Origin of the sequence: Nereida sp. NH-UV-3 (assembly GCF_042939535.1) — a bacterium.
Lineage (GTDB): Bacteria > Pseudomonadota > Alphaproteobacteria > Rhodobacterales > Rhodobacteraceae > Nereida > Nereida ignava.
Genome location: NZ_CP132157.1, coordinates 568415 through 681751 on the forward strand (window position 1 = coordinate 568415; position 113337 = coordinate 681751).

The 113337-nt window shown below is 54.7% G+C and carries 118 protein-coding genes (2 of these 118 only partly in view); 58 read left to right on the forward strand and 60 right to left on the reverse strand.

What is annotated here, in order from left to right; genetic code table 11:
• The 4 genes in view from NeNHUV3_RS02730 to rsmA are tightly spaced (at most 3 nt apart) and all read left to right on the forward strand, a layout consistent with a single transcriptional unit that may run on beyond the window.
• Positions 1–1616: the 3' portion of an LPS-assembly protein LptD gene (locus NeNHUV3_RS02730; protein WP_391482335.1), read on the forward strand. 520 nt of this gene lie to the left of the window's left edge; 1616 of the gene's 2136 nt are visible here — the last part of the coding sequence; its start codon lies beyond the left edge, outside the window; its stop codon occupies positions 1614–1616.
• A complete protein-coding gene (locus NeNHUV3_RS02735) occupies positions 1582–2865 on the forward strand; it encodes a peptidylprolyl isomerase (protein ID WP_391482336.1) in 1284 nt (427 codons plus the stop codon). Before NeNHUV3_RS02730 ends, NeNHUV3_RS02735 begins: the two co-directional genes overlap by 35 nt.
• Positions 2866–2868: 3 nt before the next feature.
• A complete protein-coding gene (pdxA, locus tag NeNHUV3_RS02740; RefSeq protein WP_391482337.1) occupies positions 2869–3885 on the forward strand; it encodes a 4-hydroxythreonine-4-phosphate dehydrogenase PdxA in 1017 nt (338 codons plus the stop codon).
• A gap of 3 nt (positions 3886–3888) precedes the next feature.
• The gene (gene rsmA, locus NeNHUV3_RS02745; RefSeq protein ID WP_048598103.1) at positions 3889–4731 is read left to right on the forward strand and encodes a 16S rRNA (adenine(1518)-N(6)/adenine(1519)-N(6))-dimethyltransferase RsmA; all 843 of its coding nucleotides are present in this window, start codon (positions 3889–3891) and stop codon (positions 4729–4731) included.
• A gap of 61 nt (positions 4732–4792) precedes the next feature.
• Here rsmA and NeNHUV3_RS02750 read toward each other — a convergent pair whose 3' ends face one another.
• The 4 genes from NeNHUV3_RS02750 to NeNHUV3_RS02765 form a co-directional block, all read right to left on the reverse strand.
• Complete coding sequence (locus NeNHUV3_RS02750; RefSeq protein ID WP_391482339.1) at positions 4793–5386, reverse strand: DUF4167 domain-containing protein; 594 nt, start codon at positions 5384–5386, stop codon at positions 4793–4795.
• Between the two features lie 215 nt (positions 5387–5601).
• A complete protein-coding gene (gene prmC, locus NeNHUV3_RS02755; protein WP_391482341.1) occupies positions 5602–6459 on the reverse strand; it encodes a peptide chain release factor N(5)-glutamine methyltransferase in 858 nt (285 codons plus the stop codon).
• On the reverse strand, positions 6456–7505 hold the full coding sequence (prfA, locus tag NeNHUV3_RS02760; protein ID WP_391482343.1) for a peptide chain release factor 1: 1050 nt from the start codon (positions 7503–7505) through the stop codon (positions 6456–6458). The genes prmC and prfA overlap by 4 nt, the downstream gene beginning before the upstream one ends.
• Before the next feature lie 39 nt (positions 7506–7544).
• A complete protein-coding gene (locus NeNHUV3_RS02765; protein ID WP_391482344.1) occupies positions 7545–7973 on the reverse strand; it encodes a DUF1499 domain-containing protein in 429 nt (142 codons plus the stop codon).
• A gap of 127 nt (positions 7974–8100) precedes the next feature.
• On the opposite strand from NeNHUV3_RS02765, the gene mazG reads away from it, so the two are divergent.
• The 4 genes from mazG to NeNHUV3_RS02785 are packed head-to-tail and all read left to right on the forward strand — an operon-like array spanning position 8101 to position 11742.
• Positions 8101–8934, forward strand: a complete 834-nt coding sequence (gene mazG, locus NeNHUV3_RS02770) for a nucleoside triphosphate pyrophosphohydrolase (RefSeq protein ID WP_391482346.1) — start codon at positions 8101–8103, stop codon at positions 8932–8934.
• A gap of 2 nt (positions 8935–8936) precedes the next feature.
• Positions 8937–9899, forward strand: a complete 963-nt coding sequence (locus tag NeNHUV3_RS02775) for a nucleoside hydrolase (RefSeq protein WP_391482347.1) — start codon at positions 8937–8939, stop codon at positions 9897–9899.
• Positions 9896–10345: a GNAT family N-acetyltransferase gene (locus tag NeNHUV3_RS02780; protein WP_391482348.1), complete on the forward strand. Its 450-nt coding sequence runs from the start codon at positions 9896–9898 to the stop codon at positions 10343–10345. Before NeNHUV3_RS02775 ends, NeNHUV3_RS02780 begins: the two co-directional genes overlap by 4 nt.
• Complete coding sequence (locus NeNHUV3_RS02785; RefSeq protein WP_391482350.1) at positions 10342–11742, forward strand: YdiU family protein; 1401 nt, start codon at positions 10342–10344, stop codon at positions 11740–11742. The genes NeNHUV3_RS02780 and NeNHUV3_RS02785 overlap by 4 nt, the downstream gene beginning before the upstream one ends.
• Positions 11743–11750: 8 nt before the next feature.
• Here NeNHUV3_RS02785 and NeNHUV3_RS02790 read toward each other — a convergent pair whose 3' ends face one another.
• The gene (locus tag NeNHUV3_RS02790; RefSeq protein WP_391482352.1) at positions 11751–12302 is read right to left on the reverse strand and encodes a CBS domain-containing protein; all 552 of its coding nucleotides are present in this window, start codon (positions 12300–12302) and stop codon (positions 11751–11753) included.
• Between the two features lie 195 nt (positions 12303–12497).
• Between NeNHUV3_RS02790 and NeNHUV3_RS02795 the strand changes: the two genes are divergently transcribed.
• From NeNHUV3_RS02795 to NeNHUV3_RS02810, 4 genes are all read left to right on the forward strand, one after another.
• Positions 12498–12908: a Fur family transcriptional regulator gene (locus NeNHUV3_RS02795; protein WP_391482353.1), complete on the forward strand. Its 411-nt coding sequence runs from the start codon at positions 12498–12500 to the stop codon at positions 12906–12908.
• A 67-nt stretch (positions 12909–12975) separates the two neighbouring features.
• Complete coding sequence (locus tag NeNHUV3_RS02800; RefSeq protein WP_391482355.1) at positions 12976–13893, forward strand: DMT family transporter; 918 nt, start codon at positions 12976–12978, stop codon at positions 13891–13893.
• 52 nt (positions 13894–13945) lie between these two features.
• The gene (gene eno / locus NeNHUV3_RS02805) at positions 13946–15223 is read left to right on the forward strand and encodes a phosphopyruvate hydratase (protein ID WP_391482356.1); all 1278 of its coding nucleotides are present in this window, start codon (positions 13946–13948) and stop codon (positions 15221–15223) included.
• A 96-nt stretch (positions 15224–15319) separates the two neighbouring features.
• A complete protein-coding gene (locus tag NeNHUV3_RS02810) occupies positions 15320–15751 on the forward strand; it encodes a cupin domain-containing protein (RefSeq protein WP_391482358.1) in 432 nt (143 codons plus the stop codon).
• Here the strand turns inward: NeNHUV3_RS02810 and NeNHUV3_RS02815 are convergent.
• The gene (locus NeNHUV3_RS02815; protein WP_391482360.1) at positions 15748–16818 is read right to left on the reverse strand and encodes an anhydro-N-acetylmuramic acid kinase; all 1071 of its coding nucleotides are present in this window, start codon (positions 16816–16818) and stop codon (positions 15748–15750) included. The two genes, NeNHUV3_RS02810 and NeNHUV3_RS02815, sit on opposite strands and share 4 nt — an antisense overlap.
• A gap of 109 nt (positions 16819–16927) precedes the next feature.
• Between NeNHUV3_RS02815 and tyrS the strand changes: the two genes are divergently transcribed.
• On the forward strand, positions 16928–18178 hold the full coding sequence (gene tyrS, locus NeNHUV3_RS02820; RefSeq protein ID WP_391482362.1) for a tyrosine--tRNA ligase: 1251 nt from the start codon (positions 16928–16930) through the stop codon (positions 18176–18178).
• A 67-nt stretch (positions 18179–18245) separates the two neighbouring features.
• Here the strand turns inward: tyrS and NeNHUV3_RS02825 are convergent, their stop codons facing one another.
• The 6 genes from NeNHUV3_RS02825 to NeNHUV3_RS02850 all read right to left on the reverse strand — a co-directional run bounded on the left by NeNHUV3_RS02825 (position 18246) and on the right by NeNHUV3_RS02850 (position 25058).
• Positions 18246–19358, reverse strand: coding sequence for a LysM peptidoglycan-binding domain-containing protein (locus tag NeNHUV3_RS02825; RefSeq protein ID WP_391482364.1), 1113 nt, complete (start codon positions 19356–19358; stop codon positions 18246–18248).
• Positions 19359–19444: 86 nt separating this feature from the next.
• Positions 19445–20320, reverse strand: a complete 876-nt coding sequence (gene rarD, locus NeNHUV3_RS02830; protein WP_391482366.1) for an EamA family transporter RarD — start codon at positions 20318–20320, stop codon at positions 19445–19447.
• A 99-nt stretch (positions 20321–20419) separates the two neighbouring features.
• Positions 20420–21019 (reverse strand): superoxide dismutase, encoded by a 600-nt coding sequence (locus tag NeNHUV3_RS02835; protein ID WP_048598070.1) that lies wholly within the window; start codon positions 21017–21019, stop codon positions 20420–20422.
• A 118-nt stretch (positions 21020–21137) separates the two neighbouring features.
• Positions 21138–21704, reverse strand: coding sequence for a sarcosine oxidase subunit gamma (locus NeNHUV3_RS02840; RefSeq protein ID WP_391482367.1), 567 nt, complete (start codon positions 21702–21704; stop codon positions 21138–21140).
• Positions 21697–24732 carry a sarcosine oxidase subunit alpha family protein gene (locus tag NeNHUV3_RS02845; protein WP_391482369.1) on the reverse strand — a complete coding sequence of 1012 codons (3036 nt, stop codon included), beginning with the start codon at positions 24730–24732 and terminating at the stop codon, positions 21697–21699. Before NeNHUV3_RS02845 ends, NeNHUV3_RS02840 begins: the two co-directional genes overlap by 8 nt.
• Positions 24729–25058 carry a sarcosine oxidase subunit delta gene (locus NeNHUV3_RS02850; protein ID WP_334066024.1) on the reverse strand — a complete coding sequence of 110 codons (330 nt, stop codon included), beginning with the start codon at positions 25056–25058 and terminating at the stop codon, positions 24729–24731. The genes NeNHUV3_RS02845 and NeNHUV3_RS02850 overlap by 4 nt, the downstream gene beginning before the upstream one ends.
• Positions 25059–25153: 95 nt before the next feature.
• Here NeNHUV3_RS02850 and NeNHUV3_RS02855 point away from each other — a divergent pair, with 95 nt between their 5' ends.
• Positions 25154–25345: a hypothetical protein gene (locus NeNHUV3_RS02855; protein ID WP_391482371.1), complete on the forward strand. Its 192-nt coding sequence runs from the start codon at positions 25154–25156 to the stop codon at positions 25343–25345.
• 11 nt (positions 25346–25356) lie between these two features.
• Here the strand turns inward: NeNHUV3_RS02855 and NeNHUV3_RS02860 are convergent, their stop codons facing one another.
• Positions 25357–26601, reverse strand: coding sequence for a sarcosine oxidase subunit beta family protein (locus NeNHUV3_RS02860; protein WP_391482372.1), 1245 nt, complete (start codon positions 26599–26601; stop codon positions 25357–25359).
• 193 nt (positions 26602–26794) lie between these two features.
• Here NeNHUV3_RS02860 and ccmI point away from each other — a divergent pair, with 193 nt between their 5' ends.
• Genes ccmI through NeNHUV3_RS02875 form a run of 3 tightly spaced genes read left to right on the forward strand, consistent with a single transcriptional unit; the run spans position 26795 to position 28753 of the window.
• Positions 26795–28036: a c-type cytochrome biogenesis protein CcmI gene (gene ccmI, locus NeNHUV3_RS02865; RefSeq protein WP_391482374.1), complete on the forward strand. Its 1242-nt coding sequence runs from the start codon at positions 26795–26797 to the stop codon at positions 28034–28036.
• Positions 28033–28512, forward strand: a complete 480-nt coding sequence (ruvX, locus tag NeNHUV3_RS02870; protein WP_391482375.1) for a Holliday junction resolvase RuvX — start codon at positions 28033–28035, stop codon at positions 28510–28512. The genes ccmI and ruvX overlap by 4 nt, the downstream gene beginning before the upstream one ends.
• 4 nt (positions 28513–28516) lie before the next feature.
• A complete protein-coding gene (locus tag NeNHUV3_RS02875) occupies positions 28517–28753 on the forward strand; it encodes a DUF1289 domain-containing protein (RefSeq protein ID WP_341247027.1) in 237 nt (78 codons plus the stop codon).
• A 71-nt stretch (positions 28754–28824) separates the two neighbouring features.
• Here the strand turns inward: NeNHUV3_RS02875 and NeNHUV3_RS02880 are convergent, their stop codons facing one another.
• The 5 genes from NeNHUV3_RS02880 to NeNHUV3_RS02900 all read right to left on the reverse strand — a co-directional run bounded on the left by NeNHUV3_RS02880 (position 28825) and on the right by NeNHUV3_RS02900 (position 33414).
• On the reverse strand, positions 28825–29583 hold the full coding sequence (locus NeNHUV3_RS02880; RefSeq protein WP_391482377.1) for a hypothetical protein: 759 nt from the start codon (positions 29581–29583) through the stop codon (positions 28825–28827).
• Positions 29584–29593: 10 nt separating this feature from the next.
• Entirely contained in the window at positions 29594–30418 is an 825-nt protein-coding gene (locus NeNHUV3_RS02885; protein ID WP_391482378.1) for a sulfite exporter TauE/SafE family protein, read from the reverse strand.
• 14 nt (positions 30419–30432) lie between these two features.
• Positions 30433–31488 (reverse strand): tRNA dihydrouridine(20/20a) synthase DusA, encoded by a 1056-nt coding sequence (dusA, locus tag NeNHUV3_RS02890; protein WP_391482380.1) that lies wholly within the window; start codon positions 31486–31488, stop codon positions 30433–30435.
• 72 nt (positions 31489–31560) lie between these two features.
• On the reverse strand, positions 31561–32649 hold the full coding sequence (locus NeNHUV3_RS02895) for a Gfo/Idh/MocA family protein (protein WP_391482382.1): 1089 nt from the start codon (positions 32647–32649) through the stop codon (positions 31561–31563).
• Positions 32650–32661: 12 nt separating this feature from the next.
• The gene (locus NeNHUV3_RS02900; protein WP_391482384.1) at positions 32662–33414 is read right to left on the reverse strand and encodes a GntR family transcriptional regulator; all 753 of its coding nucleotides are present in this window, start codon (positions 33412–33414) and stop codon (positions 32662–32664) included.
• A 124-nt stretch (positions 33415–33538) separates the two neighbouring features.
• On the opposite strand from NeNHUV3_RS02900, the gene NeNHUV3_RS02905 reads away from it, so the two are divergent.
• The 6 genes from NeNHUV3_RS02905 to dctP all read left to right on the forward strand — a co-directional run bounded on the left by NeNHUV3_RS02905 (position 33539) and on the right by dctP (position 39414).
• Positions 33539–34699, forward strand: a complete 1161-nt coding sequence (locus NeNHUV3_RS02905; RefSeq protein WP_391482386.1) for an LLM class flavin-dependent oxidoreductase — start codon at positions 33539–33541, stop codon at positions 34697–34699.
• Positions 34699–35586, forward strand: coding sequence for an aldo/keto reductase family oxidoreductase (locus NeNHUV3_RS02910; RefSeq protein ID WP_391482387.1), 888 nt, complete (start codon positions 34699–34701; stop codon positions 35584–35586). The genes NeNHUV3_RS02905 and NeNHUV3_RS02910 overlap by 1 nt, the downstream gene beginning before the upstream one ends.
• 6 nt (positions 35587–35592) lie before the next feature.
• On the forward strand, positions 35593–36096 hold the full coding sequence (locus NeNHUV3_RS02915; protein WP_391482388.1) for a flavin reductase family protein: 504 nt from the start codon (positions 35593–35595) through the stop codon (positions 36094–36096).
• 82 nt (positions 36097–36178) lie between these two features.
• Complete coding sequence (locus NeNHUV3_RS02920; RefSeq protein WP_341247036.1) at positions 36179–36763, forward strand: TRAP transporter small permease subunit; 585 nt, start codon at positions 36179–36181, stop codon at positions 36761–36763.
• Between the two features lie 73 nt (positions 36764–36836).
• Positions 36837–38312: a TRAP transporter large permease gene (locus NeNHUV3_RS02925; protein ID WP_391482390.1), complete on the forward strand. Its 1476-nt coding sequence runs from the start codon at positions 36837–36839 to the stop codon at positions 38310–38312.
• A gap of 34 nt (positions 38313–38346) precedes the next feature.
• Complete coding sequence (gene dctP / locus NeNHUV3_RS02930) at positions 38347–39414, forward strand: TRAP transporter substrate-binding protein DctP (RefSeq protein WP_391482392.1); 1068 nt, start codon at positions 38347–38349, stop codon at positions 39412–39414.
• A 90-nt stretch (positions 39415–39504) separates the two neighbouring features.
• Here the strand turns inward: dctP and tgt are convergent, their stop codons facing one another.
• Entirely contained in the window at positions 39505–40635 is a 1131-nt protein-coding gene (gene tgt / locus NeNHUV3_RS02935; RefSeq protein ID WP_391482394.1) for a tRNA guanosine(34) transglycosylase Tgt, read from the reverse strand.
• Between the two features lie 163 nt (positions 40636–40798).
• Here tgt and rimK point away from each other — a divergent pair, with 163 nt between their 5' ends.
• The 3 genes from rimK (at position 40799) to NeNHUV3_RS02950 (ending at position 43126) form a co-directional block, all read left to right on the forward strand.
• Positions 40799–42193, forward strand: coding sequence for a 30S ribosomal protein S6--L-glutamate ligase (rimK, locus tag NeNHUV3_RS02940; protein ID WP_391482396.1), 1395 nt, complete (start codon positions 40799–40801; stop codon positions 42191–42193).
• 179 nt (positions 42194–42372) lie between these two features.
• On the forward strand, positions 42373–42735 hold the full coding sequence (locus NeNHUV3_RS02945) for an SUF system Fe-S cluster assembly protein (protein ID WP_048598035.1): 363 nt from the start codon (positions 42373–42375) through the stop codon (positions 42733–42735).
• Positions 42736–42760: 25 nt separating this feature from the next.
• Positions 42761–43126 (forward strand): iron-sulfur cluster assembly accessory protein, encoded by a 366-nt coding sequence (locus NeNHUV3_RS02950; RefSeq protein ID WP_048598033.1) that lies wholly within the window; start codon positions 42761–42763, stop codon positions 43124–43126.
• Between the two features lie 18 nt (positions 43127–43144).
• Here the strand turns inward: NeNHUV3_RS02950 and NeNHUV3_RS02955 are convergent, their stop codons facing one another.
• Positions 43145–44077 carry an isopenicillin N synthase family dioxygenase gene (locus NeNHUV3_RS02955; protein ID WP_391482398.1) on the reverse strand — a complete coding sequence of 311 codons (933 nt, stop codon included), beginning with the start codon at positions 44075–44077 and terminating at the stop codon, positions 43145–43147.
• Positions 44078–44192: 115 nt separating this feature from the next.
• On the opposite strand from NeNHUV3_RS02955, the gene tpiA reads away from it, so the two are divergent.
• Positions 44193–44945: a triose-phosphate isomerase gene (tpiA, locus tag NeNHUV3_RS02960; RefSeq protein ID WP_391482400.1), complete on the forward strand. Its 753-nt coding sequence runs from the start codon at positions 44193–44195 to the stop codon at positions 44943–44945.
• Positions 44946–45035: 90 nt separating this feature from the next.
• Here the strand turns inward: tpiA and NeNHUV3_RS02965 are convergent, their stop codons facing one another.
• From NeNHUV3_RS02965 to NeNHUV3_RS02985, 5 genes are all read right to left on the reverse strand, one after another.
• Positions 45036–46412, reverse strand: coding sequence for a TRAP transporter large permease (locus tag NeNHUV3_RS02965; RefSeq protein ID WP_048598027.1), 1377 nt, complete (start codon positions 46410–46412; stop codon positions 45036–45038).
• A gap of 3 nt (positions 46413–46415) precedes the next feature.
• Entirely contained in the window at positions 46416–47102 is a 687-nt protein-coding gene (locus NeNHUV3_RS02970; protein ID WP_048598025.1) for a TRAP transporter small permease, read from the reverse strand.
• Positions 47103–47236: 134 nt separating this feature from the next.
• On the reverse strand, positions 47237–48238 hold the full coding sequence (locus tag NeNHUV3_RS02975; RefSeq protein WP_391482402.1) for a DctP family TRAP transporter solute-binding subunit: 1002 nt from the start codon (positions 48236–48238) through the stop codon (positions 47237–47239).
• Positions 48239–48461: 223 nt separating this feature from the next.
• Positions 48462–49682, reverse strand: a complete 1221-nt coding sequence (locus NeNHUV3_RS02980; RefSeq protein WP_391482403.1) for a sigma-54-dependent transcriptional regulator — start codon at positions 49680–49682, stop codon at positions 48462–48464.
• Positions 49679–51481 (reverse strand): ATP-binding protein, encoded by a 1803-nt coding sequence (locus tag NeNHUV3_RS02985; RefSeq protein WP_391482404.1) that lies wholly within the window; start codon positions 51479–51481, stop codon positions 49679–49681. The genes NeNHUV3_RS02980 and NeNHUV3_RS02985 overlap by 4 nt, the downstream gene beginning before the upstream one ends.
• A 61-nt stretch (positions 51482–51542) precedes the next feature.
• Here NeNHUV3_RS02985 and NeNHUV3_RS02990 point away from each other — a divergent pair, with 61 nt between their 5' ends.
• A complete protein-coding gene (locus NeNHUV3_RS02990) occupies positions 51543–52712 on the forward strand; it encodes a cytochrome P450 (RefSeq protein WP_391482405.1) in 1170 nt (389 codons plus the stop codon).
• Between the two features lie 17 nt (positions 52713–52729).
• Here NeNHUV3_RS02990 and NeNHUV3_RS02995 read toward each other — a convergent pair whose 3' ends face one another.
• The gene (locus NeNHUV3_RS02995) at positions 52730–53191 is read right to left on the reverse strand and encodes an Lrp/AsnC family transcriptional regulator (protein WP_391482406.1); all 462 of its coding nucleotides are present in this window, start codon (positions 53189–53191) and stop codon (positions 52730–52732) included.
• 142 nt (positions 53192–53333) lie between these two features.
• On the opposite strand from NeNHUV3_RS02995, the gene cysG reads away from it, so the two are divergent.
• From cysG to NeNHUV3_RS03020, 5 genes are all read left to right on the forward strand, one after another.
• Entirely contained in the window at positions 53334–54737 is a 1404-nt protein-coding gene (cysG, locus tag NeNHUV3_RS03000) for a siroheme synthase CysG (protein WP_391482408.1), read from the forward strand.
• Positions 54734–55036 carry a DUF2849 domain-containing protein gene (locus NeNHUV3_RS03005; protein WP_341247050.1) on the forward strand — a complete coding sequence of 101 codons (303 nt, stop codon included), beginning with the start codon at positions 54734–54736 and terminating at the stop codon, positions 55034–55036. The genes cysG and NeNHUV3_RS03005 overlap by 4 nt, the downstream gene beginning before the upstream one ends.
• A complete protein-coding gene (locus NeNHUV3_RS03010) occupies positions 55036–56700 on the forward strand; it encodes a nitrite/sulfite reductase (protein ID WP_391482411.1) in 1665 nt (554 codons plus the stop codon). The genes NeNHUV3_RS03005 and NeNHUV3_RS03010 overlap by 1 nt, the downstream gene beginning before the upstream one ends.
• Before the next feature lie 12 nt (positions 56701–56712).
• On the forward strand, positions 56713–57123 hold the full coding sequence (locus NeNHUV3_RS03015; protein WP_391482413.1) for a DUF934 domain-containing protein: 411 nt from the start codon (positions 56713–56715) through the stop codon (positions 57121–57123).
• 62 nt (positions 57124–57185) lie between these two features.
• The gene (locus NeNHUV3_RS03020) at positions 57186–58049 is read left to right on the forward strand and encodes a ferredoxin--NADP reductase (RefSeq protein ID WP_370726274.1); all 864 of its coding nucleotides are present in this window, start codon (positions 57186–57188) and stop codon (positions 58047–58049) included.
• An 84-nt stretch (positions 58050–58133) separates the two neighbouring features.
• Here the strand turns inward: NeNHUV3_RS03020 and NeNHUV3_RS03025 are convergent, their stop codons facing one another.
• Positions 58134–58979 (reverse strand): hypothetical protein, encoded by an 846-nt coding sequence (locus NeNHUV3_RS03025; RefSeq protein WP_391482415.1) that lies wholly within the window; start codon positions 58977–58979, stop codon positions 58134–58136.
• Positions 58980–59205: 226 nt separating this feature from the next.
• Between NeNHUV3_RS03025 and infC the strand changes: the two genes are divergently transcribed.
• From infC to NeNHUV3_RS03040, 3 genes are all read left to right on the forward strand, one after another.
• Positions 59206–59751, forward strand: coding sequence for a translation initiation factor IF-3 (infC, locus tag NeNHUV3_RS03030; protein ID WP_391483162.1), 546 nt, complete (start codon positions 59206–59208; stop codon positions 59749–59751).
• A gap of 185 nt (positions 59752–59936) precedes the next feature.
• Complete coding sequence (locus NeNHUV3_RS03035; protein ID WP_391482416.1) at positions 59937–61175, forward strand: acyl-CoA dehydrogenase; 1239 nt, start codon at positions 59937–59939, stop codon at positions 61173–61175.
• Positions 61176–61301: 126 nt separating this feature from the next.
• Entirely contained in the window at positions 61302–62258 is a 957-nt protein-coding gene (locus NeNHUV3_RS03040) for a phosphoadenosine phosphosulfate reductase (RefSeq protein ID WP_391482418.1), read from the forward strand.
• Positions 62259–62371: 113 nt separating this feature from the next.
• Here the strand turns inward: NeNHUV3_RS03040 and NeNHUV3_RS03045 are convergent, their stop codons facing one another.
• The 3 genes from NeNHUV3_RS03045 to NeNHUV3_RS03055 all read right to left on the reverse strand — a co-directional run bounded on the left by NeNHUV3_RS03045 (position 62372) and on the right by NeNHUV3_RS03055 (position 63459).
• A complete protein-coding gene (locus NeNHUV3_RS03045; protein WP_048597998.1) occupies positions 62372–62602 on the reverse strand; it encodes a hypothetical protein in 231 nt (76 codons plus the stop codon).
• Positions 62603–62780: 178 nt separating this feature from the next.
• Positions 62781–63227 carry a lysozyme inhibitor LprI family protein gene (locus NeNHUV3_RS03050; protein WP_391482420.1) on the reverse strand — a complete coding sequence of 149 codons (447 nt, stop codon included), beginning with the start codon at positions 63225–63227 and terminating at the stop codon, positions 62781–62783.
• A complete protein-coding gene (locus NeNHUV3_RS03055; RefSeq protein WP_391482421.1) occupies positions 63187–63459 on the reverse strand; it encodes a hypothetical protein in 273 nt (90 codons plus the stop codon). The genes NeNHUV3_RS03050 and NeNHUV3_RS03055 overlap by 41 nt, the downstream gene beginning before the upstream one ends.
• 179 nt (positions 63460–63638) lie before the next feature.
• Here NeNHUV3_RS03055 and pyrC point away from each other — a divergent pair, with 179 nt between their 5' ends.
• From pyrC to NeNHUV3_RS03070, 3 genes are all read left to right on the forward strand, one after another.
• On the forward strand, positions 63639–64682 hold the full coding sequence (pyrC, locus tag NeNHUV3_RS03060; protein WP_391482422.1) for a dihydroorotase: 1044 nt from the start codon (positions 63639–63641) through the stop codon (positions 64680–64682).
• Positions 64683–65366, forward strand: coding sequence for an orotate phosphoribosyltransferase (locus tag NeNHUV3_RS03065; protein WP_391482424.1), 684 nt, complete (start codon positions 64683–64685; stop codon positions 65364–65366).
• A gap of 218 nt (positions 65367–65584) precedes the next feature.
• On the forward strand, positions 65585–67099 hold the full coding sequence (locus tag NeNHUV3_RS03070) for a replicative DNA helicase (protein ID WP_391482426.1): 1515 nt from the start codon (positions 65585–65587) through the stop codon (positions 67097–67099).
• 8 nt (positions 67100–67107) lie between these two features.
• Here NeNHUV3_RS03070 and NeNHUV3_RS03075 read toward each other — a convergent pair whose 3' ends face one another.
• Positions 67108–67743: a TetR/AcrR family transcriptional regulator gene (locus NeNHUV3_RS03075; protein ID WP_391482428.1), complete on the reverse strand. Its 636-nt coding sequence runs from the start codon at positions 67741–67743 to the stop codon at positions 67108–67110.
• Between the two features lie 119 nt (positions 67744–67862).
• On the opposite strand from NeNHUV3_RS03075, the gene alr reads away from it, so the two are divergent.
• The 15 genes from alr to NeNHUV3_RS03150 all read left to right on the forward strand — a co-directional run bounded on the left by alr (position 67863) and on the right by NeNHUV3_RS03150 (position 81355).
• Positions 67863–68900, forward strand: coding sequence for an alanine racemase (alr, locus tag NeNHUV3_RS03080; RefSeq protein ID WP_391482429.1), 1038 nt, complete (start codon positions 67863–67865; stop codon positions 68898–68900).
• 20 nt (positions 68901–68920) lie between these two features.
• Entirely contained in the window at positions 68921–69685 is a 765-nt protein-coding gene (locus NeNHUV3_RS03085; protein ID WP_391483163.1) for an MlaE family ABC transporter permease, read from the forward strand.
• Complete coding sequence (locus tag NeNHUV3_RS03090) at positions 69682–70422, forward strand: ABC transporter ATP-binding protein (protein ID WP_391482431.1); 741 nt, start codon at positions 69682–69684, stop codon at positions 70420–70422. The genes NeNHUV3_RS03085 and NeNHUV3_RS03090 overlap by 4 nt, the downstream gene beginning before the upstream one ends.
• A 120-nt stretch (positions 70423–70542) precedes the next feature.
• A complete protein-coding gene (locus NeNHUV3_RS03095) occupies positions 70543–70983 on the forward strand; it encodes a paraquat-inducible protein A (RefSeq protein ID WP_391482433.1) in 441 nt (146 codons plus the stop codon).
• A gap of 30 nt (positions 70984–71013) precedes the next feature.
• A complete protein-coding gene (gene radA / locus NeNHUV3_RS03100; protein ID WP_391482435.1) occupies positions 71014–72378 on the forward strand; it encodes a DNA repair protein RadA in 1365 nt (454 codons plus the stop codon).
• A gap of 24 nt (positions 72379–72402) precedes the next feature.
• Entirely contained in the window at positions 72403–72963 is a 561-nt protein-coding gene (locus NeNHUV3_RS03105; RefSeq protein WP_391482436.1) for a CvpA family protein, read from the forward strand.
• A gap of 93 nt (positions 72964–73056) precedes the next feature.
• Positions 73057–73440 (forward strand): response regulator, encoded by a 384-nt coding sequence (locus NeNHUV3_RS03110; protein ID WP_391482438.1) that lies wholly within the window; start codon positions 73057–73059, stop codon positions 73438–73440.
• Position 73441: 1 nt separating this feature from the next.
• Complete coding sequence (locus tag NeNHUV3_RS03115) at positions 73442–75103, forward strand: ATP-binding protein (RefSeq protein ID WP_391482439.1); 1662 nt, start codon at positions 73442–73444, stop codon at positions 75101–75103.
• A complete protein-coding gene (locus NeNHUV3_RS03120) occupies positions 75069–75515 on the forward strand; it encodes a response regulator (protein WP_391482441.1) in 447 nt (148 codons plus the stop codon). The genes NeNHUV3_RS03115 and NeNHUV3_RS03120 overlap by 35 nt, the downstream gene beginning before the upstream one ends.
• Positions 75516–75699: 184 nt before the next feature.
• Positions 75700–77169 (forward strand): amidophosphoribosyltransferase, encoded by a 1470-nt coding sequence (gene purF, locus NeNHUV3_RS03125; RefSeq protein WP_048598189.1) that lies wholly within the window; start codon positions 75700–75702, stop codon positions 77167–77169.
• Between the two features lie 3 nt (positions 77170–77172).
• Positions 77173–77889 carry a hypothetical protein gene (locus NeNHUV3_RS03130; RefSeq protein ID WP_391482442.1) on the forward strand — a complete coding sequence of 239 codons (717 nt, stop codon included), beginning with the start codon at positions 77173–77175 and terminating at the stop codon, positions 77887–77889.
• A 31-nt stretch (positions 77890–77920) separates the two neighbouring features.
• Complete coding sequence (locus NeNHUV3_RS03135; RefSeq protein ID WP_391482444.1) at positions 77921–78568, forward strand: SDR family NAD(P)-dependent oxidoreductase; 648 nt, start codon at positions 77921–77923, stop codon at positions 78566–78568.
• Between the two features lie 54 nt (positions 78569–78622).
• Positions 78623–79420 (forward strand): 5'/3'-nucleotidase SurE, encoded by a 798-nt coding sequence (surE, locus tag NeNHUV3_RS03140; protein ID WP_391482445.1) that lies wholly within the window; start codon positions 78623–78625, stop codon positions 79418–79420.
• Positions 79417–80070 (forward strand): protein-L-isoaspartate(D-aspartate) O-methyltransferase, encoded by a 654-nt coding sequence (locus NeNHUV3_RS03145; RefSeq protein WP_391482447.1) that lies wholly within the window; start codon positions 79417–79419, stop codon positions 80068–80070. The genes surE and NeNHUV3_RS03145 overlap by 4 nt, the downstream gene beginning before the upstream one ends.
• Positions 80071–80140: 70 nt before the next feature.
• The gene (locus tag NeNHUV3_RS03150) at positions 80141–81355 is read left to right on the forward strand and encodes a peptidoglycan DD-metalloendopeptidase family protein (protein WP_391482448.1); all 1215 of its coding nucleotides are present in this window, start codon (positions 80141–80143) and stop codon (positions 81353–81355) included.
• A 32-nt stretch (positions 81356–81387) separates the two neighbouring features.
• Here NeNHUV3_RS03150 and NeNHUV3_RS03155 read toward each other — a convergent pair whose 3' ends face one another.
• The 4 genes from NeNHUV3_RS03155 to NeNHUV3_RS03170 are packed head-to-tail and all read right to left on the reverse strand — an operon-like array spanning position 81388 to position 83882.
• Complete coding sequence (locus tag NeNHUV3_RS03155; protein ID WP_391482450.1) at positions 81388–82248, reverse strand: ATP-binding protein; 861 nt, start codon at positions 82246–82248, stop codon at positions 81388–81390.
• Positions 82248–83144, reverse strand: coding sequence for a twin-arginine translocase subunit TatC (tatC, locus tag NeNHUV3_RS03160; protein ID WP_391482452.1), 897 nt, complete (start codon positions 83142–83144; stop codon positions 82248–82250). Before tatC ends, NeNHUV3_RS03155 begins: the two co-directional genes overlap by 1 nt.
• Positions 83141–83629 (reverse strand): Sec-independent protein translocase protein TatB, encoded by a 489-nt coding sequence (gene tatB / locus NeNHUV3_RS03165; RefSeq protein ID WP_341246511.1) that lies wholly within the window; start codon positions 83627–83629, stop codon positions 83141–83143. Before tatB ends, tatC begins: the two co-directional genes overlap by 4 nt.
• Positions 83630–83666: 37 nt before the next feature.
• Positions 83667–83882: a twin-arginine translocase TatA/TatE family subunit gene (locus NeNHUV3_RS03170; RefSeq protein WP_048597959.1), complete on the reverse strand. Its 216-nt coding sequence runs from the start codon at positions 83880–83882 to the stop codon at positions 83667–83669.
• Between the two features lie 206 nt (positions 83883–84088).
• Between NeNHUV3_RS03170 and NeNHUV3_RS03175 the strand changes: the two genes are divergently transcribed.
• A complete protein-coding gene (locus NeNHUV3_RS03175) occupies positions 84089–84754 on the forward strand; it encodes a helix-turn-helix transcriptional regulator (protein WP_391483164.1) in 666 nt (221 codons plus the stop codon).
• 15 nt (positions 84755–84769) lie between these two features.
• Here the strand turns inward: NeNHUV3_RS03175 and NeNHUV3_RS03180 are convergent, their stop codons facing one another.
• Both NeNHUV3_RS03180 and NeNHUV3_RS03185 read right to left on the reverse strand, forming a co-directional pair.
• Positions 84770–85861 carry an ABC transporter ATP-binding protein gene (locus tag NeNHUV3_RS03180; RefSeq protein ID WP_391482453.1) on the reverse strand — a complete coding sequence of 364 codons (1092 nt, stop codon included), beginning with the start codon at positions 85859–85861 and terminating at the stop codon, positions 84770–84772.
• A 195-nt stretch (positions 85862–86056) separates the two neighbouring features.
• Entirely contained in the window at positions 86057–86836 is a 780-nt protein-coding gene (locus NeNHUV3_RS03185; RefSeq protein ID WP_391482455.1) for an SDR family oxidoreductase, read from the reverse strand.
• Positions 86837–87093: 257 nt separating this feature from the next.
• On the opposite strand from NeNHUV3_RS03185, the gene NeNHUV3_RS03190 reads away from it, so the two are divergent.
• The 3 genes from NeNHUV3_RS03190 (at position 87094) to NeNHUV3_RS03200 (ending at position 91677) form a co-directional block, all read left to right on the forward strand.
• A complete protein-coding gene (locus NeNHUV3_RS03190) occupies positions 87094–88098 on the forward strand; it encodes a Hint domain-containing protein (protein WP_391482456.1) in 1005 nt (334 codons plus the stop codon).
• Positions 88099–88161: 63 nt separating this feature from the next.
• Positions 88162–89772 (forward strand): peptide chain release factor 3, encoded by a 1611-nt coding sequence (locus NeNHUV3_RS03195; RefSeq protein ID WP_391482458.1) that lies wholly within the window; start codon positions 88162–88164, stop codon positions 89770–89772.
• A 297-nt stretch (positions 89773–90069) separates the two neighbouring features.
• Positions 90070–91677: a DEAD/DEAH box helicase gene (locus NeNHUV3_RS03200; protein ID WP_391482459.1), complete on the forward strand. Its 1608-nt coding sequence runs from the start codon at positions 90070–90072 to the stop codon at positions 91675–91677.
• A 96-nt stretch (positions 91678–91773) separates the two neighbouring features.
• Here the strand turns inward: NeNHUV3_RS03200 and NeNHUV3_RS03205 are convergent, their stop codons facing one another.
• From NeNHUV3_RS03205 to NeNHUV3_RS03315, 23 genes are all read right to left on the reverse strand, one after another.
• Positions 91774–93435 (reverse strand): ribonuclease J, encoded by a 1662-nt coding sequence (locus NeNHUV3_RS03205; protein ID WP_391482461.1) that lies wholly within the window; start codon positions 93433–93435, stop codon positions 91774–91776.
• On the reverse strand, positions 93432–94211 hold the full coding sequence (locus NeNHUV3_RS03210; RefSeq protein WP_048597946.1) for a type III pantothenate kinase: 780 nt from the start codon (positions 94209–94211) through the stop codon (positions 93432–93434). Before NeNHUV3_RS03210 ends, NeNHUV3_RS03205 begins: the two co-directional genes overlap by 4 nt.
• Positions 94212–94223: 12 nt before the next feature.
• Positions 94224–94970, reverse strand: a complete 747-nt coding sequence (locus NeNHUV3_RS03215; protein WP_391482462.1) for a biotin--[acetyl-CoA-carboxylase] ligase — start codon at positions 94968–94970, stop codon at positions 94224–94226.
• Positions 94960–96396, reverse strand: a complete 1437-nt coding sequence (gene nuoN / locus NeNHUV3_RS03220; protein WP_391482464.1) for an NADH-quinone oxidoreductase subunit NuoN — start codon at positions 96394–96396, stop codon at positions 94960–94962. The genes NeNHUV3_RS03215 and nuoN overlap by 11 nt, the downstream gene beginning before the upstream one ends.
• 12 nt (positions 96397–96408) lie before the next feature.
• A complete protein-coding gene (locus NeNHUV3_RS03225; RefSeq protein ID WP_391482465.1) occupies positions 96409–97959 on the reverse strand; it encodes an NADH-quinone oxidoreductase subunit M in 1551 nt (516 codons plus the stop codon).
• A 6-nt stretch (positions 97960–97965) separates the two neighbouring features.
• On the reverse strand, positions 97966–100062 hold the full coding sequence (gene nuoL, locus NeNHUV3_RS03230; RefSeq protein WP_391482467.1) for an NADH-quinone oxidoreductase subunit L: 2097 nt from the start codon (positions 100060–100062) through the stop codon (positions 97966–97968).
• A gap of 4 nt (positions 100063–100066) precedes the next feature.
• Entirely contained in the window at positions 100067–100372 is a 306-nt protein-coding gene (nuoK, locus tag NeNHUV3_RS03235; RefSeq protein ID WP_048597936.1) for an NADH-quinone oxidoreductase subunit NuoK, read from the reverse strand.
• 3 nt (positions 100373–100375) lie between these two features.
• Complete coding sequence (locus tag NeNHUV3_RS03240) at positions 100376–100981, reverse strand: NADH-quinone oxidoreductase subunit J (protein ID WP_048597934.1); 606 nt, start codon at positions 100979–100981, stop codon at positions 100376–100378.
• Positions 100978–101412, reverse strand: coding sequence for a carboxymuconolactone decarboxylase family protein (locus NeNHUV3_RS03245; protein ID WP_391482470.1), 435 nt, complete (start codon positions 101410–101412; stop codon positions 100978–100980). Before NeNHUV3_RS03245 ends, NeNHUV3_RS03240 begins: the two co-directional genes overlap by 4 nt.
• A complete protein-coding gene (gene nuoI, locus NeNHUV3_RS03250) occupies positions 101409–101903 on the reverse strand; it encodes an NADH-quinone oxidoreductase subunit NuoI (protein ID WP_048597932.1) in 495 nt (164 codons plus the stop codon). The genes NeNHUV3_RS03245 and nuoI overlap by 4 nt, the downstream gene beginning before the upstream one ends.
• Before the next feature lie 10 nt (positions 101904–101913).
• On the reverse strand, positions 101914–102951 hold the full coding sequence (gene nuoH, locus NeNHUV3_RS03255; RefSeq protein WP_048597930.1) for an NADH-quinone oxidoreductase subunit NuoH: 1038 nt from the start codon (positions 102949–102951) through the stop codon (positions 101914–101916).
• Positions 102952–102957: 6 nt separating this feature from the next.
• Positions 102958–103341, reverse strand: a complete 384-nt coding sequence (locus tag NeNHUV3_RS03260) for a hypothetical protein (RefSeq protein WP_391482472.1) — start codon at positions 103339–103341, stop codon at positions 102958–102960.
• A gap of 7 nt (positions 103342–103348) precedes the next feature.
• Complete coding sequence (gene nuoG, locus NeNHUV3_RS03265; protein ID WP_391482474.1) at positions 103349–105367, reverse strand: NADH-quinone oxidoreductase subunit NuoG; 2019 nt, start codon at positions 105365–105367, stop codon at positions 103349–103351.
• A gap of 135 nt (positions 105368–105502) precedes the next feature.
• Positions 105503–105904: a DUF5333 domain-containing protein gene (locus NeNHUV3_RS03270; protein ID WP_391482476.1), complete on the reverse strand. Its 402-nt coding sequence runs from the start codon at positions 105902–105904 to the stop codon at positions 105503–105505.
• A 160-nt stretch (positions 105905–106064) separates the two neighbouring features.
• A complete protein-coding gene (nuoF, locus tag NeNHUV3_RS03275) occupies positions 106065–107360 on the reverse strand; it encodes an NADH-quinone oxidoreductase subunit NuoF (protein WP_391482477.1) in 1296 nt (431 codons plus the stop codon).
• Between the two features lie 44 nt (positions 107361–107404).
• Complete coding sequence (locus tag NeNHUV3_RS03280) at positions 107405–107614, reverse strand: DUF5337 family protein (RefSeq protein WP_048597923.1); 210 nt, start codon at positions 107612–107614, stop codon at positions 107405–107407.
• A 70-nt stretch (positions 107615–107684) separates the two neighbouring features.
• The gene (locus tag NeNHUV3_RS03285; RefSeq protein WP_391482479.1) at positions 107685–108467 is read right to left on the reverse strand and encodes a hypothetical protein; all 783 of its coding nucleotides are present in this window, start codon (positions 108465–108467) and stop codon (positions 107685–107687) included.
• Positions 108468–108544: 77 nt separating this feature from the next.
• A complete protein-coding gene (gene nuoE, locus NeNHUV3_RS03290) occupies positions 108545–109624 on the reverse strand; it encodes an NADH-quinone oxidoreductase subunit NuoE (protein ID WP_391482481.1) in 1080 nt (359 codons plus the stop codon).
• 75 nt (positions 109625–109699) lie between these two features.
• Positions 109700–110911, reverse strand: coding sequence for an NADH-quinone oxidoreductase subunit D (locus tag NeNHUV3_RS03295; protein WP_048597921.1), 1212 nt, complete (start codon positions 110909–110911; stop codon positions 109700–109702).
• On the reverse strand, positions 110911–111540 hold the full coding sequence (locus tag NeNHUV3_RS03300; protein WP_391482483.1) for an NADH-quinone oxidoreductase subunit C: 630 nt from the start codon (positions 111538–111540) through the stop codon (positions 110911–110913). Before NeNHUV3_RS03300 ends, NeNHUV3_RS03295 begins: the two co-directional genes overlap by 1 nt.
• A 43-nt stretch (positions 111541–111583) precedes the next feature.
• Positions 111584–112117: an NADH-quinone oxidoreductase subunit B family protein gene (locus NeNHUV3_RS03305; protein WP_334066104.1), complete on the reverse strand. Its 534-nt coding sequence runs from the start codon at positions 112115–112117 to the stop codon at positions 111584–111586.
• Positions 112108–112488 (reverse strand): NADH-quinone oxidoreductase subunit A, encoded by a 381-nt coding sequence (locus NeNHUV3_RS03310; protein WP_341246531.1) that lies wholly within the window; start codon positions 112486–112488, stop codon positions 112108–112110. The genes NeNHUV3_RS03305 and NeNHUV3_RS03310 overlap by 10 nt, the downstream gene beginning before the upstream one ends.
• Positions 112489–112716: 228 nt before the next feature.
• Positions 112717–113337: the 3' portion of a DegT/DnrJ/EryC1/StrS family aminotransferase gene (locus NeNHUV3_RS03315; protein ID WP_391482485.1), read on the reverse strand. 591 nt of this gene lie beyond the right edge of the window; 621 of the gene's 1212 nt are visible here — the last part of the coding sequence; its start codon lies off the right edge, out of view — the gene reads right to left on this strand; the stop codon is at positions 112717–112719.

Below are 113337 nucleotides of genomic sequence, written 5' to 3' on the forward strand. Positions count from 1 at the left end.
ATATCCCCGTGTTCTATCTGCCCAAACTTCGCCTGCCTGATCCAACGCTTGAGCGGGCTGCTGGCTTTTTGGTGCCAAGCCTGCGCACGAACAGCCAGCTTGGAACCGGCCTGAAGCTGCCGTATTTTATACCGATCGGGGACGACAAAGACCTGACGCTGACCCCCTATTTTTCGTCATCCACCGCAACAATCGAGTTTCGTTACCGACAAGCCTTTGCCAGTGGTAATCTGAACGTGCGCGGTGCGCTGACCGACGATGATCTTGTACCCGGGCAACGCAGCTATCTTTTTGCGGACGGATCATTTGACTTAGGTCGGGATTACACGCTCAGTTTTGATATCGAACAAACATCCGACGACACATATTTGATCGACTACGGCTATAATGCAAAAGACCGCCTCGACAGCGCCATCAGCCTTGAGCGGGTGCGCGCTAAAGATGCGTTTGATGCAACATTGACGTACTTCAAATCACTTCGCTCAGGCGAGCAAACCTCAACCCTTCCGCCCCTTGTTGGCGATCTGCGCTATACAAAGCGCCTAAATGTTCGCGGTGGCACGCTTGATCTCAGCGGCGACATTCACGCACATCAAAGATTTTCGGGCACCGACGCTGCGGTTCACTCAGGTGCAACGCCGTTTAGTTTTGCCCCCGCTGGCCGCGACGTCACACGTCTCAGCGCTGCTGCCCTCTATCAAAAAGGCTGGTTCATGGCCGGCCTTGCGATTGATTTTGATGCACGCATTGGCGCGGATGTCTACACCTCAGGAGACGATCTTGGTGAGGCTGACACCCTAAGCCGCGCAACACCTGCAAGTTCAATCACCCTGCGGTATCCGCTTGCGAAAAATACGGACCAAGCGACGCATATCCTTGAGCCAATTCTACAACTTTCATGGGCAGACACTTTGGGTGACACGCCGCGCAACGAAGACAGCACACGCTCAGAATTCGACGAAGGTAATCTGCTGTCTTTTAGCCGTTTCAGCGGGCACGACGCAGTTGAAACGGGTTTACGCACAACGGTTGGCTTGAATTACGCGCGCACAGGAAAGGATGGCTGGCATTACGCACTTAGTGCTGGCAAAAGTTTCCGTGCGGATACAGATGATGATTTCGCTGCGACAACAGGGCTGGTAAACCGTAGCTCAGACTGGCTGCTGGCAGCACAAGTCAAATTCAACGATGCGCTGACACTGACCAACCGCGCTGTCGTGCAAGACGATCTGACATTTCAAGGCAATGATCTGCGCCTGTCGTATCAAACCACGGATTGGCGTTTGGCCAGCAGTTATTACTGGTCCCAAGCGGACACAGACCTACCGAACACAGATTTTGCAGAACTGACATTAGACGGCAGCTACCACTTTGACCGCTATTGGTCAGCCCAGGGTGATCTGCGCTATGACTTCAACGAAGGTACCGCAGCGCGCGCCGGTTTTGGCGTGAGTTACGAAAATGAATGCATTGTTGTCGGTGCCGCAGTCTCACGGCGCTTTACCTCATCAACAAATTTAGATCCCACAACCGATTTCGACCTGACCGTGTCACTTAAAGGGTTCAGCACGGGCCGCTCTCGTGGCACAATGGAAAAATCGCACCGGTGTAATTGAGGCCAGCAGCACAATGATCAAATCGTTTTCCCGTTTCGCCAAGAGCGCCTCACAGGTGGCTTTTGCTTTTGTTATCTGTTCCTCAGCCGCACTGGCGCAAAATCAATTTGCGCCGGCGATCAAAGTGAATGACCGCGTCATCACCGGCTACGAGTTGGATCAACGGGCACGTTTTTTGCAGGTACTCAATGCGCCGGGCAACCCTGCAGACTTGGCACGCGAGCAACTCATTGATGACCGGCTCAAGCAAGACGCGCTTGCATCAGCGGGGATAACTCCAAACCGCGAGCAAGTTCTGGAAGGGATGGCAGAATTTGCAGGTCGCGGTGGGCTCACACTTGAACAATTCATCACCGCTATTGCCCAAGACGGCGTAGACCAGCAATCATTTCGCAGTTTCGTCGAAGTGGGCATCGGTTGGCGCGAGTTTGTTCGGGCACGCTTTGCGCCCCGCGCCGCAGTCAGCGACACCGAGATCGAGCGCCGCATCGCCCTGTCTTCAGCCAACCAAGCAGGTGGCGTACGGGTTCTGCTGTCCGAGATCGTGTTGGCGAATTTACCAGAAGTCGCCGATGAAACCCGCGCGCGGGCGGAAGAAATCGCACAAGTTCAATCAATCGCACAATTTGCAGCGCTTGCACGACAGTATTCGTTGTCCAACAGCCGCGAAAACAGTGGCCGGCTGAATTGGCGCGCCTTGTCGGACTTTCCTCCAGCCATCGCACAGCGCTTTTTGTCCCTGCAGCGTGGTGCGGTCACACAGCCCATTTCATCCGGTGAAGCAGTTGTGCTGTTTCAACTGCGCGGCATTGAAGAAACAAGCGCACCAAGCCCCGCCCCCGCAGCAATCGACTATGCGGCCTATTACATCGCTGGCGGGCGCTCTGAAGCGGGGCTCAAACGCGCCGCAGAAATCCGTGCCAGCGTCGATACATGCGATGATCTATACGGCGTTGCCCAAGGCCAACCTGCGCGCGTCTTGGACCGCGGTGCGCTGGCACCTTCAGATATCCCCAACGACATCGCGCTTGAGCTAGCCAAACTGGACGACAACGAAGTTTCAACTGCGCTAACGCGCGCTGGTGGCGATACCTTGGTGTTTTTGATGCTGTGTGGTCGCACACCCCAACTTGGCGAGGACATAGACCGTGGTGCCATCCGCACCTCACTTTTGAACGAACGTGTTGAGCGGTTGGCCGAGGGCTTCTTGGCCGAACTACGCGCAGATGCGATCATCACCGACCAATAGGCAATGACCCAAACCACACAGCAAAAAGCCCCAATCGCGCTTAGTTGCGGTGAACCCGCTGGCATTGGCCCCGAGATTGCCGCCAAGGCATGGGACCGCTTGCGGGGCCGACAGCCGTTTTTCTACCTAGGTGACCCACGACACATACCGGTCGGCACTCCCATCCGCGAGATACATACCCCCCAAGACGCAGTGCACGTAAGTGCCGAAGCGCTACCTGTTCTGCCGATTACTTTTCCGGCCGAAAACATCGCTGGACAGCCAGACCGCAGAAATGCAGCCGGCGTTATCGAAGCCATCGCGCGTGGTGTGTCCTTGGTGCAATCGGGTGAAGCCAGCGCGTTATGCACAGGGCCCATCAACAAAAAAGCGCTTAAAGACGGCGCAGATTTTGCCTACCCGGGTCACACAGAATATCTCGCAGCATTGGCGGGCGTCGATCAGGTCGTCATGATGCTGGCGTGCGACGCACTGCGCGTTGTGCCTGTCACCATTCATATCCCCCTTGAGGACGTCCCGACCCAGCTGACCGCAGCGCGGTTAACGGACACGTTGTTGATCACCCACCGCGCGCTAAGGCGTGACCTTGGCATAGACGCCCCGCGGATTGCGGTCGCAGGCCTTAACCCCCACGCGGGCGAAGGTGGTGCCATGGGGCGCGAGGAAATCGACATGATCACCCCTGTGCTAGATGCCTTGCGCCGTGAGGGTATGAACATCACGGGGCCTTTGTCGGCCGACACGATGTTTCACGCAGCCGCACGCAAAAACTATGATGTGGCGGTGTGCATGTATCACGACCAAGCACTTATCCCGATCAAGACGCTTGATTTTTCGGGCGGCGTCAACGTCACCCTTGGGTTGCCTTTCATCAGAACCTCACCTGATCATGGCACCGCTTTTGACATTGCGGGCCAAGGAGTTGCAGATGCCGATAGTCTTATCGCCGCCCTGAACATGGCACGCAAAATGGCCGACGCAAAAACGGGCAATGCCGCGCCCGCTACAACAGAAAAATAGCTAATGGCCCAGATAGATACCCTTCCCCCGCTTGCAGATGTGATTGCGGAAAACCAACTGTCTGCCAAGAAATCCCTTGGGCAGAACTTTTTGTTGGATTTGAACCTGACAGCAAAAATCGCGCGGCAGGCAGGCTCACTGACAGATTGCGACGTTCTTGAAATCGGACCTGGTCCCGGCGGCTTGACCCGTGGGTTGCTTGCCGAAGGGGCGCGCCGCGTTTTGGCAATTGAAAAAGATCCCCGCTGTGGTCCCGTACTGGATCAAATCAGCGCCGCCTACCCCGACCGGCTGTCCTATGTCATCGGTGACGCGCTTGACGTGAACCCGCTTGAGCACCTGACGCCGCCCATCAGAATTGCGGCAAATCTTCCTTATAACGTGGGTACAGAGTTGTTGGTTCGGTGGTTAACCCCACCTGAATGGCCACCGTTCTGGAGCAGCCTCACGTTGATGTTCCAGCGCGAAGTCGCCATGCGTATCGTTGCGGAACCGGGCAGCAAAGCCTACGGACGACTGGCCGTTTTGGCCCAGTGGCGCGCAGATACGCGCATCGCGATGTCACTTCCACCAGAGGCGTTCACACCCGCACCAAAAGTGCATTCAGCAGTGGTGCATTTGACAGCCCTTCCCAAACCACGGTTTGAGGCGGATGCCAAAGTGTTATCACGGGTTGTGGCGGCAGGATTTAACCAACGCCGCAAAATGCTGCGCGCATCACTCAAAGGCGTGGCGCCCGATATCGAGGACCGCCTTATTGCAGCAGGTATCAAACCAACCGAGCGCGCTGAAACAGTTGGGCTGGAACAATTCTGTGCTCTTGCCCGCGCCGTAGCTGCTGGTTGAGTGGACGTGATGCTAAGCGCAGCTTGGCCGCATTCAGCGCAGTCTCTAAACGCTTAAAAGCTTATTCAGCTGCGGATGTATCGGGCGTTTGCTCAGCCGCAGGGGCCTCTGACGGAGCTGAAGCAGTCTCTGAAGCTGCCTCTGCAGACCCATTTTCATCTGTTTTCGCAACACGAGGCTTGCGCGGACGGCGGATACGCTTAGGGCGCTCAGCCGGTGCATCTTCAGAAGTTGGCGCATCTGTATCCGTATTTTGCTCAGCGGGTGCCTCACTGGCATCTTCCGATGCCTCAACGGGGCCGCCTTCACGTTCCTGACGCTCGGCGCGCTCTTGGCGTTCACGGTCGCGTTGCTCTTGACGCTCACGGTTCAGGCGCTCTTGCTCTTCGCGCTTTGCCTCAACTTCACGCTGCGCTTCGCCAAGGATACGCAAGTAGTGTTCGGCGTGCTGCTGAAACGCTTCGACGGCAACGCGGTCACCGGAAAGCTGTGCATCGCGAGCAAGTTGCGTGTATTTATCAATGATTTGCTGAGGCGTGCCGCGCACTTTGCCTTCGGGACCAGAGCTGTCAAAAACACGGTTAATGACGTTGCCACCGGACGGGCGATTAGTGTTGCGGCTTTTGTTCCGCGAGCGGTTTTTAGATGATCTCATAAGGTATCGATGGCCCGTTTAGTGGCGCCTCACATCGGCGCAGTCCATTTTTATACGTGATACATGCGTAAAGAAGCGCGTCGCGGCTTCCAATACTCGCAGTGTCAGCTTAACAGCGATGATTGAACTGGTTCCAATCCCGTCGCTGGGTAGACAAAAGCACTTGGCGCAGGCAGTCGCAAGCCAAAAGACACAAATTTTATGTATTTAATGCCTTAAATCACCTGTGCTGGTGACTTTTGACCACACACAACACGGTCTTTGCCGTTAATATCCTTAAACAAGCCGACATTTGCCCATAACGCCTGTTCAAACAGCGCAACCACATCTGGCCCCTGCCCTGCGCCAATTTCGACAATGATACGCCCATCTGCTGTCAAAAATTGCGCCGCATCAGCCGCCAGAACGCGATAAACCTTCAGCCCATCGGCGCCAGGTGTCAGCGCCATATGCGGCTCCCACTCGCGCACATCACGGGCAAGTCCTGCCATTGCATCTTCGGCAATATAAGGCGGATTTGAAACGATCAGATCATACGGGCCGCTCGCCCCACCCAACCAGTCCGAGCGGTAAAATGCGGCACGGTCCGCCACACCGCAGGCGATGGCATTTTGCTCTGCAACAGCCAAAGCGGCCGCTGAAAGATCGGCCCCCTCGCCCGTCGCCGCCGGATTTTCAGCAAGCAAAGTGACAAGAATGCTCCCCGACCCTGTGCCAAGATCAAGAACTTTTGAATAAGGCGCAGATAACGCCCGCTCAATAAGCGTTTCAGTATCAGGGCGCGGGTCGAGCACATCTTTGGTCACAATAAACTCGCGGCCATAAAATGCACGTCGACCGATGATTTGTGCCACAGGTTGATGGCCCAATCGCGCATCGACGTAGGCTTCAAAAGTGACCGCCGCCTGCGCGGAAATTGTATCATGGCTGTGAAGTGTAAGGCGCGATGCAGCGATGCCCAGTGCGTGGGCCATTAGGCGGCGCGCATCAGGTGCAGGCTCAGCAACACCCGCTTCACGCAACCGCACAATTGCTGCCATCAAAGCAGATTGCACCGTTGCGGGCGTGCTCATCCGTTCATCTCGGCCAGAAGATTTGCCTGTGCTTCAGCAGTCAGCGCGTCAATGGTCTCGGTCAGATCGCCGCCCATAATTGCGTCCAACTTGTAAAGCGTCAGATTGATCCGGTGATCTGTCATACGACCTTGCGGGAAATTATAAGTACGAATGCGCTCGGACCGGTCACCACTGCCAACTTGGCTTTTGCGGTCAGCGGAGCGTGCATCATCGACCCGCTGGCGCTCCATATCATAGAGGCGTGTTTTCAAAACCTGCATCGCGATTTCGCGGTTACGGTGCTGCGATTTTTCCGAACTCACCACGATGATGCCCGTGGGAATGTGCAAAATCCGCACGGCAGAGTCGGTTGTGTTAACGTGCTGTCCGCCTGAGCCACTGGCCCGCATCGTATCAATGCGCAGATCGCCTGCATCAATTTGTACGTCTACATCCTCGGCCTCGGGCAATACGGCCACCGTTGCCGCAGAGGTATGAATACGCCCGCCGCTTTCAGTTGTCGGAACACGTTGCACGCGGTGCACGCCGCTTTCGTACTTCAATTTTGCAAAAACACCCGTGCCCTGCACGTGTGCAGTCACTTCCTTAATGCCGCCCAGTTCAGTTTCCTGATGCTCGATGATTTCGAATTTCCAGCCCTGTGCCTCGCTGTAGCGTTGATACATGCGCAACAAATCACCTGCGAAAAGTGCAGCCTCGTCGCCACCTGTTCCCGGACGGATTTCGATCATTGCTGGCCGCGCATCGGCCGCATCTTTAGGCAAGAGCGCAAGTTGTAAGTCACGCTCCGCATCTGGGACAGCCGCCCGCAGGTCCGGCAATTCCATCTCTGCAAGCTCACGCATTTCTGGGTCAGACATCATCTCTTCTGCGTCACTTAAGTTCTGCAAAAGCTGTTGGTAGGCGTTGATCTGTGCCACAACGGGACCAAGATCAGAGTATTCTTTGGACAAAGTCGCAATATCTGCGCCCGCCTCAGACATGGCGGCTTCAAGGTATTCGTGGCGTTGCAAAATTTGCGCGAGGGTATCAGCTGGGATCATGCGCCCTATGTGCCCAATGCCAGAACGGCGCGCAAGCTTTTAGAGGCCCGCGCGTTCCAAGACCGCCGTGATCCGCGCTTTATTCACGCCCAGATCAGATTTGCCGTAAATCAAATGCCCTGCGATATGCACTGTGTCGCCCTCAATCCAAACACGCGTCACATCCGGAAACGCCCAAAGCGCGCTTCGGGTCACAAATGTCGCCGGTGCATCCGCAACTTTGCGCGTGCGCGGGAGGGCCGACAGTGCAGACGTAATCTCAGCCAATGCGGCCTCGGCATTCGTGACTTTGCGCACGGCATAATGCCCCCCCGCGACGGGATATTCCCCCACCGTCAATGACGCAGGAACCGGCGCGCGGGCCACAGATACAGGCGCCAAACGAATGTAGGCGGCAGCAACCACGATGCTTGCCACAATGCCAATCACAATACTGGAGATCACTTTCGCTTTTCCTTTTCGCTTCATATCAGCCTCTCTTTGCCGAATGCGGGCCCTGCTAAGTCTGTTGATCAAACGTTGCGCCCCGAATGCATTGGAACTCTGGGCGCTGAATGCATATGTTGCCCCAAACAGGCGCTTGAGGAGGTGCATAATGCAAAATCATGAGCTGATCCACACGCCAAACGGCGGCATCAAACGCTTATTGCACATCATGGAATGTTTGCGCGATCCAGATACGGGCTGCCCGTGGGATATAGAGCAAACTTTTGACAGCATCGCCCCCTATACCATTGAGGAGGCTTATGAAGTTGCCGACGCCATCGCGCGCAATGACGTTGCTGATCTGAAGTCAGAGCTAGGCGATTTGCTGCTACAAACCGTCTATCACACGCAAATAGGCACGGAGGCTGGCCACTTTACGTTTGACGATGTGGCAGACGCGATTGCGCAAAAAATGCTGGACCGTCACCCCCATGTATTTGGCGATCAAAGCCGCGATAAATCAGCAGAGCAGCAAAAGAAAGACTGGGAAACCATCAAGGCCGCCGAGCGCGAAAAGCGTGGCGAAGCCGGTGTTCTGGACGGGGTCGCTTTGGGTCTGCCGGCCCTGCTACGCGCCCAAAAGCTGCAAAAACGCGCCGCGCGTGTAGGGTTTGACTGGCCAGAAACAACACAAGTGCTGGATAAACTGAAAGAAGAAGCGGCTGAACTGGTGGACGCCACAGCAAATAAAGATGCCGATGCAGTTGAAGATGAAATGGGCGATTTGCTGTTCGTAATGGCAAATCTGGCCCGCCATCTTGGCGTTGACCCAGAGGCGGCTCTTCGGCGCACCAACACCAAATTCACCACAAGATTTGCGTGGATCGAGGCAGAGCTGGCCAAAGCCGGCAAAAGCCCTGAGGACAGCACGTTGGACGAAATGGACAGCCTGTGGAACGCAGCCAAAGTGGCGCTGCGCGCACAAACGGCAAAAGGTGCTTAAATATGACCCGTAAAATCATCATCGATACGGACCCCGGCCAAGACGACGCAATCGCGATTTTACTGGCGCTGGCAAGCCCCGAAATTAACGTGCTGGGGATAACAGCCGTGGCTGGCAACGTCCCACTGCTCCTGACAGAACGAAATACGCGGGTGGTGTGTGAACTGGCTGGACGCGCTGACGTACCCGTTTATGCAGGGTGTGAAGCGCCACTATCGCGCCCGCTCATTACAGCCGAACATGTGCATGGCGGCACGGGGCTGGACGGCCCTGTGATGACAGAGCCGGCCATGACGCTTCGCCCTGAGCATGGCGTGGACTTTATCATTGAGACCTTGCGCGCCGAGCCTAGCAAAACCGTGACGCTCTGCCCGCTTGGGCCGCTGACCAACATCGCGAAAGCCATGCAGCAAGCACCAGATATCACGAAACGCATCCAAGAAATCGTGCTTATGGGCGGTGCCTATTTTGAAGTGGGTAACATCACGCCAGCGGCAGAGTTCAACATCTTCGTAGACCCTGAGGCCGCGGACATCGTGCTGCGTTCTGGCGTGCCGATTACGATGATGCCGCTGGATGTCACCCATAAAGCGCTTGCCACAAAACCGCGCATCGAGGCCTTTCGCGCCTTAGGCACAACCCTTGGCACAACAGTCGCCGAGTGGCTCGATTTTTTTGAACGCTTCGACACCCAAAAATACGGTACAGAAGGTGCGCCGCTGCATGACCCCTGCGTGATTGCCTATCTCATTGCGCCTCAGCTTTTTGAGGGCCGCCATGTGAACGTGACTGTTGAAACCGGCTCTGAGTTGACCCTTGGTATGACAGTTGTTGATTTTTGGCGGATTACCGAACGCGCAGCCAATGCAACCTTCATGCAAAACCTTGACGCTGATGGCTTCTTCGCGCTTTTGACCGAGCGATTGGCCACCCTGCCCCACACCCCATCAAAGGCCCCATCGTGAGCACATCTTTACATCTTGCGGGGCCTGAGGCTCTGCCCAAACTCATCACCATGGTGTCGGCGCTTCATCAAAGTGAAGGTATCACCACGGATGAAGCACAGATCGGCCAAACCATCGCACCGCTTCTTGATGGAAGTCCATTTGGCTGCGTGTATTTGATCGGGCCAAAAGTTGCACCCGTGGGTTATGTCATCGTGACTTTCACATGGTCAGTTGAATTTGGCGGCCTCATTGCCATGATCGATGAGTTTTTCATCCGCGAAAACATACGCGGACGTGGGATGGGCAGTGATGTGTTAGTCAGCCTGCCGCGTGCACTTGCCGATGCCGGAGTGACCGCCATTCATCTAGAGGTTGGCAAAACAAACATCCGTGCACGTGGCCTTTATGAGCGTTTGGGCTTTGCCGCACGCGACGGCTATCAAACAATGGTGCGCACCCTATGAAACCCGAAACTAACATCCCCTTCGACAACAGTTTTGCGCGCCTACCTGAGGCGCTCTATGCGCGGCAGACGCCTGAAAAAGCACCAGCGCCTGAGCTGTTGGCCTTCAATGAAACTCTCGCAAATGACCTTAACATTAAAGTTGAACCGTCTGATATTGCAGAGATTTTCAGTGGTAATGAAATTCCAGATGGCGCGGACCCGATTGCTCAGGCTTATGCAGGGCACCAGTTTGGTAATTGGGCCGGACGCTTGGGCGACGGCCGCGCAATCCTACTTGGCGAAGTCATTGACCGCGAAGGCCAGCGCCAAGATATCCAGTTAAAAGGCGCAGGCCGCACAATGTTTTCGCGCGGCGGCGACGGACGTGCATGGCTGGGGCCTGTGCTGCGCGAATATGTTGTCAGCGAGGCAATGCACGCTTTGGGTATCCCGACCACCCGTGCGCTCGCAGCGGTTGCAACCGGTGCGTCTGTTTTGCGCGAACAAGGGCCGTTGCCGGGCGCGGTGCTGAGCCGTGTTGCCAAAAGTCACATCCGAGTCGGCACATTTCAATATTTTGCAAGCACGGGTGATAATACGAACCTTCGGGTGCTGTTTGAACACACCGTCGCGCGTCATTACCCGCACGTCGGCACGCCGCTTGAATTGCTGCGCGCGGTCCTGAAGGCACAATCAGAACTGGTCGCAAAATGGATGGGCGTCGGCTTTATCCACGGGGTGATGAACACAGACAATTGCCACATCGCCGGACAAACAATTGATTACGGTCCGTGTGCATTTATGGATGATTTCCGCGGTATGCAGGTCTTTTCCAGCATCGATCAAACCGGCCGCTACGCCTATTCAAACCAACCCAATATGGCCGCATGGAATTGTGCGCAACTTGCCACCGCGTTGCTGAACCTCGAACCCAACCGCGATACCGCAATTGAGGCCTTCCAAGACGAGATCGGCACTTTTGGCGAAATATTTATGGCTGATTACCTAAAAGTGTTCGGCGCCAAACTTGGCCTGTCCACGCCCATGGCCGAGGATGCCGATCTGATTGAAACGGTCCTAAGCGCAATGCAATCAGAGGGCGCCGATTTCACAAACACCTTCCGCGCACTGACCGATGACAGTTTTGATGCGCGCCCTGAATGGCACAGCGCTTGGGCCGACCGTGTCGCGCGCGAACCTAACGCGCATGAGGTGATGGCGGCGGCGAACCCGGTCATTATTCCGCGCAACCATCAAATAGAGAACATGATCGCCTCTGCGGTAAGCAGTGACTTGAGCCCCATGAAATACCTCAATACCGCGCTGCAAATGCCTTTTGACCCGCAAAGCGACGACGCATTGCGCCGCCCCCCTGAGCCTTATGAAAAGGTCGCCGCAACATTTTGCGGCACCTAAACGCGACCTTAGATTGAGCGCACCACAATGATCATCAACAGCGAATAAAGCATGATGCCCCCGCCGATAAGGAACAGCGGCCAGTTTCTGAAAACAGATGCTTTCGCCAACTCTTTGGCTTGGCCCATCAGGTCCGGCCACGTGTAGCTGACGAAATCGCCTTGGGTGAAAACAGCCTTGATGCGCCCGTTCTCATCCACCACTGGCAAGCGGCGGAACCGCTCGTTCGACATAATTCGTAGCCAATCCACCAGATCATCAGTTTCTTTGGCCAAGCGCGGCTCACGGGTCATAATTTCTGACAGTTTCGTCTTGGACGGGTCCAACGCGCCGTTCACCAGCTTTTTCATGATGTCACGTTCGGTCACGACACCAATGACTTTGCGGTCATCGTCAATGACCATCACTGAGCCATAGTTCATCTCGGACATGGCCGCGACGGCAGGTTTCACCAATTCATCCGGCCCGAATGTTAGCGGTTTGGGTTTGCTCGCATATTCCGCCCGATCCATGATGCGCATACGGCGGTTGGAGGTGTTTGTCGTGTTACTTGCGGCCATGGTGCAATTCCCCTTGGTATTAAAAATTAACGTACCCTTAAGAGACTAGGGCGTTTTGACGCATGTCCAGTAACAGAGCTGATTTGAGCGACCGCTTGAACAGCATCTTAACGGCGCAAAAATGCGTTGCCCCCTTTTGCCTCAGACAAACAACAGCTAAGCATTGACCCGCACGAATAAAAGGACGACATGGCGATGGGCACCACCGTTTTGGAGCGCTGCGAGGCAAAAGGCCTACGCATGACCGACCAACGCCGCACCATCGCTGGCGTTTTGCAAGAGGCGAACGATCATCCAGACGTCGAAGAACTTTTCAACCGCGCTGTGACGGAAGACCCGAAGATTTCGCTGGCAACCGTTTACCGGACAGTGAAACTTTTTGAGGAAGCGGGGATTCTCGACAAACACGACTTTGGCGATGGCCGCGCCCGATATGAAACCGCGGACCGTAGTCACCACGACCATCTCATCGATATGAATTCTGGCGAAGTGATCGAGTTCATGGACCCCGATATTGAAGCTTTGCAGGAAAAGATCGCGGCAAAACTTGGATACGAGCTGCGCGGCCACCGCTTGGAGCTATACGGGGTTCCCAAAAAGGGCTAGGCTTTCAATCCTGAGGCCCGCGCACAACGCCACGCCTCAACCACACCACAACAAAACGGATGCGAGCATGTCCTTTTCCAGCCCCAAGGCCAGCGGCGCACCCGTCCGCCTGAACGATAACCTGCGCGGCGCCCTTTTGATGGTGGGCGCGATGTTTGGTTTCGCCCTTGAGGACGCACTGATCAAAACGCTGGCTGGGACCCTGCCTGTGGGGCAACTGCTTGTTATCTTCGGCTTTTTGGGCGGCGCAATGTTTGCTGTGATGACTTGGGCACAAGGTCAGCGCCTTTGGACCCAAGCGCTGCTGCATCCGGCCGTTATCATCCGCAATGTCGGCGAGTTGATCGGCACGGTTGGCTTTGTCACCGCGATCATCCTCACGCCGCTATCGACCGCATCTGCCATTCTGCAGGCCACCCCGCTTGTGGTCACGCTTGGGGCCGCGCTCTTTTTGCAAGAACAAGTGGGCTGGCGTCGGTGGGCGGCTATTTTTGTGGGCTTTTGCGGTGTGCTTTTGATCATTCGCCCTGGCGCAGAAAGCTTTGATGCTAAATCACTCTTTGCCGTGCAGGGCGTCATCGGCCTTGCCACCCGCGATATCGCTACCCGCCGCGTGCCAAAATCAATCACGTCACTCCAACTTAGCACCTATGCGTTTTTTATGCTCATCCCTGCAGGTGCGCTTATGTTGATCTTCAGCGATGGAATGATCCAGCCTGACGCTGTCCAGTGGGCAGTCTTGCTTGGCTCGACCGTGATTGGCGTTGCCGCCTATTATATGATCGTCGCCGCCATGCGTGTGGGCGATGTGGGCTATGTCACGCCATTTCGGTATACACGGCTAATCTTTGCATTGGTGATCGCTACAACGTTCTTTGGTGAGCGCCCTGACCTTCTGACCCTTATTGGTGCCGCAATTATTGTTACATCCGGCATTTACACTCTTCTACGTGAAGCGCGTTTGAAACGGACTTCCAAACCATAGTGGTGCTTGGTATAGGCACGCTAAACCCAGACATACTGAAAGGCGCCTTATTATGAGTGCAATTATCGACATCCACGCCCGCGAAATCATCGACAGCCGCGGCAACCCGACAGTGGAAGTGGACGTGATCTTGGAAGATGGCACGATGGGCCGCGCTGCAGTGCCTTCTGGTGCATCAACGGGTGTCCATGAAGCAGTTGAAAAGCGTGACGGTGATAAAGCTCGCTTCAAGGGAAAAGGCGTATTGCAGGCAGTTGCGGCCGTAAACGGCGAGATCGCCGAAGAACTGCTTGGGTTTGATGCGACAGAGCAAGTTGAAATCGACGCAGCGATGATCGAACTTGACGGAACACCCAACAAATCACGCCTTGGTGCCAACGCCATCTTGGGTGTGTCATTGGCAGTTGCCAAAGCCGCCGCAGACTACACGGGCCAGCCGCTGTATCGCTATGTGGGCGGGACATCAGCGCGCGTTTTACCTGTCCCAATGATGAACATCATCAACGGTGGTGAGCACGCAGACAACCCGATCGACATTCAAGAATTCATGATCATGCCCGTGTCTGCCACAAACATTCGCGACGCTGTGCGCATGGGCTCAGAAGTATTTCACACACTGAAGGGTGAGTTGTCTGCCGCGGGCCTTTCAACTGGTATCGGCGATGAAGGCGGCTTTGCCCCCAACATCAGCTCTACCCGTGATGCGCTTGATTTCATTCTGAAATCTATCGAAAAAGCTGGCTACAAAGCAGGCGATGACATCATGCTGGCGCTCGATTGTGCGGCAACTGAGTACTACAAAGACGGCAAATACGTGTTGGCTGGCGAAGGCAAAACACTGACGTCCGCAGAGAATGCCGCTTATCTTGCGTCATTGGTTGATGACTACCCGATTTTCTCGATCGAAGATGGTATGTCAGAGGATGATTGGGAAGGCTGGATTGCGCTCAACGAACTTCTTGGCGGTCGATGCCAACTTGTTGGGGATGATCTTTTCGTGACAAATCCTGCGCGCCTTGAAATGGGGATTGAGCGTAAGGCTGCCAACTCGATGCTTGTGAAAGTGAACCAGATCGGCACGCTGACAGAGACCCTCAAAGCAGTCGACATGGCGCACCGTGCGGGCATGACTAACGTGATGTCGCACCGTTCGGGCGAGACCGAAGATGCAACGATTGCCGATTTGGCAGTTGCCACCAACTGTGGTCAGATCAAAACCGGTAGCCTTGCACGGTCTGACCGGTTGGCCAAATACAACCAACTGATCCGCATCGAGGAACAGCTTGGTGAGGCCGCCGAATTTGCTGGCCGCTCAATCCTGAAATCTTGAAGGACCTGAGAAACCGTTCTGGTTTGGATATTTAAGAACAAAAGAAGTTAGGGCGCCCTTGATCTAGGGGCGCCTTTTTCATGACAGGAGACAGCCATGACAGCCGATCAAATTATCGACCACCTAAAGCTTCAGCCACATCCCGAGGGCGGATATTACCGCCAGACTTGGGCCGCTGAAAACACGGCTGCGTCTGGTGATCGACCTGAGGGCACATGCATCTACTTTCTGCTCAAAGAAGGCCAACGCAGCCACTGGCATAAAGTCGACGCGACCGAGATTTGGTTCTATCACGCGGGTGCGCCACTTGTGCTGAGCATTGCAGAGGCAGACGAAGGGCCAGCTAAAGATCACATTCTGGGCGGTGATGTTCTGGCAGGGCAGCACGGGCATTTCACAGTGCCCAAAGATGCTTGGCAAGCCGCACGCACCACAGGCGATTACACATTAGTCAGCTGCACTGTCATGCCGGGCTTCACCTTTGACGGCTTCACCCTTGCCACGCCGGAATTTGATATTCCACGCTAAGTGGCTGCGGATGACGGCCTACTGACAATCCCCCCGCCGACAGCGGCGGCCACACCTGTGGTGCCTGTACATGACGTGGGCATTCCGCGCGCGACACGTACCGCCAGATAGGCAAATGCCTGCGCCTCTAGCATATCGCCGTCAATGCCGATGTGATCCACGTCCACCACTTCTGCATCAAGGGATTGCGCCAGCAGTTCCATCACATAGGTGTTTCTCCGCCCGCCACCGCACACGTACACATGGCTCACCGGTTCAGGGAAAAACTGAACTCCACGCGTGACCGCCGCCGCAGCGCACACCGTCAGCGTCGCAACAGCATCTTGTGGGCGAAGCTGTTCAATGTCTGAAAGTTCGCCGCGAAAGCTGTCGCGATCAAGTGACTTCGGCGGCAGTTGGCTGAAATAAGGGTGGGTCATAAACGCATGCACCAGTTCATCATCAACTGTACCCGAACGTGCTGTTTCACCGTTTTCATCAAATGTCTTACCAAAGTGGCGCTGCATGACGTCGTTTATCGGCGCATTCGCCGGACCGGTATCAAATGCCAAAAGTGCACCGCTGTCCTCAGGCTTTGCGCGTAGCGGATCAACCCATGTGACATTTCCCACACCGCCAAGGTTCAGGAATGCCACTGGCCCCTGCGCGCCGATGTGTTTGGCCAGTGCAAAATGATAAAAAGGGGCGAGCGGCGCGCCCTGCCCGCCTAATTCTACATCTGCCGAGCGGAAGTCCCAGACGACCGGCGCGTTCAACACATCTGCCAACACCTGCCCATCGCCAATTTGAAATGTCCGGCGGTTAGCAGGATCGTGACTTAGGGTCTGACCATGAAACCCGAATAACTCCGCATCGCCATAATCGCTTAACGCTTGGGCATGAACAGTTTCGACCAGTTCAGCCACATCCGCCAGATCATCCTCTGGCCAGCACCCCAATCTAGAACGCAACACATCTTGCTCCGCTGCGGTATAGGCCCGAAAGCCGCTCTCGCCAAAGCCGGCTATTCGCACCCCATCCGTGAGCACCATGGCCGTGTCCACACCGTCCAAAGACGTGCCCGACATTGCACCAACCGATCTTATCATACCTGTTTTCAAACTGTGTGCCCCTCAGCCCCTTTACCGCCGTGGCGTTCCCCCCTTATACGGTTTGAAAATACGTGAAGGAAGCGCCATGACATACCACCCAAAATCGGAGTTCATCGCCATTATGATGGAGCGCGGCTATCTGGCCGATTGCACCGATTATCAAGGGCTGGACGAGGCGCTGAGCAACGGGATTGTTCCAGCCTATATCGGCTATGATGCGACTGCTTCGTCGCTTCACGTGGGGCATTTGCTCAATGTGATGATGCTGCGCTGGCTGCAAAAAACGGGTCACAAACCGATCACCCTTATGGGTGGCGGCACGACCAAAGTGGGAGATCCGTCATTCCGTTCAGACGAACGTCCACTTTTGGGACCTGAACAGATCGATGCAAATATTGCGGGCATGCAAAAAGTATTCGCCCAATATCTTGATTACGGTGATGGCGACACAGACGCGCTGATGCTGAACAACGCGGAATGGCTTGATACCCTAAACTACTTGGAATTTTTGCGTGACATCGGCCGCCACTTTTCAGTGAACCGGATGTTGTCCTTTGAGTCAGTCAAATCCCGTCTTGACCGCGAGCAAAGCCTGTCGTTCCTCGAATTCAATTACATGATCTTGCAGGCCTATGACTTCATGGAACTGAACCGCCGCTATGGCTGTACGCTTCAAATGGGTGGCTCAGATCAATGGGGCAATATTGTCAACGGAATCGATTTAACACGCCGCGTGATCGACAATGAAGTTTACGGCCTGACCTCGCCACTGCTGACCACTTCGGACGGCAAAAAGATGGGCAAAAGCCAAGATGGTGCCGTGTGGCTAAACGCAGATATGCTCAGCCCCTACCTTTTCTGGCAGTTCTGGCGCAACACAACAGACGCCGATACTGGACGGTTCCTCAAGCTCTATACCGAACTGCCCGTAGCTGAATGCGAGCGCCTTGGCGCTTTGCAAGGGTCGGAAATCAACGAGGCAAAAGTAATTCTTGCCAATGAAGTCACAACCCTTCTTCACGGTGCAGAAGCTGCCGCGGCGGCAGAGGCAACTGCGCGTGAGGTCTTTGAAAAGGGTGGCGTCGGGGATGATCTTCCCACCCTTACAATCAGTACATCGGACGTGGCAGAAGGCATCAGTATCGTCCAACTGATCGTAAAATCTGGACTTGCAAAATCTGGCAAAGACGCAAAACGCCTTATCTCAGAAGGCGGCGCAAAGATTGACGATGCACCGCTTGAAGATGCAGGCATGATGATCGATGCAGCAGCGCTTTCAAACACCATTAAACTAAGTGCGGGCAAAAAACGCCACGCGCTGATTAAGCTTGGCTAAGCCTACTTCTTTTGTTTGCAAATATCCCCGCCGGAGACCCTAGATCAAAATCTAAGCAGCCTCTAAGCTACTGGGGGATTGTGAATACCTGCCCAGGATAGATGAGGTCCGGATCGTCAATTGCAGCACGATTGGCCTCAAACACCTTCAGGTAGAAAACACCATTGCCATACCGCTCTTCGGCGATGGCCCAAAGGGTGGCACCGGGCTGTACTGTCTTACTTGTAAAGCTCGCTTGATTTTGCGCTACTTCGGCCAAAACTTCTGGTGTTTCACGCTTAAATGGTAGCTCTACGCGGCTTGTGACGTCTCCACCTGCGCTGACCTCGTCGATGCGCAAAGTGTAAGTTCCCGGATCCACATTGGGCAGATCACTACCCCATGCACCATCCGCAACAGGCGCGTCGCTTACAATAGCACCGTCTATGTAAATCCGCACATTTCCATCGTTGGGCGCACGACCCGCAAGTTGCACTTCGCCAGTGCTGTCATAGCCAATACTATCTACAAGCACTGTTGAGGGCGCAGGTGCGTTCTGTGTGCTTGGGCCTTGAATAACTTTCACTGTGTCTTCTTGTGCGGCGATCACCACTGGGGCCTCGCTGACTTGCTCATCTGTACTCTCGCCATCACTTTGGGGCGCGACAACTACGCCTGCAATGATGAACCGGTTTGGGTCTTCGGTCTGCGCACCATCGGGGTCGCTCATCACACTCAGAACGCGGTCATCCTCAGACGGTGGAATATCCGCAAAAATCGCAAAGTTGCCAAAAGCGTCGATTGAACCGCGCGTGACTTCCGCACCGTCCAGCATAACGGCCAACGTACTCCCCGCCTGCCCCGTGCCTGCGATTAACGCCATACCTTCGGGATCAACTCTGAACCCAACCCGCAGCGGCGTGGCTGCAGGGGCAACTTCCGGTGAGGCAGGCTCAATCACGACAATTTCCGGCGCTTCAATAGCTGGTGCGGGTGTCACAACCATCTCAGCTGGTGCATCTGCGATTTCAGCGCTCACAGCTGTTTCCGGCTGCTCCACAGCAGTCTGTGGCTGCGCTGCAATCTTGCTAAGCGGTTCGTTCAGACCACCAGGATAGAACGCGTATAGCACCCCAACAGTCACAATGCTCACACCAGCAATCGCAACTTTCTCTAAAGTGTTTAATGCAGTTCCAGCCATGACAGCCCTCTTCGTTGTCCTGTAGCACCCAACGCAGTGTGTGCCACATCTTCTTAGCCTACCCTACATATTGGGTCAAAACCCAACTACGCCGCGCGGTGAGCGCGACTTTTGGGCAACGATGCGGCCGAGTACAGCGCAAGAGCAGTCCAAATAAGGGCGAACGCAACCCCGTGCCAGACACCAAACGGTTCTTTGAAAATCAAAACCGCGCAGACGAACTGCAATGTGGGATTCAAATACTGGACCAAGCCAACGGTTCCAAGACGAACACGCTTGGTCGCATATGAGAAAAACATCAGTGGAATGGCCGTCATAGGCCCGCAAAGCGCCAAAAAGAGAAGCTCCGCCAGATTGCCAAAAACCGTCAGATCACCAAACCAGATCAACCAAACAGCAGCGAGCGGCGCAAATAACAGCACTTCGCACGCCACGGAAACGACAGGACCTGCCTCAAGCCGCTTTTTGATTAATCCGTAAATCCCGAAGGTCACAGCCAAAGCCAAAGCAATCCACGGTGGGGTTTGTGTCCCAATGGCCAGCACGCTTACTGCGACCACTGCAAGGCCAACCGCAAGGGCTTGGGCGCGGCTCAACTTTTCACCAAAAGCCAACATGCCCAGAACAACCGCCACAAGCGGGAAGATGTAATATCCAAGCGATGTTTCAGTGACACGGCCCACTTTTGTCGCCCAAATGAACAGGCCCCAATTAATTGCAATCATCACCGATGCGGTCGTAATGATCGCAATGTTCTTCGTGGTCGAAAGAGCCTTGGGGATTTGTGACAAGCGGCGCTGAAACATCAAAACACCCGCAAACAACAAAAGCGACCAAAGAGTCCGGTGCGCCAAAATATCAATGGTCGGGATATCGCTGAACTGTGCGTAGAAAAGCGGCGACAGCCCCCACACGACACAGGCGGCAATCATGGCCGCAACACCTTTGAAACTTTCAGTCATAACGCAGCAGTGCGCCCATTCAAGCGGCGGGTCAAATGAAAAAAGCCGCCGCTGATATCCTCAGGCGGCGGCTCAATTATTCGAGAAGCGTGCGCGCTATCACATGCGTGAAGCGACGTTCTCCCAGTTGACCAAGTTATCAAGGAAGTTGGTCAGATACGCGGGGCGCTTGTTGCGGAAATCAATGTAGTAGCTGTGCTCCCATACATCACAACCAAGCAGCGCAGTTTGACCAAAGCAAAGCGGGTTCACACCGTTTTCTGTCTTTGTCACTTTCAACGCACCGTCGGTGTCTTTCACCAACCATGCCCAACCAGAACCAAATTGGCCTGCGCCAGCAGCGCTGAATTGGGATTTGAATTCGTCGACTGAACCAAAGCTCTCCACGAGCGCCTTTTCAAGCTCAGACGGCATTGCAGACGCGTTCGGGCCCATCATTTCCCAAAACTGGTTGTGGTTCCAAAGCTGGCTGATGTTGTTGAAGATACCGTTTTGGGCAACGGACGTCGCGTCATATGTGCCGACGATGATCTCTTCCATGGATTTGCCGTCCCACTCGGTGCCAGCAATCAATTTGTTACCGTTGTCCACGTAAGCCTTGTGGTGCAGGTCGTGGTGGTACTCAAGTGTCTCAGCGGACATACCGTGCGCAGCAAGCGCATCATGTGCATAGGGAAGATCAGGAAGTTCAAAAGCCATCTGTGAGGCTCCTCTCTCGTCAATTGATATTACGGATCGCTACCGCATGAAATGAGGCGACACCGCCCCCACGTCAAGGGGCGCGTTCAAATGCGAGCCGGTTATTTTCGTGCGCTGGTTACTTTGGATAAACCTCTGCACCTTCGGCTGCGGCAGCGCTCAAGATACCAAAGACATACTCGGACACAGAGCGGAAGCAGATTACGTCGATTGTGCGCGCATCCCGCATCCAAAAAGCAGCAGCAACTTGGGCCATCCGCGTCCGGCGCATAGTACCAACAGCAAAACTGCTTGTGCGCATATCAGCGGGGCTCAATTTCGCAATAACGTCTCTCACGCCCGTGCCTTGTACGCGAATAATGCTGCGCGCGTCACTAACGTCCGCCAATAAGTGGTGCGTATCTTTCAGCGTTTTGCCCATCTTCGCGATCGCACCATCCACATCCGCATATTGCAGAACCACCAGCAATTCATCAGGCGACATCCAAGCAATGCCTTGATCTTTTGCGATCGTGCACATGCCGGCTTGGGGCATTTCTGCGCCACTGACACCTGTTGCAGCTTTTCTCACAGCGGCAGATGAAAGATCGCCGCGTAGTGTAATCATGCCGCGCGGGCCAAGGTCTTTGACCGTGACCGCCCCTTCAAAACGCTGCCCGTTCAGGGCCGAGATCGCCTTAGACATTTTGCTTAGCCCCCTCTTTATCGTAAAATACAGGATCAACGATTTCCGCGCGCACTTCGGTTCCGTCCGTCTTGGGGAAGGTCAACACTTCGCCCATACGGTCTGGACCGTCCTTAACCAGCGCCATGGCAATGCCCCGCTCCATTGTGGCGGAGTAGTAGCTTGATGTGATGCGTCCTTGAGTGTTGCGCTGACCGTTATCATTGACCCCGTCTGCAACCGCATATGCCCCATCAGGGATCACGCTGCGATCCGTGGTCAGCAAACCAACCAGTTTCCAGCGGGCAGGATCAGCCATAAAGCTACGCTCATGTGCGCGCTTGCCAAGGTAGTCTTCTTTTTTCTTCGATAGCGCCCATTGCAGGTTCAGATCCTGCGGTATGACCGTGCCATCAGTCTCGTCACCGATCATGATGAAGCCTTTTTCGGCACGAAGAACGTGAAGGGTTTCAGTACCGTAGGGCATCACGCCAAAGTCTTGGCCCGCTTTATAGATTGCGTCCCAAAGGGCGCGGGCTTGGCCTGCTTTCACGGCAATCTCGTAGGACAACTCACCCGAGAAACTGATGCGGAAAATGCGCACATCAATACCCGCAAGCGTACCATCAGCCCATCCCATAAATGACAGCGCGTCTTGGCGCACGTCCATCCCGCCAAGGGTTTCGAGAACTTTGCGCGCGTTCGGGCCAACAACAGCGATCTGACCATATTGCTCAGTGACGTTGGCAACGTAGACTTTCCAGTCCCACCATTCGGTTTGAAGCCACTCTTCCATGTGTTGATGAATGTGATCCGCCCCACCGGATGTGGTGTGGCACAGCCACGTGTCCTCATCGATGCGGGCAACAACACCGTCATCCATCAAAAAGCCGTTCTCTGAGCACATCAAACCATAGCGGCAGCGGCCGACTTTCAGGTTCGACATCATGTTCGTGTAGAGCATGTCAAGGAAACGACCTGCATCTGGACCTTTGACAATGATCTTACCCAAAGTTGAGGCATCCAGCAGACCAAGGTTTTCACGCGTGTTTTTCACTTCGCGGTTAACTGCATCTACGTGGCTCTCGCCGTCCCGCGTGTAGCAATATGGACGGCGCCAATGACCCACCGGCTCCCAGTACACGCCGTTGTCGTCATGCCAATCGTGCAGCGGGCTTCGGCGCATGGGTTGGAAAATATCACCCTTCGCCTCACCCGCGATCGATCCCATAGAAATTGGCGTGTAAGGCGGACGGAATGTGGTGGTGCCGACAGCCGGAATTGGCGCATTAAGCGCACCCGAAAGAACCGCCAGACCGTTGATATTGCTGAGCTTACCCTGATCTGTAGCCATGCCAAGCGTAGTGTAGCGCTTGGTGTGCTCAACACTCTCATAGCCCTCTTGGGCAGCCAGCTGAACATCGCTCACTTTCACGTCGTTCTGATAGTCCAGCCACATCTTCGCACGCAGCGAGATATTCGCGCCTTGGGGCATAATCCATACCGGTGCCATCGGCGCCTCAGTCACGTCAGTTGCAGACGGAACAGGATCTTTGGCCTTCACCTTTTTGCCGCACGCAGCGACGACTTTGGCTGCACAGCTTGCACCGTCAGCAAGGCCTGTGCCCAGCATCATATGTCCGTTCGCAGCACCAGCAACGCTTACAAACGCTTTGCCGTCGTGGCTTGTTGGCGCGCGATCTGGATCAGGGCGGAAAAACTGCCCTTCCTCATCCCACGTCAGCTTCCCACCGCAATGTGACCACATATGCACAACGGGGCTCCAGCCGCCTGACATTGCAACCACGTCACATTTAATTTCCTCAAGAACGGCACCTTCGCCTGCTTGCAAACAAAGCGCGACACCGGTCACACGTTTGGTGCCTTTGACTTTGGCGATGCCCATGCCCTGCTTTACTTCAATGCCCAAAGCGCGGGCCTCGGACACGAGCCCCTGATCGGCCATCGTGCGCGCATCAACAATGGCAGGCACGGACAAGCCCGCCTGAACCATGGCAATAGCCGTACGGTACGCATCGTCATTGTTGGTCACAACAACCGTGCGATCGCCTGCGCTAACGCCGTAGTTCACAGCATAGTCACGCACCGCGGACGCCAACATAACGCCCGGAATATCGTTACCGGCAAAAGACAAAGGCCGTTCAATCGCACCCGTTGCTGTGATGATCTGCTGCGCGCGGACTTTCCACAAACGGTGGCGCGGACCATCCAGTTCCGGCGCGTGATCGCGCAGACGCTCATAGCAAAGCACATAACCGTGGTCATACACCCCCGCGCCCATTGTACGGGTCCGCAGAGTGACATTCTTCATCTTTTCAAGGGCTTGAACGGCGTTATTGATCCATTCATCAACGGAAACACCGTCAATTTCAGAAGGCCCACCACAGGTTGCATCAACAGGTGCGCGGCCGCCCCACTCGCCATTTTGTTCCATCAAGGTCACATCAAGACCGGCACGCCCTGCGGTAAGAGCAGCACTCAAACCCGCCGTGCCGCCCCCAATGATCAAAACATCCGTGTGATGATAGAAATGCTCATAGGTATCGGGATCACGCGCTTCAGCGTCAGGTGCGCGGCCAAGGCCCGCAGAACGACGAATAAACGGCTCATAGACATGCTTCCACAAAGGCCGCGGGTGAATGAACATCTTGTAATAAAAACCCGCAGGCAAAAAACGTGACAGATGCTTGTTGATGGCACCGACATCAAATTCAAGGCTGGGCCAGTGGTTTTGGCTAGCGGCTTTCAAGCCCCCGAACAGCGGTGTAGTTGTGGCGCGCGCGTTGGGTTCGAACGTATTGCCTTCGCCCAAATTCATCAACGCGTTCGGCTCTTCCGCACCTGAGGCAACTACACCACGTGGACGGTGATATTTAAACGACCGGCCCATCAACATCTGATCTTCCCCCAAAAGGGCAGAAGCCAAAGTGTCACCTGCAAAACCGCTCAGGCGTTTGCCGTTAAATGTGAAATCTACTTTGGCGCTTCGGTCAATCAGACGGCCGCCATTTGCCAAACGTGTGCTCATGAAAAGTTTCTCCATGTCCAACCCGGCCGGGCGGCGCTAATCGCGTCAGTAATGTTTTTCGGAGGCTCAAGCGTTTGCGCGCTGTAAGTGCCAAACACTTCAAGCGTATTTGTGCAGCGCGCCGCGTGGAACCACTTGCCGCAACCGGCTGCGTGACGCCAGCGCTCAAAATGGATGCCTTTGGGGTTTTCGCGCTGGAACAAATACTGTTCAAACGCCGCGTCATCCGCGCCAACTGTCTCACGTTTAACGTGTGCTTCGCCGCCAGCAGACAGCTCTGTTTCATCTGCAGCGACGCCGCAATATGGGCATGTAAGGATCAGCATCGGGCAGCTCCGTTATTTAGGGCGAAATCGATGGGGTTTACTGTTAGGCTTGAAACAAGGGCGTTCAGTACACGCACCACGAAAGGAGTAAACTCTTGGATCAGAACACTATTTTGCTGTGTATCGGCGCAGCAGTTGTTGCTTTTGCCGTTATCATGTTTTTGCGCGAACAGGCCGCTATCAAGCGCCGCAAAGCCGCCAGAGGCGGACGCGAAGTTGACGTGAGCGACTTGATTGCTTTTGGCAGCGCTGCTGCAAAGGCCGAACGCGACGACGGAAAGACCTGATATCATCCGCATCAGTGCGCCACCCCTGCGGCAACACTTTCGTCGATGAAGCGGCCTTCGCGGAAACGGTCCAAGCCGAACTGATCAGTCAAAGGTGAATGTCCTTTGGCGATCAGCTCTGCCATACCCCAGCCAGATCCCGGAATTGCCTTGAACCCGCCTGTCCCCCAACCGCAGTTGATGAACATACCTTCAACTGGGGTCTTGGACAAAATCGGCGAGCGGTCACCCGTTACATCAACGATCCCGCCCCATTGGCGCAGCATCTTTAGCCGCGAGATCATTGGGAATGTCTCACAAAGCGCGCGCACAGTTTCTTCAACATGATGGAAAGAACCACGTTGTGTATAGGCGTTATGGCTGTCTGTACCACCACCGATGACCATCTCGCCTTTGTCAGATTGGCTCATGTAACCGTGGACAGTATTGGCCATCACAACCACGTCCATGCACGGCTTAATCGGCTCTGACACCAACGCCTGCAGCGGCACTGACTCGATAGGCAGACGGAAGCCCGCCATATCCGCAAGCACACCGGAATGTCCTGCAACGACAACACCTAGCTTGTTGCAGCTGATATCGCCTTGGGTCGTAGTGACGCCAGTCACTTTCCCGCCCGAACGTTTCACCGCTGTCACTTCGGTTTGCTGAATAATGTCCATACCCATGTCGGAGCACGCGCGGGCATAGCCCCACGCAACCGCATCGTGACGGGCCGTACCGCCACGCGCTTGCCACAGGCCACCCAGAACAGGGTATCGGGGGCCATCCAAGTTAATGATCGGCACCAGTTCTTTGACGCGCTTAGGCTCAATCCATTCTGTCGTAACGCCTTGCAAAGCATTTGCGTGGGCCGTGCGTTTATAGCCGCGCACCTCGTGATGGGTCTGCGCCAGCATGATCACACCGCGCGGGCTGAACATAATGTTGTAGTTCAGATCCTGCGACAGGGTCTCGTACAAACTGCGGGCTTTTTCATAAATCGCAGCGGACGGGTCTTGCAGATAGTTTGACCGGATAATCGTCGTGTTGCGGCCCGTATTACCGCCACCCAGCCAACCTTTCTCGATAATCGCTACGTTCGTGATGCCAAAGTTGCGTCCCAAGTAATACGCAGTGGCCAATCCATGACCACCAGCGCCAACGATGATCACATCATAATGACTTTTGGGCGCACGTTTTGCCCACGCACGGCCCCACCCTTTGTGATAAGTCAAAGCCTCTTTCGCGATTGCGAAGGCAGAATATTTCTTCATCGGGCAGCCTCATACATAAGTGGCGCAGAAAGGATCGATCGTGAGGTAGTGATGCCACGGGTCAACATGCGCTGAAAGCCGCGCGGCGTCGCTTCCCTGCGGTTTTGCGACAACTGCGCACAGATGATCAAGGCCTCTTTTTGTTTGGTTCCGCAGCCGCTAGATAGTGCAGCATGAAAAAGGCAGAAAAACCATGATTTGGCTAATATTTTGGACAATTTCCGGCATTCTTGCGCTGAGTGCGATGATTTGGATTGTCGCAGCGTTTTGGCGCACGGCCGATGCTGATGCAGATTCCAAAAGCTATGATGTCGATGTTTACAAAGCACAGCTCGCCGAAGTTGATCGCGACTTGGCACGCGGCATTGTCACTGAAGACCAAGCAGACGCCGTTCGCCTTGAAATCTCGCGCCGTCTTTTGGCCGCCGACGCATCTGCGCAGGCCCAAAACGGGACAGCCCCCGACGCACCAGCACCGGTTACCAAGGCTGCCGCAGTTTTGGGCGGTGCTGCAGTGATTGCAGGTGCGTTGGGGCTTTATGCAACGATCGGCGCGCCCGGCTACGGGGACCTGCCCCACGCGGAACGCCTACGCATCGCCGAACAGCTGCGCGCCGAGCGTCCCAGCCAAGAAATGGCCCAGAGCCAGGCAAGCCAAACACTCAGAAAGCCCACAGCTGAACAATTGCCCGAAGGCTATCTTGAGTTGGTTGAGACTTTGCGCACCACAGTCGCGGAACGGCCAGATGACGCACGTGGCCAAAGTCTGTTGGCAAACGCAGAAGCGCGGCTTGGCAATTACACCGCCGCGTACATGGCCCAACAAAATGTAATCCGGACCCAAGGTAATGACGCCACAGCCGAAGACTGGGCATTGGCGGGTGAGTTTATGGTTCTGGCGGCAGGCGGTTATGTCTCCCCCGAGGCCGAGAACGCCTTTGCCCAAGCGCTGCAAAAAGACGCCAACCAACCGCAGTCACGCTTTTACATCGGGCGCATGTTTGCCCAAACAGGTAGGCCAGATCGGGCGTTCCAGCTTTGGCGTCAACTCTTGGATGCCAGCAGCCCCGTGGACCCTTGGGTTGTTCCCATCCGCGCCGAGATCGAGGACCTAGCGGACCGTGCGGGCATCCGCTATCAGCTTCCACCTGATGCCGCTGGCCCCTCTGCCGAAGCCATCGCCGCTGCGCGCGATATGTCGGCTGAGGACCGCACAACAATGATTCGTGGCATGGTCAGCACGCTCAACACACGCCTTGCAACCGAAGGCGGTACCCCCGCCGATTGGGCACGCCTGATCAATGCATACAGCGTTTTGGGCGAGATCGACGCCGCCACGGCAATTTGGCAAAACGCCAAAGAAAGCTTTGCGGACGCGCCTGAAGCCCTTGCCATTATCAAACGCGCCGCAGTCGCGTCAGGGATACCCCAATGATTTTTGAAGACATCGCAGAGTTTGCAGAAATGCTGCCGAATTTCACGGCCCTTGCGGGTCTTGACCTGGGCACAGTTACCTTGGGCGTCGCCGTGAGTGATACATTAATGTCAGTGGCCACCCCATTGGAAACCATCAAGCGCAAGAAGTTCGGCGTGGACGCTGCCTCCTTGGCAAAAATCTGCGCCCACCGCGAAGTTGGGGGCATTGTGCTAGGCCTGCCACGCAACATGGACGGAACAGAAGGCCCCCGCGCGCAATCTACACGCGCGTTCGCCCGCAACCTTGAACGGCTTGAGGCCTTTGCCAAAGTCCCCATCACTTTTTGGGACGAACGCCTGTCGACCGTCGCGGCAGAACGCGCGCTGATTGAGGCGGACACATCACGCAAACGACGCGCAGAAGTCATTGACCACGTTGCCGCCGGATATATCTTGCAAGGCGCGCTGGATCGTCTGCGCCATTTAAAGGGATAAAAACATGCCGACAGATGCCCCCGTTTGGCAACGCGCCGAGATCGAAAGCCCTTGCGTAAATATTTGCGTTATCCACCCTGAAACGCGGCTGTGCACAGGCTGCTTGCGATCAATTGACGAGATCGGTGTATGGTCATCCCTGTCTGCCGACGCGCGAAAGAACGTAATGGATGACCTGCCAAACCGCGCATCCCTGCTAAAGCAACGCCGCGGCGGACGGGCCGCACGGTTAAAGCGCTAATCCCTTATTCTTTTGTTGATAAATATCCGCGCCGCAGGCTTTCGCTGCCGGTGCGAAACAAGCAACGCACTTTATAGCTCAATATCCAGCCAAGCACGCCCATCGCCCAAATCTGGACGAAAAAATGCTGTCATGCGACCGAGTCCGCCTGGATCACCGACCTCTGGATTCCAAGGATCCGTGCCGTGCAGCAAAAACGGATGCAACAAAGCCGCCTGCCCTTTTGTGATATTGAGCGGAACCTTTGGGCAGCAGTCAAATACCTCACGCCGAGCCGCTTGATAGGCGTCAGTGATATCGACCTGTGAGGGGTCCGCATCACCGATCGCTTCACGGAGGGCACGCTGCATGATGGTCTGACTTCCCTGCCACACGACCGTTGGCGCAGCAGCAACTTTACCCAGCGGGATCGCCAAAATATAGGCGTGATACTCCATTGCAAAGCGTCGTTTTTGCGGACCAACAGGCAGCAAGCCATCCACATGGGCGGCTGATCGGTTCAAACGGTAGCGGTGGTTGGCGTCACTCTCGCCCACGTCTTGTTTGGGGTAGCCGGGGTAAATGATCGAGACCTGAGCGCGGTGCAAAGCCAGCGTTGGAACAGCATCGCGCCACGCCCCCATCAACGGCACATCACCAATGGCACCGTCTGGCATATTTGGAAGCGCGTCCACACCCACAAACCACGTCTTGCCGTGCCGCAAATTAGCCGCTTGCACCGCGGGATCACGTGCGATCGGGCGCATGACCTCTGCTGCTTTGTCAGACCATTCAGCCACCCGCGGATCGTGCGGGTAAATCACAAAGCCAGATGATCCAAGCAGCCCCATAACCTACAAGTTATGCCAAAAACACGCCGCGCAACATATTGCCCGCAACGCAAATTAAGAAAAACGCAAACGCACGCTTTAATGGCTTGGGGTCCATCCAATGGGCAAGCTTCGCCCCAAGTGGCGCGGTCAGCAATGTCATCGAAATTGTAAGGCCGAAGGCGACCACGTTTATTGCCCCGAAAGTGAGCGGCGGCTTAGAGCTTGGCTCAATCTCAACGAACATAAACCCAATCGCAGACGGCACTGCGATCAGCGCACCCAAACCGGCCGCCGTCGCCACAGCGCGGTGGATCGGGACGTTGAACAAGGTTTGGTAAGGCACGCAGAACGCACCGCCGCCAATGCCCATAAGCACTGACAAAAACCCAACGACCAACGAAGTGACGTACCCCACAACGCCGCGCGGCAAAACATCACCCAATCGCCAATGCGGCCGACCAAACGCCATGTAGAGCCCCACCAAAAGCCCTAAACTGCCAAAAATGCCTTGCAAGGTGACTGATTTAAGTTCTGACGCAATCCAAACGCCGACAACTGCGCCAAGCGCAATTCCGGGCGTCCAAGCCCGCAGCATTTCCCAGTTTACAGAGCCCTTTTTATGGTGACTTTGGACCGAGCGCACAGATGTCACAACAATCGTCGCAAGTGACGTCGCAACACAGACCTGCATAAGCTGAGGGCCATCATAGCCAAGCGACGACAACAGGTAAAAATACCCTGGGACCAGTACGATGCCCCCACCAACCCCCAAAAGACCAGCAAGCACGCCCGCAAAAGCACTAAACGCCAAAAGGGTCGTCACCAACGGTATTAATTCAGCTACGTCAGGCATTTAGGCGCCCCTTCTCATATGTCTTTTGATATATCTTCTAAGGCTTTGTTTTCGCCGTTCTGTGCAGTTTCTGCCGCTTGTTTGATAAGACCATAAGCGTCGCGCAGGACGTGCGCGTCCGCTCCGGTTTTTGGGGCATGCTCAGACAGATAGCGCCGCCATGCACGCGCACCAGGTTGTCCAGAAAACAGCCCCAGCATATGACGCGTGACCTGGTGCAGCTTACCGCCGTCGGCGAGGTGCGCCTCGATATGGTTGACCATCGCCTCAATCACGTCATCCATCGGGCGCGGTCCGCGCTTGGCCCAGATGCGCTGATCCGCCTGCGACAAGATCGCGGCAGGATCATGATATGCAGCGCGCCCCACCATGACACCGTCCAAACCGCGTTCAAGCAGCGCTTCGGCTTCATCCAAGCTTCCCACCCCGCCATTGATAGAAAGATGCAGATGGGGGAACATTTCCTTCATCCGCACAACCAACTCATAATCCAACGGCGGAATATCGCGGTTTTCCTTGGGGCTTAGCCCTTGAAGCCAAGCTTTGCGCGCGTGGATAGTAAAGCGCCCCACACCAGCTGCACTTACCCGCGCAAGAAAATCAGGCAGCACTTCGGCGGGGTCTTGGTCGTCTACTCCGATGCGGCATTTGACTGTAACCTCGACGTCCTGCGCATCGATCATTGCAGCACAGCATTCAGCGACAATATCCGGGCGCTCCATCAATACGGCGCCAAAGCTGCCGGACTGGACACGGTCACTGGGACAACCACAATTCAAATTAATCTCAGCATAGCCCTCGTCCGCGCCCATGGCGGCCGCCTCAGTCAGCTCTTTTGGGTCAGACCCTCCAAGCTGCAAGGCCACTGGCTGCTCGGACTGATCAAAGCGAAGCAAATGCCGCGCCCCGCCCCGCACCAACGCCGGCGCCGTTACCATTTCAGTATAGAGCAACGCGTGGTCTGACAGCACGCGGTGAAACGTACGGCAATGGCGGTCCGTCCAGTCCATCATCGGGGCCACAGACAGGCGGGCTGATTTCAGCAAAGTCATTTGATCGGGTCGTGTCATACGCTGCGTTTACCCTGTGCGTTTGAGCAATGCATCCTGATTATTACCCAGCCGACAGATATGCCGGCAGCGTTATAGCAAGATCGCACGGCTCTCGCGCGCAGATTGCTGCGCAGCAAGCCCCATAGCAACAGCGCGCGCCCCATCATCAAGTGTCACTTCAACTGTTCCGTGCCCAAGGCATACGTCGAAAAACTTGCGATGTTGATAGAACGTAGAGCCATTATGATCCCCCGCATCCAGAATAGTCGGATCAACAGGCACGTCGATAACCGTCTCACCTGCGGGGTTACGCGGGCTGACCAACACCTGCGGGATCGGTGCCGGCCCCAAATGATCCGGCCAAAAACGGCGTGGTCCCGGAACAAGGCACTCAATTTTACCGTTCGGCCCCACGGCGCTTACGGCCTCTTGGTATTTGGAGCCTTCCGCAAACATACACAATTCAAGCATCGCCCGCGCGCCTTTGGCGAAATCCACAATCACGTAGCCGTTGTCCCAAATATCCGGCGTTTGACCATCGTAGGTTTCATCAAGGTGGTTCACTGACTGGCCTGCACTGGCCATAATCCGCACAGGCTCATCCTTCATGACAAGGCGCATCAGATCAAAGAAATGACAGCATTTTTCCACCAGCGTGCCGCCAGTGTTTGCATTAAACCGGTTCCAATCGCCCACTTTGGGCAGAAACGGAAAGCGGTGCTCGCGAATGGTCAGCATTTTCACACCACCCGTTACCGATGCCGCTTCTTGTAGCAGCGTCGCAATTGGCGGCATATAGCGGTACTCCATCGCGACCCAAACCGGCGCTGTGTAATTGGCCGCAAATGCCTGCACCTGTGTTGCCTGCGCAGGGTCGGTATAAAGCGGCTTTTCGCACAAGACTGGGCGATGCTTGTAGGCCGCGATTTGCTCAAGCTGGCCAATGTGCAAATGGTTGGGGCTGACGATAACAAGCGCGTCTACATCATCGCGGGCCAAAAGCGCGTCAAAACTTTCAGCTACCTCAGCCCCGCCTGCAAGGGCAGCCGCCTGCTCAGCCAACTCGCGCACTGGATCATAAGTGGCGGTCACAACCGCCCCTTCAATGAGCGCAATATTGCGGATGTGCTCTCCGGCCATCATGCCGCATCCGATGATGCCGTAACGAACTTTAGTCATAGTATCTTCCCGTTAGAAACGATTGATATAAGCGGCTTTTTTCGCATCAAACCACGTTTGTGAATATTCAACGGCGCGCCCCTCAAGATCGCGCGCCACCCGTGTGATATGGCTTACAGCATCACCAATTTGCGGTCCGAATTCGACGTGCCGCCACAAAGGGACGCGGTCCATCCCGACACTGTCTTGAGCACGCGCGATACGCACGCCGAAGCGCTGTTCATACATCAAATACAGGGCATCTTGCAGATCAGTAATCCCGAGGGCTGTGATTGCCTGCGCGTTGACCCAAATTTCCTCGATCGCGACGGCGGTGCCATCCAAAAGCCTAAGGCGGCGGATACGGTGCCCGTGATCAAAAGGCGCATCAGCGGGCGCGTCCATCGTGTCAACACTGATCGGCCTTGCCGTGGGTAAGCCGCCGCCTGTTAGCAACTCAAGACGCAACAACCCGTAGATGCTTTCGACGCCCCCGCGCGAGCGCACATAGTTACCCGAGCCTTGGATACGCTCCAACAGCCCCTTCTCTTCCAGAATGATCAGTGCTTTGCGCAACGTGCCAACACTCACGCCGCGCTCTGCGGCCATGTCACGTTCTGGCGGTAACTTATGTCCATCGGCCAGCCGCCCCGCCGCAATTTCACGGATCAGCAACTCGCTTAAGGCAATGTATTTGGGCAGCGCGGCATCATCCGCAGCACGCATCATGCTTGGCGATATATACGCTTCATTTTGCACCACACGGCCCTCCCGCTCCTTAATCATGTGCGTTCTCAGGCGTCCCAAAGGGTGCATCACAAGAACCGTCACACAAAAATTGATATACCATTGATACACATCAAAGACACTGCTAGCATTTTGTCAACTCAAAGCTTGGGAAGGGATTCGAATGACCTCAATTGTACCAGTCACATCCGCCGATCTGGATGCCGCTGAGGTCAGCTGGTTCTCTGCTCTGTGCTCGGATGACTACCAGTTTTTAGGCGTCCCCGACGGTGATTTACGCTCAAGCTGGGAACATTGCCGCGACATAGCCCTTGAGGCCGAGGCCCAAGGCTTTCGCAACATACTCGCACCGTCATCTTATCAGGTCGGCCAAGATACGTTGTCATTCGTGGCGGGCATGGCGCCCTTGACGAAGCGTATGAATTTTCTGGCCGCAATCCGGTGCGGCGAAATGCAACCCATCATGTTGGCGCGCACTGTGGCAACGCTGGATCATATGCTCAAAGGCCGGCTGACGCTGAACGTTATATCGTCTGACTTCCCTGGCGAAGTGGCGGACAGCGCATACCGCTACAAACGCAGTGACGAAGTTGTGCAGATTTTGCGCCAAGCGTGGACCCAAGATGAAATCACCTTCAAAGGTGACGTTTATAATTTTGAGAATGTGCCAACAGACCCCGCCCGCCCCTATCAAATCAACGGCGGGCCGCTGTTGTATTTTGGCGGCTACTCACCTGCGGCCCTTGAGTTGTGCGGCAAGCATTGCGACGTCTATTTGATGTGGCCCGAACCCAAAGAGCAGCTTGCACAGCGCATGCGTGATGTGCACGCAGTTGCGCAACGACAGGGGCGCACTCTGGATTACGGGCTGCGCGTTCACATGATTGTCCGCGACACTGAGGCCGAGGCCCGTGAATACGCAGATTACATCGTAAGCAAACTTGATGACGAATACGGCAAACTTATCCGCGACCGTGCCCATGACAGCATCTCGCTTGGGGTCGCCCATCAGGCAAAAGCCCGCGAACTGGCCGATAAATTCGGCTACGTTGAGCCAGGGTTGTGGACGGGCGTTGGACGCGCGCGCTCAGGCTGTGGCGCCGCTTTGGTTGGCAGCACCGATCAGGTCATGACAAAAATCGAAGAATACAAAAAAATGGGCATCCGAGCCTTTATTTTTTCAGGATACCCCCACATTGACGAGTGTAAGTCCTTTGGCAAACGTGTTTTGCCAAACTTGAAAACCGTATCGCTGCCAAACGCTTATGGCCGCGTACCCGCAACAACACCCCCAACCCCCCTTGGGACAGGAGAGCGCCGATAATGGACCGCATTCAAATCACCGACGATCTCAGCTTTAGCCAAATCATCTACGGAATGTGGCGCTTGGGCGATGACACCGACACCAGCCAGTCCCATGTGCAAGCCAAAGTCGAGGCTTGTTTGGCGCAAGGCATCACCACCATGGATCAAGCAGATATCTATGGCGGCTACACCGCCGAGGCACTTTTTGGTGAGACCCTGAAAGCGGCGCCTGCTTTGCGCGACCAGATCGAGATTGTCACAAAATGCGATATCGTCGCCCCCGTTGGACGTCACAGCGGCGCGCGTGTGAAGTATTACGACACGTCTGCTGCGCACATCACCGCAAGCGTTGAGGCGTCTTTGCGCGACATGAACATCGATGTCATTGATTGTTTGCTGATCCACCGCCCGGATCCGCTGATGGACGCAATGGAAACCGGTGAAGTCCTTGATGACCTAATCGCCTCGGGCAAAGTCCGCACCGTTGGCGTGTCAAACTTCAAGCCGTGGGATTTCTCGCTGTTGCAGTCTGCAATGGAGAATGAGTTGGTCGCCAATCAGATTGAGCTGTCAGCGACGAACCATACTCCGTTCACAGACGGTGACTTGGCCTTTTTGCAAGAGAACGACATCCCCGTCATGGCGTGGTCGCCACTTGGTGGCGGATCGATCTTTGACAACGCCGCCGTCATGAATGTGTTGAACCGCGTGGCAGGCGAGGCAGGCGTTGAGCCAAGCGCAGTTGCCGTGGCCTTTTTACTGCGTCATCCGGCCCGCATCGCTCCAGTGATGGGAACAAATAATATCAGCCGCATCAATGCGTTGTCCGATGCTCTTAAAGTAAAGCTTGACCGTCAGACATGGTTTGAGATTTACACCGCTGCTCTTGGCCGCGAGGTCGCTTAGATGGCAATGCGCCCCGTTCCCCTAACGGCTCAGCCGGACGCGCAGCGCGCTTTGCGCAGTGCGTTTGGGCAATTCGGCACAGGTGTCTGCGTGATCACCACCTGCACCCCCGAACAACAATTGGTGGGCATTACAGCAAACAGCTTTTCAAGCGTCAGCCTTGATCCACCGCTTGTGCTTTGGTGCCCCGCTAAATCCGCCCGCCGCTTTGAATGTTACAGCGAAGCTCAACACTACGCGGTGCATGTTCTGGCCTCCGATCAAGCGCATATTGCAAACGGTTTTGTGCGCGAAGCAAACGCCTTTGCGGATCTGGACTTTACCCAAAACGCACATGGGGTGCCGCTGCTTGAGGGGTCCTTGGCGCGTTTTGAATGCGAGATGGACGCCCTTCACGATGCGGGCGATCATGCAATTATTGTTGGCCGAGTGCATGCAGCGCACATCGGTGACGGCACACCGCTTATGTTTCAAAGCGGTGCTTATAAAGAGTTCGCATCAAAGCCCTGATCCAAGGGCTTTGACGCACCCCGCCTGATGTATCCCGCCACCAAACGAGCGGGACGCAGGCACCACGAAAGGGAGGAACGCCATGGCCCTGCTTCTTGCAGCCCTCTGGCCCGTAGAAAAGTTCAATGACATCGCTTTGGCGGTTGGCCGCGTGCTGGCCATCGCCGCCTTAGCACTGATGGTCATCTTCATTTTGGCGCAGGTATTCTTCCGCTACATTATGGGTGACGCGCTTAATTGGTCAGAAGAAGGGGCGCGTTTTTTGATGCTCTGGATGACTGGTTTGATCGCGCCGCTCGCCTACCGCCAAGGCGGGTTTGTGGCCATCGATATGTTCGAACGTGCGCTGCCCCGCGTACTGTCATCTATCCTGATTTTGGTCCTGTTGCTTATGGCGATGATCGTGTTGGTGATCTGTGCGCAGCTTGGATGGGACAACGTCGATAGTCTAACTGGCCGAGGGCGGTCTGCAACTTTGCGCATTCCAATGGACCTTTTTGACATGCGCGACATCAGGTTCCGCAACTCTTACGCCTATGCATCGCTATTTGTGGGTTTTGTGGGTCTTTGTGTTGTCAACGTTGAGTTGGTACTGCGCCAAGTGATCAAAATGTTTGGTGGCGGTGCAGCACTTAAGCAACTTGGTGATGTGGGGCCTGTGGAATGAGCAGCATGACCTATCAGCCAATATCACACCTCCAAACCACCGCGCTGCGCGCGTGCACACAAGGACGCCTGTCATGCTGATCTGGTTTTTGCCTGTGTTCTTGGTGCTCTTGATGATCGGCCTGCCCGTTGTCTTTGGCCTACTGCTTGCGCCCGGTGCGTTGCTGGTTATTGATGGATCGGCTCGCGATCTGCCCGTGCTTTACCGCAACCTTTATAACGGTATCGACAGCTTTCCGCTGATGGCGCTGCCGTTCTTCATGCTGGCCGGTGAAATCATGAACCGCGGTGGGATCACCACCCGTCTTGTGGAGTTTAGCCAAGCGTTCATGGGGCACCTGCGCGGTGGGCTGGCCCATGTGAATATTCTGTCATCAATCCTTTTTGCGGGGCTGTCAGGCTCTGCGGTGGCCGACACCTCAGCGCTTGGGTCAACGCTAATCCCCGCAATGGAAAAGAACGGCTACAGCCGGAAGTTCGCCGCAGCCATCACCGCCGCCTCCAGCGTAATCGGCCCAATCATCCCCCCCTCAGGCATCATGATCATCTATGCCTATGTCATGGGTGAAAGCGTAGCCGCACTTTTCTTGGCGGGCATCGTCCCGGGCATCATGGTTGGCGTGGGGCTCATGGTTATGGTTCGCCTCATGGCTGACCGCTATGACCTGCCCAAAGCCGAGCGTATCGTCAAAAAAGGCCAGACCATCACCACGCGTGAAGCCTATGTGGCGTGGGGGCTTATTCGGATCAACATCGCTGGCCTTCTTTATGGTCTGTCGGGGCTGTTTGGGGCCAGTGATCAGATCAATGGATGGATCATGTTTGCCGTGCTGCTGTTGGTTGCACATGGCATCTGTGCCTATATCAAATCTCAAGTCAGTGCCGATTTTCGCGTCGTGTGCAAAAAGGCCATGGCGCCACTCCAAACCCCGATTATCATCTTGGGCGGCATTCTGGCAGGCGTCATGACCCCCACGGAAGCCTCTGCGATTGCGGTGGCTTACGCATTGATCGTTAGCTTTTTCATTTTGAAATCAATGTCTTTGAAAGACTTGTGGCCCGTCATTGCACGCTCTGCGCTTGCGTCATCAGCGGTATTGCTTTTGGTGGGCGCAGCCGTGGCATTCAAAACAGTTGTCTCACTGTCGTACGCTCCGCAAATCCTGACCGAGGCCATTCTAAGCCTGTCGGAAAACCCGTTGGTGTTGCTCTTTTTGATCAACATGCTCTTGTTCATCGTGGGGATGTTTTTGGACGCAGGCCCCGCGATCATCATCCTTGGGCCGATCTTGGGGCCAATCTTTACAGAACTTGGCGTGCACCCCGTGCATTTCGCCATCATCATGTCCGTCAACCTGACCGTAGGGCTTGCCACACCGCCCATGGGGTTGGTTCTATTTGTGGCCTCCACCGTGAGCCGCGAAAAAGTTGAAACCATCTCAAAAGCAATTTTACCGTTTTTGGCTGTGGAGGTGATTGTGATTTTCTTGATTACCTACATTCCGGCCATTTCGATGACGATCCCGCGATTGACGGGCTTCGTTCAATAAACCAGCATCAATAATATTCCAGGGAGGAAACATCATGCTGAAACACCTTACCACCGCCGCGATGGGCGCAGCCATGCTCGCAGGTTCAAGCCTTGCAAGCTATGCGGCAGGTCACGCGGAGTACACAATCCGTGCAACCGCCAACTCTAACGAGAACGACGAAGACTATGACGGTCTGGTTGTGTTCAAAAACTACGTCGAAGCAGCCTCAAACGGTAAAATCGAAGTTGAATTGTTCATCGGCACACAGCTTTGCTCAAAAGGCGCGGAGTGTCTGCAAGGTGTGGCTGACGGCTCTATTGATGTCTACATCTCCACGTCCGGCGGTGCTGCAAGCATCTTCCCCTATGTGCAGGTGCTCGACCTTCCCTATCTGATGGCTGATGACCGTATCGCGGAAGACGTACTGTCTGGTGATTTTGTTCGCACAATGCGCGACATGGCCCTTGAGGACAGTGACGATAAAATCCGTCTGATGACCATTGGTAACACGGGCGGATGGCGCAACTTTGCCAACACAAAACGCCGTTTGGCTGAGCCCGCAGATTTTGACGGCCTCAAGATCCGCACAGTTGTTGCAGACCTTCCCCAAGAACTGGTTCGTGCACTTGGCGCGTCCCCCACGCCAATCCCGTGGCCAGAGCTGTTCACGTCATTCCAAACTGGTGTTGTGGACGGATCAAAGAACGGCATCACCGACATCATGGGCATGAAATTCCCCGATGCAGGCCTGCAATACGTCACGCTTGACGGTCACGCCTACATGGGTGCGCTGTGGTGGATGAGCAACGACAAGTTCATGGCGATGCCAGAAGACATGCGCCGCGTGGTTGTGGATGGCTTCTATGCGCTGCAGCAGGCAACATTTGCCTCACCAAAGCGTAAATCAATCGAGGCCTACGCGGCCTTTGTTGAAGGTGGCGGTGATCTGTATGTGCCGACGCCAGCCGAAAAAGCTACGTTCGCCGCAGCAGCCGAGCCTGTACAAGCATGGTTCACTGACAACGTTGACGGCGGTGAGCGCATCTTGAGCGCACTCAAAACAGCAGTTGCTGAAGCTGAGGCTGAAATCAACGCGGGCCGCGCAGCTGATATCCAATAAGCCCAGCGCAGGCGCTTAAAACACGAAACGGCGGCTTCTTTTGGGAGCCGCCGTTTTTCATTCTACAAAGGGTGTGTGGCCAACTTTTTCTTAAAGCGGCTCAATATCACCTTGGGCACGCCCTTCGTGAAACCCTTTTTCCCATGCATCAAAACGCTGCTCCGCGATGGCGTCACGCATTTCCTGCATGATCTGCTGGAAATAATGCAGGTTATGCCAGGTCAGCAGCATGCCCGAAATCATCTCTTGCGAGCGGTAGACATGGTGCAAATAGGCGCGCGAGTATTTCTGACAGGCGGGACAGCTACATTGTTCGTCCAACGGGCGCGGATCATCTGCGTGCCGTGCATTTTTGATGTTCACGACCCCGTGGCGGGTAAAGACCTGTCCGGTCCGCCCTGAGCGTGATGGCAAAACACAATCCATCATATCAATGCCGCGCTTCACAGCCCCCACAATATCATCAGGCTTACCAACGCCCATCAAATAACGCGGCTTATCCTTGGGCAGTTGCTCAGGTGCGAAATCAAGACAACCAAACATCGCCTCTTGTCCCTCTCCCACAGCAAGACCACCAACCGCATATCCTTCAAAGCCGATATCCCGCAGGGCCTCGGCACTTTGCGCGCGTAGATCCTCTTCAAGCCCACCTTGTTGGATACCAAAAAGCGCATACCCCGGACGATCGCCAAAAGCATCCCGCGAGCGTTTGGCCCAGCGCATCGATAATTCCATGCTTTGTGCAATCCGCGCCTTGTCTGCAGGCAGTGCAGGACATTCATCAAAGCACATCACAATATCGCTGCCCAACAGCTTTTGGATTTCCATAGAGCGTTCGGGACTAAGCATATGTTTGGAACCATCGATATGGCTTTTGAACGTCACGCCATCTTCTGTCAGCTTGCGCAGATCAGCTAGGCTCATCACCTGAAACCCACCGCTATCAGTAAGAATGGGCTTGTCCCAATTCATGAACTTATGCAGCCCACCAAGCGACGCAATTCGCTCAGCCGTGGGGCGCAGCATCAGGTGATACGTATTGCCGAGCAAAATATCCGCACCGGTCGCCGCAACACTTTCGGGCATCATCGCTTTTACTGTTGCAGCCGTGCCAACGGGCATAAAAGCAGGTGTGCGGATATCGCCCCGCGGCGTGCTGATACGCCCCGTGCGTGCGCGCCCATCTGTTGCCAGAAGATCAAACCCGAAAGTCTGTGCCATATCATTGCCCCTTACCATTTCTGCGCTTCTTTAGGCCAAAGCGGCCCGCAACCCAAGAGTGTTTGCAGATGATACACAGGTGATTGCCAAGCAAAGATTGTGAGAGTACGGGCTGACTGTTACCCTGTTACGGGTCACATTGAGTAATGAGGACGCGCTAAGCATGACCGACACCGACTACACCCAAATCCGCGTAGGCTGGGAAGAATGGCTCTCGCTACCTGAATTGGGCCTTCCTGCGCTAAAAGCAAAAGTAGACACAGGCGCAAAAACATCCGCGCTGCATGCCTTCGATATAGAGCCATTTGGCCGAACCCGCCCGCGTGTGCGCTTTATGGTGCAACCTATTCCTGCGCGGCCAGATCTGGTTATTGCGTGTTCCGCTGACATTGTGGATCAACGCGAGGTCACATCCTCGAATGGTGAAAGCGAAATGCGCTACGTCATCGAGACTAATGTCAAAATGGGTGATGAAATGTGGCCAATCGAGGTCACGCTCACCAACCGCACGAATATGTCCTATCATATGTTGCTGGGTCGTCAGGCCCTTGGGGACAGGTTGACCGTTGCGCCCTCAGACAGGTTTTGTCAGCCAGAGCTGTCGTATGATGTATACGCCTCTGCCAGAGTACGCGAAGCAGCGCCCAAGCGCGCGCTGCGCATTGCTGTTTTGTCCCGTGAAGATAACTACTCCACCCGACGTTTGGTGGAGGAAGGTGAAAAACGCGGCCACGGTGTTGAGATCATCGACACCACCCGTTGCTACATGGCCATCAACGCCACCTCGCCCGAGGTTTACTACGACGGCAAGCGTCTGCCGCGCTTTGATGTGGTAATTCCGCGTATTGGGGCCTCAATCACAAGTTACGGCACGGCGATTACCCGTCAGTTTGAGACACTTGGGACCTATTGCGTAAACGGCGCAGAGGGGATCGCCTCTTCGCGGGATAAGCTATACGCGCACCAACTTCTGGCCCGTGCCCGTATTGGGATGCCCACAACTGCCTTTGCGGCCTCCCCCAAGGACACCTCCAACCTTATTGGCCTTGTGGGAACCGCACCGCTTATTGTGAAGCTGCTTGAGTCGACCCAAGGCAAAGGAGTCGTACTTGCTGAAACCAAAAAAGCCGCTGAATCCGTGATTGATGCCTTCCGCGGCCTAAAGGCCAGTTTTCTGGTACAAGACTTTGTCAAAGAAGCTGCCGGTGAGGACATTCGGTGTCTTGTCATCGGTGGGCGTGTGGTTGCCGCAATGAAACGCACCGGTGCGGATGGAGATTTCCGTTCAAACCTGCACCGCGGTGGCTCTGCTAAAGTGGTGCGCATCACCAAACAAGAACGCGATGTTGCTGTACGCGCAGCACGTACTTTTGGCTTGGGGATTGCGGGTGTTGATCTGCTGCGCTCATCCGATGGGCCAAAAGTGCTTGAGGTGAACTCATCACCTGGCCTTGAAGGCATTGAGACAGCCACTGGCAAGAATATCGCAAGCTTGCTCTACGACTCTATTGAAAAGCGGGTCCGCCCTGTCCCCATCCGCAAACGTAAGACTGACTGATGCCTGCGGTGCACTGTGTTAAATCAACATGACGCCGCTTTTTGTGGGCTAATCCACGACCGTCCGTATCATCGCACAGCCTTTGTGCGGCAAAACCTGCCCTCAGCCCCTAGACGTGATGGATGCAAATCCCTATCTAAACCGTAAGATATCACCTCAGACAGCACGAACGGACCACTATGACCGACGCGACACCCCCGATGGAAGGTACTCCCCTCATCAAACCGTCAAGCACGGATCACCCTTTGTATGACAATGTCGTCGAAGCGTGCCGCAGCGTGTACGATCCAGAGATCCCCGTGAACATCTACGACCTCGGTCTTGTTTACACGATTGAGATCAACGATGAGAACGAAGTGAATGTTTTGATGTCTCTTACCGCACCAGGCTGCCCTGTTGCTGGCGAAATGCCTGGATGGGTTGCAGATGCCATTGAACCGCTGGCTGGCATCAAACAAGTTCAGGTCGATCTGATCTGGGAGCCACAGTGGGGCATGGACATGATGTCCGACGAAGCGCGCCTTGAACTGGGCTTTATGTAACCTTCATTAGCTTAGGAAAACTTTGATGTTTGGCATTCCTGGAAAACCTCCTGTCTCTTTGACACCCGCTGCGGTGGCTCACATTGTGAAGCTCATGGCAAAGGACGGCACAGAGGGCCTGCGCGTAGGCGTCAAGAAAGGCGGTTGTGCAGGAATGGAATACACCATGGAATACGTCAAAGAGATCAACGCAATGGATGAAGTCGTTGAGATCGACGGCGCGCGCGTCATGATCGCCCCTATGGCGCAGATGTTCCTTTTTGGCACCGAAATCGACTATGAAGTCAGCCTGCTTGAAGCTGGCTTTAAGTTCCGCAACCCCAACGTTGTGGATGCCTGCGGATGCGGTGAAAGTATCAAGTTTGATGAGACCCTAGCGGGCAAGGCTTGATACGCCCTCCGGACAGGCTTAACCGCGCGCAGTAGTTTGCTGTAAGTGCACGTAGGTCTCGTTATAGCGCGCGCTTAGATGCTCCCCCGCAAGGATGACCTGCCCTGATCCAATGGGAGCGACGTTGGTGTCATAGTTTGGATTAAAGAACAGCGGAATAGAAATACGCTCGTTCGTACCACCGACAACACGATGAGGTGTGGCTTTCACCCGTCCGTTTGTCCACATTTCAAACATCTCACCAAAGTTAATCACGAACGTGCCCGGTTCTGCGCGTACAGGGATCCACCCGCCACCACGCTGGCGCACCTCAAGCCCAGGACTGCCATCAAGCGCCAAGAACGTAAGGCAGCCATAATCCGTGTGTGTCGCGATCCCGAAGTCCTTTGCCCCCGCCCACGCGGGGCGTTCGGGGTAATAGTTACCCCGCAAAAGCGCCATCGGAGTGTCGAACTTATCCTCAAAAAAGGAGGCAGGCTCGCCAATCGCTCGTGCAAGTGCGCTGAGCAAATCCATAGATATTGCACGCGCCTTGGTGAAATACGCCAGAACGTCTGCCCTGAAATGTGCAACCTCTAAACCCGCTGGCTGCTCGGGCCATTTGTTGGGCGCATAAAACTGTTTGTCCGCCCAAGGATGGTCACTTGGCACAGACACACCGCAATCAAAGAACTGTTTATAATCAGGATTGGCGTTTGGATCGACCTGCTCTGATCCGGCACGCCCCCATCCCCGGTTTGATCCGGTTTGAGCCATATCAACTGGTTCTTTGGCAGCCTCCGACAGCTTAAAGAATTGACGATAGCTCTCAATTACAGCAGCAACCTCGGCACCTGATAGGGCCGTGTTGTGCAGCGTCATAAATCCCGTGGTCTCAGCGGCTCTGCGCACTGCATCAAGCGCCTCTTTATCTGCGGCGAACAATGCTTGGGCATCAATTTTGGGGATCATCACGCTACTCACTTCTGTCTGTTTGCGTTGCTACATCCAAGCGGCGCTTGACGCAACGCGGCGCACAGGCCACACCCGTTCGTATGGTTTAACGACGATGTAAGAAGGGTGCGACATGAGACGTAAATTGGCCGCAGGTAATTGGAAAATGAACGGGACGCGCGCGGATTTGGCGCAAGTCGATGCCCTTTTGAAAGCTCATCCTGATCCTTCTGTGGATATGGTTTTGTGCCCGCCTGCGACCCTTTTGGCCCCGATGGTAGAGCGTGCTGCGACAGGCGCGCTTGAGGTAGGTGGCCAATACTGCCACGCAAATCAAACCGGTGCGCACACCGGCGACATAAGCGCAAAAATGATCGCCGATGCGGGTGCGCAGTATGTCATCACGGGCCATTCGGAGCGCCGCACAGACCACGGCGAGACAAATGCTGATGTTCTGGGTCAAACACTGGCGGCATGGGACGCCTCGCTAACGGCGATTGTGTGCATTGGCGAGACACTTGAGCAACGCGAGACAGGACAGACCCTCACCGTGTTGGCCTCCCAAATGGCCGGATCAGTGCCCGAAGAAGCAACCGGCGCCAACCTTGTAATCGCCTATGAGCCAGTCTGGGCCATCGGAACTGGCAAAGTCGCGTCATTGGACCAAATCGCTGAGGTGCATGACTTCATGCGCGCTGAGCTTACAGACCGCTTTGGGACACAGACCGCCGGTGCGATCCGTCTTCTTTACGGCGGCTCCGTCAAAGCAGCCAACGCCGCGGAGATATTCGCAACATCAAATGTGGACGGGGCATTGGTTGGTGGCGCGTCGCTGACGGCTGCAGACTTTGCACCGATTGTAGCAGCTCTTGAGGCATCAGCTTAGTTAGCAACGCTCTGCATGCAAAATCGCATAAACAAAAAGGCCCGCTGAAACACTCAGCGGGCCTTTTCAATGGCCGACAAAGATTGATCGCTATTTGATGATCAACTCCGGCCCCATCACTGCATTTGGCAGGAATGTGGAAATTGCCGGAATATATGTGACCATGATCAAGAACACGAACAACACTGCAAGGAATGGCAGAGCAGCGCGCACCACAGCCATCATCGGCATCTTGGCCACACCTGAGGTCACAAAGAGGTTCAAACCAACAGGTGGTGTAATCATCCCGATCTCCATGTTGACGACCATGATGATCCCAAGGTGGATAGGGTCAATGCCCAACTCGATCGCGATGGGAAACACCAGTGGTGCCACAATGACGAGCAAGCCTGATGGCTCCATGAACTGACCGCCGATAAGCAGGATGATGTTCACAATCACCAAGAACATCACCGGTCCAAAACCCGCATCCAGCATAGCACCCGCGATTGTCTGCGGAACTTGTTCGTCCGTTAGCACGTGCTTCAAGATCAGCGCATTCGCAATCACGAACAAAAGCGTAACCGTCAGCTTGCCTGCATCGAACAAGGTCTGCTTGGTGTCCGGGTGGATCATCGCTGTGACCAAAGCCCATGGTTTGCGGAACAAAGATGTGTTCGCCTCAGGGCCCGTTGTCGCAAGTGGTCCCATGTCACGGTACACAAAACAAGCGATCACGAACGAGTAGATCGCTGCAACGGCCGCCGCTTCTGTGGGCGTAAAGACACCGCCGTAGATACCGCCCAAAATGATGACGATCAGGAACAAACCCCAGCCCGCTTCACGCGCCGCAGTAAACACCTCGCCCCAGCCTTGCCACTCACCTTGGGGCAGGTTTTTGACCTTTGCCATCACGTAAATGGTGACCATCAACATCAAGCCAGCCATCAAGCCCGGGATCACCCCCGCAAGGAACATCCGGCCTACTGAGACCTCAACGGCTGCAGCATATACAACCATAACGATGGATGGTGGGATCAAGATACCAAGCGTGCCCGCGTTACAAATAACACCGGCCGCAAATTCCTTGGTGTAGCCCACCTGACGCATACCCGCGATAACGATAGAGCCAATGGCCACAACCGTCGCCGGAGACGAGCCTGAGAGTGCTGCAAAAAGCATACACGCAAAAACACCCGCAATCGCTAAGCCGCCGGGCAAATGGCCCACACACGCAATCGAGAAGCGAATGATCCGCCGCGCAACGCCGCCTGTGGTCATGAATGACGAGGCAAGGATGAAAAACGGGATCGCCAACAGCGTGAAGTGACCTTCGAACGCCTCGAACAATGTGCCCGCCACAGAGGCCAAAGATGTGTCCGAGAACCACAGCAAAAAGAGCGTGGAGGACAGACCGAGAGACACCGCAATTGGCACACCGATCATCAGCAGGCCGATGACCATGCTAAATAGAAGAATGACGTCCATAATTTAGCCCTCTAGCTTATCGGCGCGTTCGGCCGCTTCGGAGATTTCGTCTTCATCAAGCTCGTGGCTTGCAACCAAACGGTCCTCTGTGCCCTGCCAAATCCGCAAGGTCACTTGTACGAACCGCAGCATCAAAAGTGACGCAGACAACGGCAGTACAAAATACGGGATCGCTTTGGGGATCTTCTCATAGGCTTCGTTGTAATTGATTGCCCCTTCGAGCCAACGGAACGGCGCAATCATGGGAATATCGTCGACTTCGTAAAAAGACTGGCTACGGAACTTTTCCTCAAACCCTGTTGGGAACCAGCGCCCAGTAGTTGGTGGCAAATCCGCAAACACCGCCCAGTAATCATAGCAGCCTTTCAGCAACAAAAGGCAAAAGAGCAAACACGCAGCAGCCGCAATCAGCCCGACGATCCGCCGCGCAGCTGGCGACAAAATGTTTACCAACGCGTCCACCCCAAGGTGTGCGCCTTTCTTTACGGCATAGCTTGCGCCCAGCAAAACCAGCCAACCGAACAGAAACACTGTAAGCTCCAGCGCCCACAAAATGTTAGAATTGAATACAAAACGAGCGATCACATTAGCAAAAGTCACAACTGTCATGGCTCCAAGCAGAGCCGCGATCAGCGTTTCTTCCAATGTATCAATGAACCCGCCCGACGTCTTTGATGCGCCTTGAGACACGCCGCGTCCCCCTTTTGAATTGTGACTTGATACACGACACATCCTGCGCCCGTTTGCGGACGACCAAGATTGATGTCGGGATAAATTAATGCCCCCGCCCGACACTCGTCAGGCGGGGGCACTTTGGGATCGTCTTACAGACCTGCGTTGATCGCCTGTGCTGCGTCGATGTTTTCCTGGCCTACGTCACCTGCGAATTGCGCCCAAACTGGCTTCATCGCATCGACCCATGCCTGACGCTGCTCTGCAGTCAGCTCACGAACGGTGCCACCGGCATCGATGATTGACTGACGTGCAGATTGGTTCACTGCAAACGACTCTTTGTTGCGTGCTTCTGTGACTTCTTCGAGGATCGTCAAGAATTGGTCACGTACGTCTGCATCGAGGCTGTCGAGCCAGTCAACACTTGCCACAACGAGGTAGTCGATGATGCCGTGGTTGGTTTCGGTGATACCGTCCTGTACCTCGAAGAACTTACGGCCAAAGATGTTTGACCATGTGTTTTCTTGACCGTCTACAACGCCCTGCTGCAGTGCGCCGTATACTTCAGAAAACGCCATTTTCTGGGGTGAGCCACCGATTGCTTCCATCTGTGCAACCAAAACGTCAGATGACTGAACACGGAACTTCAGGCCGTTCGCGTCTGTTGGCTGAACCAATGGTGTGTTGGCAGACATTTGCTTCATGCCGTTGTGCCAGAACGCAAGGCCCTGCAAACCGCGACGCTGCATGCTGTCTTTCATCGCTTGGCCAGTCGCCGAGCCTTGGAACGCATCAACTGCTTCGATGTTTGTGAACATGAACGGAAGATCAAAGATACGGAATTGCTTTGTGAACTTCTCGAACTTTGACAGCGACGGAGCGGCCAACTGAACATCACCCTGAAGCATTGCTTCGAGAACTTTATCATCGTTGTAGAGAGTTGAGGATGGGAACACTTCCATGCAGGCTGTGCCATTCATCTCGTCGTTGACGCGCTGCTCAAGCAGTGACGCGGCGATACCTTTGGGGTGTTTGTCAGTGTTGGTGACGTGGCTGAACTTGATAACGATCTCGCCGTCGTCACATGCAGCAAGGCCAGCAGTGGCACTAAAGCTTAGCGCGACAGCGGTCGCAGCAGCAGTAAGAAATTTCATGGTATCCTCCCTTGGAACCTTTAACGTTTAAGTCACAGCACAGGCCAAGCCGTACCGATCACCGATAGTTGAAAGGCAAACAAAAGGGCTCGCAAGCGCACTACATGAAATAAGATATATATTTATTTATCAAAAGCTTAACGGATGTATGTGATGTGCGTCGTGCAGCATTGTGCGATATTTCGCACAACGGTTACCGCTCACGTGCGAGAATCCGCACAGCCTAATCCGTGCGGTAATCCTCAGGCCTAAGCCCGTGTTTTGCTAATTTGTCATACAGAGTTTTTCGGGGCAGTTTCAGGGTTTCTGCGACATGAACCGCGCGCCCAGCATGACGCCGCAGCGCCTGATCCAACAAAGATCGCTCAACTTGTGCCATCTGATCGCTCAGCCCCATCACATCCCCCGCCGCCAGATCACTGACGCCAAGCGCATAGCGCATTGCTGCCGATTGAAGTGCACGCGCATTGCCTGCCCAGTCATCGGCCATCAAGCGCGCAATCACATGGGGTGGCACGTCTGGACGTGCCAAACCGCCTTGCTCACACGCTTGGTCGAGATAGTGCTGAAACAGGACCGGAATGTCATCTTTGCGCTCCCGCAGCGGCGGAATATGCACGCTCAGAAGTTCGGTGCGGTAAAATAGCTCGCTGTTGAAATGCCCGCCCGCCACTTCGGCTCGCAGATCACGCGAACTGGCAACAATCAAGCGCATCGGCGCCGTGGTTTCGGCAAAAATTGCCTGAGTAGAATGGCTTAGTGCCCAGACTTCATCCAAAAACAGGCTGCCTCCCTTTGCCGCCTCAATCGCTTTATGGGCATCTGCCTCACTTAATCCGCCACTGACGCGCTTTACAAACGGCGCGTCAGACCCTGCAGCCAGCAAGTGGATAACTTCCGCTACACGCGAGGTGCCGACCCCCAACTCACCTGTGATAAGCGCATCACCTTTAGTGGCTGCAACGCGGCGCACTTGATGACGCATCGCCATCGATTGCGCCGACGCCCCCGCCAACATCCGCGCCGCTGCGTCACCGGCTTCTTGGGCTGCTCTGTGTGCGCGCAAATTCAACGCAGCCGTTCGGTGCGCCACCGCCCTTGTGACTTCCGCGCAAAGGATATCTGCCGCGCAGGGTTTTTCCAAAAAGCCAAACGCGCCAAGCTGAATAGCCTGTACGGCTTTGGGCACATCGGCCTCACCGGTCAGCAAGATTACGGGCAAGTCAGGATCAATACTGCGCGTGTAGTCCAAAACGTGATAGCCATCACGCCCGGGCATCCGGATATCCGTCACGATGATGCCCGCAAAGCCACGCGCAATGTGATCTTTAGCCGCTACGAATGAGCTGCATGCGATCGGTGCGAAATCGCGCAAGGCCAATGTCTGGCCTAATGCGTCCCGCACGTCAGCATCATCATCAATAATCAAAACTGGGGTGTTCATGCAGCCTTAACCTGTTCAATCCGTGGAAGAGTGACAGTCAAAACAGCGCCCCCCGCTGGATGGTTGCTGCCTTTGATTTGCCCGCCGAAGGATTGAATTAACCCATATGAAATCGAAAGACCAAGCCCCATACCTTGGGCCTCACCAACTTTTTTGGTGGTATAGAAAGGCTCAAATATTCGGTCTGGCCCATCAAGACCCGGGCCACTGTCATGAAACGCAATGCTAATGCTGTCGGACGACGGCTCGGGGACACTGATCGAAATGTGTAGTTTGCGTTCGGCCTGATCGCTCATCGCATCCAGCGCATTGCCGATCAGGTTCACAAAAACCTGTTCAAGCCGCACGTCGCCTGCACGCACACTGGCCGATGGCACGGCGTCATCAATCTCAATCGCTACGGCATCGGTCGTGATACGCGGCCCCAATAGATCAAGCGCGGCATCCAACACGTCGCGCAGGACCACATCTGACAGCGGCTCGGATTCGTTGCGGACAAAAGCGCGAAGGTTTTTAATGATCCTTCCCGCACGGCGCGACAACTCCGCAATGCGGCTCAGGTTTTGCGCGGCGGTTTCCGCGTCCCCCTTGGCCAAAAACGCCTGTCCGTTTTCCGCGAAACTGCCAATTGCCATCAACGGTTGATTTAGCTCATGACTGATGCCCGCAGACATCTGCCCCAAAGCACTTAGCTTGCCCGCCTCGACCAAGTCCGCTTGTGCGCGGCGCAAAGCAGACTCTGCCTCTTCACGTTCCATGATTTGCGCGCGAAGGCTGCTGTTTACGCGCTGTAATTCCGCAGTACGGCGGTGCACGCGGTCTTCAAGGGCCGCATTCGCTTTGGCCAACGTGCGGCGGCGGTCTTGCAACGCCACCAACGCCAAGCCAGACAACAAAACAACCGCACAAGCAAAAGCCGCTTGTAGCCCCGCCACCCGAATGACCGGCGCAATATCAATCAACGCCTCTCCGGTCAGTCCGATCACCGGCAAGGGCTGCACCAAGTGAAGCGCGCGCTCGGGGATATACGGGCCAAGCGGCACCTCCCAGACCTCCTGCCCTGCAAGTTTTGCGATGTTGATCTGTGGAAACGGCGTCAAACGGTCACGGGAATATTCCGCAGTACCACTGCGCAGCCCCCCGCGCGCATCGAGCTGGCGTAACACCAACTCAGACCGGTTTGACACAAACGCCACGCCCAACTCATCGGTAAAAAATACCGCCGCCGTATCGCCGCGCCAGTCCCGTTCAATCACTTCGATATCAGCGGCGACCAAGACGACACCCTGCACCGGCCCCTGCGCTGAAAAAACAGGTGCTGCGTATAAAAACAAACGCCGGCCATCGTCACCAACCATATGATAGCTGCCCAAAGCACCACTCATCGCGCGTTTGAAATACGGCCGCTCAACGTGCTCAATACCCAGACCTTCAGCATCAGATCGCAAAATCGGTGTGCCGTTGCGATCCAGCACAGCAATACTGTCAGAGGCCGTTTTATCAGCGGTGGCGCGCAACACCTCGGCGGCGGTTTGGCCCGTCAGATCATTGCGCGGCAAGGGTTCCTCAAACGTAGCGCGTACAGCAGGATGGTCCGTCAAAAGCACCGCAAGTTGTCCGTAGCGTTGCAGCTGCGTCGTAAGACGGTCCGCCGCCAAAGACAAATCAGAGGTGCCGCGCTTGGACAGATCGACAATGCCCTGACGCAAGCCAAGCAAATAGACGGCCCCGCCAATGGCCGCCGTCAGCGCCAGCACCGCCAGCAGCAAAGTCAAACGTGAGGAAAGTAATCTGCTCATCTCTCAGGACATTAGAAAATGGTACTTGCAATGGCCAGACCCTTTGGGATTAGTCATCGCAATGAAACGTATCTCGCAGTCTCTTACTGACCCCGCCCTCAACGCAGCCCCTTACCCATTCTATGACCGCCTCCGCCAGATGGGTGAGTTGGTGTTTTGGGAGGAGTTTGATATGCCAGTGGCCAGTAGCCATGCGGCAGTATCGGCGTTGCTGCGCGACAAAAAATTTGGCCGCGAGGGGCCCAAGTTTGACGTACCAGATTATCTCGAGGCGTTTTACGCTGTGGAAGCCCACTCGATGTTGGAGCTGGAGCCACCCCGCCATACCCGTCTGCGTAAATTGGTCCTGCATGGGTTTACCTCGCGCAGGATCAAAACACTGGCACCGATGATCGAACAACTGGCAACGCAAAAGATCGATGCTTTCCCGCAAGGCAATTTTGACATCTTGGAACACTTCGCCACCCCAATTCCCGTTTTGGTCATCGCCCGCCTTTTGGGTGTGCCCGACAGCATGGCAGATCAACTTTTGCGGTGGTCACACGCCATGGTAGCCATGTATGTGGCAGGCCGGACCCGTGAAATCGAAGAGCAAGCGGCCCAAGCCGCAACAGAATTCACAGAGTTCATGCGCAGCTACATCAATGAGCGCCGCACAACGCCCGCAGATGATTTGATATCCGAACTGATTGCAGCAGAAGAAGACGGCGATAAACTCTCAACCGACGAGATGATAACCACGTGTATTTTGCTGTTAAACGCAGGGCACGAGGCAACAGTTCATTCGCTTGGGAATGGCATCAAGGCGTGTCTTGAAACGGGACATGTTCCGAATGAAAGCACTCCGATCGGCCCACTCGTGGAGGAAATCCTACGGTTTGATCCGCCTTTGCACATGTTCCAAAGATGGGCGAAATGTGACGTTGAGGTTTTTGGCCATGACTTCAAGAAAGGCGATGCCGTTGGACTGCTGTTAGGCGCCGCCAATCACGACCCGAACGTCTACAAAGACCCACATGTTTTTGAACCAAACCGGTCAGGCAAAGTGCACACATCTTTTGGAGGCGGCATTCATTTTTGCGTCGGTGCTCCGCTTGCGCGGTTAGAAATGGAAATAGCGCTTGGGACCTTGTTTCAACGGTGCCCTAAGCTGCGCATCGCGGAGCGGCCAGAATATAAACCGGCATATCATTTCCATGGGCTCAGCAAACTAATTGTCTGTGCTGACTAAGTGGCTTTGCGCAACAGTCACAGCGGCAGAGCGCTGGTTGATTTGATTTCCTCCATGCTCAAAAGCGCCGTGACATTAAATACGCGCACTTCGCTGATAAGTGCCTGATAGAACGCATCGTAGGCGCGCGCGTTTTGAACACGGACCTTCAAAATGTAATCGATATCCCCTGCAAGCCTGTGCGCTTCTTGCACCTCGGGACGCTCTTTGAGCGCCTTAAGAAACGCAGCTTGCCATTCGGCTTCATGCTCGGACGTGCGGATCAACACAAAAAAGCACGCCTCAAAACCAAGGGCATCCGCGTCAAGGCGCGCGGTCTGTGTGCCAATGACGCCCGCGTTGCGCATTTTGCGAATCCGGTTCCACACAGGTGTCTTGGAACTGCCCACTATTGCGGCAATTTCATCAAGTGACAGGCTCGCGTCCTGCTGCAACTGTATGAGAATTTTCCGGTCTAGGTCGTCTATCTGAACAGCCATCTGCTTTTTCCTGTCGAGCTACTAAATCTTTCCGCACAGGATAAATATACAGAACATACATTCTTAGTATAGCCACCATATAGCAAAATAGTGGGAAAATATACTATATTGGGAGGTAGTTGAGTAGCTGGAGCATCGCCCCATGAAGCATTTCCCCATATTCGTCGCCGTCGAAGGCCGTCGGATTGTCTTGTCCGGTGGCGGTGAAGAAGCCCTAGCCAAGCTGCGATTATTGCTGAAAACAGAGGCCAATTTAACAGTCGTGGCAGAAGACGCCGCACCAGAAATCTGCGCTTGGGCCCAAGAAGGGCGACTGACATTAATCAGCCGCGCGATGGAGCCCGGAGACGCCATGTGCGCGGTCCTGTTTTACGCGGCAAACGGTGACGACGCCGAAGATGCGCGGGTGGCCGCACTTGCCCACCGCGATGGAGCGCGGGTCAATATGGTCGATAATTTACATGGCAGCCAATTCATCACACCGGCGATCGTTGACCGTGATCCGGTTACCATCGCCATCGGTACCGAAGGCGCAGCACCGGTTTTGGCCCGCGCGATCAAAGCGGATCTGGAAGCAAAACTCCCTGCGTCTTTGGGTGTGCTTGCGCGGATCGGTAAGTCTTTCCGCAGCGCTGTTGAGGCACTTCCGATGGGTCGTAAACGGCGCGATTTCTGGTCTGAGTATTACTTCAATAAAGGCCCTCAAGCCATTGAAGAATATGGTGAAAGCGGTGTTCAGCCGGCACTTAACAATCTACTAGACACCTACCTGACGGATACGCGCGAAAAAGCGGGTCATGTTGACCTTGTCGGCGCTGGTCCTGGCGATCCTGATCTGCTGACGCTCAAAGCGCGCAAGGCTTTGGATAAAGCGGACGTCGTGATTTATGACCGCCTCGTAAGCGCAGAAATTCTTGAGCTCGCACGCCGTGAAGCGGTTATGATTGACGCCGGAAAAGAAGGTTTCGGCAAGGCGATGAGCCAATCTGAAATCAACGAACTTATTATCAGCCACGCCAAGGACGGTCACCAAGTTGTACGCCTCAAGTCCGGTGATCCGACAGTTTTTGGGCGGCTGGACGAAGAAATTGACGCGTGTGACGCTTCGGACGTGTCTTGGCGTATCGTGCCCGGTATTACGGCCGCGTCTGCTGCCGTTGCTGGCATCGGCCAAAGCTTGACCAAGCGTGATCGAAATGGGTCCGTGCGATTCATCACAGGTCACGACATGAAAGGTTATGCGGATCACGATTGGCGTGCGTTGTCACGTGCAGGCGAAGTTGCCGCGATCTATATGGGCAAACGCGCCGCGCGGTTCGTGCAGGGCCGCCTTTTGATGCATGGCGCGCACCCTGAAACGCCCATCACCGTCGTCGAGAACGTCAGCCGCGTGGAACAACGCACACTGACCTGCAGCCTCGGGACGCTTTCCGATGACCTTGAGACAGCCAACTTAACAGGCCCCGCGCTTATGTTGCTTGGCCTCGCACCACGCGCCGCTTTGCAAGTGGCACAAGATATTTCCATACAGGAGGTGGCCCAATGAGCCGCAGCTTCACCCCAAAAGTTATTACCGCCAACGCGCTTCTGGAAGGCGATGTCATCTATTGGTCACCTGAAGGCACTTGGGTTCGCACATTATCAAGCGCCGAAGTGTTTGAAGATGAAGCCGTTGCGCAAGAACAGCTTTTGACCGCAAGCAGCCAGCCCGCAGTCGCGGTGGGTGTGTACCTCGCGGATGTTGCCATTACGGACGATGGCCCTGCCCCAACTCATTTCCGAGAAGAATTCCGCACACGCGGCCCATCCAATTACGCACACGGCAAGCAAGTGGAGTTGTCATAATGTATCAGTACAACGATTTTGACGCGGCTTTCGTCGCAGAACGGAATGCCCAGTTTCGCGCACAGGTTGAACGCCGTATTTCTGGCGCCCTCACAGAGGATGAGTTCAAACCACTTCGCCTTATGAACGGTCTCTACCTGCAACTTCACGCCTACATGCTGCGCGTTGCGATTCCCTACGGTACGCTAAACGGTGCCCAAATGCGCCAACTTGCGATGATCGCCGACACGTTCGACAAAGGGTATGGTCACTTCACTACACGCCAAAATATCCAGTACAATTGGCCAAAACTGAAGGACGTTCCTGACATCCTTGACCGTTTGGCCGAGGTGGAGATGCACGCACTACAAACAAGCGGCAACACCATTCGTAACGTTACCGCAGACCACTTTGCAGGCGCTGCGGCGGATGAGATAGAAGATCCGCGCCCAACAGCGGAACTGCTGCGTCAGTGGTCAACAGATCACCCCGAATTTCAGTTTTTGCCGCGTAAGTTCAAGCTTGCAGTGACGGGCTCTTCAGCGGACCGCGCTGTCATTCGCGCCCATGATATTGGCATTCAGATCGTCGAAAAAGATGGCGAAATCGGCTACAAAATTATTGTTGGCGGCGGCTTGGGCCGCACCCCGATGATTGGCAAAACACTTGCAGAATTTTTGCCAAAGGCGGATTTGCTGCCGTTTGTTGAAGCCACGGTCAATGTTTGGAACCGTCTTGGACGCCGCGATAATAAATATAAATCACGCATCAAAATCACAGTTCACGAGCATGGTATCGATGATATCCGTGCACGCGTCCTTACACGTTTCGAACAAATCAAACCTACGTTCAAAGGTGTTGATCGCGATCTATTTGCACAAATTCAACAAAACTTCGGCGCGCCAGCTTATCGCAATGCGCCCGTTGACGCGCACACAGCCATGCGTCTGGCCAACCCCGCTTACGCAAGCTGGTTGGACACAAATATCACCGCGCACAAAAACGACAGCTACGCAATTGTCTCGATCAGTTTGAAAAAGCACGGCGCGACACCGGGTGACGCATCCGCGGATCAGATGCGCGTCATGGCAGAGTTGGCAGAAACTTATGGCCATGACGAGTTGCGCATCAGCCATGAGCAGAATGTTATCCTGCCCCACGTGCGCCAATCAGACCTGCCCGCCCTCTATGCGGCCTTGCGTGAGGCAGATTTGGCGACAGCAAACATTGGCCTGATCAGTGACATCATCGCGTGCCCCGGCATGGATTATTGCGCGCTAGCTACTGCGCGTTCGATCCCTGTCGCGCAAGAAATTGCTGAGCGTTTTGACGAGTTGAAGCTTGAGCATGAAATTGGTGCGCTAAAGATCAAAATCTCTGGCTGCATCAACGCCTGTGGTCACCACCACGTGGGCCATATCGGCATTCTGGGTTTAGACCGCGCCGGCGTCGAAAACTACCAGATCACCTTGGGTGGTGACGGGTCCGAAGATGCGGCCATTGGTGAGCGCGCAGGTCCGGGCTTTAGCGCCGAGGCGCTGGTGCCAGCAATCGAGCGGATCATCGAGACATACCTCGATGTGCGCAGCGAAAAAGCAGAGACATTTTTACAAACATACCGCCGTGTTGGCATGGGGCCGTTCAAAGCGGCGCTTTATCCCGACAGCAAAGCATCAGCGGCATAAGGACCGGATATTATGACAGTAATTGTAACCGATAGCGGCTTTGCCGCAGACGACTGGGACGGCGGATTTTGCACCCTCGATAGCCTGCCAGCAAATGATTGCGCGGGCGTCGACCTGCCGTCAGACGCAGAGCCAGAAGACCTGCGCGCGCGTCTTGAGGGGCTAAGCCTAATCCGCGTAGACTTTCCCAGTTTTGCGGACGGGCGTGGCTTTTCCATTGCCGCCGAATTGCGCCGGATGGGCTACAAAGGTCATTTGCGCGCCAAAGGTCATGTGATCTCGGATCAATACGCCATGGCCCGCCGCGTTGGTTTTGACGAGGTCGAAATTGATGACGCCCTCGCCGCCCGCCAACCCGAAGCAGAGTGGCTTTTTCGCGCAAATTGGACCGAGCACGACTACCAAGCCCGCCTACGCGGCTAAACAGCGCCTTTAACTGATCCAAATCAACGACTATGACAGGACGCGTGGGCATGACCCGCGCAATGACACTTATGAATGATCAAACACCCATGACCGACGCACCCGCCGCAAAGGCCACACCAACCCTTCCCGACGCGCAAGTCGTGACAGCCGTTAAGCATTACACCGACCGGCTGTTTTCGTTCCGTGTCACACGCCCTGCGTCGCTTCGGTTCCGCTCTGGCGAGTTTGTCATGATCGGCTTGATGGGCGATCCGGACCCAAAAACCGGCAAACAGCGCCCGCTCTTGCGTGCTTACTCCATCGCATCACCCAGCTGGGACGAGGAGTTGGAGTTCTACTCGATCAAAGTTCAGGACGGACCACTGACGTCGAAACTTCAGCACGTTCAGGTAGGCGATGAAATCATTTTGCGCCCCAAACCTGTAGGTACGCTCGTTCACGACGCCCTGCTGCCAGGTAAGCGTCTTTGGTTCTTTTCAACAGGGACAGGCTTTGCGCCTTTCGCATCTTTGCTGCGCGATCCGGAGACGTATGAGCTGTATGACCAAGTCATCGTCACGCACACCTGCCGCGATGTAGCCGAGCTTACCTATGGCGCAGATCTGATTGAGAGCATCAAAACAGACGAGCTACTGGTCGAGTTGATTGGTGAAGAGAACCTTGCCAAGCTGGTTTACTACCCAACCACAACCCGTGAGCAGAGCCCAAAGATGGGCCGCATCACCGACCTTTTGAAGGACGGGACGGTTTTCAAAGACCTCGGCATTGAAGATGGTCTGTCGGCCGAAACGGACCGCGCCATGGTATGTGGGTCTATGGGGCTTAATGTGGATATCAAAGAAATCCTCGAAAGCCACGGGCTTGAGGAAGGTGCTAATTCTGATCCGAAACACTACGTGGTCGAAAAAGCGTTTGTTGGCTGATCAACATTAAAAACTATCAGTAAGTCATTGTTAAAAAAGGCCGCAGAGTTCTGCGGCCTTTTCTATTTCACCAATCAAAACAGCCTATCCACCGATCTGCGCTTTGATGGCATCGATAACTTGGTTGGCCATTTCAGGATTATTCTCCGCCTGCTCAATCAGAGTTTTCAACGCTGTTTTCGCAAATCCAGAAATCTCTGAACCCTCAACAAGTTGCAGCGCCGCGTCCGTATTCAGCCCTTCAGCCGTTAGCAGATCACCCAGTCCGACAGGATCAACTTCTGCAGTCGGGCTTGCCTCGGCGATCGTTTCAGGAGCCGCGTCAGTTGCTGTCTCTACCGCTTCACTGGTCTCTTCCACAGTTTGCGACACCGCGTCCTCTGTGCCCTCTACAACATCAGTGGCCGTGTCAGAAACTGCATCCACGGATTCTGCAGCCACATCCGCCACGGTGTTGCTCGCGTCAGACGCGGCCTCGGTCGCGCCTTCCAAAAGATTTGCAGCACCTTCGGTTGCGTCTGTCACTGCACCAGAAACAGCGTCAGTCGCTGCTTCGGTCAGATCAGCCGCCGCATCTGTACCGTCACCCGCAAGCCCCAACGCATCGGACACCGCATTTTCCGCAGCTTCTTTTGCAGCTTCAACGGCCTCTTCTGCTTTGGCTTTTGCCGTGTCCACAGCATCATCCACAGCCGTTTTGGCTTCCTCAACAACACTTTCAACCGCAGCGGTCGCACTGTCTGTTGCAGAAGTTACCGTTTCAGTGGCAGCTGTTGCGCCCTCGCTTACGGTTTCGGTTGTGGTTTCAACAGCAGTCTCAGCAGCGCCAGTCGCACTATCCGCAACCTCTTCCACGTTTGAGCCAGACACCCAAACATAGCCCGCCACCGCAATCACCACCGCGCCGGCACCCAATACTAATTTATTCATTTGCGTCACGTCCCCATTCACAAAACACTCGTTAACTCCGCAGAGCAGTGCTCCACATATCACACGCTCACGCCAGCTTGAAAAGGACACAAGCCACAAAACGCCACAACAGCCGGAAATACGCTAAACACCCTTTGCAAACACGCATTTGCCGCTTGAAGCGCGCGACTTTAACGCCTAGTTTGCGCAACTAGAAATTACGACCAACCATTTAAGGAATGAACCCATAGCCCGCAGACCACATAATGCGCCTCCACAGCGCGACACCGGCCCCCGCGTCAATGACCGCATCAAAGCACTCGAAATTCGCCTGATTGGCGCTGATGGTGAAAACGGCGGCGTTGTTTCACCCGCGAAAGCCATGGCATTGGCCGAAGAAGCTGGTCTCGATCTGGTTGAGATTTCGCCAAACGCGAACCCACCCGTCTGCAAGATTATGGATTTCGGCAAGTATAAATACGAGCTGCAAAAACGTGAATCCGAAGCGCGAAAGAAACAAAAGACGATTGAGATCAAAGAGGTCAAGTTCCGTCCGAATACTGACACCAATGATTACAGCGTCAAAATGCGTAATGTTTTCAAGTTTTTGGAAAACGGCGACAAAGTAAAAATCACGCTGCGTTTCCGTGGCCGCGAAATGGCGCACCAAAACCTTGGACGTGAATTGCTTGAGCGCGTTGCAGAAGACACAAAAGAGCACGGCAAAGTAGAAAACTTCCCAAAAATGGAAGGCCGTCAGATGGTCATGCTTATCGGACCTTTGCCGAAATAAGCGACGACCTTATTTGCGGTTCAACAGACTGCAACACCGATCAAAAAGCCCCCAACGCCAACCGCGTGGGGGCTTTTTCTTTGTCCAGCATTTGCCCCATTCTTGGTCCATTCGTTGCGCTTGCTGTCCGCTGGCTGCCACACTAGGCTACCGCCAAAGAACATATCTGATCTGTGGAGGCCCCAATGAACGCGCAACACCCCGTCGATCCAATCCAGTCACATCCCGCAGGTCACGGCCCCGAACTTAGCCGTTTTGACTGGGCAGATCCGTTTTTGTTGAATGCGCAGCTGACCGAAGAAGAGCGTATGCTAGCAGAAGCGGCAGAAACATTCAGCCAGAACGCCCTCGCCCCGCTCGTAACGGACAGTTACCGCGACGAAAGCTTTGACCGTTCACTCTTTGAGAAGATGGGCAGCGCGGGCCTTCTTGGTGCGACCATCCCTGAAAGCTACGGCGGGCTTGGTGCTGGCTACGTCAGCTACGGACTGATCGCACGCGCCGTTGAACGGGTCGACAGCGGCTATCGGTCCATGATGTCCGTGCAGTCATCCTTAGTGATGTATCCGATTTTTGCCTACGGAACCGAAGAACAGCGACAAAAATACCTGCCCGGCCTTGCGGCAGGCACAAGCATCGGGTGTTTTGGCCTGACCGAGCCGGACGCAGGAAGTGATCCCGCCGGGATGAAAACCACGGCCGTAAAAACCCCGACAGGCTACCGCCTTAATGGTGCAAAGATGTGGATTTCAAATGCCCCCGCCGCTGATGTTTTTGTTGTTTGGGCAAAATCTGAAGCCCACGGCGGCAAAATTCGTGGCTTTGTATTGGATAAGGGAACCAAGGGGCTCAGCGCGCCTGTGATTAACGGTAAGCTGTCGCTTCGGGCCTCTATCACAGGTGAAATCGTGATGAGCGATGTCGATGTGGGCGAAGATGCGTTGCTGCCGAATGTTGAAGGTCTCAAAGGACCGTTTGGCTGTTTGAACCGCGCGCGCTACGGCATTTCTTGGGGTGTGATGGGCGCTGCCGAGGCATGCTGGCACGCAGCACGGCAATATGGTTTGGACCGCCATCAGTTCGGTAAACCACTGGCTCAGACACAACTTTTCCAGAAAAAGCTGGCTGACATGCAAACAGAAATCGCGCTTGGACTGCAAGGTTCGTTGCAATTGGGACGCATGATGGATGGCGGCAGCGCAAGCCCCGAATTGATCAGCATGATGAAGCGAAACAACTGCGGCAAAGCCTTGGATGTGGCACGCCACGCCCGCGACATGCACGGGGGCAACGGCATTTCAGACGCGTTCCCCGTTATGCGCCACATGGTTAACTTGGAAACGGTGAACACCTATGAAGGTACGCACGACATCCATGCGCTTATCTTGGGGCGTGCCCAAACGGGGCTTCAGGCGTTCTTCTAGGCGCGGTTAACGCAAGCTAAACCCTCTCAAAAAGCGCACGGTAGCTCCGCATTTTCGCCCTATTCGACAGGTAGCTGTGTCCCAACACCGCCTTTCGCCGAAGGGCAAGACTGGCCGGAGCACACCATGCAGGACGACGCGAACCTTTTTCGTCCCCCGCTAAGCGATTTGTCCCTGAAGGACTGGACCCAAGCGATGCGAAAGCTGGGCCGACAATATGGGATGTATGAAGAACTGGGCCAGCAGCATGCGGCCCTGTTCGTCGATGATGGTCCCACGTTGCTTGTCACTTTTGAAGCCGTCGAGCACATCCGCAACACCTACGAGTCCGGTGAGCCCGTTGGCTTTGAGTTGGTCCGCGAAGCGGGTTGGTCACATCTATGCTTGCTTACATCGGCTGATACATGGTTTCGCGATGCCGCCGTTTACGAGTTTTTTGACAAATTAAGTGACGACGGCTTTTTTGACGCCTACGACCGCGTGATCTTTTACGGCGCTGACATGTGCGGTTATGCGGCCGCTGCCTTTAGCGTCGCCTCTCCCGGCGCCACTGTCATCTGCTTGCAGCCGCAGGCCACGCTTAATCCACGCATCACTGGCTGGGACAAGCGCTTTGCACCCCACAGGCGGCTAAGTTTTGAAGACCGCTACGGCTATGCGCCCGATATGATTGATGCCGCCGAAGATGTATTTGTTCTTTATGACCCGTCGGTCAGGGATGAATTTGCGCAGGCGTCACTTTTTCACAAAGCGCACACGACCATGGTGCCTTTGCGCCACATGAGCAGTGATCTAGAGGCTGATTTGATCGAGATGCAGGTTCTCTACCGCATGCTTGCGCAAGCGGGCACCGGCAAACTAAACAGACAATCTTTGCATAAACTGATGCGCCTACGCCGCAAGCATGTGCCCTTCTTGCGCCGCGCAGTGCTGGCCGTTGAAGCGCAAGAAAAACCCATGCGCCTTGCAAAACTCTGCCGCGCCATCGGCCAACACTACCGCATGCCGATCGCCCGCCGCAGGCTGAGCGCGTTGATGGACAAGGGCATTGCCCTGCCCGATCCCTTGCGACCGCCGCGCTAACAGCAGGTCACGCGCTCTAAGTTTAACGTTCCTCATAGGGACCGCTGAAAAGAGAAAGGCCCCGCACAGAATGCAGGGCCATCAAAACTCATAGTCAGGGAACGAGTTGGTAATCAGATGTAGTAAAGATCGCGGAAAACATGCAGCGCGATGGTGTCGCGTGTCATGCCAAGTGCGGCAAGTTCTTCGTCAGTTTTGGCACGCAACTCATCCATTTTGGCCACACGACCTTGCACATTCAAAGACGCCTCACGTGCAACTGCGATGGAGGTAAAAAACGAACCGATTGCGGCAAAAAAGCCAGTGCGAGGAGCGGATGCGACGGTGTCAGTGTAAAAAGCCATTTCGATATTCCTACTGTGAGCTGCGTTTGTCTGTTGAGTTAGATTTAGACAAATGCTGCAGCGCAGAGTAGCCGGTAAATCCGCAATCCCGCCATGCACCTGACGCAGGGCTAATACTTACCTCTTTGATTTTACTTCACTTTAGAGAAAAAGGTTTCAGTTACCGAATGCGCCTAACCTACATCACTTCAAGAAAAACAGCTAAATCATCGGCGCGCTGGCGGGTCAAATACGTTTTGCAGCCAAGATAAAGCTGTCCAGAAATACTACCGCCTTGGGCCGTTGCCGCCTCGGAAGCGCAAGCCAGATCGCGGTATTTGATCCACGCGCGCTGTGCCTGACGCAAAAGGCGCGCTGTCTCATCACTCTCAAGGTTTTGTGCGCGCTCCATCGCGCCTTGATACGCCAAGTTGAGGCGCGCATCCTCACGTGCCAAGGCCTCTCCCTCGCAATACGTCATTTCCAATTGGTTTTGCGGATCGTCACAGTTTACATCAGCGCCGTAACCTTGATCCGCTTTAGCATCATGTGGAGCCAAACAAAGGCCACCAACAACGAGCGCCAGAGCACATGCGCGCACGGCATTATTCACCCGAACGAAATCCCGCGACGATGCGTTGCCCATAAAGGCCGATCAGCGTGCCGAGCGCCAGCAAAAACGCAGACGACGAGATATCGAGCAGTCCGCAAATTAGCGATGCCCCAATCATCAAGACCAGTACAGAGATCACATCCATTTCCGCCGGCTCAAGTTTCAGTTTGATCAGGCTAATTTTCTCAATCGCTGTCCGAAGCGGCTGCTCTACACGCGGCACCGCAAGTCCGCAGCCAATTCCAAGCAAAAATGTTAACAGCATATTCTCAACCTCACGCGTAACTCATTAACTCAGCACCAAAATGACCGACACAGGCCCACGGGTCCAGATCATGCCGCCCGCAATAAGCGTATTATCACCGATTGCGTACAGCCGCTTTGCTGCATCGACCTATTCAATTCTGCTGGCCCTTTGGTGGGGTTTTGATGTATCGCGCCTGCATGAGCACTTCATTGACCATCCGCCGCCCCGACGATTGGCACCTGCACCTGCGCGACGGCGCAATGCTTGAAGCCGTCTTGCCCGAAACAGCCCGCCATTTCGGACGTGCGATCATTATGCCGAACTTGGTTCCGCCAGTGGTGACGGCAGATGACGCAAACGCATATCGCGCGCGCATCATGAACGCCTTGCCAGCAGGCATGCAGTTCGATCCGCTGATGATGCTCTATTTGACCGAACAAACTGATCCTGCAGATGTTGTTGCAGCCCACAAAGCAGGGCTTATCACGGGCGTGAAGCTCTATCCCGCAGGCGCCACCACAAACTCTGCATCCGGTGTGCGTGATATGGATAAAGTGCGTCCTGTTCTTGAAGCCATGGCCGAAGCTGGTGTGCCTCTGTGCTGTCACGGTGAGGTCACTGATGCGGACATTGATATTTTTGACCGTGAAGCAGTTTTCATCGACCGCATTTTGGAACCGTTGCGCCGCGACGTACCACAGTTGCGTATCACAATGGAGCACATCACAACCTCAACAGCCGTTGAATATGTGCGCAGCGCGGATGTAAATCTTGCGGGCTCCATCACAACCCATCACCTGATCATCAACCGCAATCACATCTTGGTTGGCGGGATCAAACCCCACTACTACTGCTTGCCTGTCGCAAAGCGCGAAAGCCACCGCGTCGCATTGGTAGAGGCCGCCACCAGCGGTGATGCGCGGTTCTTCTTGGGCACGGACTCCGCGCCCCATACGGATCCGAACAAAGAGCAGGCCTGTGGATGCGCTGGCGTTTTCTCTGCGACAAACACGATGTCGTGCCTCGCACATGTTTTTGAAGTCGCGGGCGCGCTGGATAAACTTGAGGCTTTCGCCTCGCTCAACGGTCCTTTGCATTACGGCCTGCCGGCAAATGACACGACGATTACGCTGACCAAGCGCGATACGCCCGTTGGCTATCCTGAAAAACTGAACACCGGCGAGGGTCTCGTCACTCTCTTTGATCCGGGCTTCCCCCTCCACTGGCATATTGAGGCATAGATGATCCCTTCTTCCTTCCCCGACAGCACCGAAATCGCCCGTCTCACAGCGCGTATGTTGCTGGAAATTAAGGCCGTCCACTTTAACGCAGCCGAGCCGTTCAAGCTGGCATCAGGGCTTCCATCCCCCACATACATCGATTGTCGCAAACTTATCAGCCACCCACGGATCCGCAGCACGTTGATGGATTTCTTGGTGGTCGAAACCATGCGCACCGCAGGTTTCGAGGCATTCGATAACATTGCCGGTGGCGAAACCGCGGGCATTCCGTTCTCGGCCTTAGTAGCCGAGCGCATGGCACTTCCAATGACCTACGTGCGCAAAAAACCCAAAGGGTACGGGCGCAACGCTCGAATCGAAGGCGACATGAGCGAAGGCCAGCGCGTGCTTTTGGTTGAGGATCTGACAACCGATGGGGGCAGCAAGCTGTCTTTTGTCGACGCAATCCGCGAAACCGGCGCGAGCTGTGCATGGACTGCGGTAATTTTCTACTACGGCATCTTCCCAGAGACGGAAAAAACACTTGGCGATCATGGGGTTGGTCTGATCAGCCTATGCACATGGTGGGATGTATTGGCCGAGGCAAAAGCCCAAGGCACATTCGACACCGCCACCTTAACCGAAGTTGAGGCATTTTTGAACGCCCCGCGCGAATGGCAAAAGGCCAACGCCGACAAAGTCTAGCGCGACTTTTTTCGCGCTATCTTACGACACCACACGTACAGATATAGCGGCGCAGATTGCTTGCGCCGCTATATTTTGTTAGGGATGAGTTATTCACAGGATTATACAATTTGCCCTCTCTATGCGGGTTTGGCAAAATGTAAGCGGTGAGAGGTGAAGGCTCTACAAGAGCAGCATCTGAATGGGTTTGACGCGCTGCGACAGCAGTTGGGGGAATGATGAACGAGATATCGAACATGGGCCAAGTGGTCCCCGTTGGTGCGCAAAATGGTGACGATGGCGCGGACGCAGGACTTTTGCCGCACTCGATTGAGGCTGAACAACAGCTGTTGGGTGCGATCCTGACCAACAACGATATCTTTGACCGTATCGACGCCATTCTGAATCCTGAGCATTTCTACGACCCCGTTCACACACGCATCTATGAAACGGCAAAGGCACGGATTACCAAGAATGCGCTTGCGTCTCCTGTTACGCTCAAATCCTTCATGGAAGACGATGAAGGGCTACAAGAGCTTGGCGGCGCAACGTATTTGGCCAAGCTAGCGGGCGCGTCCGTTGCGGGCTTTGCCGCGCGGGACTACGCGCAAATGATTTATGATCTGGCGATCCGTCGTGAGTTGATCAGCGTAGGCCGCGATATCGCTGCGAAAGCAGGCAAAGTCGATGTGGACAGCGAGCCCAAAGAACAAATCGTCGAAGCCGAGCAAAAGCTCTACGCACTTGCCGAACAAGGTCAGGCCGAACAGGGTTTTCAATCGTTTTTGAAAGCCGTCACTGACGCGGTGAATGTCGCAAACGCCGCCTATCAACGTGAAGGTGGCATGGCGGGGATCAGCACGGGTCTGGTCGATTTGGACAAAATGTTGGGCGGCTTGCACCGATCTGACCTACTCATTTTGGCGGGGCGCCCGTCGATGGGTAAAACATCTCTTGCCACGAATATCGCGTTCAACATCGCCAAAGCCTACCGCAAAGGCATCACGCCCGAAGGACATGAAGGCGCTGAAGATGGCGGTGTTGTGGGCTTTTTCAGCCTTGAGATGAGCGCCGAACAGCTAGCGTCGCGAATTCTGTCCGAAGCCTCTGAAATCCCATCCGAACAGATCCGGAAGGGCGACATGACAGAAGGCGAATTCCGCCGTTTTGTAGATGCCGCCAAATCGCTTGAGGCCTGCCCGCTTTATATTGACGACACACCTGCCCTACCCATTTCGCAGCTTGCCGCACGGGCGCGCCGCTTGAAACGGACTCATGGGTTGGACGTGATCATCGTTGACTACCTGCAGCTTCTTCGGCCCGCGACCGCAAAAGACAGCCGCGTGAACGAAGTCTCGGAAATTACTCAGGGTCTTAAAGCGATTGCTAAAGAACTCGATATTCCGGTCATCGCGTTGTCACAGTTGTCGCGACAAGTGGAAAACCGCGAAGATAAGCGCCCGCAGTTGTCGGACCTGCGCGAATCTGGCTCAATTGAGCAAGACGCCGATATCGTGATGTTTGTGTACCGTGCTGAATACTACAAAGAGCGTGAGAAACCCGCAGATCACGAGCTAGACAAGATGGCTGCGTGGCAAGATGAAATGTCACAGCTTCACGGCAAAGCAGATGTCATTATCGGCAAACAGCGTCACGGGCCAATTGGCGATGTGCATTTGTCGTTCGAGGGTAAATTCACACGCTTCGGCAACCTTGCCAAACCGTGGCAAGGCGACCAAGGCAGCGAATACTAATCAGCAGCTTAGCTCATCACAGTCGTTGGGGCGCGATCATTTGCGATCACCGCTTTGATCTGTGTGATCAGGCCCGAAATGCGCGCAATAACAACAACATCATCCAGCCCTGCACTTAGGGCTGGTGTGTCCTCGCCGCGCGGCCACAGGGCATCGACCAACACGCGCCCATAAAACGCCCCAGCATCACTACCCTGATCCACAAAATCAGCCAGAACGTTTGCTACATCTTCTTTCAATGCCTCAATTGCGCCTGTTCCACGCACCGCATCAGAGCATAAAAGCGCACGCTCACTCGACAACATGCGGCGATATTTCAAGAGCGCCACCAAAACATCATTAATGCCTTCTGCTGCGCGCAGCGTGGCAACCATCGCATCATGCTTGGGCCGAACAATATCAGCAGCAAGAGCGCCCAAATCCGGAAAATGGCGGTAAACTGTGGCACGACCCAGGCCTGAGGCTTTCGCAACTTCTGTCATCGTGCGCGGAACATCGCCCGCGGCTGACATTTGCATCACATTGCCAAGGATGGTTTTTTTGGTTCTCAGCTTTGCTGAACTCACCGCCTCCGTGTTTGGCACTGCGGCGGGAACCGCGATTGGGGCAGTTGTTTGGCTTGGGAATTGCGTAATTTGCGACATGAGGCCACTCCGTTCTGGTGTGCTTTGACAGCAACCTAAGCCGCAAGCAGTTAAGCATCCGTAAATGCCCGTCTCTATTTGGCCTTGACCTTACCCGTCAGCTTAGGCACCCGTTCACTATGGCTACAGGAACTCTCACGATCTCACTGGACGCTGTCGTCCAAAACTGGCGCGCGCTGGATGCAATGTCCCAATCAGGGGTGCAAACGGCAGCCGTGATCAAAGCTGATGGCTACGGGCTTGGCTCAGACCGCGTCGCAAAATCCCTCGCCAATGCGGGTGCGAAGACGTTTTTCGTAGCCACTGCACAAGAAGGCGCGAAAGTGCGCCAAGCGCTTGGACCGGGCCTCGACATCATGGTCTTTGGTGGCCACATGCGCGGCGACACAGATATTATCAATGATCTGTACCTGACGCCCTTATTGAACAGTGTCGAACAACTCACCCGCCACTTTGAGGCGCTGCCATCCGCGCCCTTTGGCATTCAGCTTGATAGCGGAATGAACCGGCTTGGCATGGAGCCCGGCGAATGGGCCGCGGTGCGCGACGTTGCTCTTGGTCAAGGCCCCGCCTTAGTGATGAGCCATCTGGCCTGTGCGGACGAGCCTGATCACCCGATGAACGATTTTCAATGCGACGTCTTTTTGGAGATGACCGCCGGTGTGCAAGCCCCCCTTTCGCTTGCCGCTACTGGCGGCACGTTACTTGGGCCAAAGTTTCACTTCGACATGGTGCGCCCTGGTATCGGGCTTTACGGCGGACTGCCTTTCGCGGATGCCACACCAACGGTGCATTTATCACTACCAATTATTCAGGTGCGAGATGTGCTTGAAGGCGAGGCCGTTGGGTATGGCAATGCCTATATCGCGAAATCAGCACGCCGCGTTGCCACTGTCTCTGCTGGTTATGCGGACGGGTTGATCCGCGCTATTGGAAACGATGCAAAAGTATATGCAGGGGACACGATGTGCCCTGTTATTGGCCGTGTCTCAATGGATTTGATCACCGTTGATATTACTGATCTGTCCGGCACCCCAGATGCACTTGATATTTTGTGTCCGCACCAGACAGTTGATGATCTGGCAGACAGTGCTGGCACCATCGGCTATGAAATCCTGACCTCGCTCGGGCATCGTTACGAAAGACGCTACGCGTGATCCGGTCCGCTACATCACTTTTGGGCAGCACAGGCCGCGCTGTTCTAAACGCGATTGGCGCGATTGGCGCGGTCGCCCTGTTTGCTACACAAACAATCGGTCACATTGCACGCCCTCCATTTTACTGGCGTGAATTTGTCTCAGCCTGCATCACCATTGGATATTTCAGCCTGCCTGTTGTGGGACTAACGGCGCTGTTTACGGGTGGGGCCCTTGCGCTACAAATCTATGCAGGGGGCGCGCGATTTAACGCAGAAGCCGTGGTACCGTCGATTGTCGCCATCGGAATGGTCCGCGAGTTGGGACCCGTCTTGGGCGGCCTTATGGTTGCGGCGCGTGTCGCCTCATCGATTGCCGCCGAAATCGGCACCATGAAAGTAACCGAACAAATTGATGCGCTGGTCACCCTGTCGACCAACCCGATGAAATACCTCACTGTTCCACGGGTTCTGGCCGCCACACTAACTGTACCTGTATTGGTGCTGATCGGTGACATTATCGGGATTATGGGCGGTTATCTTGTTGGCACAAGCAGGCTTGGGTTTAACGCAGCCGCGTATTTACAAAACACCGCTGATTTTCTGGAGTTCTGGGACATTGCGAGCGGCCTCGTGAAAGGCGCGGTTTTTGGGTTCATTGTCGCATTGATGGGCTGCTATTTCGGCATGACTTCAGGGCGCGGCGCGCAAGGTGTAGGTGCCGCAACAAAAGCGGCTGTGGTGGTGGCGAGTGTACTTATCTTAGCTGCTAACTACATTCTAACAGAGGCGTTTTTCACAGCATGATCCGCCTCAAAAATGTTCATAAAGCTTTTGGAAACAATGCCGTACTCAACGGAGTTGATCTTCATGTCCCTAAAGGGGAAAGCATGGTGATCATTGGTGGTTCAGGCACAGGCAAGTCTGTAACGCTGAAATGTATTCTTGGGCTGGTAAAACCTGATATCGGCACCATTACGGTGGCTGACAAAGACATCAAAGACGGCGATAGTGATGCGCTGCTGTCGCGTTTCGGAATGCTGTTTCAGGGCGGCGCGCTTTTTGACAGCATGCCGGTTTGGCAAAACATCGCTTTTCGCCTTATTCAATCGGGTGTCTCAACCGAAGAGGCCCGTGCGCTGGCAATTGAAAAGCTGCGACGCGTTGGCCTAAAGCCTGATGTTGCAGGCCGGTTTCCGGCCGAACTGTCCGGCGGCATGCAAAAGCGCGTAGGGCTTGCGCGCGCCATCGCCGCCGACCCCGAGATTATTTTCTTCGACGAGCCCACCACAGGTCTCGACCCAATTATGGCAGGTGTGATCAACGATTTGATCCGCGAAATTGTCGTGGAAATGGGCGCAACCGCGATGACCATCACCCATGATATGTCATCAGTCCGCGCCATTGCCGACCGCGTTGCAATGTTGCACGACGGGACGATCAAATGGACCGGCACTGTTACGGAAATGGACACTACAGGCGATCCTTACGTGCATCAGTTTATCAACGGACTAAGCGAAGGTCCTATTGCGGCAATTCGCTAGCCTGCGCTTATTTTTAAACGAATTATGACGCGCCCACAGGATACGCTACTGTTAACCATAGCCCTTGGGCGACTTCTTCAAAGATAAACTAAATCGACAGCGGCGGAGGTTTCGAGTGTGATGAAGGTGTTGATTGCCGCAAATGCGCTTTTGCTGATCCTGTTCCCCCTATCGTGGTTTGCTCCGCTCATGCGTGCAGGTCTGTTGCCGCTGTTTGGTCTTAACGAAATTTCACTTTGGTCGGGTATTGCAAGCCTTTGGCAGACCGATGTGCTTCTTGCTTTGGTTGTCATTATCTTCGCGATCATCGCCCCAATCGCAAAAACGCTAGGCCTGTTGCTTGTTCAGTTGCGCATTATGGCACCAACCGCCCTGCCATTGATCGGCGTGTTAGGTAAATTTGCGATGGCAGATGTCTTCTTGATCGCGCTCTACATTGTCTTGGCAAAAGGTGCGGGCTTTGGGCGGGTTGAACCGGCTTGGGGATTATATCTTTTCACGGGCACAATCTTCGCCTCCTTGTGCCTGTCCATTGCAACCGCGCGCAGCTTGCGGCACTAACGAAACGCAAGGGCTCGCAAAGGACGTAACATGGCCAAATCAGCCAGCTTTCGCTGCACATCATGCGCCGCCGTCACGTCCAAATGGTCGGGGCAGTGTGATAGCTGTGGCGAGTGGAACTCGATTGAAGAAGAAAAGGCCCTGTCCGCGGGACCTGCCTCAAAATCCCTTGGCATGCGTCGTGGCAAAGCCTTGAACCTGACCGATCTGGCAGCACAAGACACACCGCCCGCGCGGACCTTGTCGGGCGTCGAAGAACTTGATCGTGTTCTGGGGGGCGGATTGGTCGAGGCCTCTGCCCTGCTTGTGGGCGGCGATCCAGGCATCGGTAAGTCAACACTGTTGCTGCAAGCGGCGGCAAGGTTTGCGCGCAACGGCCTCAAGGTTGTTTATGTCTCGGGCGAGGAAGCTGCAGGACAAGTCCGTATGCGCGCTCAACGTCTTAAGCTTACCAGCAGCCCTGTCTTATTGGCGGCTGAGACAAACCTGCGCGATATTCTGACCACCCTCGAAGACGAAAAACCTGATCTGTGCATCATCGATTCAATCCAGACAATGTGGGCCGATCACGTTGAGGCAGCACCTGGATCAGTCAGTCAAGTCCGTGCAGCGGCCCATGAGTTGACCAGTTTTGCCAAGCGCAACGGCATCGCCGTGATCATGGTCGGCCACGTCACTAAGGGCGGGCAAATTGCTGGGCCCCGCGTTGTTGAACACATGGTAGATACAGTTCTTTATTTTGAAGGCGAGCGCGGTCACCCGTTCCGGATTTTGCGCGCTGTCAAGAACCGCTTTGGCCCTGCAGACGAGATCGGTGTTTTTGAAATGACGGGCCGCGGCCTCGCCGAAGTCAAAAACCCCTCTGCCCTGTTTCTATCGGAGCGGGGCAAACCAACACCGGGCTCCGTTGTTTTTGCGGGCATAGAAGGCTCACGGCCCGTTTTGTGCGAATTCCAAGCGCTCGTGGCTCCTTCTCCACATGCCCAACCCCGCCGAACAGTCGTGGGATGGGACGGGGGTCGTCTTGCTATGATTTTGGCCGTGCTGGAGGCGCGCGCAGGTGTGCCGTTCACCGGACTCGATGTGTATCTCAATGTGGCCGGCGGGATGCGCGTGACCGAACCCGCCGCAGATTTGGCCGTGGCCGCCGCTTTGGTAAGCGCGCGGGAAGACGCAACATTGCCCGCAGACAGTGTCATATTTGGCGAAATCAGCCTGTCCGGTGCGCTCAGACCGGCCTCTCAAACCGAAAATAGGTTGAAAGAAGCCCAAAAACTTGGTTTTAGCGGGGCCATTACGGCGCAAACTGCAAAACCACCTGCGACACAGGGTATGGCGCTGCGGCAAATGCCAGATCTAGCGAGTTTCGTGACTGAAATCTTTGGCGACAGGTAACGCCAGCAAGAAGGACAAGTGTAAATGGACGGATTCACTCTGATTGATGGAATTGTAGCGCTTGTGATCGTGGTTTCCGCGTTACTTGCATACTCCCGTGGCTTTGTCCGCGAGGCACTTTCCATAGCAGGTTGGATCGGTGCTGCTATCTTGGCGTCTGTTTTTGCCTCACAAGCCGAGCCATTGGTCAAAGAGCTGCCCGTCATCGGCGGATTTATCGGTGAAAGCTGTGAGTTGGCCATTATTGCCGCTTTTGCAGCCGTGTTTGCGCTTGCCCTTGTGATCATGTCGATCATCACGCCGCTTTTTTCCTCCCTTGTGCAGCGATCTGTTTTGGGCGGGCTTGATCAGGGCATCGGCTTTTTGTTTGGCGTTTTGCGCGGCATCGTTTTGGTGGCTGTCGCGTTCTTTGTCTACGACGTGGTGCTGACCAACCAAAACCTCGATATGATCGACAACTCCCGCTCGGCGGCCGTGTTCGGCAAGCTTACTGGGCAAGTCGAGGAGCGCAATCCAGAGCAAGCATTGGGCTGGGTTACAGCACAATATGAGAACCTTGTCGGGGAATGCGGCGCTGCCACTTAACCCCCAAGATGTTTACTTTCTGTAAATCGTTTAGGTTTCGTTCATACAAATCGCGTTATGTGTATCTGACAACTTATTTGGTCGGTGACAGTAATGGATGTTTTGGTTCTCGAAGACTCACAGGAATTGCGTCAGGTTTGGTGTGATTTTCTTGAGGATGAAGGCCACACCGTAACGGCGGTCGACAACGCCGAAAGCGCTATGGCGGCAATGCACGATCAACCCTATGATTTGCTTATGCTCGACCTGCATCTGGAACGCGGCACCTCAATCGGTGTGTCACATTACGCACGCACAGCCCTACCCGACTGCCGGATCATTATGATCACTGGCGAACGCGTTTTTGCACATGGCAACCACATGGCCGAAATGCCAGGGGTGGATTGGCTTTTGCGCAAACCGGTTTCACTTCCTGATCTTGCAGCCCTTATTGATTACGCTGCGATGTCGCACTCGCCCAAGGCTGAGCGGGCTTAATATGGCGGACGTTCAAAAATACAATCAACGAAAAACATTTGCTGGCGTGATGGGATTAACCATCGTTGTCGCCGCTGTGACCTGGGTCTACCTGAATGCAGAACGCAATGACCAAACGATCCGCGCAACCCAAGCCCGCGCTGATGCCTTTGCCAAAACACTCAAAGCTGATCTGACAAACCGCAAAGAGGCAGCAAAACGTATGGCATCACGGATTGCCTTTGCGGGGCAACTAGACACCGATGCTTTCTTGGATGATGCCCAAAATTACCTAGATGACATGCCCGGCAATCTTGCCATTAGCTGGCTCGACAGCAACTTTATCGCACGATCAACTGCGCCCATTACAAACATAGTGGCCAACGGTCGTGATATTTCTGCGATCAGCCCCGACAGGCGCCGCGCATTGTTCGCGGGCCGCGACAGCAGACAAACCACAATGACAGACCCAGTCCCTCTTTTGAACGATGATGGCATCGGCTTTTTGGTGTTTGAGCCGGTGTTCAATGCAGGTAAATTCATGGGCGGCATTGTGTCCGTGTTTTCGGTGGAAACATGGTTAAAGGAGCTGGCACCCGCAGATGTCAGCACGTCTTTGACCCTTAGCGGGGAGCCTATCTTTGCGTCACCAGACTTTGCCTCAAATCCGGCAAAGAAAATTGCCACCGCCAGCGCGCAATACCTTGGTAACGAATTGAACGTCGCGCTAAAGCCTCGTGCGGCTTTCTTGCAAGCACAACAAACATATACGCCCGAAATCGGAGCTATGTTTGCGGGTATTTTAACACTTATGGGCGGGCTTTTGCTGCTAAGTGCGAACGGTTTGCGCAATGCGCGCATAGCCAGCATCCGTGACCAAGACGAGTTGGAATATAAAAACGCGCAGTTGCGCGACGAAGTACTCTACCGAAAATCTGCTGAGGCAGCTGCGAAAAAAGCCGATGATGCCAAATCGCGCTTCCTTGCGGTGATGAGCCACGAAATCCGCACGCCTTTGAACGCAATCATGGGAATGTTTGAATTGATCGAACGGGCAGACATTCCCGAACGCCAGAAACGTCAGGCGGTCAGTGGCCACCGCTCAGCAGAACGCTTGTTTGCAGAACTCACCAAAGTGCTTGATGTGTCGCGCCTTGATGCAGAGGTCGTTACCATCACCCCCACCAAAGTACGCACAAACCTAGCGATTGAGGAGTTGCGCTCACAGCTTAGCGGCTTTCAGGCGCGCGCTGGCAACAACATATCAACAGAACTTATCGTAGACCCCGCCATTCCTCAAAGCATGTTCATTGATCTGGAGCGGGTTTCACAAATTTTGACGAACCTTTTGGACAATGCTTTCAAATTCACCGAAAGCGGCCAAGTCAGCATGCATATTCACATCGACAAAGACACCAATGGTTTGATCTTTGACATCTTTGACATCTGTGACACGGGGCCAGGCATTTCGAAAAGTCATGAGGCCGAGCTGTTCAAGCGTTTCTATCAAATCGACAACGGAGTCGCACGGCGCACGGAAGGCAGCGGCCTTGGCCTGTCGATCAGCAAGGAAGTCGCCGCCCTTTTATCGGGGACCCTTTCCGTCCGCCCAAACAGCCCCAAGGGCAGCATATTTACACTGACACTATATGATTGGCGACAAGTCGATGCAGAAATTGCTTGATAAACCTTCCGTAACACACGAACCGACGGCGAATACCGCGACTAAAAAAGTATTGATTGTAGAAGACGATCCCGCAACGCAATTCATGATGGCAGAGTTCATGGATGCCTTGGGCTATAGCTATGAGTTAGCTGAGGATGGAGACATCTGTCTTGATCTTCTGGCCAATGAAAGCCACAGATTTGCGCTTATTCTAATGGATATTCATATGCCTAAATTTTCGGGCATCGAGGCGTCTGCGCGCATTCGCGATATGCAAGAGGACCCGCCCCGCAACCTGCCGATTTATTTGATGTCTGCGGATCAAAATTACCACAGCCCCCGCGCCGCCCATGACTTGGGACTAACCGGCGCGCTTCCCAAGCCCGTGCGCATGGGGGAACTCGACAGCCTTTTGGGCAGCTACTTGTAATCGCGCGCAGGGCATAGCTGCCCGACCTTTCGTTTTACACCTGAAATCGCATAGCTTGTTAGGAAACTTCCGTGACACCGACAAAGCGAGTAGCTACAACGGCCACACCTGACGCGGATTCGGAGATGCACCCGTTGTGACTGAGACACCTCACACCTCCCGCCCTGAGAGCACCCCAAAATCTTTGGCCCAAGAGCCAGTCTTTCGGGCCGACCCGTTTGATGATGATAAGCTAAAAGAAGAATGCGGTATTTTCGGCGTACACGGCCAGCAAGATGCGGCAAACTTTGTGGCACTCGGGCTGCACGCTTTGCAGCACCGCGGCCAAGAAGCAGGCGGCATCGTTGCGCACCACCCCGAACACGGTTTTAACAACGCTCGCCGTTTTGGCTATGTCCGCGACAACTTCACGTCTCACTCAGTGATGGAAACCCTGCCCGGGCCCGTTGCAATCGGGCATGTGCGCTATTCAACAGCTGGTTCCAAAGGCCAAACTTCAATCCGTGACGTGCAGCCCTTTTTTGGTGAGTTTTCCATGGGCGGTGCGGCCATTGCCCACAACGGCAACATCACCAACGCCGACGCGCTGCGCCGTGAGTTGACCGAACGCGGCAGTATTTTCCAAAGCTCGTCCGACAGTGAATGTATCCTGCACCTGATGGCGCGTTCGCTTCAGCGCACGATCCCCGAACGGATGGAAGATGCACTGCGCCGCGTGGAAGGTGCGTTTTCAGTTGTTGCGATGACCCGCACAAAACTGATCGGCGTGCGTGACCCGCTTGGTGTTCGCCCGCTGGTACTTGGCAAACTTGGGGATGGCTATGCGCTGTCATCAGAGACCTGTGGCCTTGATATCATCGGTGCAGAGTTCGTCCGCGAGATCAAACCCGGCGAGATGGTTGTGATTACCGATAATGGCGTAGAAAGCTCTTACCCCTTCCGCCCACAACGCCCCCGTTTCTGTATTTTCGAGCACGTCTATTTCAGCCGCCCAGACAGTATTCTTGGTGGGCGTAGCGTGTATGAAACCCGCGAAGCAATTGGCCGCGAGTTAGCAAAAGAGAACCCGGTTGAGGCCGATCTTGTTTGCCCTGTGCCTGACAGTGGCACCCCTGCGGCGATTGGTTTCAGCCTTGAAAGCGGCATTCCCTATGCAATGGGCATCATCCGCAACCAATACATGGGCCGGACATTCATTGAGCCCACTGAGCAAATCCGCAACATGGGTGTGCGCCTTAAGCTCAACGTCAACCGCGCGCTGATCAAAGGAAAGCGCGTGATCCTGGTCGACGACAGCGTTGTGCGCGGTACCACCAGCCGCAAAATCAAAGAGATGATTTTGGATGCTGGCGCAAAAGAAGTGCACTTCCGCATCGCGTCGCCCCCCACAGCTTGGCCTTGTTTTTACGGCGTTGATACGCCTCAGCGTGAGAAACTACTTGCGGCAACTATGTCTGAGGACGAGATGCGCCAGCACCTTGAAGTGGACAGCCTGAAATTCATCTCACTCGATGGTCTTTACCGTGCCGTGGGCGAGGCAGAGGGCCGCGATCCGCAGCATCCGCAGTATTGTGACGCGTGTTTCAGCGGTGAATACCCCGTTAAGCCGACTGATATGATCGAAAAAGGCTTCGAAATGAAGGCCGCTGAATAGGCCATGGGCCCGCGCATCCTGATCCTTGGAAGTGGTCCGGATGCGCCACAATCCGCCAATTGGGACCGCAGCATTTTTGACCACATAGTGGTGATAAACAACGCGTGGCGGGTGCGCACTGATTGGTCGCATCTTATTCATCCCGAAGATTTTCCTGCGGACAAACGTCCCGCAACGGTATCCCCAGCCCAAAAGATCATTACCGCAGATGACTATGTCACGGTGCAAAACACATACGGCGGCTTTGTTTACGCCGGTGGGACAATGGCTTTCACTGCTGGATACTGGGCGTTGGGTGCGCTGCGCCCATCTGTGATGGCATTCTTTGGATGTGACATGATGTACGCCGCCCAAGGCAACACCCACTTTTACGGCACAGGCACCGCAGACCCACTGCGCGAAGACATAAGCCTTCGTTCGCTTGAAGCTAAATCCGCCCGCTTAGCACTTCAAGCAAACGCCCAAGGCTGCAACGTCGTAAACTTGTCAGCCGCTCCAAGCCGGCAAGTCTTTCCACGGGCCAAACTTGCAGACATCAGACATCTACAAACCACGCCGCCCCCACCTTCTGATATGGCGATGGCGGATGTGCTTAGCGCAGAAAAATCGCTTGGCTATTTCGTGGCCTCAGGGCGTTATTGGGAAAGCTCAGAGCAATTTGACGTAGACGAGATTGATCGTCTTGATGCCATGTGGCGCGCGGCCTATTTGCCATCTTGACGTTCCAGCCCTCACGCAGCACACCACGCATATGACGAATGACACAAAAATCGCCCTCATCACCGGTGCCAGCCGTGGCCTTGGCCATGCGCTTGCGCTCGCCCTTGCGCCGACCCATCACATCATTGCCGTTGGCAAAACCGTTGGGGCCCTCGAAGAGCTTGATGATCTAATCCAAGCACAGGGTGGTCAGGCAACTTTGGCTCCGATGAGCATTCAGACAGAAGCGGCGATGCAGCAGCTGTGCCGTTCTATCCACGATCGGTGGGGGCAAATTGATTTTTGGGCGCATACAGCAATTCACGCAGCCCCCTTGGCACCGGCAAATGCGATGGGACCAAAAGACTGGTCAAAATCCGTTGAGATCAACGTGAATGCTACTGCACAGTTGATCCCGATGATTGGGCCCCTGTTGCGTCCAACCGCTCATGCTGTGTTTTTTGATGATGCTGCTGTCGGTCAGAAATTCTACGGCGCCTATGGTGCAACGAAAGCCGCACAGATTGCGCTTGCCAAAAGCTGGCAGGCGGAAAGCGCCAATATTGGCCCACACATTCACATCACAACACCTGCCCCAATGCCCACCAGCACACGCGCGCGTTTTCACCCTGGTGAGGACAGGAATCTGCTGACAGATCCAGCAGATGAAGCGAAACGCATCTTGGCAGATATTTTTTAGGCCCACGGCACCGCTCTGCTTGCCCCACGCCCCTTGCTCGCCTAACACGGGTGTATGCGTATTTTAATTACAAATGATGACGGCATCGCTGCCCCCGGCCTCAAGATTATGGAGGCCATTGCGCGCGACGTCGCGGGCCCTGATGGTGATGTCTGGACCGTAGCGCCTGCGTTCGAACAATCAGGCGTGGGCCATTGCATCAACTATACCCACCCCACAATGATTTCCGAATTGGCGCCACAGCGCTTTGCTGCCCAAGGCGCGCCCGCAGACTGTGTTTTAGCAGGACTGCACCACGTCATGAAAGACTGCCCGCCCGATTTGGTTTTGTCCGGCGTGAACCGTGGGAACAATTCAGCCGAGAACACGCTTTATTCAGGCACCATCGGTGCTGCGATGGAAGCAGCACTTCAAGGGCTGCCCGCAATTGCGCTGTCGCAATACTACGGACCTGCCATGAAGGATTTGGAAGACCCGTTCGAAGGGGCAGCCGCGTTTGGCGCGGAGGTTGTTAAGCAGCTTTTGAAAACAGGCTTTGAGACACCAGAGGCACACGGGTACCGCACATTTTATAATGTGAACTTTCCACCCGTTGCCGCAGCAGATGTCAAAGGCACCCAGGTCGTACGCCAAGGTCGCCGGCAAGGCACAAGCTTCAGCGTGTCCCCCCAAAACTCCCCCACAGGTCGACAGTTCATGTGGGTGAAAGGTGGCGATCAGCGTGCCCCGTCAGCCGCAGGTACCGACGCGGCGGTAAACCTTGCAGGCTACATCAGCGTCACCCCGATGCGCGCCGATTTGACAGCTACAGATGAGCTTGACCGCCTATCACAGGCATTCGACCGCCCATGAACGCGCCAAGTTACACCCCCGAGCAGAAGATGCAGTTTCTCTTTGCGCTCCGCTCTCGCGGGTTAACGGACGCTCGCGTGCTCAATGCCATGGAGGCGGTGGACCGCGCACAATTTGTCCAAGACGGTGTTTTTAAAGACCGCGCATACGAAGACATGCCCCTACCGATTGCATGTGGCCAAACCATCAGCCAGCCTTCCGTTGTTGGCCTGATGACCCAAGCACTTGACGTAGGTCCGCGCCATCACGTTCTCGAAATTGGTACAGGCTCTGGCTATCAAGGCGCAATTCTATCTCATCTGGCGCGGCGGGTGTTCACCGTTGATCGTCACAAGCGCCTTGTCGATGAAGCGCGCGCCACTTTTGAGGCGTTAGACCTGCGCAACATTACGGCCGTAACCGCAGACGGCAGCCGTGGTTTGCCTGACCAAGCGCCCTTTGATCGCATCATTGTCACCGCCGCCGCCGAAGACCCCCCAGGCCCCCTCTTGGCGCAATTGAAAATCGGGGGTATCATGGTTGTACCCTGCGGACAGGCGGAGACGGTTCAAACCCTGGTGAAGGTTGTTCGTGGCGAAGACGGATTTGACTATACCGAACTGCGCGACGTGCGGTTCGTACCTCTACTTGAAGGGGTCAGCCGCGATTAAATTGACGCGGCACACCAAAACAGAGGCCAAAAGGCCCGTAAATTGAGCAGTTACGCTATGGCGAACGACCATGGCACAGCATATTGAGGAACAGGCCATGTACGCCACGAAACTTTCAATGCCGGCAAAAGCAATTGTCTTATGTTCGGCCCTTGCCCTTGTTGCAGGCTGCGAGCAAGTCAAACAGTGGGATTTTGATTTGCGCGGCCTTACTGGCAACGGCGCTGATACGTCATCCGCCGCGCGTGGTGCCTCGGCATCCCGTCCCGAACCTGATAACCGTGGCATCATCAGCTATCCCAACTATCAAGTTGCTGTCGCACGTGACGGCGACACACTTCAGGCCGTCGCTGACCGCATTGGCGTTAATGCTAATGAGCTGGCGCGCTTTAACGGCATTCGCCCTAGCGACCCGTTGCGCAGTGGTGAGGTTGTGGCCCTGTCCAACCGCGTGGCAGAGCCTTCCCCCGCCACAGGTGCGTCCGCCACCGGGCCGATCCGCGCACCATCATCGGTTGACGTAACAACACTTGCCGGCAGCGCGATCGATAAAGCAGAGGCCCAAGCAGGCGCTGCACCAACGGCATCTGCCTTGCCTCAAACGGGCGTGGAGCCTATCCGCCACCGCGTTGAGCGTGGCGAAACTGCGTTTTCTGTCGCGCGCCTTTACGGCGTCAACGTCCGCTCACTTGCAGATTGGAACAGCCTTGGATCGGACTTGGCCGTGCGCGAGGGGCAGTTTTTGTTGATCCCCGTAGCACCCCCTGCCCCAGTAGCCGCAAGCGCCACCAAACCAGGTGCGGGTTCAAACGCCCCGACGCCGCCATCGGCAGCGACCCCCCTGCCAAGTGATGTGCCCGGTGCTGCCAACGCACAAGACGCAACACCCCAAGCGCCAGATTTGGGCACCAGCACAACACCGGCTGCCGCAACGGCGCGCTTTTTGTATCCTGTGCGCGGCTCAATCATTCGCGAGTACAAAAAGAACGTAAACGAAGGCATCGACATCGGTGCGCCCGCAGGTACGAATGTTAAGGCAGCCGACGCAGGTCAGGTGATCTTGATCAGCAAAGACACAGACCAAATCCCGATTATCATCATGCGTCACAGCGATGGCCTAATCACTGTTTATGCAAATGTGGACGGTCTGCGGGTCAAAAAAGGTGACACGGTAAAGCGCGGAGAGACCATCGCAAAAGTGCGCGCCACAAGCCCAAGCTTTTTGCACTTTGAAGTCCGCAAAGGCTTCGACAGCGTTAATCCAGCGCCGTATTTGCCGAAGTAAACCAGCTTAGTCAGGCGGGTCGTTAACCACCTTTAGCCTGCAAGCGAGACGCCTTTGCGTCCTGCGAGATCGGTGAAATACTGCCAGGCAACGCGCCCAGATCTACTGCCGCGCGTTGCTTGCCATTCAATAGCTTCGGCACGTAACTCTGCATCGCCAATATCGACACCAAAAGCATCACAATATCCGCGGATCATCGCGAGGAACTGATCTTGATCGCAAGCATGAAAGCCCAACCACAGTCCAAAACGGTCCGACAGACTGACTTTTTCTTCCACGGCTTCGGCTGGGTTAATCGCACCGCCACGCTCGTTCTCGATCATGTCACGCGGCATCAGATGGCGACGGTTTGACGTCGCATACAGCACCACATTATCGGGGCGGCCTTGCACCCCGCCGTCCAACACCGCCTTGAGCGATTTGTAATGCGCATCATCGTGGCCAAAGCTGAGATCATCGCAAAACAGAATAAATCGACACTCAGGGGCATCGCGCAGCAGCTCAAGCAAACGCCCGATTGTCGGAAGGTCTTCGCGTTGAATTTCGACCAGCTTACACGAAGTATTTTCAGCATGAACAGCGCCGTGTACAGCTTTGACAAGACTGGATTTTCCCATGCCACGCGCGCCCCATAGCAACGCATTGTTTGCTGGCATGCCGTTCGCAAACTGCTTTGTATTGGCCAACAAAGTGTCCCGCCCCCGATCGACCCCAACCAGGAGTTCTAACGGCACCCGCGAGACATCTGCGACGGGGACCAAACAATCAGGCTGGGTCGACCAGACAAACGCGCTTGCGGCACCTAAATCAGGTTTTGAAACAGGCGGGGGCGACATACGCTCAAGCGCCTGCGCAATCCGTTCAAGCGCATCGGTGGGTAAAGTCGCAGTCATCACCGGTTCTCTTCTTCGTCCGTCCCGCCGTCACCGTGCAGTTCTTCGTCCCAGAGACCTTCGTCTTTCATCTTCTGAATACGGCGCTTTTCTACACCCTGAACCAACCAGATAGAAATCTCGTAAAGACCATAGACCACCACGAACAGGATAACTTGCGTAACAACATCGGGGGGCGTGACCAAAGCCGCCAAAACCAGAATGCCCACAACCGCGTATTTGCGCACAGCCCGCAGACCAGCGGCGCTTACCAAGCCAGCCTTGCCCATTAAGGTTAACAAAACAGGCAACTGGAAACACAGACCGAAGGCGAAAATAAATTTCAAAGATACATCTAGGCTTTCACGCACAGAGCCCAGAAAGACTGTACTTAACTCATTGTTAGCCTGTGGTGCCTCGCCGGTGACCAATCCTGCAATGGACGGGATGACATCAGAAAAGCCGATAAAGAAATTCATCGCCAGCGGCGTCACGACGTAGTGCGCAAACGAAGCCCCCAACATGAAAAGCGCAGGGCTTGCGATGATGAACGGCAAAAAGGCGTTTTTCTCGGTCTTGTACAAGCCGGGCGCAACAAAGCGCCAAAGTTGGAACGCGATTACGGGGAAACTAAACGCAAAGCCCGCTATGACCGAAATCCGGATCAATACAAAGAACTTCTCTTGTGGTGCCGTAAAAATCAACCGCGGGTCTTCACCGCGCGAACGCAGGATGTCCGCGATCGGTTCGGCGAGAAATTCCAAGATCGGTTCGGCGATCGTAAAGCATGCGACCATCGCAACCAAAAAAGCCACGACACTGCGAATGAGCCGTGTACGCAGCTCAGTCAGGTGTTCGATCAAAGGTGCAGCACTATCATCAATCTCGGCTTCGGGGGCTTGGGATGTATCGCTCATGCGTCACCTTCGGATTTGCTTTGCGCGCTTGGGGTCGCATCGGTCGCAGGTTTTGCTGCGGCCACTTCTGCCTCGGCCTCAGCCAGCGCAGCCCGCGCGGCCTCTGCACGTTTTTCGGCTTCTTTAATCTTAGTGGCGGCTTGGATTTTAGCAGCCGCATCACTGCGTTCGGGCGACAGTGACGGCTCACCCTCGTCCCCGTCCTTCAATGGGTCCCATGCCTCAAACGCGCGAGAGGCTTGATCAAGCTTGTCCAGACCAAGCGCCTTTTTGCTTGTCATGTTCTGAAAGTCGCGCGCCACATCCCCAACACCTGTTGAGTTTGCCGCTTGGTTCATCGCAGATGTGAACTCGCGCGCCATGCCTTTGGCCTTGCCGGAAAAGCGCCCCAACGTGCGGAACATCTGCGGCAGGTCCTTGGGTCCCACCACAATCAACGCCACCACACCCACGACGATCATTTCGCCCCAGCCAAGTCCAAACATCTACAATTCCTTTACAAGCATTACCCGCACGCGCGGATTAGGCTTTGTCTTTTTCAGTCTCAGGTGTGACGTCTTTTGCTGCGTCCGCCTGCTCTTGCTCAAGCTCTTCGGTGCCGTCTTTGACGCCTTTTTTGAACGCGGTGATGCCTTTGCCCACTTCGCCCATCAAAGACGAGACTTTGCCGCGGCCAAACAGAACCAACACGACGACTGCAATCAGCAAGAAACCCATGGGGCCAATGTTGTTCAACATGTCTAAACTCCTTCGCGCTTGGTTGCGCATCTATCTATGTTCAGCCTCAAGAAATACGCGGATTTACACGCCCTCGCCAGCGATAAACTGGCCATTAAATTACCTTTTTGGTGTTTCTCATGACAAAAACCTGTCAACTGTCAGGTAAATGTCAGGAAAGCGGATTTCATTCCTAAAATTACTACGCCCTGAGGAAGAAAGTACGAATCATGCGCAAGGACCGCCTCTATCGATTGATCACCCATTTGCGTGATGGGAAATTACACCGTGCCGCTGATTTGGCCCGCGCGATGGATGTCTCGGAGCGCACTATCTACCGCGATATGGAAACGCTTGCCGCCAGCGGCGTGCCCGTTCAGGGGGAGCGCGGCGTGGGGTATTGGGTAACGGCGGCGATTACACTTCCCCCGCTGAACCTGTCTTTGACCGAACTTGAGGCGCTTCACGTGGGCCTTCAGGTTGTGGGCGAAGCTGCGGACGATGATCTGTCCCAAGCTGCACGGACGTTGTCCGCAAAGATCGACGCTGTGTTACCCGAAGAACGCACCAGCGCGCCGGCCTCTTGGGGCTTTGCCATATATCCGTTCGCAGATGCCGCACGTGGGTTTCAGCATTTGCCGCAGCTACGCCAAGCCATTCGTGCCCGTCAAAAGCTAAAACTACATTACGACGGCACAAACATCGTGGTCCGTCCCCTACAGCTTGATTATTGGGGGCGCGTTTGGACGTGCGTCGTGTGGAATGAAACTTCGCATGAATTCAATGAGTTGCGCGCTGATCTTATTACGGAATGTTCAACTCTTCCGGGGCTTTTCGTGGAGGAACAAGGCAAAACCCTTGCGGATTACGCAGAACGTAAAATTACGCTCTAGAGGCGCGACACATCGTTACTTGGGAAATACAAAGCACCGATCGCGGCGCAGCATCAGCCACAAAGGCACACCTTTTTTGGGCAAAAACACCGAAGGCACGGACGCCTTTAGGATTGAGCCATCAAAATCCATCCGGAATTCAACAAGTGAATCCTTGCCCATAAATCGTGCCCGCTCAACCACGCCGCGCGCAGGGACGCCGGTTTGAGGCGTCGGGTTCGGCCCTACACCCTGCCGGTCGAAATCAATTTTGATGTGCTGTGGGCGGATAACAATCTCGACCTCACCACCCTCAGGCACTGCGGGGGCAAGAAACTGCCCAAAGGCCGTCTCGACCAATCCCCCATGCACGCGCCCCGGTACGATGTTCAGATCACTGAAAAAAGCCGCTGCGTCTTTGTCCACGGGACGCATGTGCACGTTATAAGGCGCACCGCGCTGCACGATAACCCCATCGCGCATGAGGGCTATTTCATCGGCCATGCGCATCGCTTCATCAGGTTCGTGTGTGACCAATAAAACGGCAGTGCCTTCTTCTTTAAGCACCTCAAGAGTTTCGTCGCGGATGTCATCACGCAAGCGGTTATCAAGGCCGGAGAACGGCTCATCCATCAGCATGATTTTCGGCTGTGGCGCCAACGCACGGGCCAAAGCGATGCGCTGTTGCTCGCCACCGGACAGTTGGTGCGGATAAGCATCCGCGTAGTGAGGCAAGCCAATGCGTTTTAGCAGATGATTAACGCGCTCAGCCTTTTGCGCGCGCGATCCCCGCAGGCCAAAGGCAATATTGCCAGCAACAGTGAGGTGCGGAAATAAAGCAAAGTCCTGAAACATCAGCCCGATTGAGCGGGCCTCGGCCGGAACACGTGTGACGGTGTCGCACACCAGCTCACCATCGACCATGATTTTGCCGCTGTCTTGCATCTCGACGCCTGCAATCATGCGCAGGGTCGTAGATTTCCCACAACCGGACGGCCCCAGAAGGCACGTCACCTGCCCCGCCGCGACGCTAAGGGATACGTCGTCCACAACCTTGCGACCGCCAAAGCTGCGGTTCAGGTTTGTCACTTCAAGACGCGGCGCATCGGTGGCTACGGATGTGGGCATGAATGCGATATCCTATTTCCGAGCAAAACAATCAGGCTCGGTTCCGCACATAGCAACCACACCGCACCTTGCCAAGACATTGCAGCCTTTCAACATGTCGCACGCAGTCGAATGAAAGCCTGTGTATTAAACGCAAAAGGCGGGATGCCATGCTTGACACCCCGCCCTTCTCAAAATTCAGACTGGATCAGACCATCAGAGGGTCGCGTTCACCGCGCCACCATCAAGCAAGACGTTTTGCCCCACCATAAAGCCGGCATGCTGCGAACACATAAACGCACAGGCAGCACCAAACTCTTGACGTGTGCCGTAGCGGCCAGCTGGAATAGTCGCTGCGCGTTGCGCTTTGGCCTCATCCATGGATATGCCCTGCGCGTTCATCACGCCCGTATCAAGGGCGATCGCACGATCTGTGGCGTGGATACCGGGCAGAAGGTTGTTGATGGTCACACCGTGGCCCGCAACCTGACGTGCCGTACCAGCCACATACCCCGTCAAACCCGCGCGTGCAGAGTTCGACAGACCCAAAACAGCGATCGGCGCTTTGACAGATACAGACGTAATGTTGACCACACGGCCCCAGCCTTTTTCCATCATGGAGGGCAGCAGTGCCTTCATCAACGCAATCGGCGCCAGCATATTTGCATCGAGTGCTGCAATGAAATCATCACGCTCCCAATCGGTCCACATACCCGGAGGGGGACCACCGGCGTTGGTGACCAAAATATCGACACCTTCAGAGGCGGCCAAAACATCAGCCTGGCCGTTTTGCGTGGTCACATCGGCCACGACTGTTGTCACACTCACACCAAAACGCGCACGAATATCGGCGGCAGCGGCTTCCAAAGCCTCTTCACCCCGTGCGTTCATTACCAAATCAACACCAGCCTCAGCCAAACTCTCGGCGCATCCAAGCCCCAGCCCTTTGGAGGAGGCACATACAAGCGCGCGCTTTCCGCGTAGTCCTAAATCCATGTCATCTCTGCCTTTAGATTTGTGTTGCAATGGCTGGCAACTTCTCATCTGAGCGCGCGGCACACCAGTGGTGTTTTGCACCGGATTGAACATTATTTCCCTGCACACGTTCAATTTATAACCGCACGTCAAAAAATATGCCTTTGCATTGTCCTAAAGCTGACAAAATCTTAAGCAAGGTACTGTAGCTAGTGATGCGGCGTGTCGGTGGACAATTAGCCCGCGCCCAACGTTCTAATGAGTGAGAGCCCACCCAAATGCCTGCCCGCGTTCAATCATTTTCGGTCCTGAAAGCAGCAGCGTTACGCGTCACTTCTGGCGTTAACCACGGCGAGGCAATGGGCTTGGCCGAAGATGTGCTGTTGGAAGACGTCTATGAACTGGTCAGCGATGCAGCACTGCATACACTTACGGTGCACAACTCACACGCGGCCCGACAAAGCACCTTAAGCATCCATGCAACCTCAAAACTGGGACGTGCAGGCTCAACACTTGCCATAGACAGCGCCATGACGCTGATGGCACCTGATGGTCACACCCTTGAGTTGCTTGTTCTGGTCGAAGTCATCGACGGCGGGCTTGAACAAATCCTACTTTTGCCACTTGGCATAATTGAACGAAAAACCCCCTACACGTTAGTAGGCACCACCCGCACAGATCTATATCAACGCCTCAACCGGATGATCTCAGCTGCTTTTTTCAGCGGCACACGTATCACAATGGCTTCAGGCGAACAGCGTGCGGTTGAAAAACTGGCGGTGGGCGATCGTGTTTTGACGCGGGATGGCGGGGCGCAACAGATCCGCTGGATCGGCCAGCGAACTGAACGCGCAAACAGCACAATGGCTCCGGTGTTGATCAAAAAGGGTGTGCTGAATAACTCAGCCGATTTGCGCATCAGCCCCCATCACCGCCTATTCATTTATCAACGCCATGACGAAATTGGCACAGGGCGCGCCGAAGTGATAGTCCAAGCACGCCACCTCATCAACGGTACATCCGTTGTTCAAGAGGCAGGGGGCTTTGCTGATTATTATCAACTTCTCTTTGATCAGCACCACATCATCTATGCAGAAGGTATCGCGGCGGAATCCATGCAAATGGATGCCAGCGCCCGCAGTATGATCCCGAAACCTTTGGCCGAAGCACTGATGCACCGGCATATAACCGACGGGCCTGCAACAGACCTTAGCTTCGAAATTGCCGAAGGGATGCTCACGGGAAATACCGTTGAGTTACTGCGCCGCGCTTCAGGTGGCTAGCACCCAAACGCGCGCCGCAATATCCCACTTTCCCAAGCCCCCTAGGGGCGCTATAGCGGGCCTATGTTAGATACACCGCTTGTCCTTGCGCCCGAAATTGCGCGCCGCCGCACCTTCGCGATCATCAGCCACCCCGATGCTGGTAAGACCACACTTACCGAGAAGTTTCTGCTTTATGGTGGTGCGATCCAGATGGCGGGGCAAGTACGGGCAAAAGGTGAAGCGCGCCGCACCCGCTCAGACTTTATGCAGATGGAAAAAGACCGCGGCATTTCGGTTTCCGCATCGGCCATGTCGTTCGATTTTGCCACAGGCGAGAACAGCTACCGGTTCAACCTTGTGGATACGCCCGGTCACTCGGACTTTTCCGAGGACACCTACCGCACCCTAACTGCTGTCGACGCGGCCGTGATGGTGATCGACGGGGCAAAAGGCGTTGAAAGCCAAACCCAAAAGCTGTTTGAAGTATGCCGCCTTCGTGATCTGCCCATCTTGACGTTCTGTAACAAGATGGACCGCGAAAGCCGCGATACTTTTGAGATTATTGACGAAATTCAAGAAAACCTAGCGATTGATGTTACCCCCGCATCGTGGCCCATTGGGCGCGGCCGTGACTTCATCGGATGTTATGACATTTTGCGCGACGAGCTACAGTTGATGGACCGCGCAGACCGAAACACAGTCGCCTCAGCAGTAAAAATCAAAGGCCTCGACGATCCAAAACTGGCAGAACTGGTCCCCGCTGACCTGTTGGAAACGTTCTTGGAAGAGATCGAGATGGCGCGTGAATTGATGCCGCCACTGAATGCACAAGCACTTCTTGAAGGGACGATGACACCCATTTGGTTTGGCTCTGCGATCAACTCATTCGGCGTACAGGAACTGATGGACGGCATCGCCACATACGGCCCAGAGCCACAGCCCCAAAGGGCCGACCCGCGCGCCATTTCACCAGACGAAAAGAAAGTGGCGGGATTTGTGTTTAAAGTGCAGGCCAACATGGATCCAAAGCACCGTGACCGCGTGGCTTTCGTTCGGCTCGCCTCAGGGCACTTTAAGCGTGGCATGAAACTGACCCATGTGCGCTCCAAAAAACCGATGGCAATTTCAAACCCCGTGCTATTCCTCGCGTCCGATCGTGAATTGGCGGAAGAGGCATGGGCCGGCGACATCATCGGCATTCCAAACCACGGCCAGCTGCGGATTGGTGACACGTTGACCGAAGGCGAGGCCTTGCGCGTTGCGGGCATCCCATCGTTTGCCCCAGAGTTGCTGCAAACCTGCCGCGCCGGTGATCCGATGAAAGCAAAGCACCTTGAAAAGGCGTTGATGCAATTTGCCGAAGAAGGTGCTGCAAAAGTGTTTAAACCCACGTTCGGCTCTGGCTTTATTGTTGGCGTGGTTGGCGCGTTACAGTTCGAAGTTTTGGCCAGCCGCATTGAGATGGAATACGGCCTGCCCGTACGTTTTGAGGCATCGCAATTTACCTCAGCGCGGTGGGTTCAGGGGCAAAAGCCCGCAGTTGATGCATTCGTTGCCGCCAACAAACAGCATATCGCCACAGACAATGACGGCGACACCGTGTTTTTGACCCGCCTCCAGTGGGATATTGACCGCGTTGGCCGCGACTACCCAGATGTCAGCCTGACCGGCACCAAAGAAATGATGGTTTAGCGCGCCAATCTTTATTCAAGACGGCAGTGCGATTCTTGCCCTGCCGTCTGTTCATCTAAGTGGCGCACTGCGAGTAAATTTACCCCACATTCTTCGGCCAAATGGTGCATTTATCACCCATTCATGGTGGATTAAGCCCAGCCATCAGTCATCTTGGCTTAGGCGTTTGACCCACACGGACTTATCCCCTAGACCTTGGCCAGCGCATCTTAGGGGCTGTTGATCCCATGGCCAAACCGGGCCACGCGCAGACCAATCGGCGGGCCAAGATCGTGTCCGCACTAAACGCGGATTTACATGATAACTTTTGCTGATCTGAACCTTGATAAAAAGGTCCTCAAAGCCGTCGAAGAGACCGGCTATACGTCCCCCACCCCCATTCAAGCCGGCGCGATCCCTCCTGCGCTCGAAGGCCGCGACGTTCTAGGCATCGCCCAAACAGGTACCGGAAAAACGGCCAGTTTCACCCTGCCGATGATTTCGATGCTCAAACGTGGCCGCGCCCGCGCACGGATGCCCCGCAGCCTTGTCTTGGCCCCGACCCGCGAGTTGGCAGCCCAAGTGGCGGAAAACTTCGACGCCTACGCAAAGCACACCAAGCTGACCAAAGCGCTTCTTATCGGCGGTGTTTCATTCAAAGAACAGGACATCCTGATCGACAAAGGTGTCGATGTTCTCATCGCCACGCCGGGTCGTTTGCTGGATCATTTTGAGCGCGGCAAGTTGATCTTGTCAGACGTGAAAATCATGGTCATCGACGAAGCTGACCGGATGCTCGACATGGGCTTTATCCCCGACATCGAGCGTATCTTTGGCCTGACGCCATTTACCCGTCAGACGTTGTTTTTCAGCGCAACAATGGCACCCGAGATTGAGCGGATCACAAACACTTTCCTGTCGAACCCCGCCAAAGTTGAAGTTGCCCGCGCCGCAACCACGAACGATAATATCACGCAGTCCGTCTATATGTTCAAAGGCTCGCGCCGTGACCGTCAGGACAGTGAAAAGCGCAAGCTTTTGCGCCAGCTGATCGAACGTGAAGCAGATGCGTGCCGTAACGGTATCATCTTTTGCAACCGCAAGATGGACGTAGATATAGTTGCGAAGTCCATGAAGAAATACGGCCTTGATGCAGCCCCGATCCACGGTGATTTGGAGCAAAGCAAGCGTATGGAAACACTCGCGGCGTTCCGCGATGGTAGCCTGCGTTTCTTGGTTGCTTCTGATGTTGCCGCACGCGGGTTGGATGTGCCGAACGTTAGCCATGTGTTCAACTATGACGTTCCCTCACATGCTGAGGACTACGTTCACCGCATTGGTCGGACAGGCCGCGCAGGTAACACCGGAACGGCAATCATGATCTGCATCCCGAGGGATGAGAAAAATCTCGCGGATATCGAAACCCTTGTGAAGCAGGAAATCCCCCGCGGTGATCTGCCTGAAGGGTCAAAGACTGCAACACAGGCCGATGCGCCTAAAGATGGTGCCGCAGAAACGTCAGGGGCAGGCACGGATGAAAAGCCAAAGTCACGGTCGCGCAGCCGCTCACGGTCACGCAAAAAGCCCGAGACAGCTGCAGTAGACGTGGTTGAGACGCAGACCGAGACACCTCAGGATGTTGCAGCGCCTACTGGCGATGCAGACAAAGACGCCGATCAGCCAACCACGCCTCAAGACAACGCACGCCAAGCCGACACAAATGAGCGCCCTCGCCGTTCACGAGGCGGACGCGGTCGTGGCCGAAATGGTGGAAATGACAACAATGGTCCACGTTTTGAGGGCCTTGGCGATCACACTCCTGCGTTCATCGCGCAAAGCTTTGCGGAACGTCGTGCGAATGATGCTAAAACGTTTAAGTCTGCACCTGTGAAAGAGACTGCTGCAGCCAGTGATGAAGAAGAATAGCAAAAGCGACTGGCTCATTTAGGGCCGACCGAGCTAAAAACAAGAAAGGCTGGAAACCGCGAGGTCTCCAGCCTTTTTCTTTGGTCTTCGCAATGATTAGCTGAGCCGGCTAATCACACAAGTGACCTCTACTTTTTTGCCGATCTCTTGCTGGCAGGTACGCCGCGCTTGGCGCTTTAGCTGCTCTTCAAGCTTGTCATCATCTGCCACAGTACGATCATCTGCCCGCATAATCAGCTGACCAAGATCCTGCTCAAGGACATCAACCAGCGGCGCGTTTGATGTGCCAACTTCGGCAATGCCCTTCACCTCACACCATGGCTCGCCAAGCGGTTCACCGTCTTCGTCGATGATCACCGTGACAATCACATGTCCGTTCAGCGCCATCTTCACACGATCACGCACAATGCCGTCCAGCATGCCGACTTTGACGGAGCCGTCCAGATATGTCCGACCCGTTTCAACGTAGCCACCTACTTTGGGGGCGTTGCCAGTCAAGTCAATCATCGTGCCGTTTACGGCGACAACTGCGCTCATACCCTTGGCAGTGCACAGCTTGGTATGTTCACGAAGGTGACGGTGCTCACCGTGCATTGGTATCACCACTTGTGGGTTCACAAGCTGGTGCATCTCTTCCAGATCTGGGCGGTTGGCGTGCCCCGACACGTGATAGGCACCGGAGTAATCATCGATCACATCCACGCCCAATTCACTGAACTGGTTCATGATTTTGATAACACCACGCTCGTTGCCGGGAATGGTTTTTGATGAGAACAGGAACGTGTCGCCAGCCTTCATGGTAATGCCGCGGTACTTGCCGTTGGCAAGTTGGGCAGAGGCCGCCCGGCGTTCACCTTGGCTACCTGTCACCAAGAGCATCACGTTTTGGCGGGGAATTTGTGTCGCTTCTTCTGCAGAGATCGTGCTGGGGAAGTCCGTCAGAATACCTGTTTCTGTGCCCGCTTGGACCATCTTGCCCATGGCACGGCCCAACAAACAAACAGAACGTCCTGCAGCAATGCCCGCGTCCGCCAATGTCTGTAAGCGCGCAATGTTACTGGCGAAAGTGGTCGCGACCACCATGCCCTCTTGCTCTGCGATCAGTTCCGTAATGGCAGGTTTCAGCGTCGATTCAGAGCGGCCTGCATCACGCGAGAATACGTTTGTGCTGTCGCAAACCAATGCTTTGACTGTCCCAAACGATGACCACAGCTTGCGATCAAACGCCTCGCCCACAACAGGGTTCGTATCAATTTTGAAATCACCCGTGTGCACGATGCGCCCTGCAGGAGTATCTATGACAAGGCCAGAGCTTTCAGGGATTGAATGCGAGATCGGCACAAAACCCACTTTGAATGGACCCGTCTCAACTGTCTCGGGCCAAGGGCTAACCGTGTGCAGCGCATCGGTATCCGCGCCATGCTCTTCCATCTTGCGGCGGGCGATATTGGCTGTAAACGCACGGGTATAGATTGGGGCCTTAAGGCGCTCCCAAAGGTGACCAACTGCGCCCACATGGTCTTCGTGCGCATGGGTGATGAACACGCCGTCGATACGGTCACGCCGCTCAACAAGCCATGACACGTCGGGCAAAATCAGATCAACACCCGGGGTGCTGTCCATATCAGGGAAAGTCACACCAAGATCGACAACGATCAAACGCTCTTTATGTTCGGGGCCATATCCGTAGACATAGCAATTCATCCCCACTTCGCCGGCACCGCCGAGAGGTAGGTAAATCAGCCGTTCGCTGCTCATAACGTATTATTATCCTTGTTGTATTTATAGATGACGGTCAGGCCGTGCATCGTTAAAAACTCTTCATATTCGTCAAATAGCGCATGTCCTTGTTGGAACAACGGGGCCAGCCCACCAGTGGAGACGACGCGCATCTGCCGTCCCTGTTCCGCTTTGATACGATCACAAATGCCGTTGATTAGGCCGACATAACCCCAAAATATCCCCGACTGCATACAAGCGACCGTGTTGGTGCCAATCACACGTTCGGGCTTGGTCACATCCACATGGGGCAATGCAGCCGCCGCTTGGTGGAGTGCCTCTAGTGACAAATTCACTCCGGGTGCGATGACCCCGCCGATATAGGCCCCGTCTGTGTCGACAACATCAAAAGTAGTCGCCGTCCCGAAATCTACGACAATCAGATCACCGCCAAAAAGGCTGTGTCCCGCAACAGTGTTTACCAAACGGTCCGGTCCAACTTGGGTCCCACCATCGACGCGCACATCCACGGGCAGCAAACAATCAGGCTTGCCCACTACAAGCGGGCGGCAATTGAAATAACGGTCTGCAAATACCCGTAAGTTGAACACGACCCGGGGAACTGTTGAGCTGATGATGACATCCGTGATCTCAACATCAACTTTCTGGAAAGACATCAGTGTCGATAGCCAGACATAGTATTGATCCGCCGTGCGCTGGTGCTCGGTCGAGGTCCGCCAGTTTGCAATGAAATGCTCGCCGTCCCAAATTGAGAAGACGGTGTTGGTGTTGCCGCAATCGATCGCCAGTAACATTCCGCACGCCTCCTAAAAATATACGTCGGCAGCCGTGACGGTTTCACGACCCTTGGGGGTCTCTAATACAAGATTGCCCTCCGCGTCCACATCTCGAAAGGTTCCAGTGATTGTGTCGCGGGACGTTCGGGCGGTAATCACCTCGCCCAGACGGGCGGCGCGTGACAGCCATAGTGCCCGAATGTGATCAAACCCTTTGGTCGCAAGAAGCGCTTCTTGCGATGCGTATTTTGCCGCAAGTATGTTCAAGAACGTCATCGGCGTCGGAGCCTCAACCTGCGTATCAAGATGCAGTGCGACCGCTGTCGGGCCAAATGCGGCGTCTTCAATGACAGGCGCATGAGCAAGGTTCACACCGATGCCAATCGACAACCAATTCAACTGAGCCCCGCCAGACGCCTCAAGCAAAATTCCGGCAACTTTACCGCGCGACAGCAATACGTCGTTGGGCCATTTCAACGCCAGCTTGGACGCAGGGACAAACGCGCTTAAGGCATCAAACAATGCATTAGCTGCTAAAAAACTGCGCTGCGCCCCTTGCTGGGCCGAACAATGCGGCTTGAACACAAGAGTCGCCGCAAGATTACCTGTGGGGTGCCCCCAAGATCGACCAGACCGGCCGCGTCCTGCGGACTGGGCATCGGCCCTTATCCATGTGGGAGATGTAAGCGACGGCGCGCGTCGCGCCGCCTCTGCCATGGTGCTGTCAACTTGATCTAACTCGATCAAATCGACGCCTGTTGGCCAATCAGTTGACAAGTGATGCCGCTGCCAACGCTGCTGGTGCCTCAATGCCAAACAAGTTGATCACACCCAACAGCATTGCCGCAGCAGAACCGACAAGGAACAACTTCAGCACCGGAGTGGCCTTTACGGAAATGTCGTCCTGCGCTTCACCGAAGTACATGAAGTAGACGATGCGCAGATAGTAGAAAGCACCAATCACCGATGCAATCACACCTGCAATCGCCAACCATGACAGACCGGCATCTACTGCTGCAACAAGCACACCGTATTTGCCAAAGAAACCCAACATGGGCGGCACACCCGCAAGGCTGAACATCAGTACCAACATAGCCAAGGCCTGAACTGGCTCACGGCTTGCCAAGCTGTTCAACGACGAAATATTTGTCACCGGCTGGCCTTCTTTGTTCATCGACAGAATGAACGCAAACGTACCAATGTTCATAGTTACGTAAATAGCCATGTAAATCAGCATTGCCTGCACGCCCAAAGCGGTGCCCGCTGCAAGACCCATCAGAGCAAAACCCATATGCGCGATGGACGAGTACGCCATCAGACGCTTGATGTCTGTCTGTCCAATCGCTGCGATGGCACCAAGGAACATCGAGAGAACCGCAAGGAAGGCGACGATCTGCTGCCAGTCAGCAACTGACGTACCGAAAGCATCGTGCATCACGCGTGCGAATAGGCCCATGGCAGCAACTTTTGGTGCGGTTGCGAAGAAAGCCGTGACCGGTGTTGGCGCGCCCTCGTATACGTCTGGTGTCCACATATGGAACGGTGCAGCAGACACTTTGAACGCAAGACCTACAGACAAGAAAACCAAGCCGAAGATCAGACCAAGCGACATAGGCCCGTCACCTGCGGCATCGACGATGCCAGTGAACAGGGTTGTGCCCGCATAGCCGTATGTCAGCGACGCACCGTAAAGCAACAGACCAGATGACAGCGCACCCAACACGAAGTACTTCAGGCCCGCTTCTGTAGACTTGACATTGTCGCGGCGCAGCGATGCGACCACGTAAAGCGCAAGAGATTGCAGCTCGAGGCCCATGTAAAGCGCCATCAAATCACCAGCAGACACCATGACCATCATACCGACGGCTGCTAGGGCAACCAACAGCGGGTACTCAAAACGCAGCAGATCTCGGCGCGTCATATACTCTTCCGACATCAACAAAACCGCGGCTGCCGACAACAGGATTGTGACTTTTGCAAAGCGCGAGAACGCATCATCCACAAACATACCGCCGAAAGCCACAGATGTGCCCTCGCCCGATGTTGCGATCCACGCGGCCATGCCGACAAATACGATCGACGTCATCCAAAGCGACAAGCGCGCCATGGCATCCTTGCCTGTGTAGACAATCGCAATCAGCGCAACCATGGCATAAAGCGCCAGCACAATTTCCGGCAGCATAGTGTTGATGTCAGCAGTCATAGCTCAGATCCTTTAGTGCGCCGCGATTTCAGCGGTTTGGGCTGCCGCGTCAAATGCGCTGACGGCCACGTCATAGTTTTGAACAAGGGCGGAAACCGATGGTCCGATGATGTCTGTCACCAAGCTGGGATAGATCCCCAACAACAGCGTCATCACCACGAGTGGTGCAAAAATTGCACGCTCAAGACGGGTCATATCGGTAATTGTTTTCAGGCTTTCCTTGATCAGGTCACCCATCACCACGCGGCGGTAGAGCCACAACGCGTAGCCAGCGGACAAGATCACACCCGTCGCAGCGACCATTGCCACCCATGTGTTCACTTGGAACACGCCAATGATGGTCAGGAATTCACCTACGAAACCGGACGTCCCAGGCAAACCAACGTTGGCCATGGTGAAGAACATGAACACCAACGCATATGCAGGCATCCGGTTCACAAGCCCGCCATAAGCATCGATATCGCGTGTGTGCATCCGGTCGTAAATAACACCAACACATAGGAACAGTGCACCAGAGATAAAACCGTGGCTGATCATCTGGAAAATCGCACCATCAACACCTTGCTGGTTCGCAGCGAAGATACCCATCGTCACAAAGCCCATGTGCGCAACAGATGAGTAGGCAATCAGCTTTTTCATGTCCTCTTGAACCAATGCGACAAGCGATGTGTACACAATCGCAATGGCTGACATCCACAACACCAGCGGTGACAGGATCTCGGAACCAACGGGGAACATGGGAAGTGAGAAACGCAAGAAACCGTAGCCGCCCATCTTGAGCAAAATCGCCGCCAGAACGACAGACCCCGCTGTTGGCGCCTGCACGTGTGCATCAGGCAACCATGTGTGCACTGGCCACATTGGCATCTTTACCGCGAAGCTTGCGAAGAATGCCAAGAACAACAGCGTCTGCAAACCGCCCAAGATGTGGAAGCCGAACAGGTCCAAGACCGCGCTGTCAAATTCAAAGCTCAGCAGTGTAGGGATGTCGGTCGTGCCAGCCTCGATATACATCGTGACCATCGCAACCAGCATGAGAACCGAGCCAAGGAACGTATAGAGGAAGAACTTGAACGACGCGTAGATCCGGTTCGCCCCGCCCCAAACGCCGATGATGAGGAACATCGGGATCAGGCCGGCCTCAAAGAACAGGTAAAACAGCACCATGTCCAATGCGCAGAAAACGCCCAGCATAAGTGTTTCGAGCAGCAAGAACGCGATCATATATTCTTTGACGCGGTGCGTCACACCCCAGCAAGACGCAATCACAATCGGCATCAGGAATGTGGTCAGCATCACAAACAGTACGCTGATCCCGTCAACGCCCATTTTGTATGTAAGCCCCATCAACCATGTGTGTTCTTCGACAAACTGAAAGCCGGTGTTCGACGCGTCAAAACCGGTAAGAATGAAGATCGAAAAAACGAACGTTGCAGCAGTGGCCCACAGGGCTACCCACTTTGCGTTGCGCTGTGCTGCTTCGTCATCGCCACGCAAAAACAGCGCCAAAATGAGCGCGCCAAGCAGCGGCAGAAAAGTGACAATGGAGAGAAGGTTATCCATGGGTCGTTATCCAGCAGTCAGGGTCATCCACGTAATCAGCACAACGAGGCCGATCACCATGGAGAACGCGTAAGTAAAGATGTAGCCGGACTGCAAGCGCCCTGCCAAACGGGTGAAGAACGGCACAATACCAAGCGCCAAACCGTTGATGCCACCGTCGATGATGCCCACATCACCGCGGGTCCACAAAAAGCGGCCCAGTGATTTTGCAAGACGAACAAAGACTGCGTCGTAAAGCTCGTCAAAGTACCATTTGTTGAGCAAGAAATTATACAGCGGCCATTGGTTTTCTGCCAATTTTGCGGGCAGATCAGGACGGCGGATGTACATGTACCATGACAAGATGAACCCAAAGAGCATCGCAAAAAACGGGCTAAGCTTGACCCATTTCGGCACCAAGTGAGCCTCGTGGATCATGTGGTTGTCTGGGCCAATAAAGATGGCACCTTCACCGGGGACTTGGCTGCGGTCGTGATCTGAATGATCTCCGTCTGCCTTCGCGCCAGCTGCGTATGCCGGTGCTACCAACATGGGAGCGTCGAAATACGCATGCGCTTCGCCCTTTTTCACGCCAATGCCGAAGAACTTATCAACGCTTTCTTGGCTACCAAAGTAGGGTTTGTAGAATGCCATGCCCGCGAAAATTGCACCAAAGGCCAGTACGACCAGCGGAACTAGCATGACGCTGGGGCTTTCATGGGCGTGCTCGTGGGTGTGTTTATCACCCCGTGGTTTGCCGTAGAAGGTCAAGAACATCAGGCGCCAGCTGTAAAAGCTTGTCATGAATGCAGCAATGACCAGCATCCAGAACGCAAAAGTTGAACCTACAAACGCACTCTCAATGATTGCATCCTTGGAAACGAAGCCGGCAAAGCCAACTGGGAAGCCGACGTACAGCAGCGGAATACCCACACCGGTAATGGCCAAAGTACCAATCATCATCGCCCAAAACGTCACCGGTAATTTCTTGCGAAGACCGCCGTAGTTACGCATGTCCTGCTCGTGGTGCATTCCGTGGATGACGGAGCCCGCCCCCAAGAACAGCATCGCTTTGAAGAATGCGTGTGTCAGCAAGTGAAACATCGCTACAGAGTAGACGCCAAGGCCCGCTGCCACAAACATATAGCCAAGCTGCGAACAGGTTGAGTACGCAATCACGCGCTTGATATCGTTTTGAACCAAGCCCACGGTTGCCGCAAAGAATGCTGTGATCGCGCCTACGATAACCACAAAGTTTGTGGCGACTGGTGCAAACTCCATCAGCGGTGACATACGGCATACGAGGAAAACGCCCGCAGTAACCATTGTCGCCGCGTGAATGAGTGCCGACACAGGCGTCGGGCCTTCCATCGCGTCAGGCAACCACGTGTGCAACAGCAACTGTGCAGATTTACCCATCGCGCCTACGAACAGCAGGAACGCGAGCAAGTTCGGTGCAGACCAATCTGTCCACAAGAAGCGGATCGTTTGCTCGGCCAGTGTTGGCATGTAGGCGAAAATATCTTCAAACTTCACGCTGTCTGCCAGCAAGTACAGCCCCGCAATACCAAGGATAAAAGCAAAGTCCCCTACACGGTTGACGATAAACGCCTTCATCGCCGCAGCATTAGCGGACGGTTTGCGGAAATAGAAGTTGATCAACAAGTACGACGCAACGCCCACGCCTTCCCAGCCAAAGAACATCTGGACAAGGTTGTCGGCTGTGACCAGCATCAGCATCGCGAAAGTAAAGAACGACAAATACGCAAAGAAGCGCGCTTTGTAATTCTCGCCCTCTCTAAAGTTCTCATCATGGGCCATGTAGCCAAATGAGTAAAGGTGAACCAACGCTGAAACCGAGTTGATCACGATCAGCATCGTTGCCGTCAAGCGGTCAAGGCGTATCGCCCAATCAGTCGCAAAAGTGCCGCTCTCGATCCATGGCAGGATCTGGATAGATTGTGTAACTCCGTCAAACGACAAGAATACGACCCATGACAGGCCCGCGGCCAACATCAACAAACCAGTCGACACATACTGCGCCGCAGTTTCGCCGATAAACTTCCAGCCAAAGCCCGCGATCAAGGCCCCAATGAGGGGTGCAAATAAGATGATGGTTTCCATTGGATTAGCCTTTCATCACGTTGACGTTTTCAACGTCGATGGTGCCACGATTGCGGAAGAAACAAACCAAGATCGCAAGACCGATCGCCGCTTCAGCCGCGGCAACAGTCAACACAAAGAGGGTAAATACCTGTCCAACCAGATCATCAAGAAACGCGCTGAAAGCGACAAAATTGATGTTCACCGCCAAGAGCATCAATTCAATGCTCATCAGCAAGATGATGACGTTCTTGCGGTTAAGAAAAAGGCCAAAGATACCGATAACAAACAAGGCCGCTGCAACGGTAAGATAGTGTTCGATGCCAATCATGAGTTACAAGCCCTGCCCTGATTTGATGTCTTTGAGTTCCATCGCCTTCGCTGGATCGCGCATCATCTGCGCTACAACGTCTTGGCGCTTGATGTCTTGGCGGTGACGCAGCGTCAGCACAATCGCACCAATCATCGCCACAAGCAGGATCAACCCTGAAAGCTGGAAAAGCATGATGTATTTATCATAGATGAGCAGGCCCAAAGCCGCCGTGTTTTGCTGATCACCCTGACGCGCCGCAACACGTTCAAGCGCACCGTCGCCGTATTCCCACGCCCCAAAAGCCAGCGCCAACTGCATCAACAACACTGTACCAATCAACAGCGCAATCGGCACGTATTTGGCCATTTCGGCTTTCAGCTCGGCGAAGTCGACGTCCAGCATCATCACAACAAATAGGAACAACACCGCAACCGCACCCACGTAGACGATGATCAACAGCATCGCGACAAACTCAGCGCCCAACGTGACGAACAAACCTGCGGATGACAGGAACGCCAAGATCAACCACAAAACCGAATGAACGGGGTTTCGACCAATAACAGTGAAAAGCCCCCCGGCGATCGTTGAGATCGCAAAGGCGTAAAACGCAATTGTCAGCACACTCATTCGGTGTCGTCCTTCTCTTTCAACGCATCTGCGGCCAGTTGCATTGCTTTGGTCATCGCGGGCATGCCGCCCAACAGAGACATCGTAGCGATGGTCTCCATGATTTCTTGTTCTGTCGCACCGGCTGTGTGCGCGTTGCTAACAGTGATCTTGATCTGCGCATCGGCTGTCGCACCCTGTGCAACAAACCCTGCAAGTGACACCAACAAACGGGTCTTGGCGTCCAAGCCCCCTGCGTTGGCGGTGCCGCCCATGGTCGCATCAAGCATCTCTTTACTCATCGCGCCCATGGCCTTTTCCATGCTCTGCATCCATTCCGCAGACGACCAGTTACCGCCCATGAAACGTTCCATGTGCGGTGCCATTTCCTTGGTCCAATCTGCGGACTGATCAAGGAAAGCCTGAAAAGGATTTTCGGGCGTCTTGGTCATCTGTAGGGCGCATCCATCTCGAGGTTGCGCGCAATTTCAGCTTCCCAGCGGTCACCGTTCTCGAGCAATTTTGTCTTGTCGTAATACAACTCTTCACGCGTTTCTGTTGAAAACTCAAAATTTGGGCCTTCAACGATTGCATCAACCGGACAGGCTTCTTGGCAGAAACCACAGTAGATGCACTTGGTCATGTCGATGTCATAACGCGTGGTACGGCGGCTGCCGTCATCACGGGGCTCGGCGTCAATGGTGATAGCCTGTGCAGGGCAAACCGCCTCGCACAACTTACACGCAATGCAACGCTCTTCCCCGTTTGGATAACGGCGCAAAGCGTGTTCGCCGCGAAAACGCGGGCTCAACGGGCCTTTTTCGTGCGGGTAGTTCAATGTTGCCTTAGGCGCAAAGAAGTAGCGCAGGCCGAGTTTGAAGCCCTTAAAGAAGTCTGCCAACAGAAAATATTTAGCAGCGCGCGTATAATCGATATTTGCCATTTTCTGATCCTTACCCAATGAGGTCCCAACGGGCGTAGATGCCCCAGAACCAGTCAAACTTTGCTGCGAAGGCTACAAACACGACCCACACAAGCGAAAACGGCAGGAATACTTTCCACCCCAAGCGCATCAGTTGGTCATAGCGGTAGCGTGGCACGATCGCCTTAACCATCGCAAAGAGGAAGAAGAAGAACGCCATCTTACCAACCATCCATAGCGGACCGTCAGGCAAGAACGGGATCGGGGACAACCAACCACCAAAGAACAACAGCGAGATCAATGCGCACATCAAGAAGATCGCGATGTACTCACCCGCCATGAACAACAAAAACGGTGTGGATGAATATTCAACTTGATAGCCAGCGACCAATTCAGATTCCGCTTCGGGAAGATCAAACGGCGGACGGTTCGTTTCAGCCAAACAGCTGATGAAGAACAAGAAAACCATTGGGAAGTGCGGCAACCAGTACCAGTTGAAAAACCCAAGACTACCTTCCTGCGCCTGTACAATGTCACCAAAGTTAAGCGAGCCAGTAGACAGAATGACGCCAATGATAATGAGGCCAATCGATACCTCATAAGAAATCATCTGTGCGGCAGACCGCAAAGAGCCAAGGAAAGGGTATTTAGAGTTAGACGCCCAACCACCCATAATCACTCCGTACACTTCAAGTGACGAGATCGCGAAAACGTACAAGATAGCCACGTTGATGTCGGCCAGAACCCAAGTATCGTTGAACGGAATAACTGCCCAAGCGATCAATGCCAGCACAAAGCTTGTAAGCGGGGCAAGCATGAAGACCGTTTTGTCCGCACCCGCTGGAACAACAACTTCTTTGACGACGTATTTGAGCGCGTCAGCCACAGTTTGCAAAAGGCCAAACACACCAACAACGTTAGGGCCACGGCGCATCTGGACAGCCGCCCAAATCTTACGGTCGCCGTAGACCAAGAAAAGAAGCGAAACCATGACAAACGCGACAACCGCCAACGTTTGGGCCACAATGATCAGCGCCATTCCGGCACCCGTATTTAGAAAATCAGCCATTGGTCCTCACACCGTCGGTATTCCCAGTTCCTTGCAGTTCGCAACAGCCACTTCAGCGTCAATCGTACTGACACCTCGCGGCAGTGCTGGCGAAATGGTGTAAACAGCATCTGCATGCCACTTTCCACCCTGCATCTTTGTCGTCGTGCGCACGTGGCGCGCAAAACCGTAGCCCCGGATCAACGTATACTGGGCAGCAGCGCATTCAGCGTAGGCTCGCAAATCAGCCTCTGTGCGCGCGCCGCGCATTGTTACGTTAAAGTTGACCAAGTCACCGTCGAGCAAATCGGTTCGTATTCCTTCGTATGTTAGTGAAAACGCCGCATTTTGTGATGTCTGCACAGGCTGACACGCGGCCAGCCCTATGAGACACGCGACGCTCCACCGCACGGGGATTTTACTCCGCCGCTAGCTTGTTTGATGCGCGTGCTTTTGCATTTGCCGACAGCTCGGCCATCAGCGCAGACGCACGTGCGATTGGATTGGTGAGATAGAAATCACTCACAGCGTATTTGAAGTTTGCCTTACCAAGCGGTTTACTCGGCAATGCGATAACGGCGTTTTCCGCAACTTCATCAATTTGGCCAAGGTGCGGGTGTGCAGCGATCATGGCGCTGCGCAGCTGTGCGAGGCTGTCGTAAGGCAATTGCGCGCCCAACTCAGCGGATAGCGCACGCAAGATCGCCCAGTTCTCTTTCGCCTGCCCCGGCGCAAAACCAGCGCGCATCGCAAGTTGTGGGCGACCTTCGGTGTTCACAAACAAACCGTTTTCTTCGGTGTATGCCGCCGCTGGCAGGATAATGTCAGCACGGTGCGCACCGCGGTCGCCATGGCTGCCTTGGTAGATGACAGTCGGGCCAGCAGCCACATCAACCTCATCCGCGCCAAGATTATAAATCACTTCCGCGCCTTCAATTGCGGCAGTCATCCCACCGTCAGTAACCGCACCAACATCCATCGCACCAACGCGCGACGCAGCTGTATGAAGCACCATCAGCTTGCCATTTGACTTCTCACAGATGCCTTGAACCGTAGCCAAAACAGCCTCGCCATCAGCCTCGTTCAACGCGCCCTGACCAACGATGCAGATAGAGTCCACATCTTGCAGCGCGCTCATATCCAAGCCCGCTAGATAAGCAAGCGCCGCACGGTCATTGCCCATGTGCTCATACTCATAAGTCAGATCAACCGCTTCACCCACGACAACCACATCCGCGCCGCGGCTCCAAGCCTTGCGAATGCGCGCATTAAGAACGGGGCTTTCAAGTTTAGGGTTAACGCCAACAAGCAGAATTTTATCTGCATAATCGATGTCTTCAACAGTCGCCGTACCGACATATGCACCACGGTTGCCCGCAGGCAGCTTTGCATTGTCAGTCCGGCACTCAACGTTGCCGCCTTGTCCTTCGATCAAAGCTTTCAATGCAAACGCCGCCTCAGTCGGCGCAAGATCCCCAACGAGGCCCGCAACTTTTTTGCCCTTCATCGCTGCTGCAGCAGCAGAAAGCGCTTCGGGCCACGTCGCTGGTCGCAGCTTACCGTTCTCACGCAAATAAGGTGTATCCAAACGCTGGCGGCGCAGACCATCCCACACGAAACGGGTTTTGTCCGAAATCCACTCTTCGTTCACGCCGTCGTGGTTGCGCGGCAAAAAGCGCATCACTTCACGGCCTTTGGTGTCAACGCGAATGTTGGAGCCAAGCGCGTCCATCACGTCAATCGACTCTGTTTTGGTCAATTCCCAAGGGCGCGCCGTGAATGCGTAGGGCTTTGAAACAAGCGCACCTACAGGGCACAAATCAATGATATTACCCTGCATGTTGGAATCGAGCGTTTCACCAAGATACGAGGTGATCTCAGCATCTTCACCACGGCCCGTCTGGCCCATTTGGTGAATGCCCGCGACCTCGGTCGTAAAGCGAACGCAGCGCGTGCATGAAATGCAGCGGGTCATGTGGGTTTCCACAAGCGGCCCAAGATCAAGATCATCCGTCGCGCGCTTTGCTTCGCGGAAGCGTGAGAAGTCTACGCCATAAGCCATGGCTTGGTCTTGAAGGTCACACTCGCCCCCCTGATCGCAAATCGGGCAATCAAGCGGGTGGTTGATTAGCAGGAATTCCATAACGCCCTCGCGGGCTTTTTTCACCATGGGCGAGTTTGTCTTGACCACTGGCGCTTGGCCTTCGGGACCAGGACGCAAATCGCGGACCTGCATCGCACAAGACGCCGCTGGCTTGGGTGGGCCGCCTACGACCTCAACCAAACACATACGGCAGTTGCCCGCGATAGAAAGACGTTCGTGGTAACAAAAACGAGGGATCTCAACGCCAGCTTCTTCGCAGGCTTGGATCAGGGTCATGGCACCGTCTACTTCGATCTCGTTGCCATCAATTACGACTTTGCGCAGGTCTGCCATTGCATCGGTTCCCGTTTTGCTTTCGCGACAAATGCGACCGTAGATTGCCTTGGCGAAAGAGCATGGCCGCCATCTGTTTGTTACGCCCACGCACTATCGCCTAGGCGCTGCGTTGTCCACCACTTGTGACCGATTTTAGCGCGCTTTTAGCAGCGACCCGATTAGCGAGCCACGCGCGATCTCTGCCCGCCCAAGTGCGCAGTAGGCCTCAGCCCCCTGCCCCAAGGCACCGTTGTCCGCCAGATACGCATCGCGGCGCTGCTTCATCTTCGCTTTCTCAGCGTCGTTTTTCACGTAGGCGTTAATCTCTGTCTCGGTGTAGCCAAGTGCCACTGCATGGTTTTTCAGCCTGTTCGCATCTGCAAGCACCCGCAACATCCGCGCAGAAATGCGGTCACAATTGCGTCTGATCTGATCCCCAACTGCAGCTGCAAAAAGCCGATCGTTAATATAATCAACGTTACTCAACGGCTCTTTTGCCAAAGAAGCTTGCGCACTGCTCATTACGAAAACCACAGCAAATAGGATAGATTTCATGAGGGAACGTCCTCCAAATTAACAAACGCACTTATGTCTGCTGAGCATGTCGTTAGCCGCCGCGTTATTCAATAACAGCCCACCAAAACATGTCCACACGGGCCAAACAGAAACGGCGCGCAATGTAATGCGCGCCGTTTGTTTGATTTATGTGTTCCGCTTACTCAGCGGCAACAGCAGCAGGGCGTACCCGCTTGTGTTTGATGCGGTCTTCGATTTCATCACGGAAATTACGGATCAAACCTTGGATTGGCCACGCAGCCGCATCACCAAGCGCACAAATTGTGTGACCCTCAACTTGCTTGGTAACATCCCAAAGCATGTCGATTTCTTCTGGCGTTGCTTCACCAGTCACCAAACGTTCCATCACGCGCATCATCCAGCCGGTACCTTCGCGGCAGGGCGTGCACTGACCGCATGATTCATGCTTGTAAAACTTGGAAAGACGCCAGATCGCTTTGATGATGTCGGTGGACTGATCCATCACGATCACCGCTGCGGTCCCCAAGCCTGAGCCAAGCTTGCCGCGCAAGTAATCAAAATCCATAATCGCATCGCGCATGTTTTCGCCGCGCACACAGGGAACGGATGAACCACCTGGGATAACCGCCTTAAGGTTATCCCACCCGCCACGAACACCGCCGCAGTGCTTTTCAATCAGTTCTTCGAACGTGATCGACATAGCCTCTTCAACCACGCAGGGTTGGTTGACGTGACCGGAAATAGCAAAGAGCTTCGTGCCCTTGTTATTGTCCCGACCAAAGCCAGAGAACCAAGACGCGCCACGGCGCAAGATAGTTGGCACCACAGCAATTGATTCGACATTGTTCACCGTTGTGGGGCAGCCATAAAGCCCAGCACCTGCCGGGAACGGCGGCTTCATGCGCGGCATACCTTTTTTGCCCTCAAGGCTTTCCAGAAGCGCAGTCTCTTCACCGCAAATATAAGCACCCGCACCGTGGTGCAGATAGATGTCAAAATCCCAACCCGATTTCGCAGCGTTCTTACCCACCAGACCGGCTTCATAGGCCTCGTCGATAGCTGCTTGCAGGGCTTCTTTTTCGCGGATGTATTCGCCGCGAATGTAGATGTAGCAGGCGTTGGCATTCATTGCGAAAGACGCGATCAAACAACCCTCGATCAATGTATGAGGATCGTGACGCATAATCTCGCGGTCTTTACATGTGCCCGGCTCAGACTCATCCGCATTCACAACTAAATAGCTGGGACGCCCGTCACTTTCTTTGGGCATGAACGACCACTTCAAACCGGTCGGGAAGCCCGCGCCGCCGCGCCCACGAAGTCCGGAGGCTTTCATCTCGTCGATGATCCAGTCACGGCCTTTTTTTATCAGCGCGCCGGTTCCATCCCAATGACCACGCTGCTGCGCGCCTTTGAGGGTGCGGTCGTGCATCCCATAGATATTGGTGAAAATGCGGTCTTTGTCCTGCAACATGTGCGCGTTTCCCGTCTGAAGTGTTGGCTGGCTTCTCTATAGACTTATTTGCGCCCCGATTGCCAGACCTGAAGCGCAAGAACGAGGGCAAAGAGAAATCCCGCCAATGAGAAAAGATAAAGCAGAATTTCAAAGCGGATTGTCAGGTTCAGGCTTTGCGCAATCGCCGGCGCAAGGATCGCCAGCAGACCAGAACCCGCGATGACCATAGCCGCCAAGCGGCCCTGTTTTGCATTTCGTTCGTCGCGGTTCACGTGGCAGCCTCACAAAAAATCCCGCCCAAAATATCTTTGGACGGGACCATATCTACGTACTTCTGAGGGCTTAGTAAACGCCACCCTTTTTCACTTTTTTGGAAAATTCAGTCTGGCCACCTTTGGCGAGTACTTTGGCTTGCTTGACCCACTCATCACGGGAAACACGGCCTTTGAAACCTTCAAGGTTTTCATCCACCCATTCGACTTCTTTTTTACGCCATGATCCAATCTGATCAAAGTGGAACACACCCATTGAGTGCAGCAGACCTTCCAACTTTGGACCAACGCCTTTGATCTGTTTGAGGTCGTCCGGACCACCTGCCCGCGCTTTTTTCAGCAATTCAGGCTTGCCCGACGCGGACACTGGCTTTGCAGCCTTCTTTTTTGCATCCGCAGGTGCTTTAGCGGCAGGCGCATCTGCTTTTGCAGCAGCCTTTTTAGGGGCTGGCTTCTTAGCTGCAGGTTTCTTTGGTGCCGCTTTTGGCTTTGCCGCGGGTTTCGGTGCGGGCGCGTCCGCAACGGGTTCAAACACCGTGGTCGCAGTCGCCGCTACTGCTGCAGTGGCAGTAGGTTTGGCCGCAACAGCTGGCGTCGCTGTTTCAATGCCGCCGGCTGTGGGCGCTTGGCCCGCGCGGTTGGCATCAATTTCGCCCAACGCAGGAAGCGGCCGACACATCAGCCAGCTTAGTGCTGCACCAGCAATAAAGAAAACAATGCCGCCCATGAACACAGCCTGAATAAAGGTGTATTCCCCGAACAACATTAACATAATAAAGGCAACTAAGCCCAACACCGCGCCAACCAGCCAACACCCGATCGCGCAGGAGATCCCTCCAGAAGAGTTACTCATTCCAATACTCCGTCCCTATTTGGGGAGTATTAGTAACAGCTCCCCTTCATTGTGGGGCTAGAAAACTAGGTCTTGGCTTAAGATGCAAGGGATTTGGCTTGATCAATCCAGTTGTCCCGCGACGCGCGCCCGATGAAACCTTCCAAGTTCGCGTCAACCCAAGCAAGCTCGGCCGGACCCCATTTGGCGATTTGATCGTAATGAAAAAAGCCCATCTCGTTGAGAAGCTTTTCCAGTTTTGGACCGACACCTTTGATCAGTTTCAGGTCATCCGCACCGGCTTTGCGCGGGGCTTTCATGGTGCGAGGCTTTTTGCCTGCGTCACTTGAGGCTTTAGGTTTTGCAGTGCTTTTGGCTTTGGTAGCCGCTGGTTTCGCAGCAGCTCTCTGCGCATTTGCAGGCTTTGGTCGCGCTGCAGGTTTCGGTGGTTTTGCGCCAGAATTTGCAGCTTTGTCTATCCAAGGTGTCAAAAGAGGCACTTCAGTTCCGTCGATGCGTTTAACACTGTCACCGATATCATGGGCCAATTGTGCGCTGGCGTTCAGCTTAATCTTAGCGTTCACGAAATCAGTAAGGCTGGTGATGCCGCCCGCTGGCTCCGCCGCGAAACGTCCATTCTGCGGGCCAACTTGCGGGGTTTTACCGGCAGCCAGCTCATCCAAAAGTGTGCCAAGCCGTTCTGCAGTCAGGTCTTCGAAGTAGTCTTTGCCAATTTGTGCCATCGGGGCGTTTGCGCAGGCGCCCAAACACTCAACTTCTTCCCATGAGAAATTTCCATCTGCAGAAATTTGATGCGCCTTCGGTGCGATCTTTTCTTGGCAAACAGCAACCAAGTCTTCCGCACCACAGATCATGCAGGACGTTGTGCCACAAATCTGGATATGTGCAATCTTACCAACAGGTTGCAGCTGGAACATGAAGTAGAAAGACGCCACCTCAAGCCCACGAATAAATGCAAGATCAAGCATGTCAGACACATGCTCAATCGCCGGACGGCTAAGCCAGCCCTCTTGCTCTTGGGCGCGCCAAAGAAGTGGGATGATCGCGGATGCTTGGCGACCCTCTGGGTATTTTTTGATCTGCGCTTCAGCCCACGCTTGGTTGTCGGCGGTAAAGGCAAAGCTGTCTGGTTGCTCAGAGTGTAGTCGGCGTAGCATGGGTCGTCTCTTTTCGGGTTATTGGCGTTGCCATGCAACGCCAGCCTTCGGCGAGGATATTTTAAAACAAAAGAATTAGCGGTCGATTTCTCCAAAAACGATATCCATCGTTCCGATAATCGCGGCGACATCTGCAAGTTGGTGGCCTGACGCGAGGTAGTCCATCGCTTGTAGGTGCAAGAAGCCAGGCGCGCGTAATTTGGCACGGTACGGTTTGTTGCTGCCATCAGCCACTAGATACACACCAAACTCACCTTTCGGGGCCTCAACGGCGGTGTAGACCTCACCGGCAGGGACGTGGAAGCCTTCAGTGTAGAGTTTGAAGTGGTGGATTAGCGCTTCCATTGAGGTTTTCATGTCACCACGTTTGGGCGGTGTCATTTTGCCCCGGGCCATCACGTCACCGGTTGCTTCGCGGAGTTTGGCAATCGCTTGGCGGATAATCGACACAGACTGGCGCATCTCTTCCATCCGAACGAGGTAGCGGTCGTAGCAGTCGCCATTTTTGCCAACAGGAATTTGGAATTCAAATTCATCATAGCATTCATAGGGCTGCGCGCGGCGCAAATCCCACGCAAGCCCCGAGCCACGAACCATCACACCGGAAAAGCCCCAGTCTTGGATGTCTTGTTCGGTCACAACGCCGATATCCGCGTTACGTTGCTTGAAAATACGGTTTTCGGTCAAAAGACCGTCAATGTCTTCGAGGACCTTGGGAAACTCGATTGCCCACGTTTCAATATCATCAATGAGATCGTCGGGCAGGTCTTGGTGCACGCCACCAGGACGGAAATACGCAGCGTGTAAACGTGCGCCGCAAGCGCGCTCGTAAAACACCATCAGTTTTTCGCGTTCTTCAAAGCCCCAAAGCGGCGGCGTAAGCGCGCCTACGTCCATAGCCTGTGTGGTCACATTCAAGATGTGCGAAAGTACGCGGCCAATTTCGGAGTAAAGAACACGGATCAACTGCGCACGGCGAGGCACCTCCGTGCCTGTCAGCTTTTCAATCGCCAAGCACCAAGCGTGCTCTTGGTTCATGGGTGCCACATAATCCAGACGGTCCAGATACGGCAGGTTTTGCAAGTAAGTGCGGCTTTCCATCAGCTTTTCGGTGCCACGGTGCAAAAGCCCGATGTGCGGGTCGCAACGCTCAACAATCTCGCCATCAAGTTCGAGCACAAGACGCAACACGCCGTGCGCTGCAGGGTGCTGCGGACCGAAGTTGATGTTGAAATTACGGATTTTCTGTTCGCCAGTCAGGGCGTCATTGAATTGGGAGCCGTCCATTATTTCGCCTCTCCTTTCGCTTTCTCATCACCAGGAATGACGTATTGCGCGCCTTCCCAGGGAGACATGAAATCAAACTGTCGGTATTCTTGCACAAGCGACACGGGTTCATAGACCACGCGCTTTTGCGCCTCGTCATAGCGTACTTCTGTGTAGCCAGTTGTCGGGAAATCCTTGCGCAGGGGATAGCCGCGGAAACCATAATCCGTCAGCAAACGGCGCAGATCCGGGTGACCTGAAAAGAGGATGCCGAACATGTCAAAAACTTCACGCTCAAACCAGTTGGCCGAAGGGTGAACTTCAACGATGGATGGCACCATATCGTCCTCACGTACTTCGACTTTCAAGCGAATGCGGTGGTTTTGGTACATGGAGAGGAAGTGATAAACCACGTCAAATCGGCGCGCACGACCAACGTTATCAACCGCTGTGATATCAACCAAAGAGTTGAAGCGGCACGTAGGGTCTGCCTTCAGCCAATCGATCAGGCCGTGGATACTACCCAACGCGACAGACACGTTCAGCTCACCGAAATCAACGGAATATGACAGCACGCAATCAGGACGCTTGGCAGCAATATAAGCGCCCAGTTCATCCATTGCGGCGGGTGTCATGGTTTCTGCGGTCATAGGATCGCTCCTTTGCCTTTCAGGCGTTTCGGGTCGGAACTTCTTAGCGTACGATCGTACCAGTGCGGCGGATTTTGCGTTGCAGCTGCATGATGCCGTAAAGCAAGGCTTCTGCCGTTGGCGGGCAGCCCGGCACATACACATCAACAGGGACGATACGGTCACAACCACGTACAACGGAATAGCTATAATGATAGTATCCACCGCCATTAGCACATGAACCCATCGAAATCACGTAACGTGGCTCTGGCATCTGGTCGTATACTTTACGCAACGCAGGCGCCATTTTGTTGGTCAGCGTGCCAGCAACAATCATCAAGTCGGATTGACGTGGGGAGGCGCGAGGCGCGGTGCCAAACCGCTCCATGTCATAGCGTGGCATCGCGGTGTGCATCATTTCAACGGCACAGCAAGCAAGGCCAAACGTCATCCAGTGCAGCGAGCCTGTGCGCGCCCAGTTGATGATGTCAGCGGTAGAAGTCACGAGGAAGCCCTTGTCGGACAACTCACGGTTCAATTCCTGCGTCGCAACCTCGCGGTCAAAACCTGCAGTATTTGGTCCGGCCATCACTCCCATTCGAGCGCTCCCTTTTTCCATTCATATGCAAAGCCAGCAGTCAGAACGCCCAAGAACACCATCATGGACCAGAAACCGACCATTGAAATATCTTTAAACGCCACGGCCCACGGGAACAAAAACGCCACTTCCAGATCGAAAATGATGAACAAAATCGAGACCAAGTAAAAGCGCACGTCGAACTTCATCCGCGCGTCATCAAACGCGTTAAATCCACACTCGTAAGCCGACACTTTTTCCGGGTCAGGGCTGCGCACCGCAACAACAACCGCCGCGAGGATCAAGACAAGACCCAAACCGATTGCGATCGCAAGGAACACAAGAATGGGCAAATACTGACCCGCAAGGGCCTGTGTCGAAAGGGTTTCCACAGTTTGCATCTCCTGAAATGTGTCGCGCAGACGTGCTACGCACAGGACTTTTGGCTGCGCCCGTCCTACCCCCACTGCCTTGACGCGTCAACGCCTTGGACCGGCTTTTGGCGCAATTTGGCGGCTTTTATCTTACAACTGGTTCTGGCGAATTGTCGCGCTGACACGTGGCTTGACGCCACTGTCTCGTCCTTGCCATCACTACCACCCACAGCACGGATGAAAATCTTAGGCGCTGATGGCGACTTCTTCACGGATGATGCGTGCAATCTGCGCGCAATCCTTAAGCGAGAACGTCAGCGGCAAACGCATATCCATCACACCCTTCAACACACGGTCCGTGGCGGGCATCGGCGTCGGATTGGCATATTTCCAGCTGTCGTATTTACTGGTGAAAGCCACAGGATCATCTGCGCCAAACCACTTAAGCTCAACCCCACGCGCAGCACAACGTGCTACAAAATCAACGATCTCGGCATCAGCCCAATCCAGCAACAAAAACTGAAATGATGACGCCACATAGTGCTCGTCCGCAGGGCGATTAATCAACGTAAGTCTGTTTGCGCCCGACAGCCCGTCTTCCAGAACCTTGTAGCGGTCGTTCCAACGTTTTGCTTGTGCATCAAGATCACGCAATTGTGGGCGCAGGATGGCCGCACGCAAGTTGTCCATCCGGCCGGAAATGTTCGGGGTATGCAGACGCACGTGCTCAAATGCTTCGGGGGGCGGTGCTGCGCGGTGGCGGGTATAGAGCATGTAAGACCCCGACAGCATAATCGCACGAGCCATCAGATCAGGATCGTCACTGATCAACAGCCCGCCCTCACCCGAATTGACGTGCTTATAGGT

Coding starts and splice junctions, on each gene's coding strand:
- nuoK (WP_048597936.1), bottom strand. CDS start 100,372: ATGATTGGCATCGAACACTATCTTACCGTTGCAGCGGCCTTGTTTGTT.
- NeNHUV3_RS03305 (WP_334066104.1), bottom strand. CDS start 112,117: ATGGGAGTGATGGCCGGACCAAATACTGCAGGTTTTGACCGCGAGGTT.
- NeNHUV3_RS03225 (WP_391482465.1), bottom strand. CDS start 97,959: ATGGATAACCTTCTCTCCATTGTCACTTTTCTGCCGCTGCTTGGCGCG.
- NeNHUV3_RS02800 (WP_391482355.1), top strand. CDS start 12,976: ATGTCCTTTTCCAGCCCCAAGGCCAGCGGCGCACCCGTCCGCCTGAAC.
- cysG (WP_391482408.1), top strand. CDS start 53,334: ATGAAGCATTTCCCCATATTCGTCGCCGTCGAAGGCCGTCGGATTGTC.
- NeNHUV3_RS02925 (WP_391482390.1), top strand. CDS start 36,837: ATGCTGATCTGGTTTTTGCCTGTGTTCTTGGTGCTCTTGATGATCGGC.
- NeNHUV3_RS02825 (WP_391482364.1), bottom strand. CDS start 19,358: ATGGCTGGAACTGCATTAAACACTTTAGAGAAAGTTGCGATTGCTGGT.
- NeNHUV3_RS02810 (WP_391482358.1), top strand. CDS start 15,320: ATGACAGCCGATCAAATTATCGACCACCTAAAGCTTCAGCCACATCCC.
- NeNHUV3_RS02875 (WP_341247027.1), top strand. CDS start 28,517: ATGCCGACAGATGCCCCCGTTTGGCAACGCGCCGAGATCGAAAGCCCT.
- nuoL (WP_391482467.1), bottom strand. CDS start 100,062: ATGGAAACCATCATCTTATTTGCACCCCTCATTGGGGCCTTGATCGCG.
- NeNHUV3_RS03155 (WP_391482450.1), bottom strand. CDS start 82,248: ATGACTGCGACTTTACCCACCGATGCGCTTGAACGGATTGCGCAGGCG.
- NeNHUV3_RS02885 (WP_391482378.1), bottom strand. CDS start 30,418: ATGCCTGACGTAGCTGAATTAATACCGTTGGTGACGACCCTTTTGGCG.
- NeNHUV3_RS03070 (WP_391482426.1), top strand. CDS start 65,585: ATGAACGAGATATCGAACATGGGCCAAGTGGTCCCCGTTGGTGCGCAA.
- pdxA (WP_391482337.1), top strand. CDS start 2,869: ATGACCCAAACCACACAGCAAAAAGCCCCAATCGCGCTTAGTTGCGGT.
- nuoI (WP_048597932.1), bottom strand. CDS start 101,903: ATGGCAAATATCGATTATACGCGCGCTGCTAAATATTTTCTGTTGGCA.
- surE (WP_391482445.1), top strand. CDS start 78,623: ATGCGTATTTTAATTACAAATGATGACGGCATCGCTGCCCCCGGCCTC.
- NeNHUV3_RS03115 (WP_391482439.1), top strand. CDS start 73,442: ATGGCGGACGTTCAAAAATACAATCAACGAAAAACATTTGCTGGCGTG.
- NeNHUV3_RS02905 (WP_391482386.1), top strand. CDS start 33,539: ATGACCTCAATTGTACCAGTCACATCCGCCGATCTGGATGCCGCTGAG.
- dctP (WP_391482392.1), top strand. CDS start 38,347: ATGCTGAAACACCTTACCACCGCCGCGATGGGCGCAGCCATGCTCGCA.
- NeNHUV3_RS02840 (WP_391482367.1), bottom strand. CDS start 21,704: ATGTCTAAGGCGATCTCGGCCCTGAACGGGCAGCGTTTTGAAGGGGCG.
- pyrC (WP_391482422.1), top strand. CDS start 63,639: ATGAGCACTTCATTGACCATCCGCCGCCCCGACGATTGGCACCTGCAC.
- NeNHUV3_RS03285 (WP_391482479.1), bottom strand. CDS start 108,467: ATGAGTAACTCTTCTGGAGGGATCTCCTGCGCGATCGGGTGTTGGCTG.
- prmC (WP_391482341.1), bottom strand. CDS start 6,459: ATGAGCACGCCCGCAACGGTGCAATCTGCTTTGATGGCAGCAATTGTG.
- NeNHUV3_RS02980 (WP_391482403.1), bottom strand. CDS start 49,682: ATGAACACCCCAGTTTTGATTATTGATGATGATGCTGACGTGCGGGAC.
- NeNHUV3_RS03015 (WP_391482413.1), top strand. CDS start 56,713: ATGACAGTAATTGTAACCGATAGCGGCTTTGCCGCAGACGACTGGGAC.
- NeNHUV3_RS02815 (WP_391482360.1), bottom strand. CDS start 16,818: ATGTCGGGCACGTCTTTGGACGGTGTGGACACGGCCATGGTGCTCACG.
- NeNHUV3_RS03205 (WP_391482461.1), bottom strand. CDS start 93,435: ATGAGCAGCGAACGGCTGATTTACCTACCTCTCGGCGGTGCCGGCGAA.
- NeNHUV3_RS03025 (WP_391482415.1), bottom strand. CDS start 58,979: ATGAATAAATTAGTATTGGGTGCCGGCGCGGTGGTGATTGCGGTGGCG.
- tatC (WP_391482452.1), bottom strand. CDS start 83,144: ATGAGCGATACATCCCAAGCCCCCGAAGCCGAGATTGATGATAGTGCT.
- NeNHUV3_RS02765 (WP_391482344.1), bottom strand. CDS start 7,973: ATGAAGCGAAAAGGAAAAGCGAAAGTGATCTCCAGTATTGTGATTGGC.
- NeNHUV3_RS02795 (WP_391482353.1), top strand. CDS start 12,498: ATGGGCACCACCGTTTTGGAGCGCTGCGAGGCAAAAGGCCTACGCATG.
- eno (WP_391482356.1), top strand. CDS start 13,946: ATGAGTGCAATTATCGACATCCACGCCCGCGAAATCATCGACAGCCGC.
- NeNHUV3_RS02900 (WP_391482384.1), bottom strand. CDS start 33,414: ATGATTAAGGAGCGGGAGGGCCGTGTGGTGCAAAATGAAGCGTATATA.
- NeNHUV3_RS02835 (WP_048598070.1), bottom strand. CDS start 21,019: ATGGCTTTTGAACTTCCTGATCTTCCCTATGCACATGATGCGCTTGCT.
- NeNHUV3_RS03055 (WP_391482421.1), bottom strand. CDS start 63,459: ATGCTGTTAACATTTTTGCTTGGAATTGGCTGCGGACTTGCGGTGCCG.
- NeNHUV3_RS03150 (WP_391482448.1), top strand. CDS start 80,141: ATGGCACAGCATATTGAGGAACAGGCCATGTACGCCACGAAACTTTCA.
- nuoN (WP_391482464.1), bottom strand. CDS start 96,396: ATGACTGCTGACATCAACACTATGCTGCCGGAAATTGTGCTGGCGCTT.
- NeNHUV3_RS03180 (WP_391482453.1), bottom strand. CDS start 85,861: ATGCCCACATCCGTAGCCACCGATGCGCCGCGTCTTGAAGTGACAAAC.
- NeNHUV3_RS03010 (WP_391482411.1), top strand. CDS start 55,036: ATGTATCAGTACAACGATTTTGACGCGGCTTTCGTCGCAGAACGGAAT.
- NeNHUV3_RS02995 (WP_391482406.1), bottom strand. CDS start 53,191: ATGGCTGTTCAGATAGACGACCTAGACCGGAAAATTCTCATACAGTTG.
- rsmA (WP_048598103.1), top strand. CDS start 3,889: ATGGCCCAGATAGATACCCTTCCCCCGCTTGCAGATGTGATTGCGGAA.
- alr (WP_391482429.1), top strand. CDS start 67,863: ATGGCTACAGGAACTCTCACGATCTCACTGGACGCTGTCGTCCAAAAC.
- radA (WP_391482435.1), top strand. CDS start 71,014: ATGGCCAAATCAGCCAGCTTTCGCTGCACATCATGCGCCGCCGTCACG.
- nuoF (WP_391482477.1), bottom strand. CDS start 107,360: ATGTTGCAGGACAAAGACCGCATTTTCACCAATATCTATGGGATGCAC.
- NeNHUV3_RS03200 (WP_391482459.1), top strand. CDS start 90,070: ATGATAACTTTTGCTGATCTGAACCTTGATAAAAAGGTCCTCAAAGCC.
- NeNHUV3_RS02915 (WP_391482388.1), top strand. CDS start 35,593: ATGCGCCCCGTTCCCCTAACGGCTCAGCCGGACGCGCAGCGCGCTTTG.
- NeNHUV3_RS03195 (WP_391482458.1), top strand. CDS start 88,162: ATGTTAGATACACCGCTTGTCCTTGCGCCCGAAATTGCGCGCCGCCGC.
- NeNHUV3_RS02985 (WP_391482404.1), bottom strand. CDS start 51,481: ATGAGCAGATTACTTTCCTCACGTTTGACTTTGCTGCTGGCGGTGCTG.
- NeNHUV3_RS02920 (WP_341247036.1), top strand. CDS start 36,179: ATGGCCCTGCTTCTTGCAGCCCTCTGGCCCGTAGAAAAGTTCAATGAC.
- NeNHUV3_RS03105 (WP_391482436.1), top strand. CDS start 72,403: ATGGACGGATTCACTCTGATTGATGGAATTGTAGCGCTTGTGATCGTG.
- NeNHUV3_RS03110 (WP_391482438.1), top strand. CDS start 73,057: ATGGATGTTTTGGTTCTCGAAGACTCACAGGAATTGCGTCAGGTTTGG.
- tatB (WP_341246511.1), bottom strand. CDS start 83,629: ATGTTTGGACTTGGCTGGGGCGAAATGATCGTCGTGGGTGTGGTGGCG.
- NeNHUV3_RS02750 (WP_391482339.1), bottom strand. CDS start 5,386: ATGAGATCATCTAAAAACCGCTCGCGGAACAAAAGCCGCAACACTAAT.
- tgt (WP_391482394.1), bottom strand. CDS start 40,635: ATGGCACAGACTTTCGGGTTTGATCTTCTGGCAACAGATGGGCGCGCA.
- NeNHUV3_RS02975 (WP_391482402.1), bottom strand. CDS start 48,238: ATGAAATTTCTTACTGCTGCTGCGACCGCTGTCGCGCTAAGCTTTAGT.
- NeNHUV3_RS03295 (WP_048597921.1), bottom strand. CDS start 110,911: ATGGACGGCTCCCAATTCAATGACGCCCTGACTGGCGAACAGAAAATC.
- tyrS (WP_391482362.1), top strand. CDS start 16,928: ATGACATACCACCCAAAATCGGAGTTCATCGCCATTATGATGGAGCGC.
- NeNHUV3_RS02955 (WP_391482398.1), bottom strand. CDS start 44,077: ATGATCCCCAAAATTGATGCCCAAGCATTGTTCGCCGCAGATAAAGAG.
- NeNHUV3_RS02845 (WP_391482369.1), bottom strand. CDS start 24,732: ATGAGCACACGTTTGGCAAATGGCGGCCGTCTGATTGACCGAAGCGCC.
- NeNHUV3_RS03130 (WP_391482442.1), top strand. CDS start 77,173: ATGGGCCCGCGCATCCTGATCCTTGGAAGTGGTCCGGATGCGCCACAA.
- NeNHUV3_RS02860 (WP_391482372.1), bottom strand. CDS start 26,601: ATGAAGAAATATTCTGCCTTCGCAATCGCGAAAGAGGCTTTGACTTAT.
- rimK (WP_391482396.1), top strand. CDS start 40,799: ATGACCGACACCGACTACACCCAAATCCGCGTAGGCTGGGAAGAATGG.
- rarD (WP_391482366.1), bottom strand. CDS start 20,320: ATGACTGAAAGTTTCAAAGGTGTTGCGGCCATGATTGCCGCCTGTGTC.
- NeNHUV3_RS03270 (WP_391482476.1), bottom strand. CDS start 105,904: ATGAAATCTATCCTATTTGCTGTGGTTTTCGTAATGAGCAGTGCGCAA.
- tpiA (WP_391482400.1), top strand. CDS start 44,193: ATGAGACGTAAATTGGCCGCAGGTAATTGGAAAATGAACGGGACGCGC.
- NeNHUV3_RS03210 (WP_048597946.1), bottom strand. CDS start 94,211: ATGTTACTGGCGATCGATTGCGGCAACACCAACACCGTCTTCTCAATT.
- NeNHUV3_RS03095 (WP_391482433.1), top strand. CDS start 70,543: ATGAAGGTGTTGATTGCCGCAAATGCGCTTTTGCTGATCCTGTTCCCC.
- NeNHUV3_RS02775 (WP_391482347.1), top strand. CDS start 8,937: ATGACCCGTAAAATCATCATCGATACGGACCCCGGCCAAGACGACGCA.
- mazG (WP_391482346.1), top strand. CDS start 8,101: ATGCAAAATCATGAGCTGATCCACACGCCAAACGGCGGCATCAAACGC.
- NeNHUV3_RS03090 (WP_391482431.1), top strand. CDS start 69,682: ATGATCCGCCTCAAAAATGTTCATAAAGCTTTTGGAAACAATGCCGTA.
- NeNHUV3_RS02950 (WP_048598033.1), top strand. CDS start 42,761: ATGTTTGGCATTCCTGGAAAACCTCCTGTCTCTTTGACACCCGCTGCG.
- NeNHUV3_RS03300 (WP_391482483.1), bottom strand. CDS start 111,540: ATGACCGCAGAAACCATGACACCCGCCGCAATGGATGAACTGGGCGCT.
- NeNHUV3_RS03040 (WP_391482418.1), top strand. CDS start 61,302: ATGCAGGACGACGCGAACCTTTTTCGTCCCCCGCTAAGCGATTTGTCC.
- NeNHUV3_RS03075 (WP_391482428.1), bottom strand. CDS start 67,743: ATGTCGCAAATTACGCAATTCCCAAGCCAAACAACTGCCCCAATCGCG.
- nuoE (WP_391482481.1), bottom strand. CDS start 109,624: ATGCTACGCCGACTACACTCTGAGCAACCAGACAGCTTTGCCTTTACC.
- NeNHUV3_RS03050 (WP_391482420.1), bottom strand. CDS start 63,227: ATGGGCAACGCATCGTCGCGGGATTTCGTTCGGGTGAATAATGCCGTG.
- NeNHUV3_RS03170 (WP_048597959.1), bottom strand. CDS start 83,882: ATGTTGAACAACATTGGCCCCATGGGTTTCTTGCTGATTGCAGTCGTC.
- prfA (WP_391482343.1), bottom strand. CDS start 7,505: ATGATCCCAGCTGATACCCTCGCGCAAATTTTGCAACGCCACGAATAC.
- NeNHUV3_RS03120 (WP_391482441.1), top strand. CDS start 75,069: ATGATTGGCGACAAGTCGATGCAGAAATTGCTTGATAAACCTTCCGTA.
- NeNHUV3_RS02850 (WP_334066024.1), bottom strand. CDS start 25,058: ATGCTGATCCTTACATGCCCATATTGCGGCGTCGCTGCAGATGAAACA.
- ruvX (WP_391482375.1), top strand. CDS start 28,033: ATGATTTTTGAAGACATCGCAGAGTTTGCAGAAATGCTGCCGAATTTC.
- NeNHUV3_RS03145 (WP_391482447.1), top strand. CDS start 79,417: ATGAACGCGCCAAGTTACACCCCCGAGCAGAAGATGCAGTTTCTCTTT.
- NeNHUV3_RS03135 (WP_391482444.1), top strand. CDS start 77,921: ATGACGAATGACACAAAAATCGCCCTCATCACCGGTGCCAGCCGTGGC.
- NeNHUV3_RS03045 (WP_048597998.1), bottom strand. CDS start 62,602: ATGGCTTTTTACACTGACACCGTCGCATCCGCTCCTCGCACTGGCTTT.
- NeNHUV3_RS02945 (WP_048598035.1), top strand. CDS start 42,373: ATGACCGACGCGACACCCCCGATGGAAGGTACTCCCCTCATCAAACCG.
- NeNHUV3_RS02895 (WP_391482382.1), bottom strand. CDS start 32,649: ATGACTAAAGTTCGTTACGGCATCATCGGATGCGGCATGATGGCCGGA.
- nuoG (WP_391482474.1), bottom strand. CDS start 105,367: ATGGCAGACCTGCGCAAAGTCGTAATTGATGGCAACGAGATCGAAGTA.
- NeNHUV3_RS02965 (WP_048598027.1), bottom strand. CDS start 46,412: ATGGACGTCATTCTTCTATTTAGCATGGTCATCGGCCTGCTGATGATC.
- nuoH (WP_048597930.1), bottom strand. CDS start 102,951: ATGGCTGATTTTCTAAATACGGGTGCCGGAATGGCGCTGATCATTGTG.
- NeNHUV3_RS03185 (WP_391482455.1), bottom strand. CDS start 86,836: ATGGATTTAGGACTACGCGGAAAGCGCGCGCTTGTATGTGCCTCCTCC.
- NeNHUV3_RS02785 (WP_391482350.1), top strand. CDS start 10,342: ATGAAACCCGAAACTAACATCCCCTTCGACAACAGTTTTGCGCGCCTA.
- NeNHUV3_RS02790 (WP_391482352.1), bottom strand. CDS start 12,302: ATGGCCGCAAGTAACACGACAAACACCTCCAACCGCCGTATGCGCATC.
- dusA (WP_391482380.1), bottom strand. CDS start 31,488: ATGACACGACCCGATCAAATGACTTTGCTGAAATCAGCCCGCCTGTCT.
- NeNHUV3_RS03020 (WP_370726274.1), top strand. CDS start 57,186: ATGACACTTATGAATGATCAAACACCCATGACCGACGCACCCGCCGCA.
- NeNHUV3_RS03190 (WP_391482456.1), top strand. CDS start 87,094: ATGCCTGCCCGCGTTCAATCATTTTCGGTCCTGAAAGCAGCAGCGTTA.
- ccmI (WP_391482374.1), top strand. CDS start 26,795: ATGATTTGGCTAATATTTTGGACAATTTCCGGCATTCTTGCGCTGAGT.
- NeNHUV3_RS02910 (WP_391482387.1), top strand. CDS start 34,699: ATGGACCGCATTCAAATCACCGACGATCTCAGCTTTAGCCAAATCATC.
- NeNHUV3_RS03240 (WP_048597934.1), bottom strand. CDS start 100,981: ATGAGTGTGCTGACAATTGCGTTTTACGCCTTTGCGATCTCAACGATC.
- NeNHUV3_RS02880 (WP_391482377.1), bottom strand. CDS start 29,583: ATGGGGCTGCTTGGATCATCTGGCTTTGTGATTTACCCGCACGATCCG.
- NeNHUV3_RS02990 (WP_391482405.1), top strand. CDS start 51,543: ATGAAACGTATCTCGCAGTCTCTTACTGACCCCGCCCTCAACGCAGCC.
- NeNHUV3_RS03005 (WP_341247050.1), top strand. CDS start 54,734: ATGAGCCGCAGCTTCACCCCAAAAGTTATTACCGCCAACGCGCTTCTG.
- NeNHUV3_RS03035 (WP_391482416.1), top strand. CDS start 59,937: ATGAACGCGCAACACCCCGTCGATCCAATCCAGTCACATCCCGCAGGT.
- NeNHUV3_RS03245 (WP_391482470.1), bottom strand. CDS start 101,412: ATGACCAAGACGCCCGAAAATCCTTTTCAGGCTTTCCTTGATCAGTCC.
- NeNHUV3_RS03065 (WP_391482424.1), top strand. CDS start 64,683: ATGATCCCTTCTTCCTTCCCCGACAGCACCGAAATCGCCCGTCTCACA.